This is a genomic window from Streptomyces paradoxus, from assembly GCF_014202475.1.
Classification (GTDB): Bacteria; Actinomycetota; Actinomycetes; order Streptomycetales; family Streptomycetaceae; genus Streptomyces; species Streptomyces paradoxus.
In genome coordinates, this window is sequence record NZ_JACHGV010000015.1 from 1 (window position 1) to 115,343 (window position 115,343).

At 69.2% G+C, this 115,343-nt stretch carries 110 protein-coding genes and 4 pseudogenes (1 of these 114 running past the window's edge); 56 read left to right on the top strand and 58 right to left on the bottom strand.

Features of this window, described 5'->3' with window-relative positions; genetic code table 11:
• Positions 1-131: 131 nt before the first annotated feature.
• Positions 132-1,307: a UDP-N-acetylglucosamine--N-acetylmuramyl-(pentapeptide) pyrophosphoryl-undecaprenol N-acetylglucosamine transferase gene (locus tag HNR57_RS34020; RefSeq protein ID WP_184566339.1), complete on the top strand. Its 1,176-nt coding sequence runs from the start codon at positions 132-134 to the stop codon at positions 1,305-1,307.
• Positions 1,308-1,320: 13 nt separating this feature from the next.
• Here the strand turns inward: HNR57_RS34020 and HNR57_RS34025 are convergent, their stop codons facing one another.
• Genes HNR57_RS34025 through rfbB form a run of 3 tightly spaced genes read right to left on the bottom strand, consistent with a single transcriptional unit; the run spans position 1,321 to position 4,758 of the window.
• Entirely contained in the window at positions 1,321-2,457 is a 1,137-nt protein-coding gene (locus HNR57_RS34025) for a DegT/DnrJ/EryC1/StrS family aminotransferase (RefSeq protein WP_184566341.1), read from the bottom strand.
• Between the two features lie 32 nt (positions 2,458-2,489).
• Complete coding sequence (locus tag HNR57_RS34030) at positions 2,490-3,746, bottom strand: ATP-grasp domain-containing protein (RefSeq protein WP_246555209.1); 1,257 nt, start codon at positions 3,744-3,746, stop codon at positions 2,490-2,492.
• Complete coding sequence (gene rfbB, locus HNR57_RS34035) at positions 3,736-4,758, bottom strand: dTDP-glucose 4,6-dehydratase (protein ID WP_184566343.1); 1,023 nt, start codon at positions 4,756-4,758, stop codon at positions 3,736-3,738. The genes HNR57_RS34030 and rfbB overlap by 11 nt, the downstream gene beginning before the upstream one ends.
• 187 nt (positions 4,759-4,945) lie before the next feature.
• On the opposite strand from rfbB, the gene HNR57_RS34040 reads away from it, so the two are divergent.
• The 4 genes from HNR57_RS34040 (at position 4,946) to HNR57_RS34055 (ending at position 9,018) form a co-directional block, all read left to right on the top strand.
• Positions 4,946-6,271 carry a helix-turn-helix transcriptional regulator gene (locus HNR57_RS34040; RefSeq protein ID WP_184566345.1) on the top strand — a complete coding sequence of 442 codons (1,326 nt, stop codon included), beginning with the start codon at positions 4,946-4,948 and terminating at the stop codon, positions 6,269-6,271.
• Between the two features lie 902 nt (positions 6,272-7,173).
• On the top strand, positions 7,174-7,872 hold the full coding sequence (locus HNR57_RS34045) for a hypothetical protein (RefSeq protein WP_184566347.1): 699 nt from the start codon (positions 7,174-7,176) through the stop codon (positions 7,870-7,872).
• An 85-nt stretch (positions 7,873-7,957) separates the two neighbouring features.
• A complete protein-coding gene (locus HNR57_RS34050; RefSeq protein WP_184566349.1) occupies positions 7,958-8,275 on the top strand; it encodes an Imm51 family immunity protein in 318 nt (105 codons plus the stop codon).
• A 170-nt stretch (positions 8,276-8,445) separates the two neighbouring features.
• A complete protein-coding gene (locus tag HNR57_RS34055) occupies positions 8,446-9,018 on the top strand; it encodes a hypothetical protein (RefSeq protein ID WP_313675538.1) in 573 nt (190 codons plus the stop codon).
• A gap of 157 nt (positions 9,019-9,175) precedes the next feature.
• On the opposite strand, the gene HNR57_RS34060 is transcribed toward HNR57_RS34055, so the two are convergent.
• The 8 genes from HNR57_RS34060 to HNR57_RS34095 form a co-directional block, all read right to left on the bottom strand.
• Positions 9,176-9,706 carry an IS5 family transposase gene (locus tag HNR57_RS34060; RefSeq protein WP_184566353.1) on the bottom strand — a complete coding sequence of 177 codons (531 nt, stop codon included), beginning with the start codon at positions 9,704-9,706 and terminating at the stop codon, positions 9,176-9,178.
• A 474-nt stretch (positions 9,707-10,180) separates the two neighbouring features.
• Positions 10,181-10,801 carry a hypothetical protein gene (locus HNR57_RS34065; RefSeq protein ID WP_184566355.1) on the bottom strand — a complete coding sequence of 207 codons (621 nt, stop codon included), beginning with the start codon at positions 10,799-10,801 and terminating at the stop codon, positions 10,181-10,183.
• A 14-nt stretch (positions 10,802-10,815) separates the two neighbouring features.
• Positions 10,816-11,337, bottom strand: coding sequence for a hypothetical protein (locus HNR57_RS34070; RefSeq protein ID WP_246555210.1), 522 nt, complete (start codon positions 11,335-11,337; stop codon positions 10,816-10,818).
• Complete coding sequence (locus HNR57_RS34075) at positions 11,334-11,708, bottom strand: hypothetical protein (protein ID WP_184566357.1); 375 nt, start codon at positions 11,706-11,708, stop codon at positions 11,334-11,336. Before HNR57_RS34075 ends, HNR57_RS34070 begins: the two co-directional genes overlap by 4 nt.
• Entirely contained in the window at positions 11,705-12,715 is a 1,011-nt protein-coding gene (locus HNR57_RS34080) for a DUF8094 domain-containing protein (RefSeq protein ID WP_184566359.1), read from the bottom strand. Before HNR57_RS34080 ends, HNR57_RS34075 begins: the two co-directional genes overlap by 4 nt.
• 48 nt (positions 12,716-12,763) lie before the next feature.
• Positions 12,764-13,600, bottom strand: a complete 837-nt coding sequence (gene trpA / locus HNR57_RS34085; protein ID WP_313675541.1) for a tryptophan synthase subunit alpha — start codon at positions 13,598-13,600, stop codon at positions 12,764-12,766.
• Entirely contained in the window at positions 13,597-14,691 is a 1,095-nt protein-coding gene (locus tag HNR57_RS34090; protein WP_313675543.1) for a hypothetical protein, read from the bottom strand. The genes trpA and HNR57_RS34090 overlap by 4 nt, the downstream gene beginning before the upstream one ends.
• A 900-nt stretch (positions 14,692-15,591) precedes the next feature.
• On the bottom strand, positions 15,592-16,260 hold the full coding sequence (locus tag HNR57_RS34095; protein WP_184566363.1) for a hypothetical protein: 669 nt from the start codon (positions 16,258-16,260) through the stop codon (positions 15,592-15,594).
• 275 nt (positions 16,261-16,535) lie between these two features.
• On the opposite strand from HNR57_RS34095, the gene HNR57_RS34100 reads away from it, so the two are divergent.
• From HNR57_RS34100 to HNR57_RS34120, 5 genes are all read left to right on the top strand, one after another.
• Complete coding sequence (locus tag HNR57_RS34100) at positions 16,536-17,759, top strand: cytochrome P450 family protein (RefSeq protein WP_184566365.1); 1,224 nt, start codon at positions 16,536-16,538, stop codon at positions 17,757-17,759.
• Positions 17,759-19,015 carry a cytochrome P450 gene (locus tag HNR57_RS34105; protein WP_184566367.1) on the top strand — a complete coding sequence of 419 codons (1,257 nt, stop codon included), beginning with the start codon at positions 17,759-17,761 and terminating at the stop codon, positions 19,013-19,015. Before HNR57_RS34100 ends, HNR57_RS34105 begins: the two co-directional genes overlap by 1 nt.
• A gap of 156 nt (positions 19,016-19,171) precedes the next feature.
• Complete coding sequence (locus HNR57_RS34110) at positions 19,172-19,852, top strand: hypothetical protein (RefSeq protein ID WP_184566369.1); 681 nt, start codon at positions 19,172-19,174, stop codon at positions 19,850-19,852.
• Positions 19,853-19,855: 3 nt separating this feature from the next.
• Positions 19,856-21,166: a hypothetical protein gene (locus HNR57_RS34115; RefSeq protein ID WP_184566371.1), complete on the top strand. Its 1,311-nt coding sequence runs from the start codon at positions 19,856-19,858 to the stop codon at positions 21,164-21,166.
• Positions 21,163-21,576, top strand: coding sequence for a hypothetical protein (locus HNR57_RS34120; RefSeq protein ID WP_184566372.1), 414 nt, complete (start codon positions 21,163-21,165; stop codon positions 21,574-21,576). Before HNR57_RS34115 ends, HNR57_RS34120 begins: the two co-directional genes overlap by 4 nt.
• A 50-nt stretch (positions 21,577-21,626) precedes the next feature.
• Here the strand turns inward: HNR57_RS34120 and HNR57_RS34125 are convergent, their stop codons facing one another.
• The 4 genes and pseudogenes from HNR57_RS34125 to HNR57_RS34145 form a co-directional block, all read right to left on the bottom strand.
• A complete protein-coding gene (locus HNR57_RS34125; protein WP_184566374.1) occupies positions 21,627-22,658 on the bottom strand; it encodes a 7-epi-alpha-eudesmol synthase in 1,032 nt (343 codons plus the stop codon).
• 335 nt (positions 22,659-22,993) lie between these two features.
• Positions 22,994-23,140: pseudogene (locus HNR57_RS39940) on the bottom strand (hypothetical protein); the annotation flags it as partial.
• A gap of 127 nt (positions 23,141-23,267) precedes the next feature.
• Positions 23,268-24,263: a hypothetical protein gene (locus HNR57_RS39945; protein ID WP_246555211.1), complete on the bottom strand. Its 996-nt coding sequence runs from the start codon at positions 24,261-24,263 to the stop codon at positions 23,268-23,270.
• 168 nt (positions 24,264-24,431) lie between these two features.
• The gene (locus tag HNR57_RS34145) at positions 24,432-24,848 is read right to left on the bottom strand and encodes a DUF4259 domain-containing protein (protein ID WP_184566376.1); all 417 of its coding nucleotides are present in this window, start codon (positions 24,846-24,848) and stop codon (positions 24,432-24,434) included.
• Between the two features lie 125 nt (positions 24,849-24,973).
• Between HNR57_RS34145 and HNR57_RS40985 the strand changes: the two genes are divergently transcribed.
• From HNR57_RS40985 to HNR57_RS39955, 5 genes are all read left to right on the top strand, one after another.
• Positions 24,974-25,354, top strand: a complete 381-nt coding sequence (locus tag HNR57_RS40985) for a hypothetical protein (protein WP_221343380.1) — start codon at positions 24,974-24,976, stop codon at positions 25,352-25,354.
• 455 nt (positions 25,355-25,809) lie between these two features.
• Positions 25,810-27,276: a pre-toxin TG domain-containing protein gene (locus tag HNR57_RS39235; protein ID WP_221343381.1), complete on the top strand. Its 1,467-nt coding sequence runs from the start codon at positions 25,810-25,812 to the stop codon at positions 27,274-27,276.
• A 15-nt stretch (positions 27,277-27,291) separates the two neighbouring features.
• Positions 27,292-27,624: a barstar family protein gene (locus tag HNR57_RS34160; protein ID WP_221343382.1), complete on the top strand. Its 333-nt coding sequence runs from the start codon at positions 27,292-27,294 to the stop codon at positions 27,622-27,624.
• A gap of 356 nt (positions 27,625-27,980) precedes the next feature.
• Positions 27,981-28,715, top strand: a complete 735-nt coding sequence (locus HNR57_RS34165) for an IS5 family transposase (protein ID WP_246555213.1) — start codon at positions 27,981-27,983, stop codon at positions 28,713-28,715.
• A 1-nt stretch (position 28,716) separates the two neighbouring features.
• Positions 28,717-28,902 carry a transposase gene (locus tag HNR57_RS39955; RefSeq protein ID WP_246555214.1) on the top strand — a complete coding sequence of 62 codons (186 nt, stop codon included), beginning with the start codon at positions 28,717-28,719 and terminating at the stop codon, positions 28,900-28,902.
• Here HNR57_RS39955 and HNR57_RS34170 read toward each other — a convergent pair.
• The 3 genes and pseudogenes from HNR57_RS34170 to HNR57_RS34180 form a co-directional block, all read right to left on the bottom strand.
• Positions 28,859-29,394 (bottom strand): annotated as a pseudogene (locus HNR57_RS34170) (hypothetical protein). The gene HNR57_RS39955 and the pseudogene HNR57_RS34170 sit on opposite strands and share 44 nt — an antisense overlap.
• A gap of 343 nt (positions 29,395-29,737) precedes the next feature.
• Positions 29,738-30,598: a thermonuclease family protein gene (locus tag HNR57_RS34175; RefSeq protein ID WP_184566380.1), complete on the bottom strand. Its 861-nt coding sequence runs from the start codon at positions 30,596-30,598 to the stop codon at positions 29,738-29,740.
• Between the two features lie 140 nt (positions 30,599-30,738).
• Positions 30,739-31,026, bottom strand: a complete 288-nt coding sequence (locus tag HNR57_RS34180; RefSeq protein ID WP_184566382.1) for a hypothetical protein — start codon at positions 31,024-31,026, stop codon at positions 30,739-30,741.
• A gap of 463 nt (positions 31,027-31,489) precedes the next feature.
• On the opposite strand from HNR57_RS34180, the gene HNR57_RS34185 reads away from it, so the two are divergent.
• Positions 31,490-34,753: an NB-ARC domain-containing protein gene (locus HNR57_RS34185; protein WP_184566384.1), complete on the top strand. Its 3,264-nt coding sequence runs from the start codon at positions 31,490-31,492 to the stop codon at positions 34,751-34,753.
• 241 nt (positions 34,754-34,994) lie between these two features.
• On the opposite strand, the gene HNR57_RS34190 is transcribed toward HNR57_RS34185, so the two are convergent.
• The 4 genes from HNR57_RS34190 to HNR57_RS34205 form a co-directional block, all read right to left on the bottom strand.
• Positions 34,995-36,434 (bottom strand): cytochrome P450, encoded by a 1,440-nt coding sequence (locus HNR57_RS34190; RefSeq protein ID WP_184566392.1) that lies wholly within the window; start codon positions 36,432-36,434, stop codon positions 34,995-34,997.
• Positions 36,435-37,112: 678 nt separating this feature from the next.
• The gene (locus tag HNR57_RS34195) at positions 37,113-37,343 is read right to left on the bottom strand and encodes a bacteriocin immunity protein (protein ID WP_184566394.1); all 231 of its coding nucleotides are present in this window, start codon (positions 37,341-37,343) and stop codon (positions 37,113-37,115) included.
• A gap of 391 nt (positions 37,344-37,734) precedes the next feature.
• Positions 37,735-38,190, bottom strand: a complete 456-nt coding sequence (locus HNR57_RS34200) for a hypothetical protein (RefSeq protein WP_184566396.1) — start codon at positions 38,188-38,190, stop codon at positions 37,735-37,737.
• Positions 38,191-38,273: 83 nt separating this feature from the next.
• Complete coding sequence (locus HNR57_RS34205) at positions 38,274-39,398, bottom strand: NucA/NucB deoxyribonuclease domain-containing protein (RefSeq protein ID WP_184566398.1); 1,125 nt, start codon at positions 39,396-39,398, stop codon at positions 38,274-38,276.
• A gap of 295 nt (positions 39,399-39,693) precedes the next feature.
• Here HNR57_RS34205 and HNR57_RS34210 point away from each other — a divergent pair, with 295 nt between their 5' ends.
• The gene (locus HNR57_RS34210) at positions 39,694-40,092 is read left to right on the top strand and encodes a DUF6336 family protein (protein WP_184566400.1); all 399 of its coding nucleotides are present in this window, start codon (positions 39,694-39,696) and stop codon (positions 40,090-40,092) included.
• A gap of 324 nt (positions 40,093-40,416) precedes the next feature.
• Here the strand turns inward: HNR57_RS34210 and HNR57_RS40695 are convergent, their stop codons facing one another.
• The 10 genes from HNR57_RS40695 to HNR57_RS34260 all read right to left on the bottom strand — a co-directional run bounded on the left by HNR57_RS40695 (position 40,417) and on the right by HNR57_RS34260 (position 51,439).
• Positions 40,417-42,342, bottom strand: coding sequence for a tetratricopeptide repeat protein (locus HNR57_RS40695; RefSeq protein ID WP_313675554.1), 1,926 nt, complete (start codon positions 42,340-42,342; stop codon positions 40,417-40,419).
• 164 nt (positions 42,343-42,506) lie between these two features.
• Positions 42,507-42,983, bottom strand: coding sequence for a hypothetical protein (locus HNR57_RS34220; RefSeq protein ID WP_184566402.1), 477 nt, complete (start codon positions 42,981-42,983; stop codon positions 42,507-42,509).
• A 420-nt stretch (positions 42,984-43,403) separates the two neighbouring features.
• The gene (locus tag HNR57_RS34225; RefSeq protein WP_376772322.1) at positions 43,404-43,676 is read right to left on the bottom strand and encodes a transposase; all 273 of its coding nucleotides are present in this window, start codon (positions 43,674-43,676) and stop codon (positions 43,404-43,406) included.
• A gap of 129 nt (positions 43,677-43,805) precedes the next feature.
• On the bottom strand, positions 43,806-44,486 hold the full coding sequence (locus HNR57_RS34230; protein WP_184566404.1) for a nucleotidyl transferase AbiEii/AbiGii toxin family protein: 681 nt from the start codon (positions 44,484-44,486) through the stop codon (positions 43,806-43,808).
• Positions 44,483-44,824: a hypothetical protein gene (locus tag HNR57_RS34235; RefSeq protein ID WP_313675557.1), complete on the bottom strand. Its 342-nt coding sequence runs from the start codon at positions 44,822-44,824 to the stop codon at positions 44,483-44,485. Before HNR57_RS34235 ends, HNR57_RS34230 begins: the two co-directional genes overlap by 4 nt.
• Positions 44,825-45,058: 234 nt before the next feature.
• Positions 45,059-45,448: a hypothetical protein gene (locus tag HNR57_RS34240; protein WP_184566406.1), complete on the bottom strand. Its 390-nt coding sequence runs from the start codon at positions 45,446-45,448 to the stop codon at positions 45,059-45,061.
• A gap of 116 nt (positions 45,449-45,564) precedes the next feature.
• Positions 45,565-46,470 (bottom strand): hypothetical protein, encoded by a 906-nt coding sequence (locus tag HNR57_RS34245; protein WP_246555221.1) that lies wholly within the window; start codon positions 46,468-46,470, stop codon positions 45,565-45,567.
• A gap of 126 nt (positions 46,471-46,596) precedes the next feature.
• The gene (locus tag HNR57_RS34250; protein ID WP_184566408.1) at positions 46,597-49,023 is read right to left on the bottom strand and encodes a hypothetical protein; all 2,427 of its coding nucleotides are present in this window, start codon (positions 49,021-49,023) and stop codon (positions 46,597-46,599) included.
• A gap of 854 nt (positions 49,024-49,877) precedes the next feature.
• Positions 49,878-51,140 (bottom strand): helix-turn-helix domain-containing protein, encoded by a 1,263-nt coding sequence (locus HNR57_RS34255; protein ID WP_184566410.1) that lies wholly within the window; start codon positions 51,138-51,140, stop codon positions 49,878-49,880.
• On the bottom strand, positions 51,137-51,439 hold the full coding sequence (locus HNR57_RS34260; protein ID WP_376772323.1) for a putative quinol monooxygenase: 303 nt from the start codon (positions 51,437-51,439) through the stop codon (positions 51,137-51,139). Before HNR57_RS34260 ends, HNR57_RS34255 begins: the two co-directional genes overlap by 4 nt.
• 411 nt (positions 51,440-51,850) lie before the next feature.
• On the opposite strand from HNR57_RS34260, the gene HNR57_RS34265 reads away from it, so the two are divergent.
• The 12 genes from HNR57_RS34265 (at position 51,851) to HNR57_RS34320 (ending at position 63,311) form a co-directional block, all read left to right on the top strand.
• Positions 51,851-52,660, top strand: coding sequence for a hypothetical protein (locus tag HNR57_RS34265; RefSeq protein WP_184566413.1), 810 nt, complete (start codon positions 51,851-51,853; stop codon positions 52,658-52,660).
• Between the two features lie 381 nt (positions 52,661-53,041).
• A complete protein-coding gene (locus HNR57_RS34270) occupies positions 53,042-53,560 on the top strand; it encodes an ATP-binding protein (protein WP_184566416.1) in 519 nt (172 codons plus the stop codon).
• A gap of 172 nt (positions 53,561-53,732) precedes the next feature.
• Positions 53,733-54,044, top strand: coding sequence for a WhiB family transcriptional regulator (locus HNR57_RS34275; protein WP_184566418.1), 312 nt, complete (start codon positions 53,733-53,735; stop codon positions 54,042-54,044).
• 192 nt (positions 54,045-54,236) lie between these two features.
• Positions 54,237-54,428 (top strand): DUF5999 family protein, encoded by a 192-nt coding sequence (locus tag HNR57_RS34280; protein WP_281403937.1) that lies wholly within the window; start codon positions 54,237-54,239, stop codon positions 54,426-54,428.
• Positions 54,429-54,529: 101 nt separating this feature from the next.
• On the top strand, positions 54,530-54,955 hold the full coding sequence (locus HNR57_RS34285; RefSeq protein ID WP_184566422.1) for a hypothetical protein: 426 nt from the start codon (positions 54,530-54,532) through the stop codon (positions 54,953-54,955).
• A 59-nt stretch (positions 54,956-55,014) separates the two neighbouring features.
• The gene (locus tag HNR57_RS34290) at positions 55,015-57,207 is read left to right on the top strand and encodes a dermokine domain-containing protein (RefSeq protein WP_184566424.1); all 2,193 of its coding nucleotides are present in this window, start codon (positions 55,015-55,017) and stop codon (positions 57,205-57,207) included.
• A 115-nt stretch (positions 57,208-57,322) separates the two neighbouring features.
• Positions 57,323-57,793 carry a hypothetical protein gene (locus HNR57_RS34295; RefSeq protein ID WP_184566425.1) on the top strand — a complete coding sequence of 157 codons (471 nt, stop codon included), beginning with the start codon at positions 57,323-57,325 and terminating at the stop codon, positions 57,791-57,793.
• A complete protein-coding gene (locus HNR57_RS34300; protein WP_184566427.1) occupies positions 57,790-58,098 on the top strand; it encodes a hypothetical protein in 309 nt (102 codons plus the stop codon). Before HNR57_RS34295 ends, HNR57_RS34300 begins: the two co-directional genes overlap by 4 nt.
• Before the next feature lie 550 nt (positions 58,099-58,648).
• The gene (locus HNR57_RS34305; RefSeq protein ID WP_184566609.1) at positions 58,649-60,400 is read left to right on the top strand and encodes an ATP/GTP-binding protein; all 1,752 of its coding nucleotides are present in this window, start codon (positions 58,649-58,651) and stop codon (positions 60,398-60,400) included.
• 20 nt (positions 60,401-60,420) lie between these two features.
• Positions 60,421-60,840: a conjugal transfer protein TraB gene (locus tag HNR57_RS34310; RefSeq protein WP_184566429.1), complete on the top strand. Its 420-nt coding sequence runs from the start codon at positions 60,421-60,423 to the stop codon at positions 60,838-60,840.
• Between the two features lie 77 nt (positions 60,841-60,917).
• On the top strand, positions 60,918-63,041 hold the full coding sequence (locus HNR57_RS34315) for a chromosome segregation protein ParM (RefSeq protein ID WP_184566431.1): 2,124 nt from the start codon (positions 60,918-60,920) through the stop codon (positions 63,039-63,041).
• A gap of 81 nt (positions 63,042-63,122) precedes the next feature.
• Positions 63,123-63,311, top strand: a complete 189-nt coding sequence (locus HNR57_RS34320; RefSeq protein WP_184566433.1) for a hypothetical protein — start codon at positions 63,123-63,125, stop codon at positions 63,309-63,311.
• On the opposite strand, the gene HNR57_RS34325 is transcribed toward HNR57_RS34320, so the two are convergent.
• The gene (locus HNR57_RS34325; RefSeq protein ID WP_167459353.1) at positions 63,312-63,473 is read right to left on the bottom strand and encodes a hypothetical protein; all 162 of its coding nucleotides are present in this window, start codon (positions 63,471-63,473) and stop codon (positions 63,312-63,314) included.
• Between the two features lie 223 nt (positions 63,474-63,696).
• Here HNR57_RS34325 and HNR57_RS34330 point away from each other — a divergent pair, with 223 nt between their 5' ends.
• The 4 genes from HNR57_RS34330 (at position 63,697) to HNR57_RS39965 (ending at position 65,986) form a co-directional block, all read left to right on the top strand.
• Positions 63,697-64,191, top strand: a complete 495-nt coding sequence (locus HNR57_RS34330) for a hypothetical protein (RefSeq protein ID WP_184566435.1) — start codon at positions 63,697-63,699, stop codon at positions 64,189-64,191.
• 60 nt (positions 64,192-64,251) lie between these two features.
• On the top strand, positions 64,252-65,040 hold the full coding sequence (locus HNR57_RS34335; protein WP_184566437.1) for a hypothetical protein: 789 nt from the start codon (positions 64,252-64,254) through the stop codon (positions 65,038-65,040).
• 252 nt (positions 65,041-65,292) lie between these two features.
• Entirely contained in the window at positions 65,293-65,841 is a 549-nt protein-coding gene (locus HNR57_RS40430) for an RRQRL motif-containing zinc-binding protein (RefSeq protein WP_281403934.1), read from the top strand.
• The gene (locus tag HNR57_RS39965; RefSeq protein WP_246555225.1) at positions 65,798-65,986 is read left to right on the top strand and encodes a hypothetical protein; all 189 of its coding nucleotides are present in this window, start codon (positions 65,798-65,800) and stop codon (positions 65,984-65,986) included. The genes HNR57_RS40430 and HNR57_RS39965 overlap by 44 nt, the downstream gene beginning before the upstream one ends.
• Before the next feature lie 7 nt (positions 65,987-65,993).
• Here HNR57_RS39965 and HNR57_RS34345 read toward each other — a convergent pair whose 3' ends face one another.
• Positions 65,994-67,079 carry a protein kinase family protein gene (locus HNR57_RS34345; RefSeq protein ID WP_246555227.1) on the bottom strand — a complete coding sequence of 362 codons (1,086 nt, stop codon included), beginning with the start codon at positions 67,077-67,079 and terminating at the stop codon, positions 65,994-65,996.
• A 453-nt stretch (positions 67,080-67,532) separates the two neighbouring features.
• Here HNR57_RS34345 and HNR57_RS34350 point away from each other — a divergent pair, with 453 nt between their 5' ends.
• The 18 genes and pseudogenes from HNR57_RS34350 to HNR57_RS40990 all read left to right on the top strand — a co-directional run.
• The gene (locus HNR57_RS34350; RefSeq protein WP_184566439.1) at positions 67,533-68,045 is read left to right on the top strand and encodes a hypothetical protein; all 513 of its coding nucleotides are present in this window, start codon (positions 67,533-67,535) and stop codon (positions 68,043-68,045) included.
• Entirely contained in the window at positions 68,042-68,392 is a 351-nt protein-coding gene (locus HNR57_RS34355; protein WP_184566441.1) for a hypothetical protein, read from the top strand. Before HNR57_RS34350 ends, HNR57_RS34355 begins: the two co-directional genes overlap by 4 nt.
• On the top strand, positions 68,389-69,336 hold the full coding sequence (locus HNR57_RS34360) for an ATP-binding protein (RefSeq protein ID WP_184566443.1): 948 nt from the start codon (positions 68,389-68,391) through the stop codon (positions 69,334-69,336). The genes HNR57_RS34355 and HNR57_RS34360 overlap by 4 nt, the downstream gene beginning before the upstream one ends.
• 310 nt (positions 69,337-69,646) lie before the next feature.
• Entirely contained in the window at positions 69,647-69,949 is a 303-nt protein-coding gene (locus HNR57_RS34365; RefSeq protein WP_184566445.1) for a hypothetical protein, read from the top strand.
• Between the two features lie 90 nt (positions 69,950-70,039).
• A complete protein-coding gene (locus HNR57_RS34370; RefSeq protein ID WP_184566447.1) occupies positions 70,040-70,717 on the top strand; it encodes a GGDEF domain-containing protein in 678 nt (225 codons plus the stop codon).
• On the top strand, positions 70,714-71,157 hold the full coding sequence (locus HNR57_RS34375; RefSeq protein WP_184566450.1) for an ASCH domain-containing protein: 444 nt from the start codon (positions 70,714-70,716) through the stop codon (positions 71,155-71,157). Before HNR57_RS34370 ends, HNR57_RS34375 begins: the two co-directional genes overlap by 4 nt.
• A complete protein-coding gene (locus HNR57_RS34380) occupies positions 71,154-71,444 on the top strand; it encodes a hypothetical protein (protein WP_184566451.1) in 291 nt (96 codons plus the stop codon). Before HNR57_RS34375 ends, HNR57_RS34380 begins: the two co-directional genes overlap by 4 nt.
• A gap of 21 nt (positions 71,445-71,465) precedes the next feature.
• Positions 71,466-71,639, top strand: coding sequence for a hypothetical protein (locus HNR57_RS34385; RefSeq protein WP_184566453.1), 174 nt, complete (start codon positions 71,466-71,468; stop codon positions 71,637-71,639).
• A 12-nt stretch (positions 71,640-71,651) separates the two neighbouring features.
• Entirely contained in the window at positions 71,652-72,518 is an 867-nt protein-coding gene (locus HNR57_RS34390) for an Lsr2 family DNA-binding protein (protein ID WP_184566461.1), read from the top strand.
• On the top strand, positions 72,518-72,988 hold the full coding sequence (locus tag HNR57_RS34395) for a hypothetical protein (protein ID WP_184566463.1): 471 nt from the start codon (positions 72,518-72,520) through the stop codon (positions 72,986-72,988). Before HNR57_RS34390 ends, HNR57_RS34395 begins: the two co-directional genes overlap by 1 nt.
• Positions 72,988-73,170 (top strand): DUF8839 family protein, encoded by a 183-nt coding sequence (locus tag HNR57_RS34400; RefSeq protein ID WP_184566465.1) that lies wholly within the window; start codon positions 72,988-72,990, stop codon positions 73,168-73,170. Before HNR57_RS34395 ends, HNR57_RS34400 begins: the two co-directional genes overlap by 1 nt.
• A 78-nt stretch (positions 73,171-73,248) precedes the next feature.
• Complete coding sequence (locus HNR57_RS34405; protein ID WP_184566467.1) at positions 73,249-73,488, top strand: hypothetical protein; 240 nt, start codon at positions 73,249-73,251, stop codon at positions 73,486-73,488.
• 94 nt (positions 73,489-73,582) lie between these two features.
• Complete coding sequence (locus HNR57_RS34410) at positions 73,583-73,981, top strand: hypothetical protein (RefSeq protein ID WP_184566469.1); 399 nt, start codon at positions 73,583-73,585, stop codon at positions 73,979-73,981.
• Complete coding sequence (locus HNR57_RS34415) at positions 73,978-74,298, top strand: hypothetical protein (protein ID WP_184566471.1); 321 nt, start codon at positions 73,978-73,980, stop codon at positions 74,296-74,298. The genes HNR57_RS34410 and HNR57_RS34415 overlap by 4 nt, the downstream gene beginning before the upstream one ends.
• 276 nt (positions 74,299-74,574) lie before the next feature.
• Positions 74,575-74,925, top strand: a complete 351-nt coding sequence (locus HNR57_RS34420) for a hypothetical protein (RefSeq protein ID WP_184566473.1) — start codon at positions 74,575-74,577, stop codon at positions 74,923-74,925.
• Between the two features lie 571 nt (positions 74,926-75,496).
• Positions 75,497-76,852 carry a ParB/RepB/Spo0J family partition protein gene (locus HNR57_RS34425; RefSeq protein WP_184566474.1) on the top strand — a complete coding sequence of 452 codons (1,356 nt, stop codon included), beginning with the start codon at positions 75,497-75,499 and terminating at the stop codon, positions 76,850-76,852.
• Positions 76,853-76,947: 95 nt separating this feature from the next.
• Positions 76,948-77,853, top strand: a complete 906-nt coding sequence (locus HNR57_RS34430) for a ParA family protein (RefSeq protein WP_184566477.1) — start codon at positions 76,948-76,950, stop codon at positions 77,851-77,853.
• Between the two features lie 261 nt (positions 77,854-78,114).
• Positions 78,115-79,005: pseudogene (locus HNR57_RS40990) on the top strand (DUF2637 domain-containing protein); the annotation flags it as partial.
• A 1,315-nt stretch (positions 79,006-80,320) separates the two neighbouring features.
• Here the strand turns inward: HNR57_RS40990 and HNR57_RS34440 are convergent.
• Entirely contained in the window at positions 80,321-80,518 is a 198-nt protein-coding gene (locus HNR57_RS34440; RefSeq protein ID WP_184566479.1) for a hypothetical protein, read from the bottom strand.
• 304 nt (positions 80,519-80,822) lie between these two features.
• Between HNR57_RS34440 and HNR57_RS40435 the strand changes: the two genes are divergently transcribed.
• Together HNR57_RS40435 and HNR57_RS34450 are read left to right on the top strand one after the other, a co-directional pair.
• Positions 80,823-83,534, top strand: a complete 2,712-nt coding sequence (locus HNR57_RS40435) for an SEL1-like repeat protein (protein WP_221343385.1) — start codon at positions 80,823-80,825, stop codon at positions 83,532-83,534.
• A gap of 525 nt (positions 83,535-84,059) precedes the next feature.
• Positions 84,060-84,299: a hypothetical protein gene (locus tag HNR57_RS34450; RefSeq protein WP_184566483.1), complete on the top strand. Its 240-nt coding sequence runs from the start codon at positions 84,060-84,062 to the stop codon at positions 84,297-84,299.
• Between the two features lie 28 nt (positions 84,300-84,327).
• Here HNR57_RS34450 and HNR57_RS34455 read toward each other — a convergent pair whose 3' ends face one another.
• From HNR57_RS34455 to HNR57_RS34525, 15 genes are all read right to left on the bottom strand, one after another.
• Positions 84,328-87,780: an AfsR/SARP family transcriptional regulator gene (locus HNR57_RS34455; protein WP_184566485.1), complete on the bottom strand. Its 3,453-nt coding sequence runs from the start codon at positions 87,778-87,780 to the stop codon at positions 84,328-84,330.
• Between the two features lie 8 nt (positions 87,781-87,788).
• Positions 87,789-88,241, bottom strand: a complete 453-nt coding sequence (locus HNR57_RS34460) for a pilus assembly protein TadG-related protein (protein WP_184566487.1) — start codon at positions 88,239-88,241, stop codon at positions 87,789-87,791.
• On the bottom strand, positions 88,241-88,693 hold the full coding sequence (locus HNR57_RS34465; protein ID WP_184566489.1) for a TadE/TadG family type IV pilus assembly protein: 453 nt from the start codon (positions 88,691-88,693) through the stop codon (positions 88,241-88,243). The genes HNR57_RS34460 and HNR57_RS34465 overlap by 1 nt, the downstream gene beginning before the upstream one ends.
• A gap of 5 nt (positions 88,694-88,698) precedes the next feature.
• Positions 88,699-89,124, bottom strand: coding sequence for a TadE/TadG family type IV pilus assembly protein (locus HNR57_RS34470; protein ID WP_184566491.1), 426 nt, complete (start codon positions 89,122-89,124; stop codon positions 88,699-88,701).
• Complete coding sequence (locus tag HNR57_RS34475) at positions 89,124-89,339, bottom strand: hypothetical protein (protein ID WP_184566493.1); 216 nt, start codon at positions 89,337-89,339, stop codon at positions 89,124-89,126. The genes HNR57_RS34470 and HNR57_RS34475 overlap by 1 nt, the downstream gene beginning before the upstream one ends.
• 43 nt (positions 89,340-89,382) lie before the next feature.
• Positions 89,383-90,267: a type II secretion system F family protein gene (locus HNR57_RS34480; protein WP_184566495.1), complete on the bottom strand. Its 885-nt coding sequence runs from the start codon at positions 90,265-90,267 to the stop codon at positions 89,383-89,385.
• Positions 90,264-91,217: a type II secretion system F family protein gene (locus HNR57_RS34485; RefSeq protein ID WP_184566497.1), complete on the bottom strand. Its 954-nt coding sequence runs from the start codon at positions 91,215-91,217 to the stop codon at positions 90,264-90,266. Before HNR57_RS34485 ends, HNR57_RS34480 begins: the two co-directional genes overlap by 4 nt.
• Complete coding sequence (locus HNR57_RS34490; protein ID WP_184566612.1) at positions 91,214-92,716, bottom strand: TadA family conjugal transfer-associated ATPase; 1,503 nt, start codon at positions 92,714-92,716, stop codon at positions 91,214-91,216. The genes HNR57_RS34485 and HNR57_RS34490 overlap by 4 nt, the downstream gene beginning before the upstream one ends.
• Positions 92,706-93,530: a CpaE/TadZ family protein gene (locus HNR57_RS34495; RefSeq protein WP_184566498.1), complete on the bottom strand. Its 825-nt coding sequence runs from the start codon at positions 93,528-93,530 to the stop codon at positions 92,706-92,708. The genes HNR57_RS34490 and HNR57_RS34495 overlap by 11 nt, the downstream gene beginning before the upstream one ends.
• Positions 93,530-94,243, bottom strand: a complete 714-nt coding sequence (locus HNR57_RS34500) for an SAF domain-containing protein (protein WP_246555256.1) — start codon at positions 94,241-94,243, stop codon at positions 93,530-93,532. Before HNR57_RS34500 ends, HNR57_RS34495 begins: the two co-directional genes overlap by 1 nt.
• A 19-nt stretch (positions 94,244-94,262) precedes the next feature.
• Entirely contained in the window at positions 94,263-95,144 is an 882-nt protein-coding gene (locus HNR57_RS34505) for an ATP/GTP-binding protein (protein ID WP_184566499.1), read from the bottom strand.
• Positions 95,138-95,692 (bottom strand): hypothetical protein, encoded by a 555-nt coding sequence (locus tag HNR57_RS34510; RefSeq protein ID WP_246555231.1) that lies wholly within the window; start codon positions 95,690-95,692, stop codon positions 95,138-95,140. The genes HNR57_RS34505 and HNR57_RS34510 overlap by 7 nt, the downstream gene beginning before the upstream one ends.
• A 325-nt stretch (positions 95,693-96,017) precedes the next feature.
• Positions 96,018-96,359: an OmpA family protein gene (locus tag HNR57_RS40995; protein WP_376772324.1), complete on the bottom strand. Its 342-nt coding sequence runs from the start codon at positions 96,357-96,359 to the stop codon at positions 96,018-96,020.
• Between the two features lie 265 nt (positions 96,360-96,624).
• The gene (locus HNR57_RS34520; protein WP_184566500.1) at positions 96,625-97,200 is read right to left on the bottom strand and encodes a hypothetical protein; all 576 of its coding nucleotides are present in this window, start codon (positions 97,198-97,200) and stop codon (positions 96,625-96,627) included.
• Positions 97,201-97,999: 799 nt separating this feature from the next.
• Positions 98,000-100,630: an ATP/GTP-binding protein gene (locus HNR57_RS34525; protein ID WP_184566620.1), complete on the bottom strand. Its 2,631-nt coding sequence runs from the start codon at positions 100,628-100,630 to the stop codon at positions 98,000-98,002.
• 95 nt (positions 100,631-100,725) lie between these two features.
• Here HNR57_RS34525 and HNR57_RS34530 point away from each other — a divergent pair, with 95 nt between their 5' ends.
• Positions 100,726-101,004, top strand: a complete 279-nt coding sequence (locus HNR57_RS34530) for a hypothetical protein (RefSeq protein WP_184566501.1) — start codon at positions 100,726-100,728, stop codon at positions 101,002-101,004.
• Positions 101,005-101,217: 213 nt separating this feature from the next.
• Here HNR57_RS34530 and HNR57_RS34535 read toward each other — a convergent pair whose 3' ends face one another.
• The 8 genes and pseudogenes from HNR57_RS34535 to HNR57_RS34570 all read right to left on the bottom strand — a co-directional run bounded on the left by HNR57_RS34535 (position 101,218) and on the right by HNR57_RS34570 (position 112,723).
• A complete protein-coding gene (locus HNR57_RS34535; protein ID WP_313675587.1) occupies positions 101,218-102,285 on the bottom strand; it encodes a C40 family peptidase in 1,068 nt (355 codons plus the stop codon).
• Between the two features lie 83 nt (positions 102,286-102,368).
• Positions 102,369-105,182, bottom strand: coding sequence for a hypothetical protein (locus tag HNR57_RS34540; RefSeq protein ID WP_184566502.1), 2,814 nt, complete (start codon positions 105,180-105,182; stop codon positions 102,369-102,371).
• A complete protein-coding gene (locus HNR57_RS34545; protein WP_184566503.1) occupies positions 105,183-105,566 on the bottom strand; it encodes a hypothetical protein in 384 nt (127 codons plus the stop codon).
• Positions 105,563-108,241 (bottom strand): ATP-binding protein, encoded by a 2,679-nt coding sequence (locus HNR57_RS34550; RefSeq protein WP_184566504.1) that lies wholly within the window; start codon positions 108,239-108,241, stop codon positions 105,563-105,565. Before HNR57_RS34550 ends, HNR57_RS34545 begins: the two co-directional genes overlap by 4 nt.
• Entirely contained in the window at positions 108,238-108,774 is a 537-nt protein-coding gene (locus HNR57_RS34555) for a hypothetical protein (protein WP_184566624.1), read from the bottom strand. The genes HNR57_RS34550 and HNR57_RS34555 overlap by 4 nt, the downstream gene beginning before the upstream one ends.
• 29 nt (positions 108,775-108,803) lie before the next feature.
• Positions 108,804-109,136 (bottom strand): hypothetical protein, encoded by a 333-nt coding sequence (locus HNR57_RS34560; protein WP_184566505.1) that lies wholly within the window; start codon positions 109,134-109,136, stop codon positions 108,804-108,806.
• Positions 109,133-110,065, bottom strand: coding sequence for a conjugal transfer protein (locus tag HNR57_RS34565; protein ID WP_184566506.1), 933 nt, complete (start codon positions 110,063-110,065; stop codon positions 109,133-109,135). The genes HNR57_RS34560 and HNR57_RS34565 overlap by 4 nt, the downstream gene beginning before the upstream one ends.
• A gap of 1,011 nt (positions 110,066-111,076) precedes the next feature.
• A pseudogene (locus HNR57_RS34570) lies at positions 111,077-112,723 on the bottom strand (IS1182 family transposase).
• Positions 112,724-113,232: 509 nt separating this feature from the next.
• On the opposite strand from HNR57_RS34570, the gene HNR57_RS34575 reads away from it, so the two are divergent.
• Both HNR57_RS34575 and HNR57_RS39980 read left to right on the top strand, forming a co-directional pair.
• Positions 113,233-114,672: a hypothetical protein gene (locus HNR57_RS34575; RefSeq protein WP_246555234.1), complete on the top strand. Its 1,440-nt coding sequence runs from the start codon at positions 113,233-113,235 to the stop codon at positions 114,670-114,672.
• A gap of 155 nt (positions 114,673-114,827) precedes the next feature.
• On the top strand, positions 114,828-115,343 hold the 5' portion of the coding sequence (locus tag HNR57_RS39980; RefSeq protein WP_313675591.1) for a hypothetical protein. 789 nt of this gene lie beyond the right edge of the window; the window shows 516 of its 1,305 coding nt (coding positions 1-516); it begins with the start codon at positions 114,828-114,830; the stop codon falls past the right edge of the window.

Below are 115,343 nucleotides of genomic sequence, written 5' to 3' on the forward strand. Positions count from 1 at the left end.
TCCTCGACGCCGTCGCCCCGAACATCGACCTGTAGGGAAACCTCAACCCCGAGTTCGAAGGTGGACCGAGTCATCGGTTGCCCGGTCCGGAGGCCGGAGAAGAGCCAGCGGGGCCCAGTAGGCTGCGCCGGGTGAAGAGTGAACCCTGTCGCGTCAACAGTTTCCGCCTCATCGTCACAGGAGGAGGCACCGGGGGCCACACTTACCCGGCGCTCACTGCGATCCGCACGCTGCAGAATCGCCTGGCGGCCGAGGGGAAGGCCCTGGAAGTGCTGTGGATCGGCACTGCCGATGGCCTGGAGGCGCGTGTCGCGCCCGCCGAAGGGATCGCGTTCGCCACCGTGGCCACGGGGAAGATCCGCCGCTCAAGCAACCCCCTCATGATGATGTCGGCGGCGAACATGCGGGACATGGCGCGGGTGCCGCTCGGCGTGGCCCAGGCAAGGAAGCTGGTCGCGGACTTCCGGCCGGACGTGGTACTCGCCACCGGCGGCTACGTCGCCGTCCCCGCGGGGCTGGCCGCGCGAATGTGCCGGCGTCCGCTGGTGCTGCACGAGCAGACGGTGCGCCTGGGTCTGGCCAACCGGAAGCTGGCCGGTTCGGCGACGCGGATTGCCGTGTCCTCCGAGTCGACGTTGCCCCTTCTGCCAGAGGCAGTACGGGGCGCTGCGGTCGTCACCGGCAACCCGATCCGGCCGGAGGTGCTGGCCGGACACCCGGACAAGGCGGTGGACGCCCTGGGCCTGCACCGCTTCGACCGGCGGCTGCCGACCGTGTACGTCACCGGCGGCGCGCAGGGCTCCCAACAGATCAACGGCGTCGTGCGGGACGCTCTGCCCTGGCTGCTGGAACGGGCGAACCTGATCCACCAGTGCGGCCCGGACAACGTCGAGGAGTTGCGCCAGTACGCGGCAACCCTGCCGGCCCCGCTGGCTGGCCGGTACTACCTGGCTGGGTTCGTCGGCCCGGAGCTGCCCGACGTCCTCGCGCTCGCGGACGTCGTGGTGTCGAGGAGTGGGGCCGGGACCCTGGCCGAGCTCACCGCGCTCGGCAAGCCGGCCGTGTTCATCCCGCTGGCCTCCTCGGCGGGGAACGAGCAGGCGCACAACGCCCGCCACCTGGAGGAGGCCGGGGCCGCCGTCGCCCTGCTGGGTGACGTCACCGCCGACCGGCTCAAGGAGGCGGTCGGCCCGCTGCTCACCGACCCCGCGCGGCGGGTGTCGATGGCGGAGCGAGCCCGGGCACACGGAAGGCCGGATGCGGCGGACAGGCTCGTGGACGTGATCCTGTCTGCCGCATCCGGCTGACTGACGCGGGGAGTTACGGCAGTCGCTGGCCGATGTGCAGGGCCGTGCCGAGAGCGGAGGCCACGTGCTCGATGTCCGTCTCGGTGAGGTGCTGGTGGAAGGGCAGGCTCAGGATTTCCACCCCGGCCTGCTCGGTGGCCGGCAGCGTGCGACGCCAGGCGGCAAAGGCGGGCTGGAGGTGGTTGGGCGGGTAGTGGACGCCCACACCGATGCCCCGGGCGCGCAGCTCGGCGAACACCTGGTCCCGGTGTGGCAGGCGGACTTGGCACAGGTGCGGCACCGTGTGGTCGACGTCGACGTCGACGAGCGTCACGCCGTCGAGCGGGGCGAGGGCCTCGCGGTAGGTGCGCCACAGGCTGCGGCGGGTGTCCTCTGTGGTGGCGAAGCGGTCGAGCTGGGCTAGGCCGATGGCCGCGTTGATACCCGAGAGCTGGTAGCGCAGGCCGAAGGAGTCCACGCGGTAGGTGGTGGTGTTCGCGCGCTCGCTCTGGGACTGGGCGACGCCCAGGAGCCGGAGCCGCCGGATCGTGTCGGCTTCCGCAGGTGTGCGGGGGATGACCATGCCGCCCTGGCCGCAGGTGAGGTTCTTGATCGGACCGAACGAGAAGCAGGTCAGGGCCCCGGTCGCGCCCACGCGCCGTGCGCCGTTGCGGGAGCCGAAAGCGTGCGCGGCGTCCTCGATGACGACGACTCCCCGCTCGTCCAGCTCCCCCTGGACGGGGGTGAGGTCGACTGCCCGGCCCCCGAACAGGACCGGAACGACGGCGGCGGTGGTGTCACTGACCGCCTCCATGACGAGCCGGTCGTTGACGCACATCGTGGCGGGGTCGATGTCGACGAAGCGCACGGTGGCGCCGACGGCCAGGATCGCCTGGACGGTCGCGCAGAACGTCATGGACGGCACGATCACCTCGTTGCCGGGGCCGACGCCGGCGGCGAGCAGGGCGGCGTGGAGGGCCGCGGTACCGGAGGCGACGGCCACGGCGTCGGGAACGCCGAGGAAGTCGGCGATGCGGTGCTCGAACTCCTCAGTGACACTGCTGTGTCCGTACTGCCCGGCCTCCAGCACCCGGGCCACTGCCGCGGCCTCCTGCCCGTACAGGTACGGACTGGCGTTGCGCCGGGCATCCGGCTTCGGCGGGTTGGTCACGACTCCCCCCTTCGTTGCGGACCTGGGCGCGATCACTTCGCCCCCTTGATCGGCCGGACGATCGGCCGAATCAGCGCGCTGGCTTTCTCCAGAGATGCGGACGCGTCCTCGGCCGACGAGCCAGCGGCGACGAGAAGGCCGATCTTGTGGGCGGACTGGCTGTGCGGCCGTACGGAGTCGCCCGGCTTGGCCTGAAGGTCGAGATCGGTGATCCCGGGAACGGCACGGGCCTCGGCGACACCCTCCCACCTGACCAGCTCACCATCCACATTGAGTGGTGAGCTGATCACCTCCACTGCTGCATGCGCGGTGCGCGTCGGCTTCAGGTGGACATCGAACGGCTCGCCGAGCGCAAGCGAGATGAGCGCACGCACGTTGTCCACGCCGTAGGCGGCGGCAATCAGTTTCGTGATGCCGTCGCCTCCGACACGCGGGTTGGCCTCGATGACGCGTTCTCGGCCGTCTGTGCCGAGGATGACGTCGAAGTCTGCTGGACCATCGGTGACGCCGAGCGCCAGACACAGGCGTTCGGCGGTTGCCTCCAGCCGGTCGCGCACCGCCAAGGGCAACTGCGCCGGAGAGCGCAGCCGTTTGATCGCAAAACTCGTGGCGGAGAACTCCACGTCGTGGATACAGGTGAGCTTCGATCGGCCCCCCTGCATGAAGATGTCGATGACCAGTGGACGACCCTGGCAGAACTCCTCAGCGATCACAGCCTGAGAGGCGGAGAAGCTGTGGGCGTGGGCAACAGCGGCGGACAGGTCATCAGGCCGGGTGACGCGGACGACGCCCTTGCTGCCCGAACCGTCCACAGGCTTGACCGCGAGCGGGAAGCGCAGCTCCGCCGCCGCCTTCGCGACGATCTCGTCCGGGTTGTCCGACGCGACCCACCCGTATCCGGCGACGCCGCAGGACGCGGCGATCTCATGGAAGGCGGCCTTGTCACCAGCCGCGAGTGCGCTCTTGGGGTACACGTAAGGGAAGCCGTATCGACGGCCCAGGGTGTGCCAACTGGACAGTGCGGCGTCGCTCGCGCCGCATACGATCCCGGCGGGGCGTGTGTCACCAAGCGCGCTGGCGATGGCGTCGGCGTCCCGGGTGGAGACCTTCAGGGCCGCGTCGGCGAGCCGAAACGCGGGAGCATCCGGCCGCATGTCCACCCCGATGGTCGGAATTCCGCGACGCTGTGCCTCCCGGTAGAGCGGGATCTGTTCCTCTGACGCGCCAAGTACGACCAGCGCCTTCTGTGGCCATTCGATGCGGCACGGGGGCATCTGGTCAGTGGGCATGGGCTCCCTCCTTGGCGGGTGTGAGGGCGACCGTGGTGTGGGCCGCGTGAGGGTTACGCATCAGCGGCGCCCAACGGTCGGGGTTGCGCCGGTACCAGTCGACGGTCTCGGCGAGACCTTCCTCGAAGTCGCGCACCGGCCGGTAGCCGAGGTCGGCGAGCTTGTCCCAGGTCATGGAGTAGCGGACGTCATTCGAGCGCCGGTCGGGCACGTAGACGACCGAGTCCCAGTCGGCGCCACACAGGCGCAGGAGGTGGCCGGTCAGCTCCTTGCTCGTGAAGTCGGTGCCGCCGCCGATGTTGTAGACCTCGCCCGGCGTGCCGCCGCGCAGGACAAGCTCGACGCCGGCGCAGTTGTCCTCGACGTGCAGCCAGTTCCGTACGTGCTGGCCCCGGTCGTGGAGGGTGACCTGCTGGCCTCGCAGGAGCCGGGTCGCGAACAGGGGGATGATCTTCTCGGGGTGCTGGTAGGGGCCGTAGTTGTTCGAGCTGCGCGTCACGCACACCGGGACGCCGTAGGTGTGGTGGTAGCTCAGCGCGACCAGGTCGCTGGCCGCCTTCGACGCGGCGTACGGGACCGTCGGGCGCAGCGGGTCTGCCTCGGTGGCGGAGCCCTGCGGCAGTGGCCCGTAGACCTCGTCCGTCGAGACGTGCACGAACTTGTCGATGCCGTGCCGCATCGCCGCATCTGCGAGGGTCTGAGTGCCGAGCAGGTTCGTCAACAGGAAGGGGCCGGCGTCGTCGAACGAACGGTCGACGTGGGACTCGGCGGCGAAGTGAACGATCGCCGTGTGCTGGCGTACGAGAGTGTCGACCAGGTCGGCGTCGAGGATGTTGCCGTGGACGAACGTCAGCTTGGGGCTGAGGAACGCTTCGCCGAGGTTCTCGATGTGCCCCGCGTACGTGAGGGCGTCGAGAACCGTCACATGGCCAATGTCGTCGGCCCGCAGCATGCGCTTGACGAAGTGCGAGCCGATGAACCCGGCCCCACCCGTGACAAGCAGTTTGTCCATCGAAGCCTCCGGAGAGTGTGCGTCGCTTTGTGTGCGGGAGGTGCCCGGATGTGCGTCGAACGCTTCCGGGGATGAACGAGTACAGCCCAACTGCCTTTCGCCGAACAGGCGTTGGGTGTTGTCCCGGGGTTGTCCCGGGCGTCCACTCGCTACCCTCGGGGTAGCTGTCGATGATGGGGTTGATTCCGTGGACGAACCGATCCGGCATCCCCTCGCGTACGCGCGCTTCCTACGCGGCTGGTCTCAAAGCGATCTGGTGGCCCGGATGCACAGGGCCGCGCGGATACGCCCGGAGGGACTGCGGTGCGGCGCGGACAAGGCCGCCGTCAGCCGGTGGGAGCACGGCCGGAAGAAACCCGATGCCGATTCGCAGCTCCTCATCGCTGACGCGTTCGACGTGCCGGTCTCCGACCTTGAGCGCTATCCGTGGCCTCACTGGTTACCCGGCCGCGAGGAGCCGGTGCCACTCGGGCCGGCGTACACCGTCCACGCCCTTCGAGATGCACAGAGAGCTGTGATGGACCGCGAACGCCGAACTTTCCTGACCTACAGTGCGCTCGCTCTGGCGGGGCTCGCCTCGCAGTGGGCCGAGCTGCAACCCGACCGCCTCACAGCTGCCGCCGACGGCACTCACGTTGACGAGGAGCTGATGTGCTGGCTCGAGGAGACCGGCACGAAGCTGTCGGCACTGCCGACGGAGAAACGCCAGTACATGATCAAGATGGCCCAGGCGCACCTGGACACGGTCACGGACCTGTTGGAAGGCGGCCGTTTCAGCGAACCAACGGGGCACCGTCTGCATCTGCTGGCATCGTCACTGGCGAGCACCTGCGGCTGGTACCGGTTCGACCAGGGCCAGCACTACGCGGCCGGGAAGCTGTGGAACGCGGCGCTGTCCAATGCGCACACCGCCCGGGACCGGGATCAAGGCGCGGGGGTCCTGTCGGACTTCGCGTACCAGGCGATCTGGCTTGGGAAGCCGGAGTCGGCCGTCGAGCCGCTGAGCCAGGCCCTCATCCACACCCGGCACCCCACGGCGCGGTCCGCGCTCCATCTGCGCCGGGCCCGCGCACACGCAGCGATGGGAAACGCCGGCGCATGCCACCAGGACCTGAGCGCGGCCGAGGCGGCGCTGCTGACGGATACCCCAGACCCGGCACCGTCCTGGTGCCGGTGGATGAGCACCGCAGATCTGGCCGTGGACTCCGGTCAGTGCATGCTCGATCTCGGCCGGACGCAAGAGGCACGGGCTCGGATCGAAGAGGGGCTGTCGCTGCTCCCGCGCTCGCGGGACAAGACACGGGGAGTGTTCCGCACGTACGAGGCACGGTCCCTGCTTCAGGCCCGGGAGGTCGAACAGGCCCTCGTGGTCTCCAACGAATCGCTGGACGTGGCACAACGGATCGGTGCTGACCGATGCGTGAAGCTGGTGCTGGACCTGGGACCGGCGTTCCGGCCGTACAAGACGGTCGACGGGGTGCCGGAGTTCCTGGAACGTCTGCGGTCCTGCTGAGCGTCGTCTCACCCGTCCGCCACTGTTCCGTTAGTCGATCGGTGCTGGTGGCGCCGTGAACGCGGTCTGTCGTGGAGTGGGGTTGGGATCTTTAGGCTCTGCTCATGTCGAAGCAGAAGCGGGGCAGGAAGCACCGAACGCCACAGAAGCGGGTCCCCAGCCGTTCTCCGTTACCGCGTCCCCGTGCGGCGGTTCCGGTGTTGCCGGGTGGCCTGTTGCCGCTGCGGGGAGCCTGGACCATACGGCGCGGATGCTGGAGCACGCGAAGCCGGACCAGTTGGTGGAACTGGTGCTGCCGTACCTGTGGGTGGCCCTCGTGGACGGCGTGTCCCGGCGAACGTGTGCGAGGACGCGTGCCTGACGCTCCGGAACGCCTACGGCCAACTGGGGGTGCAGGCTGAACTGCTGCCGGTTGACCTGGCGGTTCACCACAAGGACGGAGGCGGCACCCTCTACGGCTCACTTACACCGAGTTGGACGGGCGCCTCGTGGAACGGGCAGTGCGTGCTGGTGCTGCCGGCTCACGCGATCCATGTACAGCGCTGCCCCCGCAACCGTGGTCTCGGCGGACGGGATCGGCCCCAGTCTTGGAGTTTGCAAGGATGAGCCTGGAACGATCAGCCCCGTGTATTCATGATGAGGGATCCCAGTCGTGGCCAGGAAGAAGAACAGACGCCCCGCGGACGAGTACCAGCTGCCGCCGCACATTGATCGGGCCCGCCGGGCCCGCCTAGGGTATGTCGTTTGGATCAGGTCGCAGGACAGCGACGCGTTGCTCGGCCCTCGCGTCTGCGGCGTCATCCAAACGACAGGCCCTGGCGTCTCTTTCGGATCTTGTCGAGCCCCTGCGGTACCTGGCGAGATTCGGATCTGGCGGCCCGGATCTGATCTATGTTGACAACATGACAAGGAGTCACCTTCCCCTCGTTGCAACGATTCTGGCTTGCCTCACGCTATCCGCTTGCTCCGCAGACGAGACGCCGCCGCCCCCCGCTGGGGCGCCGCCAGCGAGCGGAACCGGCAAAGCAAGGCCGTCCAAGGACAACACCGACCTGCCGCTGACCAAGCAGCTCAGCCGGGGGGAACTCACACAGGCGATTCCCGACGCTGAGGACCTGGTCCCCGGCTACCTTCCCGGCAGTCTGCACAAGCGCATGCCGGGCGAGCCCGACGACTGTGCTCCGCTGGACACCCCAGCGCCGGCCGGTTGGCAGCGAGCGGGTAGCGGCGACTACGACTATCAGGGATCGACCGTCTCACGAGGCATTGATCTAGACGTCTGCCAGTTCGACAATGTCGCGCACGCGAAGGCGGCGTACGACCAGTGGCCGGACACGGATGAAACGGCCCCCCTCGAGACCGGTCGAGTCGGAGAGGAGTCGGTCTTCCTCGCGCACAGTGGATCGAGTGGCACGGTCTACGGCTACAGCAGGTCCGGCACCGTCATCGCCCGAGTCACAGTGGAGGACGCGGGCGCGGATCCCACAGACGCCCATGACGTGCTGGCCGCCACTATCAAACGACTCCAGCAGGTCCAGGCAGGCCAGCGGGCCACGGCGACGGCGCCCGAGATCGCTGCAATGGCACAGACCCAGCGCTAGTGCTGTGACCGCATAGGTTCACCGGGTTCGAGAGTTGTGAGGGACCGGACGAACGGTTCGGGTGCTGGGGTGAGACGATCGCGCCGTGACCATCCACCTCCATGACTTCGATGGCGAGCACTCGCTGACGTTGGATGCCGGCGGCCTGGCCGCCGATGCCGCAGTAGTTGCCGCCGGGCACGAGCCGAACGGGTACTTCTGGGAGGGGCTCGTGCGGTTTGCCTGGCCGGATATTGCCGAGCAGGTCGATTTCGACAGCGAGGCTGGCATGTTCTGCGCGATCGGCAGTTCGAGCGACCTCGCGCGACTCAAGATGGCCGTCGAATCCGTCATCACGAGCCCCGAGGCGGTCCGCGACATCATTGCCCGTGCGGAGGCTTCGGGCTTCGAGTTCGACGATTAATGCGGTGACTTCGCCGGGTTGAGCGGGGTTCAGGCCGTCTCACCCGTCCGCCACTGTTCCGTTAGGACTTGTCCGGGCGATCTTGGCCATAGGCTGAGTGCGGCAGGATCAAGCCAAACAGGTCGTTGGGCAGGGGGGACGGGTTGGGCCGGCAGGAGAGGTACCGCAAGGTGATCAGACCGCTGCTGCGAGCCGGGCTCGAGGTGATACCCGACGCTGTCCCGGGCTCGGCGATACCGCATGTCCTGGGGTACGAACGAGAGCGGGTTTTCGGGTTCTGCCTGGTCGAGTACGACGATCCGCAATTCGTGGAGCGGCTCAACAAGGCCTGGTACGACCTCGCCACGTCATCCGGCCTGATCGACGAGAATCGCGAGTTCCTCCTCATGTTGCCCAGGGGAACCTGGACTGCCGCGGAAGACCGCCAGCGGCGCACGATGCACGTCTGGCACCGGGTCCGCCTGCTGGAACGGTGGGACGTCATGGGGGCCGGCGCGGCGTCGTTCCTCGGCATCCGTGCTGGCCACCCCGGCTTCGCCATGCTGGCCCTGGACAACAGCGTCTGGCTCCTGGCCGACACGTACGAAACGGGTGCGGCCGTGTACGCGGTGCGCGATCCCGCCGGCTCTCCAGGGGTCCTGCGCGAGTTGAAGTGGCAGTTGGAGTGGCTCGCCAGGAAGGACGAAGACCGGGAGTTCCGACGTGACGTCAGCGTTTGGCTTGAGAGCAGGCAACAGCGCTAGACGACAGATGCAGACATGGTTGGGCAAAGAGGTCAACAGTTGCGGGCCGAGTGAGCTCGGGGCAACCGACGCCGAGGTCTTGGACAGGAGCGAACGCCCAGCGCCGTGTGGGCGACAGAGGCAGGCCGAGAGCGGTCTCGACCTGCGCCCCGGATCATCAGGTCCGAAGCCAGATGACCACGGCTGCCGCTGTCACGATGCCAAGGAAGACGTAGCCGCGCTTGTCGTAGCGAGTAGCTATCGCTCGGGACTGCTTCAAGCGGTTGATAGCCCGTTCGACGGTGTTGCGCTTCTTGTACCGCTCCTCGTCGAAGCCAGGTGGCCGTCCGCCGCGTGAACCCTTGCACTGGCGGGCGGCCTGGCTGTCGGTCTTCTCCGGGATGGTGTGCCGGATACCGCGGCGCCGCAGGTACTCGCGGCAGGGACCGTTGCTGTAGGCCTTGTCCGCGGCGAGACTGTCCGGCTTCTTGCGGGGTCTGCCCGTCCCGAGCCGGGGAACGCGAATTTTCTCCAGCACCGGCTTGAACTGGGTGCACTCCGCCCGCTGGCCTGGTGTGACCACCAGGGACAGCGGACGGCAGCGGCCATCCGCACTCAGGTGGAGCTTGGTCGTGAACCCGCCGCGCGAACGGCCCAGGCCCTCACCTCCAGCACCACCTCCGCCAGGCGGGAAACGAGACTCTGCCACGGCGTCTCGCGTCCTGCCTCGCGACGTTGAATCTCAAGGTCAGCGGCTGATGGCCTCTGCGGACAAGTCACGCATCTCCTGCAACACGTCGTACAACCGCTGGGCGGGTGTGCTGTAAGGGACGCAGAGGTGCTCACGGGCGCCGTCGAGCCGGCTGGCCAGCTTCGGGCCGCGACGAAGGCGATCGGGATGCCGCTCGCCGGGTCTGGGTAGTCGCAGGGCGTCCAGCCGGTTCAGTCTCCGTCACCCGACCGAGAACGGGCCCCGGTCATCCCGGGCCCGTTCTCGTTGTTCGGTTCAGGGCTGGGTTGGCCTTCCCTGGCGGAGGCCAACCCAGCAGGGCTGCTGACCTGAGGAGATCCTGCTGCCCCCTGCCATGGCCGCCTGTTACACAGGCGGCGATCACAGGTAACGCAGGACACGCAGGCGGTCCGGGAAGATCAGGCGGGCCCCCCGGCCCACGCAGTGCACCCCCTACGCGGTCTTGTTAGGGAAAGCCCAGATGTACGGCTCGCCGTCGACCTCGTCCTCGGTCCAGTGGACCTCGATGTTCTTGGCGTTCGCCGGCACCACGTACGTCTCGCAGAAGGTGTGGGCCTCGCCTTCCCGCCAGTTGTCGACGTCGTAGGGGTCCTCGCAGCCAGGGGCGTCCTCGGTGGCGCCGATGAGGACGCTGCCGCGCTGTCCGTCGGCGAAGACCGTGGCGGCGTCGTGCACGTCGGAGCCGTCGGTCAGGGCCGGGCCGCCCTTGTGCGTGTACGTCACCCGGGCAGTGGCGAGCACCATGCCCTTGGCCTTGGACGGCTCCGAGATGGCCTTGGCGGCCTCCGCTTCGGTGGTGACGTCGACCTTCACGGGAAGGATCTCGTAGGTGACCGTCCCGGGATCTTCGGCGACCTTGCCCATGGCGGGCTCGTCAAGTTCCATGTCGCCGCCGGACGCCGGGGAGGGCGGCGGGGTGTCCCGCACCTTCTCGCCGGCAGGGGCGGTGCTCTTCGCGTCCGCAGTGTCGTCTCCGCCACCGCAGGCGGTGAGCGCCAGGGCCAGGGCGGCCACGGCCGCGGCGAGCGCGGGGCGGGTCTTGTGGGTGCGCATGGTGGTGCTGCCTTTCAGCGGGTCAGGAGGGTGGTGATGAGCCCGGTGGCCCAGGAGAGGGGGATGAGTGCGACGTACGCCAGCGGGCGCTCCAGGACGGGCCGACCGAGGTCGACCTGCGAGCGGTCCGGGGCTGGGGCCGCTACCGGGAGCTGACGCAGGCGGAGGTAGGCGCCCAGGTTCGTCAGGAGGGTGAAGGGCACGCCGATGATGAGGCTCCCCACGCCCCACCAGCCCTGCCAGAGGGTGCTGGTGGTCATCTTGCGGATGAGTGCGATGCCGCAGGTGGCGCACAACCAGGTGGAGATGGTCTCCCACTGCATCCAGATGACCAGGCCCCGGTGGGCCCGGATGTCGACGTGGGCGGCGGGGAGTCCCCCGCAGAATCGGCAGGCATCACGTGGTGGCGGGGGCATGGGCCCGAGCGAGTGCCACTGCGGGCGCTCCTGCCGGGCCGGGTCCAGGTGCCACGCCGGCGGCTCGTACTCCGCGCGAAACTGTGAACCCGGGGGCGTGTGGCCGTCCGGTGTCGTCATGAGACCGCCTTCGGTCGGGCGCCCGGTGGGAGGGCCAGCGGTTCGAATGCCTCGTCCCATCCCGGCGTGCCTCGCCACGCCGGCTCGGCCAGGGAGCGCAGGGCCCAGCCCAGGGTGCTGATCCGCGCAGCGAACTCCTCGACGTCGGCAGCCCTGGCGAGTGTTCGGTTCCCCTCCCACTCGCTGAGGATCCGCTCGATCCCGGCGGCCAGCTGCCGCTCCTCGCGGCAGCCGGTGGCGTCGATGTAGGTCAGTCGCCGACGGAGGAACTCGGCGAACGCTGCATCGCGAGCCTGCTCCCACGTGTCGTCAGGAGACTGGTGCGGCCACCGGGGTTCAGCGGTGGCGGGGCGGGGGTTGCTGGCGCTCACTTGGACCCCGTCACGCGGTATTCGAGCGTGGTCACCTTGGCCTTCGCCTGCGGCTGCAGCTCGGCCAGGCCCTGGCCCTGATACTCATTGATGATCGCGATCCGCGGGGTCGGGTTGTACACCCGCGCATTCGGCCCTGGCGTGATCTTGGAGTTGTACAAGTAGGCCGGTTTAAGGACCTGCGCCTCGGTGTGCGCAGTGGGGAAGACGGCGAGGGCTCCGCCGTTGGCGAGCCTGAGCGCATATACCGCGGGGTGGGCGGGGTCCTCCACGTCGTACTTGGTGGTCGACCAGCGGCCGCTCTCGCCGGAGTTGCGCTCGGTGAAAACCTTCGTCGATTCGCGAGTGTCTTCAGTGGGCGTGAAGACGCGCTTGGCCTCCTTGCCGCCGGTCTCGAAGAAGTCCTCGTATCGCTCACCGATCTCATCGGGGGCGAGCGTGCCGACCTTCCTGGACGGGTCGACCGGGGCGGCGAAGCCGTGCTTGTCGACGGCTATCTTCGGCTTGGCATCGAGGGCGACGGCGGCCGTCATCTTGTAGCGCCCGCCCACCTTGTCGAAAATCAGTAGCCCGCCGGGGTCCTTCGGGTCCTTGACCGAGCGGGCCGTGACGGCGAACCAGCTCACACCGCTGCTGGCGGCTGGGATCCAGAACTGGCGGGCGCGGTAGTGGAACGGGGTGCTGTAGGTCTTCTGCCGCTTCTTCGTCCAGGTCGGCCAGTGCTTGTAGTCGGCCTTGGACTGCTCGTGGACCTGACCGGCCTCCACCGTGCCCAGCAGCTTGGCGTCGCGGGTGGCGTTGGCCTTGTTGTTGGCCTTCTCGTAGGCGTCGACAACGGAGGACGCCGTCCTCTGGTCCACGATGCCCTTGGGAGCGGGGCTCGCCTTCGGGGAAGCGGAGCCACCGTCGGCTTCACTGCCGGAGCTGCCGCATGCGGTGAGGCTGATCGCCGTGGTCACTCCGATGGCCAGCACGGTCAGTCGGCGTAGGCGCGCAGGTCGATTCATGTGGGGGGGCTCCTCCTGGAACGGTGATGGTGTGGGGGCGTAGGTTGGTCAGCGCGCGGAGCTCGATGCCCGGCGCACCCCGTCAGCGAAGGTCTTGGCGGCTTGAGCGGCAGCCAGGTCTGGGGCGTTGCTCCAGGTCCTCATGCGGCGGATCACGGCTGAGCCGACCATCACGGCGTCCGCGTACGTGGACGCCCGGGCGGCCTGCTCGGGGGTGCTGATGCCGATACCGACCGCCACGGGCAGGCCGGTCGCATAGCGGAGGCGTCGCACCTGGCGCGGCAGGTACGGGCTGAGCGGCCGTTGAGCGCCGGTGCGGCCGGGGGTCGCGGGGGCGTAGACCATGCCGCTCGATGCGGACCCGATCTCGGCCAGGCGTGCGTTGGATGCGTGGGCCGGCACCAGGGGGATCGTGTGCAGGCCCGCTTCACGGGCCGCCCAGTGCCACGTGGCGGCCTCGCGCTCGGGGAGGTCGGGGATCAGAACACCCGCGCCGCCGGCCACGGCCAGCCGCTCCGCGAACAACTCGGGGCCGAAACGCGCGATCGGGGCCCAGTACGACATCACGACCAGGGCTGTCGTGGTCGCAGCAGTGAGCTCCGTGGCCGCCGTGAAGAGGTCGATCATCTCGAAGCCGCTGTCCAGCGCCTGGGCGCATGCCTGCCGGATCACCGGACCGTCCATGTGTGGGTCGCTGTGCGGCAGGCCGAGCTCCAGGACGTCGGCGTGCTTGGCCATCAGGTGCAGGGCGTCCAGGCTGGCGGTACGGGAGGGGTAGCCGACGGGCAGGTACAGACCGAGCGCGGCGCGCTGCTCGCTGCGGCTGGTAGCGAGGGCGTAATCGAGGCGGGCGGCGGACCAGGACGGGCGCATGGACGTGATCACGTGGGCCTCTCGAAGGGTCGGGGGGCGGAGTCGGCGGCCGCGAGGTAGAGGCAGTTGCGCTCAAGAGCCCGGATGATGCGGTAGTCGCCCTCGATCGCATGCGGCTCGCTGCTGCTGAGCACGATTTCCGTGCCGGTCGGTGGGGTGGCCGGGGTCTTCGAGCGGAGGTCCTCGCTGACGGCCGCCACGGTGGGCAGTCTGCGCAGGATGCGGGCGGTCCACGGGTCGATGTGGCCGCTATGGCCGGGGTGCAGGTGGACCCGGACGACTCTGTTGCCGGTCGGGGCGGGGATGAGTTGCGCAGGAGCGGGCGGGATCACCGAATCCAGGGCGTCGACAAGCCGGTCGTGGCCGGTGGCCTCTCGCAGTGCCTTGTCCGCCACTGAGGTCGCAGGAACGGCCAGGGCGGACAGGAGTACCGGCCCGCGCTCGTCGGCGTAGGCGATGCGGCTGGTCACCGGCCCGCACACCACTCCCAGCGCATCGAGCGCCCGGAGTACGTACATGTGCAGCGCCCTGGTGAGAAGGTGGTGACGGTTCATCAAGTCGGTGCGGGCCAGGCGGCCGCCGGAGGTGCGTGTCTCCGCCCAGACGTCGGTGACGACGTGATCGCTCTGCCCGTCGACCAGGCGGGACACGCTGTGGACCACGTAGCGGCGGCCGGGCAGGTGCTCGGTCAGGACCAGATGCGTGTCACCGGCGTGACGTGCTGCTTCCCTGCGCATAGCAGGCCAGGCGGCGCTGATCTGCAGACCTCGTTCGCACACCACCGGCTCGACCGGTACTCCGGCTGCGGCCGGTGCCAGCACGTATGCGGGCAGAGCACGGCGTTCGGCCCACGTCAGGGCTTCGGTCAGGCTCGCGGTCCGCACGCTGCGCAGGGCGGGCACACCGGCCTGCACCAGGGCGGCGGCCTGCGCACCGCGGTCATGACGCAGCAGTGAGGTCTCCGGGTCGGCACCGGCCAGCTGGAGCTCCGCGGCGATCCGTTCGGCCAGGGCGATACCCGCCACGCTGCCGGCGACCACCGCGGACACTCCGAGGGCCCGCAGAAGCCTCACCGTCCGGTACATGGAGCTGCGGTGCTCCACACGGTGGGCATAGGGACCGAGCGTCGGCCCCCAGAACGCTGGCGGCCGTAGACGGGGGGCCAGATCGACGGCGACGGGCCGCCATCCCTGCCGGACGATGGCCCCCGCGTAGCGACAGCGATCATCTGGCGCAACCACCGCCACCGTACCGGCGGCAGCAGCGGGCAGAGCTCGGGCCTCAAGCGCCGCTGAGGGGATGGCCATGGAACAGGGCTCCAGTTACGGAAGGAGTCACGGGCAGCCGGACTCTCTGAGGGAATGGGAGCGGCACCCCGCGGGGCCGAGGAGCGCGAGCGTCGAGGAAACGCGCGGGAGCCTTGGCAGAAACTCACCTCGGTCGCATACGGCGGGACGGGCCGTGGCAGCGACTCGTCCGCAGTCGTGCCCGGCCGGGGACCACACATGACGGCCGGGAGCGGGAGCCCCCTCGCGAGGCGCTGAGGGGCACGGGCTAACCGCAGCTACTGGAACAGGCGCGGTGGGCGTCCCAGCGGATGGGGTCAGCTGTGGATGGGTCCGGTTGTGGGACGGGGCGCATTGAAGGCGCTCCACGTCCTGGCGTTGTTGCGTGGGGTGCGCAGCGCGGTGTGGGTGAGCACGCGTCAACTCCTGTATCGCACAGGGGCGCTCGGGCTACGGCGGAACCGCTCGCCGCATCCGAGGGGGATCGCCGAAGCGGCATATAGGCCGTACCCTGGTGCTCAGCGTGTTGCACCACGCTGGTGAGCACCCCAGGGCTATTTGTGGTCTCTGATGGTGATCTTGTGAGAACGGGCCGTCCCCACCTGGGGGCGGCCCGTTTGCGTGGGCGTCCGCCGGCGAGGTGACCACTCGTGATCCTGGTTCAACACCCTGCACCCTGTCAACATTTGGAGACGACAGGCTCGGTCGTGAGCCCTTCTACTCTCCAGCCAGATCGTCCGGAGACGCTCCGGCGCGGCGGTTCTGGATGCGCTGACGAGCCTTCACCGCATCCATGATGGACACCAGCTCCTCCAGGCTGGGTGGCTGGCCTCCGGTCTGACGCAGAGCCATCTGCTTGCCTCCGAACTCGGCGATCTCTTCGCGCAGCACGCTCGCCCACAGGCCGTCCTTGATCTTCTCCAGCCGGTCAGCCAGGGCGGGCCCTTCCGGCTGGGACAAGAAGCCGTGAGGCACCTGGTAGCGCGCTTCCAGAGGGCTGCTGTAGTCGACCCGTGCACTGCGCGTGCCCTTGGCGAGGCGCGATACAAGCGCGTGCGACAACCCGACTTCGTCACCGATCACACGGAGAGCCTCACCGTGCTCTGAGGAGGGGTCGGCCCGTTTCCGCAGGAAGCTGAGGCGCTGGCCTACCAGCTTCCGGTAGAAGGCTTCTCGCTCATCCTTGCTTCCGGTCGGCGGCTGCTCCGGTTCGGCGCCTTCGAGTAGCTGGCGCACCCGCTCCGGGGCAAGGCCTGTGTCCACGGAGAGTTCCTCGACGTCGAGAACCTCGGTTCCGCTGTATCCGAGGCGAAAGGCCGCCTGGTCAATGGCGGCTACGAGCGCAGCGATCTTGGCCGCGTTCACCTCGTGAGGGACATAGGGCACGGAAGCTCTCCATGGGGCCAAGGGGCGGTTACGTCCCGCAGGGTAGCCCGGCCCGGTCACCCCTGCCAGGCGTGTAACCGTTTGTTGACAGCTGTACGGCCTGTGCTTCAGGATCACGACGACCCAGGCCAGGCCCTGTGCTGGCTCCCCTTGGTCCGTTCTGCCCGGCGACTCGGAAAGCCGATGCGATGACATCCCACCCCCTTCAGCCCTCTTCCAGCGGCCTCCCGTTAGAGCCCGCGGGCTGCCCAGTCCCCCACGGCGCCGCCGTACCCTTGTCCAGCGTCCAGATGGTCGAGGACCCGGTCGACTTCTACGACCGGCTACGTGAGCACGGCCCTGTCGTGCGCGTGCACCTCGACGGGGATGTGCCCGCGTACCTGGTGACCGGTTACACGGAGGTCAACCAGGTCTTGAAGGACGGACTGCGGTTCACGCGGGATCTCGGGCAGTGGAGCATCACCCCGGCCGAGCTGCCGCCGGGATGGCCGCTGCGACCCCACACCGTGCGACGGCAGAACATGCTCCATGCCGTGGGTGAGGAGCATGTGCGGCTGCGCGCAGCCTTCAGGCACAGCCTGGGCAAGATCGGGCGGGGGCACCTGAGCGTCATCGTCCGTACGGCGGCTGATCAGCTTATCGACGCCTTCGTCGACGACGGGCACACCGACCTGGTGAGCCGGTACGCCCTCCCTCTTCCCGTGGCTGCCCTCGGCAGAATGTTCGGATTCCCGCCGGAGGAGGCCACCCGGTTCCAGCGGCTGATCCCGGCCCTGCTGGGCGGCGGCGAGGACGCCCTCGACGCCAACACGGAGCTGACCGAGATCATCGCCACTCACGTGTCCCGTCGCCATGCGGATCCGCGGGAGGACGTCACCACCGGTCTCGTGGAGGCAGGCCTCTCCGCTGACGAGATCGAACAGACCCTCTGGCTGTCGATCAACGCCAGTGTCGGGGCGACCACGGCCTGGACAGCCAACACGCTCCTGCTCCTCGCCCGCCTCGAAGAGACCAGAGGCGATCTGCGCGGCTGGCTGCGGGACATACCCGGTGTCATGGCCGAGGTCTTGTGGGACCACGCCCCGGTGCAGCAGCCGATCGGACGCATCGCCACCGCCGACGTGGTCCTCAACGACACCTCGACCCTCATCCCTCGTGGGTCTCTCGTGGTGCCCTCCCTGGCCGGGGCCAACCTCGACCCCTCGTTCGACGAGATGCGCAAGGCCTCCGCCTACGAGGACAACGCCAGTCACGTCGCCTTCGGTAACGGGGCGCACGAATGCCCGGCTCCGGACGAGGCCCGGGTGATTGTGCAGGGCGGGGTCGAACGCCTGTGGACCCGGCTGCCGGACATCTATTTGACCCAGCCTGCCCAGGCCGTGGAGTGGGGCGACTCGATCCTCACCCGCATGCCGAAGCACCTCTCGGCCTCGTGGGACCCCGCCCAAGCCCGTCACCGAGGCGAAACGCTCGCTCATACCCCGACAGGAGACCGCTGATGGAACTCGCCACCTGCCCTGAGGACCAGCTCTTCCGCCTCGACCCGCGCGCCCTCGACGTCAACGGCGAGGGCGTCCGGCTGCGCGAGGCGGGCCGACTCGTTCCAGCAGTCCTCGACGGCGGCATTCGCGTCTGGGCCACAGGCCACCTTCCCGTCGCCGCCGCGATTCTGGGCGGCCGCCAGTTCCGCAAGCATCCGCAACACTGGGCCGATCTGCAGGCCGGCCGGATCACCGACGCTCCGGGTGTCCTCGAATTCGCCCTGATGCCTGGCATGTTGAACGAGGACGGCGCTCGCCATCGCGAACTTCGGGGCCTGGTCAGCAAGGCCTTCACCCTCCGCCGCGTCGAGAGCCTGCGCCCCCGGATCGACACGATCGTGGGAGAACTGATCGCCGAGCTCGCTCAGACGGACCCGCAGGAGTTCGTCGATCTGCGACGGCACTTCGCTTTCCCGCTGCCCATGCGTATCATCTGCGAGCTGTTCGGCCTGGACTACAGCGCCAGTGACGACCTCGCTCGGCACTATAAGGCCATCCACGACGGCCGCAGCGGCAAGGCCGACATCGACGCCGGCCGGGCTGGCGTCGTACGGATCATCACCGGACTGATCGCCGAGAGGCGGCGGCAGCCGGGTGACGACCTGACCTCCGCCCTGATCGCAGCCACCGACGGCGAGGGCGCCGTCCTCGACGACGAACTGCTGCTGCTCACGCTGATGATGTTCCTGTTCGCCGGGCACGAGACGACCCAGAGCCTCCTTGTGAACGCGTTGAAGGCTCTCGTGGACCACCCCGAGCAACTGGAGCTCGTCCGTAGCGGGGCGGTTTCCATCGACAGCGTGGTGGAGGAGACCCTTCGGTGGGCGTCGCCCATCAACACGCTCCTGTTCCGCTATGCCGCCGAGGACGTGGTGGTGGGAGGGGTACCCGTAAAGAAGGGCGACGCGATCGCCCTCTGTATCGCCGCGAGCGGCCGTGACGACGAGGCCTTTGGGCCGACAGCCGATCAGTTCGACGCGGCCCGCCAGACCCTGGTCCAACACGTGGCCTTCGGACACGGGGCCCACTACTGCATCGGCGCTCCCCTGGCCCGCCTCATGGCCCGCACCGCGCTGGCCGCCTTCACGGAGACCTTCGACTTCGACCAGACCGGCGCCCCCGCCGCCGAACCGGTCAGCACCTACGCCTCCAACAGTCTCAACCTGCTGGCAGGGCGGCTCCGCCTGCGTCATCCCGTATCCACCGCCGCCTAAAGCGAGTTGGGGTACGGTGTTCACCAGCGCCGCCGTACCCCCAACGGCCTTCCGTTTCCCGATCTGCTAAACAGACCAGCCCGGCTGTTATTCTGCGCTCCGTACGCCACAAGGCACAGCCTGTAAACAACGCGGATTCGGGGAGTGAGACGGTCGATGCACCACGCCGACCAGGTGCCGATACCGGCCTCGTCACGCCAGAAGTTCCTCGGTCGCTGCGCTGGAGCCCCTTCCCGCATCCTTGCCTCCTGGCAGGAACACCGCACCTGGTCTCGCGAGCGGCGCTCCGCGGTTCGGACGTTCTACAAGGACCTCGACCTATGGGCGGGAGCGCCCCTGGTCGGGAAAGACCCGCGGACTGGACGCCCTGGTGTACTGGAGTCCGTCGCCCAACTGCGCGGCGGCCGCCCCATTGAGACCATCACGCTCGACTCGTTGCCGCTGCATGTGAGCGGAGCGGTGGTGATCGGCGAGGACCAGGACACGATCGCAGTCAGCGGTCTCGTCAGCAGGCGCCACCGCGCACACGTCATCCTGCATGAGCTGCGCCACCTCCTGGTCGACGACGGCCCGACCGACGGCCCGGGCATGGCCGTCCATGCGCACTTCGACGGCGTGACGATCCAAAGCCTCGAAGAGCAGATGCAGGCTCTCCCCGCCCGCATCCGCGAAGAGCTGCTCACTCGGCCGGTGCGGCTGCGCGCAGGCTACCCGGACGACGAGGAGCTCACCTGTGAGGTCTTCGCCAGGGTCGTTCTGCCGCTGCTCGACCTGGACCCCGCCGGCCAGAGCGCAGGTCCACTCGCTGCCGCATTCAGTAACCGCCGCTCCATCTGACTGATGACAGCGGTTCTCACGGTGCTCAACCTCCTCAGCGCCGCCGCGTGCCTGGGGACAGGCACGGTCAAGGCATTGGCCCTGCGCCATCAGCGTGACTGGACGCTCGGCCTGACCGCCTCGATGGTGACCTGCGGCGGAACGATCTATCTGATCGCTACCCCCGCCGTGTACCAAATCACCGGATCGCTGCTCGGCTCGCCCAACATCGGCGGCCTGATCATCCCTGCCCTCACCCTGGTGTGCATGGGGCACGCCCATGCCCTCAGCCAGCTGTGGCAGCCGGACCGCCGAGAACCGGCCGCCCTGCGCCGAACCGCGACACGGTGGGTGCCGCTGTATGCGGGCGCCATCATCGCTATGTCGGTGCTGTACGCCCTTGCCGATCTCGGTCCGGCGGCGCCCTTGCGGTTCGCCTCCGTCTACGCCCATGCGCCCGAGGTACGCGCTCTTCACGTCATCTACTGGATTGCCCTGCTTGCCACGATCGCGGTCATCGTGCGCGAGTTCCTCACCCTTTCGCTCCCCGGCCGCCCTGACCTGAGGGCCAACTTGCGCAAGGTGATCGGCTGGTTCGCCTTGGCGCTCGTCGCCGACGTGTTGCACGTCGCCTTGGCCGCAGTCGCCTTGTTCGGATCCATCACCGGCCCTCACCGCCTTGAGGGACTGGAACAAATCGCATGGCTGGGCCCCACTGCTGGCTGCGTGTGCGCCAACATCGCCCTCGCCTCCCTCGTTCTGCGCTCCCGCCAGGCTGAGCGCCGGGACCTGCGTACGCTGAAGGCCCTGCACGATCTTGTGGTGCGGCCTGGCGCCGACCATGATCCCTCCGGCCCGAAGGTCGTCCTTGAACCGAGGTGGTCGTGGTGGCCCGGATTCGACACAGGCGCGGACCTCAACTCCTTGATGGCGGAGATCCATGACGGGGCCGGTCGGCTCAGCCCGTGGTGGCACAGATTGCCGTCGATGGCCGTGCAGAAGCTGGCCGCAGAGACGGCCCCAGCGCATGACATCGCGGAGACCTCCACACCGGTGAGTGGCGGGCAGCTCAGCGAGGGCAGCAGCACTCTGGGCACTAGTTGGGACCTGCCCGCGGCTCAGGCTGCCGCGGTCCTGCTCTTCGCAGCCCAAGCACGTGCCGACTCCGCACCGCCCCTGCCGGCCGCACTTCGCCTCCCCCGGCTGCCGGGCAGCGACGTTCCCGAGAGCGCCGACCGCCAGCATCTCGTCAGCGTTGCCAAGCACCTGAATGTCCCGGTCGTGCTCGAAGCGGTGGACCTCGCCCGAGCATCGCACGACGCCGCTACCGCGTGACTCGACGAAAGGCCAACTACATGCCGCTGAGCGTTCCGCTGGGGCCCCCCGATTCGAACCGCTTCACCGTCCACGTAGAGCGCATCCGCTGGGACGTAGCTGAACTGGCCCAGCACGGTTCCGGTTCCCGCGAGGCGCTGACGGCGGCTGCTCGCGAGAGCCTGCGGTCGGCTTTCGACTGCTTCGCCGCCACCCTGCTCGAAGCAGACACCTTCGTCATCGAGCAGGATGACGGAGGTGCTGAGGCAACAGCGCGCGTGCTGTGCGACTCGGACGCCTGCGCTGCCGCGGCCGAGCCATACGAGGTCAACTCGGATGGGGAAGTCGAAGCCGCCCGAAAGTGGCCCTTTGCGAGCCTGGTCTACCAGCAGACTGCGCTCAAGCTACTCCGAGACGAACCGCGGCCGTAGCCGTCCCCGACACAGCCCGGCCGGAGGTCCGGCCGGGCACCACCGCCGCGTCATACGGTGAGCAGGTCGTCCACCGAACCCCGCCCGGCCAGCTCGGCCGTGGCCACCGCGCCCTCCTTGGCCGCCGCGTAGCGGCCGGTCGTCAGTGCCCACTCGTAGTTGCCGTTAATCCAGTGCTGGATGGCCTCCACCCCCATCTGGACCCGGTCCCGCTCCGCCTCGTCGAGCCGCAGCTCGTCGCACATCCGAGGGATACGCTCTTGGAGTTCGAGGTACTCGTCGAGGCACGCGATCGTCATCCGGTACGCCTCGTCGGTGGCCTGCTGCCACGTGCAGCCGCGCTCCCGGCGCAGCACGGCGATCAGGTTGTGCCCGTCGCCACGGCGCTTCTCCCGCTCGAAGGAGTGGATGTCGTTCATGAACCCGATGGTGTCCGCGGCCAGATCGCGCATCCGCTCCATCACCGGGTGCGCCATCGCCTGGGCGGGCACCTCGAAACCGCGGCTGCGCTCACCTGCGTCGATGCTGTGGTGGATGCCCACTGTCCGGCGCCGGAACGCCGCGTACTCGTCGAGGCCCAGGGTCCCCTCCAAGCCCCGGGCGGCCAGGTCGACCTCCTCGCAGTGCGCCACCAGGAAGCGCCCCCACGAGGCGGCGAACCGGGTCTGCCATGTCAGAGACATGCCATGCGAAAGGTGGCTCCACACCTCCGCCCAGGCGAGGGTGATCGGACAGGCCACGCGAGGCGGGCTGCCGGCCGGGCGCAGGGGCGTGACGATCAGCTCCCGGGCGACCTCCGCTATGCGGTCGGCACGGTCGGGCCTGGTGGCGTCGAACTGGTCGTCGAAGAGGAACGCCAGGGAGAACCAGTTCATCAGGACGACCATGTCGTCCGCCGAGGCGTGCGGATAGGTGCGGGCGGCGGCCTGGGGCAGATCCCAGGACTTGTACTCCTCGAAACCCTCCCGGCTGCAGACCAGCCGCATCTCCCACACCCAGCGCAGATGACGGGCCCGGGCGTATTCCAGATGCTCGCTGACCGGAGTGTCGAAGGGCAGGTCGAACCGGACGTCCTGAGGCATGTGCTTCCTTTCGGGAGACGGACCGCAGAGCCCCCCGGCCCCTGCGAGCGGACGGTGCTGAGACCGGCCGCACACTCGAACTCTGCTTCGCAGTCCGAACGTTGAACCGAGAAGCGGTACGAGGCTGCCCACGGCGCGAATGAGCCATTCCGTGACACTGCCGTGATCTCGGTTACTGCGGAGAGCTCGTGGGTTGCGTATAGTCCCTCGCCCCTCACCCGGTACCGGCCAGTCAGGCCTCCACCCACCACGCAGTGGGCACCTGTGCTGGCAGCCTGTGTACGACCGTGTGCTCGTTTCTTGGTGCGGCTTGCGAATGGCCCGCCCGGGCCGCGCAGCTCACGCATGTACGGGTCGAGATGGTCGCGGTGCCAGATGCTGGGCCCGGTGTACCCGCAGCTGGCCGGGTCCGTGCACCCCTGCCAGGCCGGCCACAGCGCGGTGTAGCCGGACGACCGCGAAGGAGTGCTCGACCCACAGATGGCACCAGCGGGCGTCCGCGCTCGGCTCCGTCAGGTACCCAGGGACGAGCACTCCTTCGACCCATCATCGAGACCGGCACCGACTCCTACCGAAGCGCCCGCCAAAGCCGGCTGACCGCTGCATGGTTCAGCTTGATGGTGCTCCACCCCAATGATCGTCGAGCACTGTATCGGGGATGTTCGCCGTGAGCATTTCGTCGATGCAATTGCGCAGCCCGACGCCGGTGGGGTCGATCCAGGTGAGCCATGGCACCGGCTGGAGCAGGTCGTCGTATTGACGGGTGCCGGGGTCGGTGAGGAGGGCGCGGAGCTCGTCGGGGGCGGGGTCGGTGACCAGGCACAGCCAGGCCAGGCCAGCGCCGATGCGGACCTCGGGTGGTCGTCCGGGATCCGACCACAGGCCCCGGGCCCACTTGGGAGCGTATTCATCCTGGTGTTCGCGGGCGAGTTGGGCGATCGCCAGGATCAAGCTCACCCGGACCACCGCATCGTCTTCCTCCGCCAGCCTGGACTGCAGAGCAGAGGAGACGTGTGAAAGCTCGCCGGTCGCCGCCGCCAGAACGTAGGCGGTCACGGAGCGGACCTCGGGGCCGGGGTCGGAGAGAAGCGGGAGCAGAAGGTGCAAGTCGTCCGTGACGGCCTGACGGGCGGCCTGGATCGTCCAGTCCACCGGGCACATCGTGCTGCCCTCGATCATCAACGGCTCCTCGGCGACCTGGAGCAGGCCTTCCCGCGATCCGTCTCCCATGTGCTGACACCGGCCGATCTCGGCGGCCAGGCGAAGGGTTTGGGCACGGAGTTGGGGGCGCGCGGTCGCCGCGATCCGGAGCAGGAACGGAACCGCCAGTGCTCCCACCGCGATCGTGCCGCCCTGGTGGTGAAGACTCGTCCAGAGCTGCCACAAGGCCTCGTCGGCAGCTTCGGCGTCCCCGGACGCGAGCGTGGCGAGCAGGCCGGGGATCTCCGCGCCCGGGCCGTAGAAGTGCCGGAACCGCTGCCAGGGGACCTCGTCGTACCTGAACCCGTCCTTGACCTCCCGCGGGATCGCGCTGACGGCCGCCCGCACGTCGCAGTCCGTGCCGACCCACCGTTCCGGCCAGTCGTCCCAACGGTCGTCGCCCATGGCGCGGCCTTCCAGTCCATCGACAGCATCCGAACGCCGGGAGTCTAACGACCGGTGATCAAGAGACGGACCGCTTCTGCCGCACTCCGGTGGCATCCCACCACGGCGACGTCATTTCTCGTGAGCATCTGCAGCACTCAAGATCGCCATCTGGTGAAGCGGTCACGATTAGTGATCAGTGGGTGTTTCGAGTGCTTGGAGGATCTGTCGTACTTCCTGGCGCCACTGGTCAGCGTCGGCGCTGTCCACCCAGCCGGTTGCCATTTCTGATCCGTCTTGGAGAACCCGGTCCAGTGCGAGTCTCGCCGACACGCGAAGGGAGGCTGGCAGTTCGGGCAGCGGTTCCCTGGGGCCGTCGTCCGGGTCAATCACGATGGGACTGTCCGGGAGGGTGCTCGCGAGGAGAGCGCCAGCGGCAACAGCTTCGGCGCCGTCTCCGCCATCGACGCGTTCTCCCGAGTCGGTGACTCGCTGGAATGCCAGCCCCAGCACGTCAATGACCTGCTGGTGGGTGAGTCCCTCAAGTTCATCGACGAAGTCTGCGGCGAGGTCGCTGTCGAACGGGCCGGTTCCCCACGTTCCCATGCATGGCTCCTGATACGGCTGTCTCGGACGAAGGCATGGTTCCAGGAGCCACTGACATCGGTCACGGGGCGAGGAGGACCCGCTTGCGGAGCAGTGCGAAGCCAGCGCGACCGAACATCTGGCGCTTGAGCATCTTGATCCTGTTGACGTGTCCTTCGACGACGCCGGAGTTCCAGGGCAGGGTCAGGCCGTTGATGACGGCGTCGCGGTCGCGGTCGATGCCGGCCGCGAGAGTGTGGAGGCTGGAGGTCGTCCTGGCGGACGGCGTCGAGCCACTGCGGAAGTCGTTCCCCCTGCCGCTCGGTGAGCATCTGGGCGAAGGACCGGACGTGACCGGTCAGGGCATCGAGCTCAGGGCAGTTGGCCAGGACGGCCTTGAGCCGGAGCTGTTCGATCTCGGTCAGCGTCTCGGGTCGGCTGAGGATCCATCTCGTCACCACGCGGGGTGCCAGCGGCTGCGCGGTAACCGGCCGTGGCAAGGCGCCTTTCTCGCAGGTAGGCGCTGACCCGCTGCAGCGGTACGTATCCCACCGCGATCAGGAAGGAAGGTCCCTCCTGATACGGCCCGCGAAGCCAGTCCCCTGGCGGAGGTCACCCGGGGTGCGGCGTGCGACCGCAACGGAGAGCTGGTGTTGTGAACGACGGCCCGCTCGAGGTCGCGATGGACGAGCTTCACGACCAGGCCTCGGTCGGCGAAACGCCTTAGAAGCTGTTGTCGTTCCGATCTTGAGGGGTGCGCGTCGAACGGGAGTCCTGGCCCTCGACGCCACTTCAGCGGCCGGGCCTTTGTTGCACGGTCTCGACGCCGAGGGCCCCATTGGCCGAGAACCTCGCTACTCTCTAGTAACATAAGCCTGCACATTTTTCGCCAAACGGCGTCTCCGGCCTGCCTCCCACTCCCTGACCAGGGGTGACCTCCTTACGGGGGTGCGAGCGCAGTCCTGATGACGCGGGGGAACAATTGAGACAGAACAAGCCGGTATCCCGGATCGTCACTGCCGTCCTGGCGCTGGTCCTGGCCTTGACCGGAACCATCGCCGCCGCGCCCGCACAACCGGCCGCCGCCGCATCGAGCCCGCTCGCCTCCTGCAAGAACCTGACCCCTCTGAAGAAGATCGGCTGTGTCAGGGACGCCCTGAAGAAGACCGCCGACGCGTCGGTGCAGGAATGCCTGGACAAACCGCTGACCGAGCGCCCGGCCTGCCTTGAGGACCTGGTCCATCAGATAGCCGAACGCGGTGTCACCTGGTTCCTCGTGCTGCACCTCATCCATGAGGCCCGCGACGGACAGCTCGATGCCCAGTACGCCTACGACGCCACGGTCAAGGCGTACGCGGCGCTGGATGACCCGTCACTGCTGTTGACGGACGAGGCGCTTCGTACGAAGTTCCTCCAGTCCGCCGCGAAGGCGGAGAAGAAGGGCAGGGCCGCCGCCGAATTCGGCCGTGAGGCGGTGAAGGTCGCCAAGTCGACCGCCAAGCTGCTCAGGGACACGATGTACCTGATCAAGGAGTTGGAGGTCGGCAAGACCTACAAGGACATCATGGGCGCCCTGGACACCATGAACGCTGGCATGGCGCAGATGAACTCCGGGCTCGACCAGATGAACGAGGGTGTGGCGGAGGTCAACGCCGGACTCAAGCAGGCGAACGCTGGCATCGACCGCGCCAACCGTGGCATGGCCCAGATGAACAAGGGGATCAGCGAGGCGAACAAGGCCCTGGCCGAGACCAACAAGGCCGTCAAGAACATGGCCAAGGGCTTCGAGCAGCTGAACCACATCACCCCCGGCCGGATCGACTTCGACTTCTCCAACCTGGACACCCTCTTCGGCAGCAAGAAGTCCTTCGCCCAGGACGCGGCCCAGCAGCGCAAGCTGTCCCTGCTGCTCGACCTCACCCCGGGTATCGGCGACGTCAAGGGCATCTGGCAGGCGATCACCGGTACGGACTCCGCCACCGGTGAACCTCTGTCCGGCCTGGACCGCGCCGTGGGGGCGGTCGTCATTCTGCGCACGATGAAGGCCGGGTACAAGGGCGCCGACAGCCTGTACAACGGCTCCCGGCTCACTGCCGTACTGAGCACCACGGAGAAGGCCAACCCGCTCATCGACAGCCTGCGCAAGACCGGCAAGCTCCCTTCGAACTACGTGACGAAGAGCCAGGCCGCCCAGAAGGGCTGGGAACCGGGCAAGGCTCTCGGCAACCACGTGCCGGGCGGCCAGATCGGCGGCGACATCTTCCGCGACCCCGCCTCCATCGGCCTGCCTACCAAGTCGGGACGTGTGTGGTACGAGGCCGATGTCGGCCTGACGAATACTATGAAGCGCTCCAAGCAGCCGGGCACGCGGCTGCTCTACTCCGATGACGGCCTGCTGTACGTGACCACCGACCATTACAAGACCGTCGATTTCGTCGGCACCTACTGAAAGATCCTGGCCGTGATGGCGGACGAGACAGACGGAACAAACGAAGCGGAACCCACGGTCCCCGACTCACTGGTCATCGACCTGACCGAGGTACGGGACGCCGAGGGCCTCCAACAACTCCTTCAGCGGGAGCTGAAGTTCCCCGACTTCTACGGCCGGAACTGGAACGCTTTCTGGGACGCGGTCACCGGCCTCGTCGACCTGCCGTACGAACTGACCTTCACTGGGTGGGCCGCCTTCTCAGCGTCGCTCCCGGCAGAGGCCGGGAAACTGCGTGAACTCCTCGACGACTACCTCAGCGAATACGGCCAGTACCTCGCTGTCCCGCGCCGCATCCGCTACCAGTAGTGCCGACTCATCGCTCCGCGGTGGGTGCTGGACCCTCAGGCCCGAACCCACTGCGGGGCTCACGCGGCGGAAGTGACATCACCGTCATCGGCGGCCCTGCAGACGCCGGTCCTGCGCTCCAGACGGTGCGCCCGGCGCCGATGCGTCGAGGAAGAGGTCGGTGAGCGCCCAGACGCAGGAGTCCAGCAGGTCCGGGGACTTCTCCTCGGCCTCTGAGAAGCTGTTGTCGTTCCGATCTTGAGGGGTGTGCGTCGAACGGGAGTCTCGATGGGGTGATCGCAGCCGGCCGCGGGCATGAGAACAGGGCCTCTTGGTAGCTCGGGGTTGCGAAGCCAACCGAGATCCGGGAGACCCTGTTGCCGCAGTTGTACGTGCTCGCGCCGGTGGAGTTCAACTCGGCTGCACCGACGTGTGATTGTGTCGCTCACGGGTTCGGGAACGCGGCCGATCATCCGGAACGTGTTCGGCGGTATCCCTCGGATATGACGGACGCGGAGTGGGCCGTGGCCCGGCCGCTGCTGCCGGTGCCAGGCTGGCTGCGTGGCCGGGGCGGTCGGCCCGAGGCGTACTGTCTCCGGGCAATTCTTGATGCGGTCCGGTATCTCGTGGAGAACGGGATCAAGTGGCGGGCGATGCCCGCCGACTTCCCGCCGTGGGACCGGGTCTACGCCTATTTCCGCCGCTGGCGTGATCATGGTCTGGTCAGGGAGTTCCACGACCGGCTGCGCGGACAGGTCCGCGAGAAGCTGGGCCGGGATGCGGAGCCGACGGCCGCGGTGATCGACTCGCAGTCGGTCAAGGCGGATGCCGTCGTCAGATCGGACAGCCGTGGCTTCGACGGCGGCAAGCTGATCAACGGGCGGAAACGGCACGTCGTGGTCGACACGCTCGGCCTGCTGCTGGGCGTGATGGTCACCGCCGCGGACGCCGGCGACCGCACCGCCGCCCACGTGCTGCTGGGGCAGGTCGCCGACGTGCACCACCGGCTGGAGCTGGTCTGGGCCGACGGCGGCTGGCTACACCGGCAGCCTCGTCGAGCACTGCCTGGCCGCGTTCGCCCTGGTCCTGGCGATCGACAAGCGAAGCGATGACATGCGCGGCTTTGTGGTGCTGCCCAAGCGGTGGATCGTCGAGCGCCTCTTCGCCCACCTGATGCGAAGCCGCCGCCTGGTCCGCGACTTCGAGCGCTGCACCACCAGCGCCGAGGCGATGATCTACTGGTCGATGACCGGGCTCATGACCCGCCGCCTGGCCCGGCCACACGGCGGGCGAGCATGAACCGGCCCGGCACCGGCTCGGCCAGCCAACCCCGCGCGACCAGGCGTTCCGCCTTCGACCGCAGTGCCTCCACCCGGGCTGGCACCACGTCCATGCCGAACGCGGAGGCCATCTCCTGGCAATTCAGCGGCCCTTGGCCGAACCGCTCCCGGTCCGCGAGGGCCTTGAGGATGCGCTGGTAGTCGACCGCAAGCACCGACCAGGCAAGCCCCTGGCGCCACACCGGCACCTGCGTCTTCGGCTTCGCCGCATCGCGGGCCGCCGGTGACGCGTCTGCATTCTGCGGATCAGCGGCGCCTCGGCCCCGGCGGCGTTGCCGCCGTCCGGAGCCAGCACCGTATCGACGCGCCTGCGGGCGATCACCCACTCCTGCCACTCCTGCTCGGCCGTGACCAGCTCGGCCTGGACTCGGTCGGCCTCCTCCCGCAGTTCGTCCACGCGCCGACGAGCAGCAAGCTCATGCTGTTCCAGCAGTCCAACGACCGACGGCATCCGCGACCTCCCAGCGAGCGGCGACACGACAGGCCACAGCTCCCACGGAATCACCGAACCTACGCCTGACCAGCTAAAACGCCGCCTTCAGGTTCGGAACGACAATAGCTTCTTAGGCGTGCCAGCTCCCGCGTAGGCGTCGGTTGTCGTTCACGTCTCGGCGCGGAAGGCATCGGCCATGACGTGGTCCCTGCCTGAGCCGATGCTCGCCGCTCCCGTGGCCAATAGCTGTGCTGTCACATGAGGTTGGTGCCGCCTCAGCCGCGGGCAGCATCAGGTCGGCCACCGCCAACGGCGCCCCGGCACAGTGCAACAGGGAAGATGCGTTTCCGGCAATCTCGGCTCAGGGGAGATGCAGGTCCTCGCGGGCCTGTTCCAGGTCACTTTCCCAGATCCACAGTCGTTGGGCGGGCGGCACGTCGTGGTAGCCGTACAGGCCCACCACGGTCGGCGTCGGCGTGCGCAGATCCACGCACACACGCTGGTAGGCGTCCTCGATCGCCTTGGCGGGATCCTGCAGGTCAAGAGTGCCGAGTTTGATGCAGGCCCGGTACTCATAGCCGAGCAGCAAATCGCGGCCGAACTCCCTCCAGGCGCCACGCTGTTCCTGCCAGGCATCCTCGGCCTCGGTCACCAGCAGGTTCAGATCGTCGCGGCCCGGAATGGACGGGTAGATGACGAATGTGGCTGCCCAGCCCTGGGCCACCATGTCGACGTTGAAGGTGCGCCGGTCGGGATCGTCGCGCGGCGGCAGCGGGTCGGACGGCGTACCGGCGAACCACGGGGCGGTGTAGGCCAGCAGCCGGCCGTTTTTCTCCACCAGCTCGCCAGTGGCGATCGCGGCCATCTTGCGCTGCGAGCCGTTCGGCCGCATCAGCCGCTTTGTCACCATGGCGCTGTGCTCTTCGGCGGCGCGCTTGCCGGCCTCCAGGTGCCGCTCAGCGGCATCCGGCGTAAGGCGCTCGATGAGGTAGCCGCGCAGATCGTCCGGCAGCGCGTCGTAGGTGCCGTCCAGCAGGCGGGCTTTGGTCCGCTCGAGCGTGGCTTGCGCGGTGGTCGCGCTGCCCCCGTACTTGCTTTCCGGGGTATCGATGGACACCATCCGAACGGACATCTCGATCTTCGGGGTGTCACCGTCGGTCACGCCGAGAAAGCGGTAGTCCTGTGCCGGACGGCTGGGACCGACAAACCCGAGATCCACCATCACTGCTCCCCGACGTCGAAGGCGAACGCCTGCACCACCACCATCGCAGCAGACCAGGTTCGCGTCTCCGCTGACACGCCGATCCGCTTCGGGGCAAGCGACGCCCGCCCGCGCGGCACCAACCTCCTGATAGACCGCACCTAGCGGGGCTTGATGCCCCACGCCTGGAGGCTCGCGGCGTGACCCCTATCCACGCGATCCGCCAAGTCGGATGCGTCCTCAGGCGTCAGCTTGAGTTGGACGGTCCCCCCGCGCTCCTCCTGCAGGAGAGGCTCGAACGGCTCTGCTGTGCACAGGTACTCCACAGCTCTCCGCGATGCAGGGGAGAGCGAGAGCACCACGCGGCCGTTCGACGTCGTGGTCTCGTGGTCCACCATCGCTCGCTTGAGGCTCCCGGCGAGTCGCTCGGCGGCAGATATGACGATCATGGCGGGAGCCTAGCCGTCCTCATCCTGCTCTGGGACTTGAAACCTCCGCCAACTCGGGGTGACGGAAGGAACCGTGTCATGAGCCGCACACGAGCACCGTTCCGGGTGGGAGACGGTTTGCCGTGCCGTACTCGGAGCGGAAGCGAGTTCGCGGTGCAGCGCACGATCAGGCGCTGGTTCGGTTGAAGTGGTGGCCGAGCAAGGGGCGTTGGGGGAATGATGCGCATTCATGCAGATGCGGGGGCGTTGGGGGGCCGGGGCCGGGATTGCGCTGTGTGTGGCGGCCGGGGTCTGGCTGGTGGTTACGGCGGTGCGGGACGGTTGGGGCAGCGCTGACCCGGTGGCGAGTGTCCTGGGAGGGTTGGCCGGGCTGACTGCTCTGGCTGTCACGTTGCGGGCGCTGCCCGCTGCCCCTGCGGGGGCTGTCCGCCGGCCGCCTCCGCCTCCCGTGCCGGAGTGGTGGGTGGACCGGGACGAGGCTGGCGCCGTGGTCGCGGCCGTGCTGCGTGATACCCGTCGGTGGCGGGCCGGGGGTCCGGTCGCGATCACGGCGGGGCTGCACGGGGCCGGGGGCTTCGGCAAGACCACACTGGCAAGATACGTCGCCGCGCAGCGCTCGGTGCAGCGGCGTTTCCCCGGCGGCGTTCACCTGATCACCATCGGGCGGGATGTCCGCGGCCGGGCCGCCATCGCGGCCAAGGTCACCGAGGAGACGCGTCGGATCACCGGCGACACCACCGAGACCGGTTCCGATCCCGAGCACGCCGGAGCGCACCTCGGTAGCCTCCTCGCCGCACGGCCGCGCACCCTTCTGGTCATCGACGATGTGTGGGAGAAGGAGCAGCTCGACCCGTTCCTGCGTGGCGCCGAGCGCACCTGCGTTCGGCTGTTCACCACCCGCAACCGGGACGTGCTGCCGTCCGCGGCCACCCGCATCGAGGTCGACCGGATGACCGAGCAGCAGGCCCGGCTGCTTCTCACCCACCGGCTGCCTGCCGTGCCGCAGCCGCAGGTGGTGGAGTCGCTGGTGAAGGCGACGGGCCGGTGGGCGCTGCTGCTGGGCCTCGCGAACCGGTTCATCGCCGAGCAGGCGGCCACCGGCGCCGACCCCACAGCCGCGGCACTCGCTCTGCTGCGACGGCTGCGCGAGCACGGACCCACCGCCCAGGACCCGCACGGCATCGCCCAGGACCCGCACGACACTCTGGACTTGGACCAGCAGGAGCGCCGCAACACCGCGGTACGCGCCAGCGTCCGGGCCGCCGTCACCCTGCTGCAGCCCGCGCACGCCGAGCAGCGGTTCGCCGAGCTCGGCATCTTCGCCGAGGACGAGGCCGTGCCCATCGCCCTGGTCGCGGCCCTGTGGCAGGCCACCGGCGGCCTCGACGGGACGGCCACCCGCTCGCTGTGCAAACAAATGGCCGACCTCTCCCTCCTCGGCCTCGACCGCACCGTTCCCGGCGGGACGGTCACCCTGCATGACGTGGTCCGCGACTACCTGCGCGCCGAACTTGGCGAAACCGGGCTACGGGCCGCGAACGCCGCCCTGCTCGATGCCGTCGCCGCCACCCTGCCCCGCACCGAAACCGAAGCCACCGCCTGGTGGCACACCCCGTACGGCTACTTGCTGGACCACCTCATCGAGCACCTCCTACACGCCGGTCGCGATGCCCAAGCCAGCATGGTGGCGCAGGACTTCTTCTGGGTGCGAACCCGGCTGCACCAGCGGGGCCCCACAGCTGCCTGGCGAGACCTCGACCGCATCGGCCCCCCTGCCCACACCCTCGCCCGGCAACTAGCCCAGGCCGCGCATTTGCTGACCCCCACCACCCCCGCCCACGCCCTCGACACCATCCTGCGCAGCCGCATCACCAACGCACCCCACTGGCCCGCACACGGCCACCCGTCGAGCACGCCCCGCCTCATCAACCGCTGGCCGCCACCCGACCTCCCCGACCCCGCACTGCTGCGCACCCTGACCGGCCACATCGGCGGGGTGTACGCGGTGGCGTTCAGCCCGGACGGCACCCGCCTCGCCACCGTCGGCGACAACGGCACGGTGCAGATCTGGGACACCGCCACCGGGGCCACCCAGCGCACCCTGACCGGCCACACGGGCGGGGTGAGGGTGGTGGCGTTCAGCCCGGACGGCACCCGCCTCGCCACCGTCGGCGACAACGGCACGGTGCAGATCTGGGACCCCACCACCGGGGCCACCCAGCACACCCTGACCGGCCACACGGGCGGGGTGAGGGTGGTGGCGTTCAGCCCGGACGGCACCCGCCTCGCCACCGTCGGCGACGACGGCACGGTGCGGATCTGGGACACCGCCACCGGGGCCACCCTGCACACCCTGACCGGCCACATGCGCTGGGTGATGGCGCTGGCGTTCAGCCCGGACGGCACCCGCCTCGCCACCGCTGACATCCTCGGCACGGTGCGAATCTGGGACCCCACCACCGGGGCCACCCAGCACACCCTGCCCGGCCACATCGGCCAGTTGAGGGCGGTGGCGTTCTCCCCAGATGGCACCCGCCTCGCCACCGCTGACATCCTCGGAACGGTGCGAATCTGGGACCCCACCACCGGGGCCACCCAGCACACCCTGCCCGGCCACTCGGACACGGTGGGCGCGGTGCACGCGGTGGCGTTCAGCCCGGACGGCACCCGCCTCACCACCGCTGACATCCTCGGCACGGTGCGAATCTGGGACCCCACCACCGGGGCCACCCAGCACACCCTGCCCGGCTACAGGGATGAGGTGAGGGTGGTGGCATTCAACGCGGACGGCACCCGCCTCGCCACCGCTGACATCCTCGGCACGGTGCGAATCTGGGACACCGCCACCGCAGCAAATCCTCGTACCCTGACCGGCCACATGGGCGAGGTGAGGGCGGTGGCGTTCAGCCCGGACGGCACCCGCCTGGCCACCGGCGACGCCAACGCCAGGGTTCGGTTCTCGGATCCCGCCACCGGGGCCACCCTGCACACCCTGACCGGCCACATGCGCTGGGTGATGGCGGTGGCGTTCAGCCCGGACGGCACCCGCCTGGCCACCGCCGACAACGGCGGCACGGTGCGGTTCTGGGATCCCACCACCGGGGCCACCCTGCACACCCTGACCATCAACATCGGCCGGTTGAGGGCGGTGGCGTTCAGCCCGGACGGCACCCGCCTGGCCACCGCCGACAACGGCGGCACGGTGCAAATCTGGGATCCCGCCACCGGGGCCACCCTGCACACCCTGACCGGCAACATAACCGAGGTGTACAGGGTGGCGTTCAGCCCGGACGGCACCCGCCTGGCCACCGTCGGCGACGGCGGCACGGTGCAGATCTGGGATCCCGCCACCGGGGTCACCCTGCACACCCTGACCGGCCACACGGGCGAGGTGTACGCGGTGGCGTTCAGCCCGGACGGCACCCGCCTCGCCACCGCTGACATCCTCGGCACGGTGCGGTTCTGGGACCCCACCACCGGGGCCACCCTGCACACCCTGCCCGGCTACAGGGATGAGGTGAGGGTGGTGGCGTTCAGCCCGGACGGCACTCGCCTCGCCACCGTCGGCGACGACGGCACGGTGCGGATCTGGGACACCGCCACCGGCGAGTCGCTGACCATGATGCGGGTCGAGATCGACCTGTTCTCCTGTGCTTGGACTCCCGACGGGCACGCTCTGTTTGCAGGCGGGTCGCGTGGACTGTTTGCATACGACCTGCATGAGTGACAGGAACCCCACCTGGGGACACGGAAAGCATCGCGCCCCACAGGCACAGGGCTGCGATGGAAGTCCTGAGCAACCGACGCTCATTTGCGGCTCATGACACAGTTCTTACCAACGCCCCAACTCCGAGTGTGAGCTTGGAGATCGAGCCAGCGTTCACGCTCAGGTGGGCTTCTCACGCGCTGGCCAGGGCGCTGATCAGCTTGCGAGCTGCTGCTCGCGACGATCCTGAGGCAGCTGCAGTTCACCCCGGCCTCCCGCCAGACGGTCCACGGTTCGCGGCCGGTTCCCGGTGGAATTCCATGGTCATGTGGTCCGGTTTGACCGTGACCACGGCCTGTGGGCGTGGCGCCGGGGAGGTGAGCCGGAAGGACGGCCAGGTGCGCAGGACGGTCGCCAGAATGATCTGGAGTTCGGCCCAGGCGAAGTTCTCGCCGATGCACTTGCGGCGGCCGTCACCGAAGGCGAGGAACGAGCCGCGGGTGGCCGCGGCGTTCTCGGCTGTCCAGCGGTCCGGGTCGAAGGCGTCGGGGTCGCTGAACACGTCGGGGTCGTGCTGGTGCAGATAGGGGCTCCACACCACGTCGGCGCCCTCGGGAACGAGATGCCCGCCGAGGTCGAGGTCGCGGGTGGCGGTTCGGGTCACCAGCCAGGCGGGGCCGTACTTGCGGATTGCCTCCTGCAACACCCGGCGGGCGTACGGGAGATGTTCGAGGTCGCCGTAGGTCAGGGGATGGTCCGCGCACACCGTGGCGAGTTCCTCGCGCAGCTGCTGTTCGACGTGCGGGTGACGGGTGATCTCGCAGAGGGTCCAGGCCAGGGTAGTGCCGGTGGTTTCGATCGCTCCGGTCAGCAGGGTGATGGCCTCGTCCTGGAGCTGCTGGCGGGTCAGCGGGTGCTCGGCGGTCAGCAGGGTGTCGAAGAGGCCGGTCCGCTGCTCCCGGGCGGCCGCCGCGTGGGGGCATCCCGCGTCGGACGCGGCGGTGGCCCCGGCGGGGGAGGAAGGGTCGTCTGCGCGGCCGGCTCGGTGGTCGATGGCCTGGTCGATGAGGGAGCGCAGGCGGGCGACGCGCTGCGCGTGCGCCCGGTTGGCGGGGAGCGGCAGTCGGGTCGCCCAGGGCGGGAGGATGGTCTGCCGAATCGTTCCTTTCATGATGTCCGGCATCAGCGTGGTGAACTCGCCCGCCAGGTGCTCGGGCAGGTCTGCTCCGAACAGGGCGACGAGGAAGGCCGCGAGCGTGACCTCGTTCATGTCCTCGTACACCTCGCGCGGCTGCCCCTCGGGCCATGCGCTGACCGTCGCGGTGACCTGCTCGATCATGGCGTCTCCGCGGTCGGCGATGTGCGCCTTGTTGAACATGGGCTGCATCAGCCGCCGGTTGCGCAGGTGGGCGTCGCCGTCCGCGATGGTGGCGAGGCCGTCGCCGAAGAACACGCGCAGGGCATCGATGATCTTGCCGCCCTTGGCGTAGTGCGCGGCGTCGGTCACCAGGACCTTGCGGGTCAGGGCGGGGTCGGTGACGACGTAGGCGGGCGTGGGGCCGATGCGTATGCGCACGACAGGGCCGTGCCCGCGCAGGGAGCTGATGAAGGGCAGGGGGTTGCGGGCGAGTTGGAGACCGTGGCCGATCAGGGGGAGCCCTCCGGGGGCGGTGGGGGTGGGGGACGTCGCGGGAGCGCTCATGGCCGGTTTCACTCCTTGTGGGGGCGGCGACAAACGATCGATGCATGCCCAAGCCCTCCCCGCGGGATTCCGATCGCCCGTGCTCTCTGCGTCACACCAGCTCGGCGCCGGCCCGGCGGCGAGTGACCGGTCGGCCCGTCCCGGAACGCCCCGGAGCCGGGTCCTCCACCACGGCATGGTGGAAGACCCGGCTCCCGGGGCGGCGGTGGATCAGGAGGACTGGGCGCTCTGGTTGCGGTTCTGCGCGTCCGTGTCGAAGTACGGGCCGTACATGGCGTTCGGAAGGAAGTTACCCGAAGCTGTGTAACCGAGGACTGCAGGCCGGTCCCGGTGGCCTCTTTGAACTGGGTGAACGGGAGGCGTGAGGGTGGGGTGTGTGACGGTTCGCGGCCGACCCGACCTGCGACGGTTACTGCGCAGGAGAGCTACACGCATGCTTTTCGGTGCCGTTCTCTGATCCCGTTGAGCAGTTCGGGACGGGGACCAGCAAGGTGAGCGGGTGCCAGGTGAGAATCCAGCCGGCGGTAAGCGCCGCCGCGCCGCCTGCCAGGGCGATTGCACCGCCTCTGCAAGCAGTCCCGGTTCGTGGCCACGTGCAATGACAAGCGCGGCTACGTCATCCTCGGCACCGCAACCACCGCAGCTCTGCTCATCTGGCTTTTGAGTTGAGCCCCGACCTCACAAAGCGATGGGCCGATACGCCAGGGCCTGATCGACTACCTCATCAGCCGAAAGCTCCCGCGCCGGCGGCCAGAAGATCAAGTCGCTCACATGACCGGCCGGGCATGCTAGGGCTCTGCCGAGCCTGTCCAGCCAGCCGTCCAGCTCGTCGTCCGAGCCGTAGTCCGCCTGCATGATCCACTTCACGAGCGCGATGGCTTCCGCGCGACTCATTTCCACAGTACTCATCCCGTCCCTTCGCCGAGTCGTCCTAATGGGACGCGTGATGGCCCGGACCGCTCCTAGTGGACGCCCAGCACTGTCGTTCGTGATCGGCTATGTGGGCGTCGGTACAGCGATCACGGCTAGATCGGGAGAAAAGGGGCCCGGCCAAGCTATGATCGCGCCGCACAGCGGCATCCCCCAGCGCGATGATCACGGCGCCGGTGCCGGAGGCGAGGATCTTGAGCTTGCGGCTGATCTCCATGAGCCGGCGACGGTAGTGGTCACCGATGAAATGCGGATCGAATGCCGACCGAGACGGCCCCCACTTCGGCGAGGGCCGTTCTGCGATTCAGAGGCCGGACGGCACGGGGCCGTCCGGCCTGCTTCGAGCGCACGGCGGAGCGCGCCGAAGCCACTACAGATTACCCGGCCAGAACTGGAGGACATGCTCCTCTGTCGCGCGCGCTGCGATGAGTAGGCGTCCTGTCCAGTGGTAGGGCGGTTCGATGCCTGGCCTGTGGAACAGCCCCTCTGGCGGTGGGTCCTGGAACATGTCGTCTGGGTCTGTTCCTGTCGTGAAACTGGCCGGGGTGTCGGTCCCGGTGCAGGTAAAAGTTTCGGTGTGCCTCCACTCGCCGGCCGGCGGTTCGGGCTCCTGGTCGTAGACAAGGAAGCTGATCTTGACCGGCTCCCACTCGCTTGATCCTGCGGTGATCGTGAGGCAGCTGTTGCTTTCGGTGGCGGTGATGCGGATGTCGGAAGTCATGGAGGGCAGTGCGATGCCCTCGGGTTCTCCCATGTCCACGACGTAGAAGGCGTGGCTCAGTGTGGCCATCCCGGTGTATTCGCGCACCGGCCGGGTCTCTGCCATCGGCGTTGCTTTCCTCTGTCACGGGGGGCAGGCCCCTCGCGCCGCAGGGCGTGAGGGGCCTGCCAGTGCTGGGTTGTGCCGTGCTATTGGCCGGCCTGCACGTAGAACTTGTCTCCGGGCAGGAGGTGGTAACGGCCAAAGAAGGTTCGCAGTATGCCGCCCTGCTGACGGTTCTCCTTCAGCGGCACCCACTTGATGGATCGGTTGGGCGGGTTGTAAGTGTTGCCGCCCTGCGTGGTCTCTGCAAACGGGTACTCGTCGCAGGAGGGCTTGGTGCCGTCGTCGTTGGGGTCGACGGTCCACCAGATGTCGCCCGGCTTGGGCCTGACGCTGGGACCGCAGACTTCCTTGCGGTTCTCGTCGGCTTTGGCCTTGGTGGCCCGGGTGAGCGGAACGGTGGAGCCGGGGCGACCAATGTGGAGTCCGGCGCGCTGAACCTTTCGGATGTTGTCACCGATCCCAGGCATGTTCGCCATGTCGGACAGCTTGGTCCAGTCCTTCTCCACCGAGATGCGGGTGGGGTAGACGCAGCCGGCGCCGTACTGGCGGTCCTCGTCGTCGCAGCGGTAGGTGGAGCCGAGGTAGGCGACTTCACCGCTGGTGTAGCCGGGCTTCTTGAAGTCGAACTCGTAGCGGGTGTGGCTGGAACGTGGGTGGCCCCTGCTGACGGTGAAGGTGTGGTCGGCCGATCCGGTGTGGGCGGAGCCGTTCAGAGTGAACGGAGAGGCCAGACCGCCACCGGCGCGGACCTGGCAGCCGGAGCCGCAGGACGGGTGGAAGGTGGCGATGATGCCCTTGGCGTTCCCGGTGATGGTGGCCTTGCTGACGGTGATCTTCTCGGACCACTTGACCTTCTTGAGGTTCAGATGAATCTCGTGCCACACAGTGAACTTGGCGGTTCCGACCTTGCGGCCGTTCTTCTTCACGTCGACCTGGACGGGCGCGTGGTAGCAGTCCATGGTGCGGTTGACCGCAGTGGTCATGGGGTTGGGCTGCTTGCAGTACCCGGCCGGCTCGCCTGCACGCGGCGTGACCGCCTGGGCCTTGAAGTTGTTGGCCGTGAAGTCGGACGTCGTCCGGCTCGCAGTGACGGTGATCTCGTCGTTGCCGCTGGCCCCGCTCGAGGGAGCGGAAGCTGCGATGGTGCCGGCGGCAGCGATGGTCAGGGTCGCTGCCGTGGCGATCAGCTTGCTGCTGGTCGATCTCAAGTTGTACCCCCGGTGTTGGTCGTCAGCGGCAGGGGTAGCACGCTCAACTCACGTTTATCCGCGCCGCGTTGACCTCATGCAAACACAGGAAGCGCATACATAGCATCCTAATTTGATCTTTTTTGACCATGAGTGAACGGTGCTCGCGTGGCAGGCCGCTATCCGACCCACAGGCGGCGCGCCGCCCTGGTTGACCAGCCCGGTGCCGCGGCTCCCCGTCGGCCGCCAGATCACGGCGGCCCGAGCGTGCAAGTACGGATAGATCACCTCGCCGTTTTAAGGTGCCGTCATGAGGGTGGACGACGACCGCGTCATAACTCCCCGGCTGCGACTTAACGGCGTTGTATGGCGAGGGGCTCTCTTCGGCCTGCTGGGCACGGTTCCGCTCGCGGTGACGGCCTTGTGCATCGCCGACCACCACAACCGACAAGAGTTCCTCTGCATCGTCAGCGGCCTCGGCCTCTTCGGCGCATGCTCGTTCGTGGTCGGTGCTCGATTCTGGTGGGCCAGCGGGGGCGACATTCGGCGCTGGCGGGACTGGCGCACCATCAACGGACAGACCGCCGCGGTGACCGTCGTAGGCCCCCTCGCTAAACGTCTGGGGATGCTCCTGATCGTTCTTGGAGTTGCCGCACTTGGCCTGTACCACCTCGTGCACGCAGCGCCCTACGGCAGCTGGCTGCACAGCCACTAGCCGAGAAGGCGGCCGACTTCAGAGACCGAATAGAGATGACGGGCCGCCAGCTTGTCCTCCTGCCCGACGCCGGGTTCCAGCGCGACGACCGCGACGAGTCCCGGCACGTAATGCGAGAGGCGCCGAGGCCCGCTCGCCCTGGAGTCCGCCGGGCACACGATGCTCACCGAGCGGGAGGTACGCACCGCCGAGGCGACCGAGCTGGCGGCGGAGTTCCTGACGGACCGCCGGCGCGGGTGCCCAGCTACGAATCCACGAGGTACGCCTTCTCACCCGTCATCAGCGGTGCGTCAGCGGGCCCTTTGATGTACGGGCCTCGCCAGATCACCCGGTGTTCCTGGCGGCTGGGATACCACTGCGCAGACCGTAGCTTGCTGATCTTTTGCAGGAATCGTTCGATTCATCAACAACCGCATCCCCCGCCTCCCCTCGCCAGAAAGCGAGCTCGTGCCGGGTGGTGAGGGTGTCGGGGTGGTCCTCGCCCAGCACCCGCACCCGGTCGTCCAGCAGCTCGGTCAGAGCGGCCGCGGCACCGGCCACATCCCCCGCCTCCCCCCGGCAGAAGGCGAGACTGTGCCGGGTGGCGAGGGTGTCGGGGTGGTCCTCGCCCAGCACCCGCACCCGGTCGTCCAGCAGCTCGGTCAGAGCGGCCGCGGCACCAGCCACATCCCCCGCCCGCCCCCGCCAGAAAGCGAGACTGTGCCGGGTGGCAAGGGCGTCGGGGTGGTCCTCGCCCAGCACCCGCACCCGGTCGTCCAACAGCTCGGCGAAAGCGATCGCGGCACCAGCCACATCCCCCGCCTCCCCCCGCCAGAAAGCGAGATTGTGCCGGGTGGTGAGGGTGCTGGGGTGGTCAGGGCCGAGTCGGTGGCAGGTGCTGGTAGCGAGGTGCTGGAAGTAGTTGAGGGCGGCGGTGACCTGGCCGCTGTCGCCAAGGCTGTTGCCGGCGTGCTGCAGCACCGCATGCACATCCGGCCGGTACAGGGCGTCTTCGACGTGAGCCCTCAGAGCGTCGGTGTTGGCGCGCAGAGCCTGGGCGAGGGCGGTGTCGCGCTCGACCTCGGGCCAGGCACTGACGAGGGCGTCGGCAGCGGTGCGGGCGAGCTGGTCGAGTTCGGCGGGGGTGAGGGCGTCGCAGGTGGTGCGCTGGATGAGCTGGTGGATACGGACTGCTTGGTGTGCGGTGGCGGGGGTGTGGTCGATGAGGCTGAGACGGCGCAGGGCCCGCAGTGCTCCGAGCGCGTCCTCGGCCGTCGGCGTTGCACTCTGCGGCGCCGGGCCCACGGCCGCGCGACCGGCATCTGCCGGGTTTGCCGGCCGGGTGGCCCGCTCGGCGAGGTATGTGAGGGTGGGGACGCTTGTGAGTACGGAGGCGGGGATGCCGTTGGGGTTGAGTATCGAGGTGAGCTGGAGCATGGGGCGGGCCAGGCCCACCGGGGGCAGTTGGTCGGCCCGGTCGACGGACAGGGACCAGGCGGCGGCCGCGGTGGTGGCCTGGTCGTCGGGCAGCCCCGAACCGTCTGGCAGTACGTCGGCGAGGGTGCGGGCGCGGTCGGTGAGAAGCCGGCGGTAGGTGGCGCAGTTCAGGTCGACGTCGATGAGGTAGGCCGCGGCCTGAGAGAGGGCGAGCGGCAAGTGGCCAAGGTCGGCGGCAAGGCCGGTGAGCTGGTCGGCGGGTTCGTGGCGGTCGTGGGCGGCGAGTGTGGCGGTCAGGTAGGCGGCAGCCTCCTGCTCGGTGAACAGGCCGACCCGCACCAGGCGGCGCCCGTCGCCCTGGAGGATCCTGTCGCGGCGGCGGGTGGTGATCAGGGTGCGGCCGTGTGGGCTGGTGGGGGGCCACAGACCGCGCAGGTCGGCCGGGTCGGCGAGGTCGTCCAGGACCACCATCCACCGCAGCCCGGTGGCGGGGCCAGGCTCCAGCCAGGCCAGGAACGCCCGGGCGGCCCTGTCGGGGTCGGCGGGGTCGGCGTCGAGAATTGCTGCCGCGGCCTCGGCGTAGCCGGACACGACCGCGGGGCGGGTGGAGGCGGTGATCCACATCAGCAGGTCCAGCTGCCCGGCCTGCCAGAGGGTGCGTGCGTGGTGGGCGGCGAGCTGCGTCTTGCCGACTCCTCCCATGCCGGCCAGCACCTGGCCCAGCACCGCCGTGCCCCCCTCGATCGTCGCCTGCTCCAACTGGGCTGCGGCACCGCGATCTTGGAAATGGTTGGCCTGCCGGGGCAGCACGCCGACTAGGTGTGGCCAGGTCACGGGGCGCCGTGGTGCGGCGTGGAAGGAGGCGGAGACCCGGGCACCAGGCTCTACCCTGCCGATGGCCATGCTGCCGTGGGAGGCGTGGGCGGTCACACCACCCGGTTCGGCACGGCCCGATGCGGGCGCCGCCGCGGCCAGTGGGCTGGGGGTAGCCGGTCCGTTCAGCCCTGGGACGGATCCGGCTTGGTAGGGGTGCCGATGCTCGCGTCCCCGTTAAGTACCCCAGTGGCGATCGAGCCTTGCTCTGCCTTGATGTTCACATCGCGGCCCGCGGCGATTCCGCCCTGCCCGGCAGAGACGCCGCCCTGCGGGGCGTGCTGCGCGAGCAAGGCGCGCAGCTCGGCGGCGGCCCGCTCCTGCTGCTCGTCATTCAGGCTTTCCAGCAGCGCGATGAACCAGGCTTCCCAGGACGCTTCCTGGCGGAGCTGTACCCGCTCCGTCTGCTCTGCCTCTGCGGCTTCCAGCGCGGCCGCGGTCTGGTCGAGGCGTTCCAGCTCGGCGCTCTCACGCTGCGCGTTCCCTCGGCCGAACCAGCTTGCCACCTGCTGCCGGAAACCCGTCCACGCGTCCGTGCCCGCAGCCTGCACCACCGCTGTACCGCCCGCCGCGGCCAACGCAGTCATTGCCTCCGCCAGCATCCCAGCCACCTTCCCCCAAGAGACCAGCTTCGGCCGACGCCCTTGCGCAACGTATTCCATCAGATACAACCAGCAACCGCTGCCGGTTCCGTGAAGACGTCGCCCTCGGCTGGAATGGGATCCCACCGACCAGCCTCTGCCTGTGATTCGAGCACGGTTGCTGCGCCCAGTTTCAGGCGACCCCGATGTCGAGATTCACATCGCCGTCGAGGCGCATGTGGGACCAGGCAGCGAGGTAAGGCCGTTCCGGTCGGCCGGGGTGAGGAGGTCGGCCACTCGGGCTCGCATCGGCGCCGGTGCCAATCGTTCCCGCCGGGCGCCACCCGCCGCAGCAGTAAGGCTCTCCACCCCCGGACGGGGTGCAGGATGTTCACGAGGAACGCCGTTTGCGGCTGGTGACGATATTGCCGGCTTGTTTGGTCACGCGGCGAGGGAGAGGTCGAGGCGGGCAAGGTGGCTGACGCGGGTGCGGTCGAGCGGGTGGCCGTTCCACCAGGCATCAAGGCGGATGAGGTTGAGTGCAACGGCGGAGAAGACGTGCTGCAGGTGGGTCTTTTGGAGACCGAGGTAGCGGGCCCGTCTTATCCCGGTGACCGCGACGGCCTGGTGGATGGTTCCCTCGATGCCCGCGCGGGTTCCGTACTTGGCTCGCCACTGCTCGTCGCCCTGCTGGAGGCGGGCATGGTCCGCCATGGGCGACCTGCCCCAACCCGCCGGGCCCGCCATACGCTGGCTCGACGATGAACCCACCGTCCGGACCCGCTGGCGCACCCTCGTCACCGCACGCCAGCACCGCCTGCACGACACTCAGTAACGGCCGGGTCAGTCGCCGTCCTGGTCCTCGTCCTCGGCGTACGGCTCGGCAAGACGCAGCCCGAGGTCGTCGAGCCAGTGCCGGACCCAGGCGCGCAGTTCAACGATATGGACGGGGCTCATGTCATACGCGGCGTACTCACGGTCGGAGGTGAAGTCGACCGCTTCGAGCCGGCCGTGCAGTTCCTCCAGGTCGAACTCCTCGTCGTGCTGCGCACCCAGGCGCTCGAGTTCCCCGATGGTGTAAAGCTCGCGGGCGCTGAAGACGTCGATGACGTCGCGGGGGAAGCCGCGGTCGTGCAGGGCACGGACCTTCAATCCCACGGCGTCGTCCTGGGACAGCGTGGGCCCGGCATCCGTCTGCGTGGGAGGCCTGTGGAAGATCTCTTTGAGGATGTCCAGCTCGCAGGACGCGCCGGTTGTCGCGTCGGTGGCGAGCAGACGGGCCATGCGCGGGGCGACCTCGACGATGCGGATCACCCAGCCCTTGTCCTCAAGGCCGGCAGCAACGGCGCTGGTGATCTCGTTCATGCCCGCCGGTGCGTCGGTGGCCAGGTCCAGGTCCTGGCTGGTGCGGCTGACCAGTTCGTGAGCCTGGATGGCATAGCCGCCGGCCAGCACCAGCCGGTAGGCATGACCGCTGTCCAGGGCGTCACTGAGCAGGCGCCGGTGCAGGTCTGGAAGTCTCATGCCGCAGCGGCGGCCGCCACCAGCTCGGGAAACCGCTGCTCCCAGCACGTGCGCACCGGCTTGCCCAAGGCGATCCGCAGCCGCGGCCAGTGCCTCACGAGCAGTTCGGCGTTGAGGTAGCTGGTGAGGTCCTCGCGCAGGCCGTTCGTGAGCACGATGCGGTACAGGCCCAGCAGCAGCTTCTCGTCGCTCACCTCGAAGCTCCTCAGCCCCGACCACGCCAGATGCAACGGCAGCTCGACCGTCCCGGTCGCGGGTCCGGACAGTTCGTCGAGGCGTGCGGGCAGACGCTCGGCCACATGAGCCCAGCGGGAAGCGGCGGCAGGGTGCACGGTCACGGCTTCAGTATGACCCCTCCTGACAGGTCCCATCGCCGATCAGGGGGAACCGATCGCGTGCCAGCGAGTCCGGCCCGAACCTGCCGCCACCCGGCAGTCCTCAGGGTTCCGGCCGTCCAGCTGCTCACGCGCTGTCCAAGGGGATCAACCGTTCGGGGCTGGCGAGGCTCATGGAACGGGCTCGCGTCCGCGAATCGCGGACGCGAGCCCAAGGACGTCTCTGAGGCGACCGGTCTACCCGGCGCTGTAGGCAGCCTGCAGCCGGGCGAACAGGTCACGCGTGTCCTTCGCAGAGAACGCGGTCACGTCGTCCTTGTCCGCGCCTTCGACGGCGATGTTCCACTCACCGTCGCCTACTGCCGCCACGTGGATCGGCGGCTGGGCCATCCACATGACGTCGATGCCGCGCCGGACCACCACGGCGATGAGGCTGGGCAGCAGCACCGCGCCGCCTGCGCCGCCTGGCCCCATGAGCAGGTCGGCGAGGGCCTCGGTGGCGTTGTCACCACGGACGCTTTCCGTGGTGAGGGCGACTTGCTCACCACCGGCGCTGGTGAGCATGACGGCCATGTGTGTACAGTCCTCGTTCCGCTGCCACGGGGGAATCTTCCAGTCGAAGGTCATGCGCTCATCTTGCCCACGCAGTACGCCAGTTGATGCCCGTCGTGGGTCCCACGTCGTGGATTCGATTACTCGAGGACGGCCGAGGCAGGCGGAGCGGGCGTTTGAGGAGAGCTGGCTCATCGGCCTCTGTAGACGTCTTCGTCGACCGGCGGTTCGTCCCCGACGTAGTCGTAGGGGTCGTCGTCCAAGAGAACGTCCTCGTCCAGGTCGCCCAGGTGAAAGAGAAGTTTGCTGCTCACTTCGAGGTCGCATGCCGCGCAGTGGAATCCGTAAGGAACGAGGTAGACCCCTTCCTGGCCGGCGACGCCCGGGACGTTCACTAGACCAGCCACCCACCCCTGAGAACCGCAGGCCGGGCACTGTTTCGGCGCTTCCCGGCTCATGGTGATCATCGGCTGGCTGGTGATCGCGGCCAAAACCACATCACGCTCTTTGCGGGACATATGCCCGAAGCGCTGCTCGAACAGTGAGCGTGCCTTGACCAGCAGAGCTTCCGCCGCGACGCGCTCTTGTCGCACCTGCTCATCGACCAGCTTGTCGTGCAGCACGCGGTAAGGGCCCCAGTAGCCGTTCGGATCGACTTTCAGTTCTCCGAGAACCGGGTCTACGAGGCGCAAGCAAACCGTGAATACCGCTTCAGCCTGTGCCGAGTCGTGTATCGCGCTGTGGGCAACCCCATTGCGGGCGTCCGCCAGGGGCTCGAGGGCCTTCTTGTCGATCGGGTTCTTCCTGGGAAGCAGCCTCAGAACCCGCTCATGGGCTTCAGCGAGGCCGATGGTCTTGACCTTGGTCAGAGGAGCTGCGTGGGAGCCCAGGCCTGTGGCATGGAGCAACGAGTCGAAGTGCCGGCCGTCGACGATCAGAGCCGGGTGGATTCCAGCGAGGTAGGCCTTGAGCAGGTGCTCTGTCGCGACGCCGGCGTGGTGAACGGCGAAGTCGTAGCTCTCAGGACCCTCGACAAAGGCCGCCAGCGCCGCATTCATCCATCTTTGAGATGAACTTCTCAACTGCTCTGAATCCATGGCTGAGACGATAGGGCCGCAGGACCGTCAAGCGCTCCGGGATTTGCCGGTAGCGACGCGACAGCGACCGCGCCACCGTGCTGTGGACCGACATCACCGTCGCAGGTCTCCCAAGAGCCACCACGGTTAGGCCGCATCCACCGACACCCTGTCCGCGGGGGAAGGTGCCGCAGTCGCGCGCTGGCGGGCAGCGTGCAGTTCGCCCAGGCGCTGGCGCAGGAGGAATTCGGCGGTACGGCGGCCCGCCGCGTCCGCGGCCTCGTCTGCAGCAGCCTCGGCGCCACGGCCTCGGCCCCGGCGCCGAAGGCACGCCTCGTACGCCGCGTCGGCCTCCGCCACCGCCTCCGGCGACCCGAGCAGCCGACGCAGCGCGGCCGCGCGCCGCTCGTCCCGGATCTGCTGCGCCACCTGCGGCGCAGTGAACGCTGCCCAAGCCGGATCGGCGTCCGGACCGCAGGCTCGCTCGCACGCCACGGCCAGGAGGGTACGGGTGTCCGCCTCGCACTGCTGGGTGAGCTCGTCGACCGCGGCCGCGTCCAGGAGGTCAGCCCGCACGGCGACCGCCAGGTCGACCGCCTCCCGCACGAGCTCCTCAGTGCGCCGCCGGTAGGAGCACACCGGGCACAGGCCAGCGGATCCGGGCAGCCCGCAGTCCGCACACGGAGCTTGCCTCCGGGCCAGCTCCGCATCTTCCTCGAGGGCACGGCGCCGCGCGATCGCCTGCTGACGTTGCTCAACCTCACGCTCGGCCCGGGCACGGCGGACCTGCGCCCGCTGCTCCTCGAGGGCGGTTTCCTCGCGCAGACGCCGCTCGGCCTCGGTACGGCGCGCGGCCGGATCGCTGTACTGCATTTCGGCCTCGACCCCGGCCGCAACCCGGGCCCGCAGCGCGCGCCGCGTGTGGACGATGTTTCCGCAGGTCGGGCAGTCGGTGCCGGTGTCCAGGCGGATGCCGTCGTCGCACCTCAGGTCTGGGCAGGCAGGGCGCTGGACCAGGCCCCGACCGAGCAGCCAGCCCATCGGATCGCGTACCAGGGCCTCGCCCCCGACTTCCTTCAGCCGGTCGGTGAGCCGGGCCGCGAGCACGCACGGTGCTGCCTTCGGCTCCACGATCCCGGACAGGGCCCCAAGGGCTTGCTCAGCAGCGCGAACGGCGACGGCCTGCTGGCCGCGACGGAGCTGCCTCCACAGGTAAGCCACCGGAGCCAAAGCGACCTGCAAACGAAGATCGCCAAGGTCGGCAACCCGCTGCTGTTGTTGCTGCTGTCCATGAGCACGACCCACGACTGTCAGCCGCGAACGGCTCCCCGAACCCTCCGTCGGCAATCCCCCACCTGGGCACTCTCCCTGGTTTTCCCCGCGCAGCGGGCCATCGCCACCGATCGCCCGCTGGGACGAGGCATCTGCAGCGTCCGCAGCCTGGCCCTCGTGCGCGTACGCGTTCTCCGGCCGACCACAGGACCCCGGATCGGCATAGCCGGAAAACCCAAGACCATCAGCAACTTCAGTAGACACACCAGCCACAGAAGAGTGATCAGCGTGAAGGGATGCCGTAGTCGCGAGGTCTCCCTCGTCAGTCCCGTAGGCCTCACAGGCCTCGCTGACCTGCGGTTTCGTCGATGCCAGGGAGTCCTCACTAGGCCATGCCGTACCTGCGAGGTCTCCAACGAGGCCACCAGCAGCATCCGCGCTTCCCTGGCGGCCGCCGTGCGCTGCCGCAACCGCCGGCACTACCAGCCGCGCCGCCTGCCGCAGGCCGGACACGGTCTGCCGCCGCGGGCGCTCCACCAGCCCTGCGCCCTCCAGCCTCTCCAACACCCGCTCTGCCTGCGACAGCGAGCGCCCCAGCAGCCGGGCCAAAGTCGCTACCGGTCGGCCGTAACGCTTGTCGACCCTGCCACCGCACAGCCGCACCCGCCCCGTCTCCCCCGCCTCCAGCACCAGCAGCAGCAAAGCGAGCCGGTCCGTCGCAGCACCATGCCCCGTACGGGCACCCAGCAGCCCGGCTGGCGTCACCCGCCCGTCCCGGTGTGCCCAGCCCGGCGCCATCAGGGCCTCCATCAGCCGCAGCAGGGTGGCGAGCTCCGGCTTCGTCAACCGCAACGGATGCCCGACCTTGTTCTGGGCCTCCCACATCGGAAGCACCCGGCAAGTCAGACCCCAGTCCTCGCCGAACTCCCCCGTCAGCGTGTCGACATCCACCACACCGGAACGACGCAGGCCCGGCACGACCGCATGCCGAACCCTGGACACCGACAGCCCCAGCCACCGGCCCAGCTCACGAGCGCGGATCTCCACCACACCGGTCTCGGACGGCGTACGGGAAGCCAGCACAACGACTGCCAGCCGCACCGGGTCCGACGCCTCCGCAAGGCCCGGACTGTCCAGCAGCGTCCGTACGGCGGTCGCCGAGCGGGAACGAGCATCCTGGCCGAGCGCCAGGGAATGCCCCGCACCGCGCTTCGCAGCCGGCCCCGCCATCTCCGGCACCGAGTGCAGCCAGCGGCGTCGCGACGACCGTCGGCGGGCGGCGGGCATCGCCACGGCGCTCACTTGGACACCCCGGCGAACCGCGCACGGGCGGCGGCACCGGTCCGCTGGCACGGCAAAGTGGCCAACCGAAGCGGCAACTGTGACCGGATAGACGGCGCAAAATGCGCCAACCGGGCATGGATGGGCTGACAAAGGGCAGCGTGATGCTGCAACATAGTCGTGCCTCTCTTCTTCAGGGAGGAGGGCATGAAAAAAGCGCCTTTGGCGCTGGTTCGTCTGGAACCAAGATCGAACTGTTCGACCGGCTGCTAACCGGAAGGACAGGTCCTTCGGGAGGGCCCGCTAAGCCCACCCGGTGGCAGATGGGACGCCGTAGCCGAGGTGACCGCTAATCACCTGGGTGGCCGGGCGTCCCGGCGGCTCGAAGACCCGTTCAACGGGCGCCGCCGCAAACGACTACGACATCTCGCCCCCTTCCGGGGCAGAGGTGCACCCGCAGCCGGATCGGCGCAGGAAGACAAAGAAGGCACCCAGCCGGAGCGACGTACGAGCCATCGCTGCCACGGCGGGTGCCTTGGTGTGTGCCTGTCGGAGGGTACGGGTACCCTGCATCTCGTCGAGACCTTCCCTGGATAGGTCTGCGGCGCGGGATCCGGAGCGCCAACTCCTGAGGTCCCACAGGGTCCGCGAGCTGTCACTCGCGGACCCTTGCCTTTTCCATATGTTTGATGTCCGGGGCATACGCTACCCCTCCGGTATCAAGTGGCGACACCCTGGTACCACTCGTGTCGTCAGTGCTGAAACGGCGCTTGACGGTCCGCCAGTACGGAGCGTGCTCCGATCCCTCGCGCTTGAGGCGACATGCAGCGTCTCAAGCGCGAGAGCTGATGAGAGTCCAGGCGCACAGTGCATCGTCACTCAAGGGCATCTGCCCTTTCCGCCAAGGCCATCAGCTCAGGTAGTGCGCCGGCCCCTTCGATGAGGACCAGTTCACGAATCGCCTTGCGAGCCGCGACGTGCGTGCGGATGGTTTCCGGTACGAGCTCTTCAGCACGCAGCAAGCAGTTCAGGGCTTCTCCGGTGTGTCGCCGCTGCGCGTGGGCTCGCCCCAGGTCCATGAGCAGCCTTCCCTGGCGCTCGGGAGACAAGGAGGATGCGTCGATCTCACTGCCAAGATCAAGAGCTTCACCCGCGTCGCCGAGGTCCACCGCGGTGGACACTGCCTGGATGGCGACATTCGTGCGGCCGAACTCGAGATCGAAATCGTTTCGGTCGCCGCCGAGCCGGTCCGCCAAGGAGCGGGCTTTGTCGATCTGAGCTCGTGCCTCGGCGCGTTGCTGCCCCCGTGCGTAAGTCAACGCGAGTGCGAGGTGCAGGGAGCCGAGTACCGACATGCCCTCCACCGACAGTTCCTCATTCCGATCGAGGGTGGTGAGTGCGTCGATCGAAGTCTGAGCTGCATGTTCTGCTTGTCCCAGTCGCTTCAAGCGAACGAAAGCCTGAACCATCCGGAAGACGCCAGCGCATACGTGTAGCGGGTCGTTGGACTTCTCGGCAGCCCAGATGGCTCGGTCCGCGGCCACCCATGCAGCGTCGGCCTCATCCTGCCGTACGAAGGCCGCTGCAAGAGCCTGGTACGTGCGCGCCAGTAGAAGGTGGGCCGTATCGCGCTCACCCGCCTCAGCGAGCCGTACGGTCTGCTCCAAGTCAGGCAACAGATCGGTTAGTTTGGCGCTGACCTCGGCGAAGCGACCGTCATGCGTCAGCGTCCACACGTCATCCACTTCGCGGACGAGCTCCGTCAATGACCTTGTAGGCCTTGATCTCATCGCGCCGAGGAGAGTACCCACCGCAGGATGGCCAGAGATGAGCCGACGCGCTTCGTCAAGGTCGTTTGCCTTCTCGAAAGGGGGTGTCTTCGGCTGAGAGTCGCTCGGCAGAGGAGCCCCTGGTCGAAGCTGCTGCACGGACACGCCCAGTGCATCGGCAAGCTCTTGGAGCACATCGAATCGCTCGACGGGTTGCACTCCCCGTTCGACCTGAGACATCCAGCTGGCTGTCCTCTGCACGAGGACGGCCAGCTGCTGCTGGGTCAGGCCGCGCTGCTTGCGGAGCCGCTGAACATGTTGACCGAAGGCTCGGTCTTCAGGGGCTACCTCCTTCCCCGTGGGCTTCATGGAGCCTCCAGTGGGGCCGGACGCTTCCCCGCCTGCTCACTCAGGAACGTCACCTCAGTGGAGCTGAGGTACTGCTCGCGCTCGCGCAGCATCGCGCGTGTGTGGGACTGATCCTCGTGCGCCTGGAAGGCCGCCTCATCGGCGTAGAGCTCGTAGAACACACGCACCAGAGGTTCACCCTCAGGAATGTGACTCACGTACACGAGGGTGCCCGGCTCCTTGCGGATGCCTTCAAGCGTGCGAGCCACAAGGGCGTCGAAAGCCTGAGCGGCACCGGCGTCACGGGTGGTGAAGCGCACGACGAGTGCGTATCCGCTTGTCACTGCTCCTCCTGAAGAGTCGTCATGGGGCACATTCTCACACGAACAGTGTTCGTGCTAGATAGCAGGAAAACTTTCGTTTGCCGTTGACTCGCACTCAAAGTGCGAGTTAGCTTTCAGGGGTGCCATCGCGTTCCGCTTGCGGATCACATGGCTGCACGACCGTTAGGACGACAACCGAACAACGCAGCCTGCTCACCGTCGCTTACACGCGGCGCCGGGGTGACCGACCCTCAGGGTCGACACGATGTCCCCCGACGGGTTTGAGCAGGGCAGCCCAGACAGCAGTTGCGCTGCCTGTCCGCCACGATCCGACCAGCGGGCTTCCGCGGTACGGCTCCTGGTTGGCAGGGAACGCAGCCCAGTCACTCCCCCACCAAGGAGCCCGTCTTGCGCGTCAGCAAGCTGCCCCCGTACCGGCTCACCGACATCAAGCCGCAGCACGTCAACCTCCGCAAAGGCGAGGTTCCGACGCTCCGTTGCCCGGAGTGCCAGGCCTGGCACTCGATCCAGCGCAGTCTCCTGACTCCGCACTACCCGGAGCCCGGGAAGCGGTGCTCGGGAAGCGCGCGGCGCATCGTCTTCGACATGACCGTCGAGGAGTGGGGTGCCGCCCTCGTCGAGGGCGACCTTGAAGCCGGGGCGCGGCGGAGTAAGCAGCAGTTCAGCAAGCCGGTCCCGCCAGCGGGGCAGCCGGTCCACCGCATGTTTCGCACCGTCCAGTCGTCGCCGCTTGAGCGTGCGCGGCAGGCGATCGCCCGTCACCAGGTCGACTGCAAGGTCTGCTCTGGTGGCAAGAAGTGCCGGATGCCCGTGGTTCTGGCTCAACGGGAGGCGGGCCGGGCGGGGTTGGCGGCGTTAGAGCGTGCTCTGCGCGCGGTCGCCCGTCACCGTGTCGTTTGCGACGACTGCCGGCGGGGCCAGTTCTGCCCGCTGGGCTACGAGTTGGCCGAGCGGAAGGCGTGGACGGAACAAACCCGCGAGGACATGACCCGGAAGCAGATCCGCGAACAGCGGGAAGAGCAGACCTGGGAGCGCGGCCGCGAGCGTCGCCACGCCCGCAGGCGGGCGTCGGACTGGCGTCGTGTGGGGCCCGCCGTCCGACGTACTGACCGTGAGCGTGCGCAGCGCCCCGTGGGCACCGACTCTCCGAACAACCACACCAGCGTCCCGCTGGAACCGGTCCACGTCTCGCTCTGACCTGGAGCTCCGTGGGCGCCGCGAGAGCCTCCTCGTCTGGCCCCCGCGCAAGGTGCGACCTGCGTTACCTGTGATCGCCGCCCGCACGACGAGCGGCGATGGCAGGGGGCAGCAGGATCTCTTCAGGTCAGCAGCCCTGCTGGGGTGGCCTCCGCCAGGGAAGGCCACCCCAGCTCGAGAAAACCGAAAGCGAGAACGGCCCCGGGATGCACCCCGGGGCCGTTGTCGGTCGCTTGTCGTTCATCGCGAGAGGAACACGACCTTGTTGGAGAACATGATGACATCCCGCGGGCCGATCAGTGCCCAGGGGGACGGGAACCCGAGCCAGGAGGACGAGGCGCTGCGCCGCGCCAGGGAGAACGACCAGCGGGGTGGGAGGCGGTGACTGCCACCGTCTACGGCACCGGCACCCTGCACGCCGTGGCCGTGGACGAAAGGCCGTCTCTTCCCGATCCGGTGCCGGACCTGGTGGTGCACGAGTACGAGCGTGGCTTCCGCGCTGACCTGACGGCGTCCCGCGAGGCCGTCAGCGGTGTCCGCGCGCTGACCCGCTCGGTGCCTGCGACGTATGGCACCGACCAGGGCCTTGCCGAGTCCGCCGAGCTGGTGGTGTCCGAGCTGATGGGCAACGCGGTTCGGGCGAGCGACTCGGGCAAGGCGGTTCCGCTGGTCGTCGAGGTGCACGCCGCGCCGGTCGGCTCGCCGGGTATCGAGGTGATCGTCCACGACACCGTCCCTGGGCAGCCGAACCGCGGTGATGCCGCGCTGGACAGTGCCGAGGCGGAGTCGGGCCGGGGCCTGGGCATCCTCGACGCGCTCACCGACCGCTGGTCCGTCGAGCCGTCGACGGAGCCGTCCTTCACCAAGATGATCAGGTGCCTCGTCAGCCGCGCTGAGTAGCACCGCTGCCGTACGGGTGGGCAGGCACGAGGAAGGTCAGCTCCTTCGGGCGCAGCCCCTCGCATCCGGCGGCGCCGGAGATCACCGCCCGCCCGCTCCCCATCCCCCTAAGAGCCCCAGGGACTCCCCGTTCCTGGGGCTGCCCGAGTATGCGAATTCAACGGAGGGCTCCATGAAGAACGTCCAGAACATCGTCGGTCTGTCCGCTGCCCACAAGCCCGCCTCCGAGGCCGGCGTCGACTGGCGGCATAACGCGGTGTGCCGTGAGGAGGACCCCGAGCTCTTCTTCCCGATCGGCAACACCGGGCCTGCCCTGCTGCAGATCGAGGAGGCCAAGGCCGTCTGCCGCCGCTGCCCGGTCATGGAGCGCTGCCTGCACTGGGCCATGGAGAGCGGCCAGGAGCAGGGCGTGTGGGGCGGCACCGACGAGGACGAGCGGCGCCGGATGAGGCGCCGCGCCGCCCGCAAGCGCGCCAACACCTGACCGCTGGACGGGACCGGCGGCCAACTCCTGGCCCGCCCCGCTGCACTGCCATCGACCGGCCGCCCACACGACGGGCGGCCGGCCTTTCACACGTCCCCAGCCCGGGAAAGCCTCGGGCTCCCTTCCTCCCCGGGAGAGCTCATGGACCGCACCACCCCGACCGTCACCGGCACCACTCGGCTGCCGGACTCGCTGTGCACCCACACGCCGAAGTGCCCGTCCGCCGACAGCCCGGACCGGGAGGCCGCGCACGTCGTGGCCAGCCACCCGGAGCAGGGCTGGAGCCTGCTGTGCAACGGCGTCCTGCTCTTTGAGGACACCGGCGAGCTGCTCCCCGATGGCGGGGTCGTCGCCCCGCACCGCCCCGTCGCGGCTGTGGCCTGACGGCTGCCTGAACCGCCCGCGCCGACCGCCGACACCCTGGCGGCCGGCTCGGGCGGTGACTGGGAGCCGGACAGTCCGGACCACTGACGGAGAGGAACCCCATGACCCCGTCGATCACCGCCTCCGCCGCGCTGGAGGCGCAGAACGAGGCCTTGCTGACCCGGGCCACGGAGCTGGAAGCGCTCTGGTACACGGGCCCGCGGATGTGGCATGGCCCCAGCGGTGAGCCCATCACCGGCACGCAGGCCGCCATGCACCTGGAAGCCGCCCTGGGACTGCTGGACCGGGAGGGCTGGGAGCCGGGTGCGTTCGGCCTGTGGGAGGTGCTGGCCGGCCCTGTCGACCTGAACGGCGTGGTCATCAAGGTGCTGGAGCTGGTCATCTGCGCCCACACCGGTGCCAGCGCGGCTGAGCCGCGGCTGTGGGACAAGGTGCCGGGCCGAACCGTCGACCAGGTCCGCGCCCTGCTGCTGACCGGCGCCGCCTACGCCCGCCGCTACGGCCCTGCGGACGCCGCGCACCACTGACACCCGACACACCTGACCGCCGCCCCTGACGGGCGGCACCCGATCCGAAAGGAGGCGGCGTGGCCGCCAAAGGAACCCGGAAGAGGCCCACCGCCCGCAAGAAGTCGGCACCCCGCCCGGCTCCGCAGCCCACCGCCTCCACCACTCCCGCCGCCGACCCGGCCCCGGCCGGGGAGACGGACCTGAACCTGGAGACGCTGGCGCTGGTCGCGGACGCCCGGGACCGGGCCGCCGACATCATCGACACCGCGCGCGAGCAGGCCGCCGCCCTCCAGGCGGAAGCCGAGGGCCAGGCGGCCCGCACCGTCGCCGACACCCACGAGCAGGTCACCGCGCTGCTGACCGAGGCGCAGACCCGCGCCGCGGGCATCACCGCCGACGCCGACCAGGAGGCCACCGCCCAGCGCAAGGCGGCGCAGGACGACCTGGAGGCGGCGCGCGGTGAGGCCGACCGGCTCCTGGGGGAGGCCCGCGACCGTGCCGAGGCCCTGGTGGCGGAGGCCCGCGCTCAGGTCACCGACCTGACCGAGCTGGCGGCGACCGACCGCGCGGCCACGGCCACGGCGGTTGCCGAGCTGCGGCGCCTGGCCGAAGCCGACCTCACCGAGATCGCGGCGCTGGTCGACCAGCGCCGCATCGAGGCCGGCCAGATCCTCACCCGCGCCCAGGAGCAGGCCGACGAACTGGTGGCCTCGGCGCAGCGAGAGGTCGACCAGGCCCGCGAGCGGTTCGCCCAGCTCGCGGCGACGGCGGCCGAACGGTACGACGGCCGCCGGGCGGAGGCGGAGGCGCTGTACGCGGACGCGGTCAAGGCCGCCGACGACCGGCGCCGCGAGGCCGACAGCCATGTCGCCGCCGCGCACACCGAGGCGGAGCAGGCCCGCACCGAGCTGCGCGAGAAGCTGCGCGAGCTCACCGACCAGTTCGACACGGAGGCCGCGACCAAGCGCAAGGCCCTCGCCGACGAACTCGCCGGGCTCAAGGCGGCGTGCGACAAGCAGCGCGAGCGGCTGCGGGAGGAAGCCAAGACCGTCGCGGTGCAGCTGCGGGAGGCCGCCCAGAAGGAAGCGAGCCGCATCACCACGGAGGCGCAGCGCAGGGCCAAGGGCATCACCGACCGAGCACAGGCCGATGAGGCCCGCGCCCGCCGGCTGCTCGAGGAGGCCCGCGAGGCGAAGCGGGCCAACTCCCGCTTCCGCGGCTGGCAGCAGAACCTCAGCCGCAAGGCGTGGAAGACCGCACCGTGGATCGCGCTCGCCGCCGGCGTAGGGCTCGCCGCCTCCGGCGAGTACGAGCTGGCCCGCATGGTCGGCATCAACCAGTACGTCGCCCCGCTGCTGCCGGTCAGCATCGACGTCTACTGCGTCACCGCCTTCCGCGCCAAGAAAGACATCCCTTACGCGCTGCTGCTGATGGCGTCGGCGAACGTGACGTACCACCTGTCCGAGCAGGCCCACATCGTCAAGGAAGGCCAGTCGGCACCGTGGCAGCTGACCACGTTCGTCGTGCTGATCTTCGTGGCCGTGATCTGGCGGGTCCACACGCTCATGCACGACGACGGTACGAACGGGCACGGCAGTACGGCCGCTACGGGCGGCCGTACCGGTACGGACAGCGGAAACGGAACGCCCGCCCGTACAGGTACGCACCGGCGTGCAGACGGAACGGACGGCATGCCGTCCAGCCGTACAGGGGCCGTCAGCCCCGACCTGCACACCGCTCGTAGCGCGGTCCAACCGGAGGAAATGGGCGTCGGACGGGACGGTACGGACCCTGTACGCCCCGCCTCGCACCCGCCGCACGATGACGGGTCCGAAGCTGCGGTGACCAGGCCGTACAGCGACCGTACAGACGGCGTACACACCGCTCCCGACGAGGCGCGGCGTACAGGTACAGCGGCTGCGGGACGTACCGGTACGGCCAGCGCGGCCGTACAGGCGCGCACCGGCACGGTCAGCGTCCGTACACAGTCCAGCGGTAACGGTGTTCCGGAGGCCCGTACAGGTACGGCCGCTGTGTCCTCTCCTGCAACCGGAACCAGCGGTACGACGGGTGCGGACCGTCCCGGTACGCCTGTACGGACGGACGCTGAACTCCTGCCGCTCGTACACAACCTGCCGCGAGACGAGGACGGCTTCGTCACCATCTACCAGGCCCGCACCAAACTCAGCGTCAACCAGTCCCGCGCAGTCCGGCTGCTGAAGGAGGCCGGCCTGCTGCGTCCCGAGGACGCGGACAAGCACCTGCGCTGATCCACCGTCCGGCACACACCAGTGAGGGCCAGCCCATCGGAAGTGGGCTGGCCCTCGCTGCGACTGCCGGAAGCAGTCGACAGCCCCACCAGTACACCAGGAGGGAATCCCCGCCGTGAACAGCAACAACGACCCGAATTACGCACCTCTGCGCGACATCGCGCAGAGCCCGGAGGCAACCGCCCGGTACCTGGCCGACGTTCAGCGGGTCCTGCTGGACATCGGCAAGAACCTGGAGATCCTCGCGATCGAGACCCGCGTTCACCTGCGCAAGACGCACGTGGAGGGCGACCGCTGGTACCACGCCAGGCTGCGCGCGATGCCCGTCGAGAAGGCCCTCGGGAACGTGCTCAAGAACCTGAACAACCTCACCGAGGGCCTGGAAAAGAGCGCCTATAAGCGCCGCACCCACGACGAGGCCGTTGTGAATACGGCCAGGGGCAGGAAGGAAAAGGAGCTGGAAAAGCAGCGGAAGAAGAACCCACCGACCCTCCAGACGGCACCCAGCCAGCAGGGCACGCAGATCCAGAATTCCGGGTACAGTGGTCCCACGTCGATTTACGACCTCGGTCGGGAGTCGGCGTGAACCGCCCCCTCAGCAGCGCCGAACGCTCCGCCCAGCGACGCCAGAATTGGCTGAAGGAAGAGGCGAAGAAAGCCCGTGAATCTCGCGGCGAGGCAGGGCTGATGGAATTCTGGCTCCGCCTGGCACGATCTCGAATGGCCAAAGACGTCAAAGCCGGTCGCGGCGACGTCTACTCCGGATTCGCGTTGATCTGCCGCCTGTTCATCACGGCGCTGGACCAGCGGGTGGAGGGCAACGGACGGATCTGGAACGACCTGCTGCAGTACGCGGAGCAGGTCGTGGCGAAGCACCCCCCGCGTAACTGAACGTCACCAGCGAAGGCCCCGCCGGGCTCCGGCAGGGCCTCGCGCGCGTAAAGCGTGCACACGTGCACGTGCACACGCGTGCACACAAGACCTCACGCTCTGTCAAGTCCCAGGAGGGAGGCGCACTGTGTCCGATGAGGACGGCACAGGGACCCTGGTCCAGGGCCCCTGGAGCGGTGATTCCACGTACGTGCCACCACCGATCCCGGATTACGGCGACACCATTCCGCCACCGGAAGACATTCCCCCAGCGCCGCCGGAGTCGCCGGAAGAAACGACGATGGAACTGCCGAGCATTCCGGCATCCCCGGACCCGTCAGCGGCCCTGCGCTCTGAAGGAATTACGGCACCGGAAATCAGCGAAGATGACGGCGAATACGAGGAAGGAGAATACGAGCAGCCTCGTTCTCTCGCTGACCGTCTCGGTGACTGGCTGGAATTTCGCCTGGAAATGGCGCGGGCCAACCATGAAAGCGAAGCGCCTTTCCGTGAGGCTGAAATAGCACGGAAGGCCGCGCTGCTGGAGGGTCGCACCGCGCAAGAAGTCGCGATGATGGAGCAGAACGGAAAGCTCCACGCCGCGATGATGAAAGCGAAGGGCGACAAAGCGGCGGCACGCACGAAAGCGTCCGGCTCCGGCCTGGGCTCGGACAAGGGCCGCTCGAAGGCCGGCGGCGGGGGCGGGTCCTCGCGAGGCGGAGGCGGCAGCGGCGGCGGACCGTCCCGCAACAACTCGGGTCCCGGCTCCAAAGGGCCCGGGTCACGTGGCTCCAACACCGGCGCCCCCGGCGGGCGTTCGGGGTCGGGGTCGGCAGGGGGCAGCGGAGGCGGCAAGGGCGGCACGAAGGGCTCCCAGACGGGCTCTGGCGGCCGTGCATCCGGTCCTGGGCGCAGCGGTTCGTCCGGGGGGTCGAAGGGCTCTCAGACGGGCTCTGGCAGCTCCGGCCGGGGCGGCCACTCGAAGGGCGACAGCAGCGGCCCGGCGTCCAGCGCTCGTGCCGAGCGGGCCCGCGGCCGCCAGGAGCGCGCCGGGGCCCGGCAGGCCGGACGACAGGAGAGGCGCAGCGCCGGGCACGCCGCCGGCGTTGCGGACCGAACCAAGGACCGCGACCAGGCCCGCGCCAACCGGCAGAAGGAATGGGAGGACCGCCGGGCCAAGAAGGCGGAGCGGACGAAGGCACGGAAGGCGAAGCAGGAAGCCGCGGCGTCGGCCGACTCGGGCCGCACCACGCTGGGTCAGGCCGTCGGTGAGGAAGCCCAGCGCCGCTTCGACAAGCGCCGCGCCGACGCGAAGGCCGCGAAGGCCGGCACCGAGAAGGTGAGTCTGGCCAAGGACAAGGACTCCAAGGGCAAGGGCACCGACGACGGCAAGAGCACCGACGGCAAGGACGGGAAGTCCGCCAAGGACGGCCCTGACGGGGCCTCCAGCGCCGCGAAGGACGGCAAGGCAGGTGATGCACCGGGCACCGACTCCACGGCCGGTGACGGAGCCTCTGACGGCGCGAAGAAGCGGCGCCGGTTCCGGCGTCGGCGCACCGGCGGCACGGGCCGGGCCGGACGGCGTGGACGTACTCGCCGCACTGGCCGGACCGGGCGCGCAGAGCGTGGTCGTACGGGGCGTGCCGGTCGGCGTGGCCGTCCGGCGGACAGCCCGTTCGGGGAGGAGGACTCCACGCCGACGGTTGAGTGGCCCGGCCGGCCGGCTCGCTCGCCGCGCACTGACAGCAAGGGCGAGGACGACATCGTCGACGCGGACATCGTCCCTGACGGGCCCGCGGCCATGACGACCGGCGTGCGGGGCCTGCCGCCCGCGCCGGAGCGGCACACCGCACGGCCCGGCACCAGTCAGCCGACCAGCATGGAAGGGAGCAGCGTGAGCAGTTCGAAGGTCAGCAGGACGTCCGGCGCGGGCGGCCTCGGAGCCCAGCACCGTACGGACATCACGTTCGGCGAGTACCTGGTGGAGATGGCGAACATCGCCATTCAGGCCGCGTCCGACCAGGAGCGGGCCGAAGCCCTCGGGGAGGCTCTCGACGAGGTTGCTGACGCCCTGCGGGACATGGCCGCCGACCTGATCGGCGACCACAACGTCAGCACCGAGGTCACTGAGCTGATCTCGGACCTGGCCGACGCTGCGGCCCGCATGAAACTGCAGGCGGAGCGATGTGCCTCCGAGTGCGGTCTGGCGCTGGAGGCGGCCAAGCTCGCGGCCGCGATGGTCGCCCGCATCTACGGCGAGGACATGGCCGCGAAGGAAGACGCAGGCCTGAAGTACACCTCGGCCGCCGCCCACCACGACTAAGACGAGGGAGGAAACCGCTGATGAGCAGTGATCTCGCACCCCGCCCCAATGGCGCAGTGCTCGCGCCGGCCGACGGCGACAACCGCTACAAGGCCGTCCAGGCCAAGCTCGACACCCTCCACCGCGCACTTGACGACGCCGGGCTCGGCCTGGAGGAACTCGTGCGCAACGTCGCGAAGAACCGCAAGCGTGCCGAGGACGCGGCCCGCGATGTCGCCAACGCCGAACTCGACCCGAAGTTCGTGGAGCTGACCAGCAACGTAGGCGTCGCCCTCGCCGGCGCCGGTAAACAGGTCAAGAAGCTGCACGACACCGCGCAGGAGACCGCCGACCTCACCTACGAGACCAAGCGCACCCACTCCAAGCTCTATGGCGCGCTGGACGACATCCGCTCCAACCGGCGCGAGAGGACGCCCAAGCCGGGCTTCTTCAACGACTGACCCCCACTCCCCCAGCCACGGGCGGCCCCGCGACAACTCGCGGGGCCGCCCGTCCCGTTGTCCCGAAGGAGAAGCCGGTGACCACGCCGCGCAGTGTCGCGCTCGAACGCCTCGCTTACACCCTCGCCGCGCCCGTGCTGGCCGTGGCCCCGAACCTCTACCCCGACAGCCCCGTCAACCAGGTCGTGCAACTGGCCGGCGCCGCCGGGATCGGCGGCTGGTTCCTCGCCGCCAAGAGCGATGAGCCCGGCGCCGGACGCAAGATCCTGCGCTGGTCCCCGCTGGTCCTGGCCGCCGCCGTCGACGTCGCCGCCGGGCACACCACCGGCTGGGGTCCGTACGGGATGGACGGGCTGCTCGCCGCCGGATGGGCGGCGGCCGGCTACCTGGTGATGCCGTTCTCCCGCCACACCCGCCGCCGACACCGCCCCGCCCTCGCCGCCCCGGCCCCGCAGCCGGCGCCCGCCGAAGTCCTCGAGGAGCCGGTGGCACAGCCGGACGACGGCGCCGACCTGCTCACCCGCGACGCCAGGGTGCTGTGGGAGCAGGCCGGGATGCCCGGCCGCACGCACATCGTCAAGGCCACCCGGCACGCCGGTCAGCGGCACGACATGACGATCCTGCTGCGCGCCTCGGAGACCGGGCGGCCGATCACCGGTCTCACGGAGGCCGCGGTTGCCGCGCCGTTCGGCGTGCACTCCAGCGACGTCGTCCTAGCCGAGGTCGCCATCCAGCCCGGCCGCCAGGGCGGGCCCGGCTGGATGGAGGCCCGCATCACCCCGGATGCCAACCAGCGGCGCCGCACCAAGCCGACCGCTCAGGAGCGCTGGACGGACCGGGTCGGCGGGCCCAAGGGCGGAGCCCCCGGATCTGAGCTGGTCCACAAGACCCGCGACGACGAACGCGGGGTGACGTTCTACCGGGCGAAGATGGCCGACTCCACCGAGACCCCGCGCATCGACCTGGCCAAGGTCTGCCGCGCGCTGAACCTGCCCGAGGACGACTCCTGCGTGTTCGTCCTCATCGACGGAGCTGAGTTCCTGATCAGCGCGTTCGACACCCCGCCGCTCAGCGCGATCTTCCCCGCCACCCGTGAGCTGCTCACCCCGGACACCAAGGGCATGTATGTGTGCGGGTTCACCATCACCGGCCAGCCGGTGAAGACGATGGTGTACCAGCACGACAAGAACGCAGCCGCGCACGGTCTGATCCTCGGGGTGTCCCGCTCCGGGAAAACACAGTTCTTCGCGATCAACATGGCCGCCCAGTCCCTGGACGGCCAGGTGGTGTGGCTGTCCACCGTCCGCAAGGACGAGAAGACCACCGTCCTCGGCCGGTACATCGACAGGCAGGGCTCGAACGCGCTGTGGATGGCGCGGCAGCTGCGCGCGGCGAAGGCGCTGTGTGAGATCAGGGCAGAGATGCCCTGGCCGCACGACGGCCAGCCGCACGACTACAAGCCCGGCGATACGCGCTGCCCCTACCGGCAGCTGAACGTGTACGCGGATGAGTTCATGACCGCGGCGCAGGACGGGGACTTCGGCGAGTTCATCCAGAAGGACGGCGACGACCTCACGGTCACCGGGCTGAAGTACGGCATCGGCTTCAACCCCGCCGGCCAGTCGCCGTTCGCACACAACGGGTTCTCCACGGAGATGAAGGACAACCTGCGGCAGAACTCAAGGCCGATCATCTTCAACATGGGCTCGCCCGGCGCCACCCGCAAGGCGGCGGAGGGCACCATGGAGAACGCCTACGACGTGCCCACCATCCCGGCCCGCTACTCCCGCCAGGAGGGCTCCGCGATCGAGCGGGCCATGAAGGGCGAGGCTGACCCGGAGAACGGCGTCTCCACGGGCGGCGTCGCGGTCATCGTCCTCGACAACGGCCGCGCCGTGCTCATGCGGTCGCTGTACGCGGACTTCGACACCGACCTGTCCAACCTGTTCCCCGACGAGGTCAACCGGCTCACCGCCTACGAGATCGCGGAGTTGGAGAAGCGCGGCCTGTGGTTCGACTGGAACGAGCCCGTACGGCCCGGCGAGTTCTGGCCCGAGCCCGACGAGGACGACGAGGGCGAGGGCCACTCCAGCCGGCGCGGCGGCGGAGGCGGGCGCGGCTCCAAGGGCGGCGGCCGCTCCGAGCAGGTCGCCTCGCCCCGCCAGGCGTTGGAAGCCATCAAGAACCTCACCGACGCCTGATCACACCCCATCCATCCCCGGGGCCGGCCCTCCCGAGCGCGGCCGGCCCCACCCGATCCCTCGTGAAGGAGCACCACCGCCGTGGCTCTCTCCATTTCGGCCGCCGTGCTGCTGGGCATCATCGTCGTCGTCCTGGTCAAGGGCGGATACGTCCGCGTCGGCTCGGCACTGGCCTGCACGCTGTTCGGCTTTACCCTCGCTGCTACCGGCTTGTCCCCGGCCATCAACAGCGGCCTCGCCTCGCTTTCCGGACTGATCTCCAGCTTCTAACTACGCCTCGGTCCACGGCGGGTCGGGGGTGTAGTTGAGCCCGTCGCAGAAGCGGCAGTCCCACTCCGAGGGCACCTCCCACTTGTCGACCCAGAAGCCGACCTGCTTGCCCACGAAGAAGTTGTCCCCGCCGCACCACCCGCACTCGAAGACGAACTCCACCAGATCCCCTCCCCCGCGCCTGTTGGATCGAGGATGCCCCCGGCGCAGGTGCGGTGACTACCCACCCGCCAGCCCCAACTCACCTGCTGCGCAACGGCGCAGCGCGCCGCCGGACACGACTCCGGCGACGCCCTTCGCCGTTGCGCCCGGCCCCTCCCCCACGCGCCCTCCCGGTCACCACGGCCATGAGGGCGCTCCCCTTCCCGCGTGATCGGAGGACCCCATGGACCCCCTGCACAACACTCAGTCCGGCATGCCCGCATCCGAGGCCGCGGCCGAAGCCCGCCGCCTGATTGACGACTGGGCGAGCAAGCCCGTACGCCACCACCCCACCTCGTTCCGCGATCACACCGAGCCGCCCGTCTACGGCGATGCCCCGCCCGTGCCGCAGCCCGACCACCGGATCGTCCCTGCCTGGGCGGCCGGTATCGCCGTTGCCTCCATCGGCGTGGGCGCCGGAGTCACCGGCATCGGCTGCGGCGCCTGGCTCGTGCTCCAGGGCCTGGCCTCCGTCACGTTGAACAGCGTCCTGATGGTCACCCTGCCGTTCGCTGGCCTGGCCATGGCCGCCACCGCCATCGGCGGCGCGATCAGCAAGGCCCGCGCGCCCGTCACCAAGACGGTCTACGAGGGTCCGGTCACCCACCACACCGAGATCCACAACAACAGCACCACCCGCGGGGCGTTCTTCGCCCGCACCCGCAACGAGATCCGCTGATCGGCTCCGGCCAGCCCACCACCGCTCACCAACCACCTCCGCCGAAGGAGCAGCTACGCCATGCCCAGCAACGACAAGCCGGTCAACGGCCTGGAGAACCCGTTCATCTTCGACCTGCTCAACCAGACGCCCCCGCCGCCGGTCCTCGAGCTGGCGGGCAAGCACAGCACCAGGCGACTCGCTCAACTGCGCGCACGGAAGGAGTCCTGGCAGGAGGGTGGCTTCCTCTACCAGCGGTGGGAAGAGGTCTCCCAGGCCCGGCACGCCAGCTGGCACGAGGTCGCCAACTGGATCAAGGCGGCCGCACTGTTCGGCGGACTCAGCCTCATCATCATGATGCTGGACGCCGCCGGCGGCATCGCCTCCGCCGCGCTCAAGGGCCTGTCCGACGTCCCGGCCACCAGTGCCGCCGGTGACGGCAGCGGACTGTGGGGAACGGTCGACCAGCCCGTCCGGCTCTTCCTCGCCAACCAGGCCGCGCACCTGGCCGTCGCCCCGGCCGCCCTGTACGCGTTCTGGCAGCTAACCGGGCTGCTCGGTCTGGTCGGCGGGTTCTTCGGCAACGCCGGCGCCCGCATCGCCTGGCTGCTGTTCGGCATCGGAAGCCTCGCCGTGATCTGGTCCGCCGCCCCGGCCGGAGGCCGCGCCGCCGCCACCGGGCTCGCCGCCCTCATGTGGGCACTGGCCAGCATCTTCGCCCTGCGCGGCCTGACGCTCCGGCCCGTCGTGCACAACCACCCGCCGCAGTACCAGTTCAACCCCGCGCTCCACCTCCACGCCAGCATCCCCGCCCCCAGCCCAGCGGGCGACGACCTCGGTCCCGACAACATCCACCCGCTCCAGCGCTGACCTGACGCTCTGCCTGGCCCTCGCCCACCCCGCTCCGGGATCGGCGAGGACCGGACAGGCCGCCCGGCCGCACGTGGCGCCCCGCCGACACCAGCACGACGTCGGCGGGGCGCAGCGCTGTCCACAGACCACTGGAGGAACGCTCGTGCCCGTGCCCCGCCTGCGCCGCCGGATCGGCCGGCCCCGCCCGCAGCGTCCCGGCCCCTGCTACCCGCACCGCCCCGACCGGCTGCCCGGCGCCTGGAGCAGGTGATGACGCGCCCCCGGAAGAGGCGCCGCCGCGAGGTGAAGCGGGTGCCGCGCAGCGCCGGGACCTTGCCGGAGTACGACCGCAACGCCGCTCCCGAGGGCCTGGTCACGCGCAGGCAGTTAAGGGCGCTGAACCTCAGCCCTGGCGGGCACGGGCCAGTGGCGGTGCTGCGCTGCACGGCGTGTTCGTACCGGCCCGACCAGGCGTGCATCCATCCCACCCGGGCCTGGCTCTACAGCGTGGAACTCGCCCGGCCGAAGCGGACACCGACGCTCGCGCAGGAAGAGGCGCTGGACCGGGCGATGGCCGCGAGGTCCACGTGCCCCCAGTGCCGCCGGAGGTACTACTCCTGCCTCCAGGCTGCTGCCGCCCGAAGTCGCTCAGCTGGTCCGCGCACTGCGCGACCAGCGCCAGAAACGCTGGCAGCTCGACCAGACGGCCAGCACAACACCATGGCTGTTCCCCGGGCAGGAGCCCGCCCGCGCTCTCGGAGCCACCTACCTCTACTTGAAGCTCCGTCGACACGGCATCGCACCCCTCGCCAGCCGTAACAGTGCTCGTCTCGCGCTTGCCACCGATCTACCAGCATCTGTCCTCGCCGACTTCACCGGCACCAGCATCAGCAACTCCACCCGCTGGACCGGATACGCCAAGCGGGACTGGCTCGACTACATCGCCAGCCGCGTAGACCCCTGAAGCCTGCTCAGCTGGGACCTGACCTGTCCGCTTCGAGGACCCGGTGAAGCGTCTTCAAGGGGTACGGGCTCTCCCTGCTCTCCTCCTGGATCTTGAGGTAGAAGTCCGTCAGCACTGCGGCGAGCGGGGCATGACGGGAGAGGATCGCCCTGGCCTTCGGTGATCCGCCCGGTGGTTCCTTCCCACCGGCACATGCGTGAATGAGTGCCACGCGTTCGTTCCGCTCGTATCCGTAGAGAGCAGTGATCAACCAGTTCACCAGCCAGCTGACCGTGTAGCAGCGATCGTAGGTCCGGTGCAGTTCGTAGAACCGTGTCTCGGACGGTGTCAGATCGAATCGGGAGGAGAGGGCGAGGCCGTAGTCCGTGAAGTAGAGGCGTCGGCCGTCGGTCAGGATGTTCTGAAAATGGGCGTCGAAGTGCAGCAGTCCGCGAGCGTTCATGAAGGACGTGCCAGCTTCCAGTGAGCGCTCCACCAGGGAGAGAGCCCGGTCGGCAGATTCTTCACCCGCCTGCACCTGCTCGGTGAGCCAATCGTGGAGCGTCTGAGGGATGTACTCCAAAAACAGCACGAGGCTCGCAGAGGACTGCTGAAGGGCCTCGATACGACGGCGTACCTCGGGTCGACCTCCCCAATAGGCCACAGCCCGCTCCACGTCCGCGAGTTCTTCAGGAAGAGCGGTCGTGTCCGGCAGCACGCGCCAGTGGTACATCACCGGGAACCCCTGGTACTGCCCTCCGAGCACCCAGTTCGTCGTCATGGTGTGAACCGCGAGCTCCCGCCACGCACCGAAACTAGGCCCACCGACACCGTATTGGCAGTACGTAGGCAGCCCGAACAGGTTGGCTGTGGACCGTACGTGCTCCGGCAACCGCTCCATGTCCGTGAGCGGCACCCGTTTCACGAAGACCGGCTTTCCGTCGATCTCCATCAGCGCGGACTTGCCGCCGATACCGGAGCCGAGCGGCACGGCGGCGTCCACAAGCTCGGCCAGCCGGTAATCACTTCGCAGGGCGAGTGAGGTGGAAACAGTGCTGTAGGCAGCCAAGCGTGCCTCTTCCGACATATCGGGATGCTCGACTGCTACCTGCATCGAAACGCCGACCTCGTTTCCACCATGTCCGCGAGTGTTTCACCAACTGCTGTCTCTGCACTGTAGGTGCAGGTCGATATGGAGATCAGCGGAATCGGCGGACGGCGCCAGCTGCCACGGTTCAGCGCCCGCACTCGCGTGCCGCCCCCTAGTAGGCACAGCCTCGAACTCGCCAGCAAGGCGGTCGCTAGGAATACGGCAGCTGCAAAACAAGTGCTCTGCGCCAGTACCGCTGCGCACCCAGGGCGTCTGCGACCCCTGCGACAAGGGCTACGAACCCAGCCCCGACACCTACATGGCGTCCACGGCCCGGTCGTCCACCGGCTGGCCGCATAGCGCGGGCCCCCGTCCCAGCCACACAGGCCGGGACGGGGCCGCACCCGGGCGGCCGCAGCACCGGCAAGAGGCCGGCCGCCCGCTCCCTCACCCCTTCGAGATCAGGAGGCCTCCAGCATGCATGCTCACCGTCCCGCCGTCTTCGCCGCCCTGCTCGGACTGACCCGCGCCGCCAGCGCCGTCGGAGATTTTTGGGTCCAGTCGGATTTCTGTGCTCGCGTGAAGGGCGCCTCCGACGACCACCCGGTCACGTACCAGGACCCGGTCACCGAGGAGAAGACGACCCACGGCACGGCCGACGGCCGCAAGGCGTGCCTTCAGCACTGCCTGTCCTACACGGCCACGCAGGCGATCGTCGCCGGGGCCGGCGCCCGCGCGCTCGGCATCCGGGTCCACCCGGCCGCCGCCGCGGCCGCGCTCGCCATCTCCTGCGGCACCCACTACGCCGCGGACCGACGCGTCCCGGGCAAAGGCCTGCTGGAGAAGATCGCCACCAAGACCGGCAAGGGCAACTTCTACAGGCTCGCCGACTTCGGCATGAACGGCGCCTTCCACCTCGACTCCGCCTGGCATCACGGCTGGGAAACGGTCGCGGCCGTGGTCGCCACCACCAAGGCGACCACCCGGTGACCGGCCGCACCCGTACCCGCCTGAACCGGGTGCGCGCCTCGGTCGGCATCGCCCAGCTCGCCCTCCAGCAGATCGAGGACGACCTGAACGCCGACGACGTCGACGCCGGGGAACTCGCCGCGATCCTGCGCGAGCTCCAGGAGGACATCGACGTCCCCGGCGGCCTCTTCCCGATGCTCGCGCAGCTGGTCACCGCCGCCGCCCGCCGGGCGGAACAGATCGAGCCCGACCGCGACGGCGACGCCTCCTGCCCCCTGCACGAGGCCGCCGCCCTGCTCACCGACAACGCCGGGCAGCGCCTGAACTGGGCTGCCCGCTCCCTTCACCCACAAGGAGACGACGTATGACCTCGGTGCTGTACCCGGACCTGCCCGAGAACGGGCTGATCGTGCTGATCGGAGCCTCCGGAGCGGGCAAGTCCACGCTCGCCCGCACCTGGCCGGCCTCCCAGGTCCTCTCGCTCGATGCTCTGCGCGGCGTCGTCGGTGACGACCCGGGCCGGCAGGACGCGACCGACGACGCCGCCGACGTCCTCAAGCTGATCCTGGAGCGCCGGATGGCCAGGAAGCTCAACACGGTGATCGACGCGACCAATTGCGAGCAGCACATCAGGGTGGAGCTGGTGATGGCCGCCAAGCGGCACGGCATGCCGACAGTCGCGGTCGTCGTCGCCACGCCGCTGTCGGTGTGTCTGGAGCGGCAGGGCCCGCGCCCGGACAACCGGCGCGTGCCCGAGGACGTCGTCCGTGCCCAGCACCAGGCTATGACGTACTCGCACCAGCGGCTGGCCGCCGAAGGGTTCAACACCATCGTCTTCGCCGATAACCTCCACCGGCTGGAGCCGTTCCTGAAGCGGCTCTCGCAGGCCAGGGAGGCCGACCTCGGGCGCGACGGCAGCGAGGGCTTGGGCGACCTGCTCCTGGTCCGCCGCTTCTTCGGCCCGAAGACCCTGCCGCTGTGGCAGTGGCGGCCGGACTCGGACCTGGTCACCGGCCGGGACCGCATTGCGGAGATCCACCTCGGGGAGCAGCACCTCACTCTGGCGTTCCGCGACGACGTCGACGGCGAGGGCGACTTCGGCTTCGACGTCCTGCTGCCCTGCCCCTTCGACCCGGAGTGCGCCGGCCAGGCGTGGGCGCCGGTCTACTCGGTTACCGACCTGCACAAGGCGCTGACCGGCGCCATGGACAACGACCCGGACATCATCTGCACCGCCCACGGTGACGGCGTCGACGACGACCCCGCGGGCCGCGCGGACCTGGAAGCGCAGTACGCCAACGCGGTCGCATAAGCCGCGCGGCCGAACGGGCCCGCACCCGCACCCGCTCACCCCGGCCGACCTCCCGGCCGGGGATGAGTGGTGGCGCGGTTGTCCGCAGTGTCACCTCCCGATCCAAGGCGGGGGCGCCGGCCTCGCCGCGCACCGCCGCACCGCCCACACCAGCGCCGGTGACCCCCGGCGCCCGATCACGATCCACCTGGAGTTCTGACCCACCCTCACCGGCGTGACGGACGCTCCGTGCCGCCCCGACCCCGTTCGACGGAGGCCGGGGCGGTCGCGGTGGTCCCTCAACACCGAGCACAGAGAGGAGCTGGACGTCATGCACCTGCGTATCTACGAGGTTGACGTCCCGATACACGACACCACCAACCCCGACCGGCACGGCGTGCACGTCTTCACCGGCGTCGCCGACTCCCCGGCCGCAGCCCTGCGCCGCGCGCACGAGGTGTACGACGCCGCGCTCGCCGCGCACACGGCCGGACACGAGATCCCCGGCAAGCAGCCGGACAGCTGGGGAGCGCGCGGGCTTCGGCTCGGCTGGCAGATGGAATGGCCCGCCGCGAGGTCCGGCCCTTGGCACAACCCCGTCAGCTGGACCACCCGCAGCGACTTCGCGCTGTAGCTCCGCCCCGGGACAGCCGCACTTGCTTGGCGGCTAGACGACTGTCCCGGGCCCATCCATCCCGCACGAAACGAGACGGAGAACCCAAGTATGTCGCCCCTCCTGCGCGTTCACGGCCGGATCGGCCAGCGCACCCTCTTACTGACGACCGCCGCCGTACCGTTGACCGGCTGGGTGGTCCACGCCGTCGCGCTGCACAAGCAGCTCGCCGCCACCCGCCGCGACCCGCTGACCGGCCTCCTGCGCCGCGACGCCTACACCGCCCGCGCCCGACGGCTCCTGGCCCGCCACGGGGACGACACGGCCCTGGTCATGGTCGACGCCGACCACTTCAAGGCCGTGAACGACACGATGGGCCACCCGGCAGGCGACGCCGTCCTCACGACCTTCGGCGCCCGGCTCACCGCGTGGGCAGGCCCGCACGCGTCCGTGGGCAGGCTCGGAGGCGATGGGTTCGCAGTCGTCCTGGAGCTGCCCGCCACCCGCCGCGAACACCGCCTGGCGCAGCTGGTCCAGATGCTGCACGCGCCGGTCGTCCTGGACGACGGCCGCACCGTCGACGCCGCCGCCTCGATCGGCGCCGCGACGCCGGACGCGATCGGCACCCGCGACCTGACGGCGTTGCAGAGGGCGGCCGATGCCGCTCTGTACGACGGCAAGCACTCCGGCCGCGCGGTCCTCGCGACGGGGCAGCACGCCACCGCGCCGTCCATCAACGGTCGCCGGGCCGGACGGCCGGGCACCGGTTTGTGGGGGCGTGCCGCATGAGCATCGCCACCCTGCCCGAGGGCGACTGGATCCGCGGCATCACGATCCGCCAGCCCTGGGCGACCTGCATCCTCCCCGGGAAGAGCCCGGAAAACAGGCCACGGCACTGGTCGTGGCAGGGCTGGGTCATGATCCACGCCGGAAAGAGGAAGCCGGAGCCCGCCGTGCTGCGCGACCCGCTGGTCGCCACCGCGATCCGCGGCCGCGAACTGCACCTGGGCGCGGTCATCGGCGTCGCCCGCCTCATCGACTGCCACCTGGACCTGGGGCCCGCGCGGTGCACAAGCCCGTGGGCGGAGCGCGGCGCGCACCACCTGGTCCTAGCCGACGTCCAGGAGCTCGCCCTGCCCGTGACTGCCACGGGCGCACTTCCGGCCTGGAAGCCAACGCCGGACCTGGTGGCGCAGGTGTTCCAGCAGTTGCCCGGCTTCAGGCCATGAAGGGACGTCCCAGCAAGAAGGAGTCGCCGTTCGAGCCGGGCCTGATCCCGGCTCCCAGCGGCCTCCTGGAATGGCGCGACGCTCGGCACTTCGACCGCTGGAAGGACCTGCCCTGCGTGTTGTGCGGGAGGCCCACACCGATGCGCTCGCACTCCGAAGAGCCCGTGCACAAGGCGTGCGCCGAGAGCTGGATAGCCGCCAACCCCGTTGAGGCCCGCCTTGGGCGGTTCGCCTCCGACGTCAAGCCGAAGCCCAAGTCCGAGGGCCAAGGCGACGACCACGCCTGACTCCTCCGCCTGGAGGCTCCCATGAGTAACACCCAACGCGACGTCGACCACGCCCTCGCCTACCCGGAACCGCCCGCGTCCCCGCTCTGGCACCGGCACGGCGCGAAGGCCCGGCCCCTCACCGACGCCCAGCGCAAGCGCAACCGCGAGCTGCTGGACATCGCCCAGCGCAAGCCCCGCACCGCCGCCGCGTAGGAGGGCCAGTCGATGTTCACCGACATGAAAGAGGCCCTCGAAGCCGAGGCCCTCGAACTCACCCCGCTCGGCAGCGACCAGTCGACCGCCGCCTCCCTGGTGGTCGCCCGGAACGCCCGCGACAAGGACGACCTGGCCGACCTGCTGGGCGCCCTCGGACTGCCCTGCGCCGAAGACGACCTCGTGCGGCTGCTTCCGCACCTGGCCAACCCTGACACCTGCACCGGAGATTCCATGACCGTCAACGCCTTCACTGCCACCGCCGCTTCCATGCTCAAGAACGGTGACAGCCCCGAGCACGTCCGCAGCACGCTCGGACTGTCGGAAAGCGAGCTCGCCGACGCCGTGAAGCACGCCGACCTGCCCACCCCCACCACCGTCCCGACCCCGGACACGGACGACAGCACCAGCAGCCCGGAGGTGGCTGCCCAGGCGCCTGACGGCATGGCGGGCACCGACGGGATCGAGGCCCTGCTCTCCTGGGCGGAGAACCACCCCGCCGCCAGCATCCGCAACCGGGCCGCCCGCGCCCGCAGCGACCTCACCGAGCTGACGGAACGCCGCGCCGCCGACGCTGCGCAACGGGAGGCAGAAGAGCGTGTCGCCAAGGCCGCGGCCGAACTGGAAGCCGCGCGGGCGCAGCTGCGCGCGATGAAGGCCGGCGGCCGCGCCGCCACGGCGGTACAGGACGCCACGCCCCTGACCCCCGCCACGGCCCCGGCCGCGACCCGCAAGCGCAGCAAGGAAGAGCTGGCCGCGATCCGGACGTGGGCGCGCGCCAACGGTTACCAGGTCGCCGACAAGGGCAACCCGGCCAAGGCCGTCCTGGACGCCTACGACGCAGCCCACCGCACCACCGCCCGGGCGGAGGCGATCTGATGGACACCAAGAACCTCACCGTCGACGGCTTCCTCGACACCGTCCCCACACCCGGCGCCGCGCCGTACACCGCCCAGTTCCAGCTGATCGTCTCCCCCACCGACGACGCCGTGGACGACGTGATCTGGTCCTGCACCACCACCAAACCCGGGATCGTGCACGCGCTGCTCACCGAGATCCAGCCCGGCGACCTGCTGCACGTCTCCGGTGTCCTCACCCAGCCCGACAAGCCGACGGAGCCCGCCCGGCTCACCGTCGACGCCCTGGAGGTCCTGGCCACCGCACCGGCCCGCCCACTCCAGGAGATGGTTCTCGACAGGTACGGCGACTACGTCGTGGTGTTCGACGCCGACACCGACGCCGTGCCCGTGTTCACCGCCCTCGGGCAGTGGGTCGGCGAGGCGGAGAGCCCCGACACCATCGGCACGCTGATCGAGATCCACGAGCGCGTGAACGGCGGTGATGGGTGATGACCACGACCACCGCGCAGTCCCGCACGGTCCTGGAGCGATTCCCCGCCGGAGGCCCCCGCGGCTCCTGGCCCGCCGACGAATACGCCGCCGCCAAGCGCGCTCAGGGCACGAACGCCTGGGTCGTGATGGACCTGGCCACCGATCAGTTCCTCGTAGTCACCGACGCCACCCCTCAGTAGCACCACCCCGGAGCGCCGCGCCCAACCTTCCCGTCCGGGCGCGGCGCTCGCTCGTCTCCGACAAGGAGGACCCCCTTCATGGCCCGCATCACCGTCCGCGTGGACCCCAGGCACGCCGACAACAGCCCCTGCGACCACGTGGTGAAGCCCTCCGGCCAGCCCCGCGATCCCGGTTCCGGCTGCCCCGGCCGGACACAGTTCGCCGTCGTCTGCTCCGAGCACGGCGACGTCGGCGAACCGCAGCACGTCAAGGTCCTTGCCGAGCCCGCGGCCGTCGAGCACCGCCAGGAGCACCGCGCCGCCCTCGCCGCCCGCTGACCACCGGAACCCCTCCACACAGACCTGCGGGGCGGCCATCGACACCGGCTCCGGCCGCCCCGCAGCACCAGCCCATCACCCGACGGAGCCCCCTATGACGGACACCACCACCAACCTCACGCGCCTGCGCGCTCGGATGCTGGCCACCGCGTTCAGCAACGCCGACATCTGGACCCGCAGCAGCGCCTTCCTCACCGACCAGGCCGTGGCCGCGCTCGCCCGCTGCGACCGCGCCGCAGCCGAAGCCCTCGCTGCGTCGCTGCTGGCCCCGGAGTTCCTCCACGACACCCAGGTCCTGGGCGCGGCCGTGGAAGCCGGAATCGACACCAGCACCTGGGAGGAACGCCGCGAGAACATCCGGGCCTACGCCCGCGAGGCCTACGAGCTGCCTGCAAGTCCGACCCGGCAACCGAGGCCAGGCGGATCTGGGCGTCGCTCTACGAGCACCACCCGCAGATCGCGGCGGCCCTGGCCGACTTCCTCCGCGCGATGACCGACACCTGGCGCGAGGACCTGTTCACCATCAGCCCCCACTCCCCCGCCGCCATCCCGCCGACGAGGAAACTCCCCGCGCCGGAGACCGCGCCGTACGACCCGCTGGACTGGGAAGACTGCCCGGCCTGCACCGAAGCGCAGGACCAGTGCCGCTATCACGCCGGCTTCTACGCCGGCATGGAGTACCAGCGCGCCCTGATCACTACGGCGCTGACCGACCACACGGCCATCGACCAGCTCCAACAGCGCCACCACGAAATCGAGGTCAGCACCGCCCGGACGGCATCCGCCGACACGAACACCGCCACCCCGTGACGCCCGGGGCGGCCGTCGACCTCCGAGCCCGGCCGCCCCGGTGCCCAAACCAGTCTCACCGAAGGCCCGCTGACGGTCGGCGGCTTCCTCGCCCTGCCCGACACCCACACCACCGACCTACGCCTGGTCGTCCTCACCGTCGACGCCGAGCGCCTAGAACCGCGGCCCCCAGTCACCACACGGCCGGCCCTGCGTCTCCTACGCACCGACGCCTGTACGACTCAGCCCGCCGCATCGTCCGACTGACAGCCTGCGAGCCCGAAGGAATTTCTCACGATGGCGACCTCCGTCATACCCAGCCAGCAAACGGCACTGACTGCCAGCCAGGCCGTCGCCCTGTCCCTGCTCCGCGACAGCTACCGGCAGCGAACCATCACCGCTCGTACCGGCAGTGATCCCGACGACCTGTACCGCCTCGCCATGCTGCACGACGTCACCGCTCCGCACGGCACGGTGGAAGGCCACGAATGCCACGAGGCCCGCAGGGAAGAACCCTGCATCGCCTGCACGCACGCCTACGGGCGAGCACTGGCCCGCCAGCAAGCACAACGCCGCAGGACGGTCAGCGCACTCCCCCGCGCGCTCCGCCCTGTCCACAGCCTGCAGGGAAGGAGGGTCGTCAGGTGACCGTGCCTCTGCCCGCCCTGCCGCCCGGGCGACCCCAGCGGCCCGATCGTTCACGCCGGACCTGACCGAGCACTGAAGGCCACGCGCACACCAGCCCCCAGAACGGCCCGGGCGGCCGTCGCCCCCTCAGCCCGGCCACCCGGGTGCCACATCTCATCCCAAGAGGCAGGAGAGAAACGGCCAGCGGTCGTTCCCTCGACACGCTCTGACCACGAGGCCCCGCGTTCCGGACGACACGTTCCGGGGCGCGGGGCCTTTCGTTTTTCACGACCGAGTCCCCCCTTCGAGCCGCAGCCGCAGCATGGGGCGACCTGGCCCTCAGCGACGTGCGCAGCACCGGGAGGGGACCACTCGATCGAGTATTCCGACGGAATATCAGACGCCCAGACATACGCCCTGCTGGCTACTGGGCACGGGGACACAACTGCGCGACAGCTAACAAATACGGGCATAGGGATGAGAGTGGAGCCTCGGATATTCCGACGGAATACCGCCCCGTTGCCTAGGGGCGAGCCGCTGGCCCGCTAGGGTCACCTCCAGTCAGCACCCATTCGTCTCAGGAGCACCCCACATGGCCGCTGGAGCCTCCGGGCCCACGATGACCTTCGGCAGGAAGAAGAAGACCCGAAGCATCTGGGACGACCCAGATGCCGTAGAGGTCGTCGAAATCCCCCTCAAGCAACTCCACCCCAACCCCTTCAACCCCCGCCTCGTCTACCGGGACGAGGACATCGACGAGCTCGCCGAGTCGATCAAGGCAGAAGGCGGAGTTCTCCAGGACCTGTCGGTAGCTGAAGTAGAGGGCTTCCTCGAGTACTGGCGTCCCCGCCTCGCTGAGACGCAGCCAGAGAAGCTTGAGGAGCTGGAGGACAAGCTGGGATCGGTCCCGGCCGGCGACTACGTCACCCTCATCGGACACAACAGGAAGCTCGCCCTGGCCCGGGCCGGCAAGGACTCTGCGCCCTGCAAGGTCACCAACTCGAAAATCCCCCGGGCACGGCTTCTCGGACTGCCGGAGAACATGCGGCGGATCCCGCTGAACCCGATCGAAGAGGCACTGGGCTTCCAAGGGGCGCTCGACGACGGAATGCTGCAAGCGGAGGTCGCCGCGCAGACTGGATGCAGGCAACCTCACATCTCGCGCCGAATCAAGCTGCTCAAGCTCCCCACCGAAGTCCAACAGGCTGTCATGGACGGACTCGCTGTCAGCGAGGCAGAGACCCTGCTCGACAGGCTCACCACTCCAGAGCAGCACCTGCAGGCCTGGCGGGTCATGAAGGAGGAAGGCATCAAGGCCGCCTTTGCCGCCGCGAGGGTCCTGGCACCCGCGACCCCAACAACTCCCAAGGCCAAGCCCGCGCCCAAGGCGAAGCAGACTCCTGCCGTCCCGCCTCAGCAGACGAATTCCCCGGACCAGCAAGCATCAGAAGAGACCAAGCCAACCGGCTCTGATCACGATGCCTCCAATCAGCAGACTGAGCAGATCAACCCGGAGACCCGAAACGAGGCGGAACCCGACCACAGCGCCGAAGCGGCGCAACTGCGCGTGCAGGCATGCCGCACCGTCCTGGAGCTGGGAGTCCCCTCGAACCCCCGAGAAACTCTGCGCCTCCTGGCCCCTGCCCTCCTCGCGGCCCCGAGCAAGTCCGCTCGCCAGATGGCTCACGAGTGGCTGCGGTCAACCGCCAAGCCCATCGGGCCCGATGTAGCGGGGGTGGACAAGTACTTCGCCGAGGTGTCCGCATCCGGCGACGCAAAGAAGACCGCTCACGTCGCCCTGGCCGTCGCCCTGGCCGTCGCCGAGCAGCGTGCCTCCGACGCCAGCCGCCTCTGGGACGCCCAGGACCGTGACTACATCGCCCATCTGAAGTCCGCCGTCAACTATCAGCCCACCGACTGGGAGCTGGACCGCCTCGGCGGCAAGTGAGGCAGGCCCGTATTCCGTCGGAATGCTGCTGACCTAGCGATCGCAGTATTCCGACGGAATACGAGGGCGCCCCAGCACGACCCTCAGGAGAACCCTTGCCAACCTCCAAGACCGCGAACGCGCCCGAAGCGCCGCGCATCTTCGCCTGCTCCGTCATCGCCGGTGGCGCCGGGAAGACCCAAGACGTCATCAACCTCGCCGTCGAAGCAGCCGGACGAGGGCACTCAGTAGCCGTCGCAGACTTCGACCCTCAGCGCACTGCTTCCCACATCCTCGGTTACCAGGACCCCCCCGAGGGCCAGCCGACCATCTTCGATGTTCTGCAGGGAAAGCACAGTCTTGAGGAAGCAGTCGTCCCGGCTCGCTACCGCATCGGTGAAGGTGAAGACGACAGTGCGTTCCGCCTTATCCCCAACCTTGACCTCATCCTTGGGACACCAGAGATGGCGGATGCGGAAGTCAACCTCGGTCTCGACCCGGCCGGTGTGCTGTGGCTGCAGAACGTTCTGGACGAGCAACTGCCCGAAGGACGCTGGAGCATCATGTTCTTCGACTGCGGCCCGACCCTCGGAATCCTTCTGCTGTCGATCGCCATGGTCGGCCCAGAGGTCATCGGATGCGTCGCCGATGAGTTCAAGTACATCATCGGCCTGCAAGACCTCGAAGACACCCTGGACAAGGGAGCTCGCAAGTTCCGCCGCTTCGGATTCAGAACCGAGGTGCAGCACATCCTTGCCACCAACATCCCCCTGGACGCCCAGGGCAACATCCGGCGCAGCGGCGGAGCGGTCGCAGATGACGCGATCAAAGCCATCCGCGGCAACCCGGACTGGCACCCCAAGCTGCTGCCCATCATCCGACGCAAGCAGCGTTTCAAGGACACCATCGTCACCCAGCGCCCGCTGCGATTCCTCGATCCCCGCAACGAGGCACTCCAAGACATCGCTGCTGTCGCGGACGCCCTTGGCATCCCGCGGCTCAACTCGACTCGGAAGCGGTGAAGAGTATTCCGACGGAATACTCCTCACATGCGGCGTCTGGCTCCACCTGGGCCAGGCGCCGCTCCGCTGTCCACGTGCAAGACGGCACGACCCGGGACCGCTGCACACCGCCGCAGAGGCTTTCAATGATCACTATTCGCAGACGATCCGTCCCAAGCCGATCCTGATGGACCTCATGTGCCGCACATCATGGGAGTGTGAGACCAGCTCAGTTGTGAGGTTTGGATAGGGGAGTGGGACGTGGCTGCGGGGAAGGGCGAGATACCCCAGCTGACCCGAGCGCATCGGGTCCTCATCGCCGTCGTCGTGTGCGGCGCCGTCGTCATCGCCGGCATCGGCTTCGCGGGCTCGTACGCGGCCGTCCGTGAGCTGGCCCTCCAGAAAGGCTTCGGGAACTTCTCCTACGTCTTCCCGATCGGCATCGACGCAGGGATCTGTGTCCTGCTGGCCCTGGATCTCCTACTGACCTGGATCCGCATCCCCTTTCCCCTCCTTCGCCAGACAGCGTGGCTGCTGACGGCAGCGACCATCGCCTTCAACGGCGCGGCGGCCTGGCCGGATCCGCTGGGCGTGGGAATGCATGCCGTAATTCCGGTCCTGTTCGTGGTCGCCGTCGAGGCCGCCCGGCACGCGATCGGCCGCATCGCGGACATCACCGCCGACAAACACATGGAGGGTGTGCGTCTCACCCGCTGGCTCCTCTCGCCTGTGCCAACGTTCCTGCTGTGGCGACGCATGAAGCTTTGGGAGCTGCGCTCCTACGACCAGGTCATCAAGCTGGAGCAGGAGCGCCTCGTCTACCAGGCAGCCCTTCGCTCCCGCTTCGGCCGCGGCTGGCGACGCAAGGCCCCCATCGAGGCACTGATGCCGCTACGACTGGCCCGTTACGGCGTCCCACTCGCCGAGACCGCACCTGCCGGTCTTGCCGCAGCCGGTATCGAGGAGCCGCCGATCCAGTTCACCGTCGAGCGAGTCCCCGCCCCCACAGATCCGGAAGCCCCCGTACTCGACGCCGCGGCGGAGCACGAACAACCGGCGGCCGAGCTGGCGAGCGCGGAGGCGGAACCGGTCCAGTCTCCAGTCTCAACTCCGGCCCATGAGCTGCCGGAGGATCTGCAGGAATCGACCGCGGAATCCGCTGAGCGGTTTGCCGAGGCATACCAGGCGTTCCTCACCCAGTTCCAAGCTGAGCCGACCCCGACGCAGTGGGCCTACTGGCTCCGCGACACCTATGGCATCTCTACGGGATCCGGTGCCCCGCTCGCCGAGGACCAAGTGCATCCGCTGCTCCAGGTCCTCCAGGCGCGCTACGCGCTCGATACCCAAATGACCGCCGCCACCAGTGAAGCCGAGCCAGTCGACCAGTGGTACGACTACTTCCACAGCGCCTGGCGTACCTACGCGCAGGAGCACGGCGCGTATCCGGACCCGGCCGCCCTGGCCGCGTACGTGTACGAGCGGGACTCCATCACCGGAGACGGTGGCCGTCCCATCACGGGCGACGACTTGGCGGCCTTCGTCACAAGCTTCCTGGAGCACGAACTCGGCATCAGTGAGCCGCCCTCAGCCGAGACTGCCACGAATCCCAGTGAGCATGTCGCTGAAGAGGTTCTGTCGGATGGGGAGCGCGAGACGGCACCCGCTGGCGCGGGCGCCCAGGCCGCAAGGGAGCAACGCACCCCCCGCGTGAACGCCGCCATCGATGACGAGCTACCGGAAGAGGGCGACACGTCCGACGGGCCGGCCGGCTTGACCACCGTCGACCGCTACTACCTGGCGTGGATGGAGTACCAGAGCCAGAACGGAGGCGAACCGCAGTCCTCAACGCGGGAGGCCGAGGAACTGTCCGCCTACTTGGCCAGCAAGGGAATGCGCGGCCGTGGTGACAAGCCGGTCAGCCCGGCCACCTTGCGCCGCTACCTGCTGCCGTTTCGCGTGTACAACATCTGGTCCGAGCAGCGAGTGCGCAGCGAGGTGCCGTCGCTCGACACCGTTGCGCAGGAGTGCGCAGCCCAAGGGATCACCGGGCAGTACAACAGGCCCCTCCGGGTCGACTACCTCGCCGAGCAGGCCGTCGATTTCGAGCGGCGCTGGCAGGCCCTCGTCCGCCATCACGCCGACGCGCAGCAGTAGCTCCGCCACCGCGCATCGGTTGCACATCCGGTCTCAGGCGACTCCCCGCCAGGCTGCGCAATGAGATGAAACCCCTGATCAGAGGCACATTGCGCAGGCATTGTGATCATTGCGCAGCCTGGCGCATCGCGTCTTTGCGTATTGCGCAGGCCCGCCCCTGAACCGAGGAGGAGAACTAGATGCACGCTCTGCGTATCGACCCGGACGCCACGCCGGTTATCTAGTGCTCCTGGGTCCCCAGCGCACGTCAGCGTAGGTCTGCGGCTTTCAGGCATGTGCGGCAAGTAATTGAGCACGGTCGGGTGGTGGAGTAGGTGCCGGGCCATCGCGGGGGTCAGGTGAGGAGGGCCGCGAAGGTGCTGGCCACGGTGGTGGCGAGGGTGATGACCGCGGCGAAGGTGACGGCGGCGCGGGTGAGAGCGGCGGGGTAGGTGGCGCCGTCCATGAGGGCGAGCTTGCCCGCACCGAAGGCGGCCAACAGCGCGACGACGAACACGAGTGCGGCAGTGAGGAGGACGACGGCAACGTTCACGACAGACTCCCTTCAAGGGGTGGGTGTTGACGTGGACGAAGGTCTCGGAATAGGTGTGCGCCATGGTGCGCCGGGACGAAGATGAACACCGGCGAACACCACACCACCCAGGGGCGAGCACGTGCGCGACGAACGGACCGGTCACACTCCGGAATCGGCTCTGACAGAACTGCGCAAGAGGCTGGAGGGCGGGCTGGCCCGGGCCAGGCTAACGAAAAAAGACCTCGTCGCTCGGACAGGGCTGAGCCGTACGACCGTGCAGCTGGCGTTCCAGACCAACGGGCCGGTGCCGTCGCTACAGACGGTGACGGCGCTGGCTGGCGCGCTGAGACTGCCGGCGGGGGACCGGCAAGAGCTGGAGAAAATGCAGCGGGTCGCGGCCGGTGGCGGGGACGCTGAACGCCCGGGGCCCGGCCGGCCGATCGGGCAGTGTGATCCGCACGCGCTGGAGGTCCATCCGGTCGGTACCGTCCGGGACGGGTCGGGCCTGCCGGGGCAGCGGTTACTGCCTGGCTATGTGTTCCGGGAGCACGACCGGATCCTGACGGAGGCGGCGCGGGAGGCTCGAGAGGGTTACAGCCGGATGGTGGTCCTGGTGGGTGAGTCCTCGACGGGGAAGACGCGGGCGTGCTGGGAGGCTGTGCAGCCGTTGGCAGAGCAGGGGTGGCGGCTGTGGCATCCCTTCGATCCCACCCGGGCGGAGGCCGCGGTGGAGGATCTGGACCTGGTCGGCCCGCGCACGGTGGTATGGCTGAACGAGGCCCAGCACTACCTAGGGGACCGGGCCGGTGAGCGGATCGCTGCGGCCGTGCACCATCTGCTGACCAGCCCGCAGCGCGGGCCGGTCCTCGTGCTGGGCACGCTTTGGCCTGACTACTTCAGGCAGTACACGGCCCTGCCCGCTCCGGGTGGGCCGGATCCGCACAGCCGCGTGAGGGAACTGCTCGCCGGATGCACCGTAAGCGTCCCCGACTCCTTCGACAGCCGCGCCCTGGCCGCGGCGACTGCGTTGGCCGAGGGCGGGGACCGGCTGCTGGCCGACTCCCTCACCCGCGCCCGCGCCGACGGACGCCTCACCCAGGACCTCGCCGGAGGCCCCGCGCTCCTGAAGCGCTACCACGCCGGCAGCCCAGCCGCCAAAGCGCTCCTGGAAGTGGCTATGGACGCCCGCCGCCTCGGCGTCGGCCTGCACCTGCCGCAGGCCTTCCTCACCGACGCCGCCCCCGACTATCTCCACGACACCGACTGGATGCAGCTCACCGACGACTGGGCAGAGAAGGCATACGCCGAACTAGCCGAGCAGGTGCACGGCAATCAGGCCCCCCTGAGCCGGGTCACCCCCCGACCGCAGCGGCGCCCACCCGGCCCCTCCACGCCTGCCGACGCTCCCTCACCGCAGCCCTCGGGGCCGGTGTTCCGCCTCGCCGACTACCTCGAACAATACGGCCGCACCACCCGCCGCCACCTGTGCCCGCCCGCCTCCTTCTGGCACGCCGCCCACACCCACCTCGCCCACCCCGACGACCTGTACAACCTCACCAGCGAAGCCCTAGACCGGCACCGCCTGCAATGGGCCCACCACCTCCAACTCCGCGCCGCCCACTGCGGCAACACCGACGCCCTGTGCGCCCTGGCCCGGATGCGGGAGAAGGCCGGAGACCGAGAGGGCGCCGAAACCCTCTACCGGCAGGCCGCCGACCGCGGCAACGCCGACGCCCTGTACGCCCTGGCCCAGATGCGGGAGAAGGCCGGGGACCGGGAGGGCGCCGAAACCCTGGCCCGACAGGCCGACGACCACGGCTTCCCCAGCGCCATGTCCCGCCTAGTGGGGATGCAGGAGAACGCCATGTCCCACCTGGTCGGGATGCGGGAGAAGGCCGGGGACCGAGTGGGCGCCGAAACCCTGGCCCGGCAGGCCGCCGACCGCGGCAACACCGACGCCCTGTACGCCCTGGCCCAGATGCGGGAGAACGCCGGAGACCGAGAGGGCGCCGAAACCCTATACCGGCAGGCCGCCGACCAGGGCAACACCAGCGCCGTGTGCCGCCTGGTCGAGATGCGGGAGGAGGCCGGGGACCGGGAGGATGCTGAAACCCTGGCCCGGCAGGCCGCCGACCACGGCAACACCAATGCCCTGCTCCGCCTGGCCCGGACGCGGGAGTGGGCCGGGGACCGGGAAGGTGCCGAAACCCTGGCCCGGCAGGCCGCCAACCACGGCAACACCAACGCGCTATACGCCCTGGCTTTCATGCGGGAGTGGGCCGGGGACCGGGAGGGCGCCGAAACCCTCTTCCGACAGGCCGCCGACCACGGCAACACCGATGCGCTGTACGGCCTGGCCCGAATGCGGGAGTGGGCCGGGGATCGGGAAGATGCCGAAGCTCTCTTCCGGCAGGCCGCCGACCACGGCAACTTCAACGCCCTGGTCCGCCTGGCCCGGATACGAGTGAGCCCGGGGACCCGGGAGGACGGCGACGAAACGCTGGCCCAGCATGCCGCCGACCACGGCAATACCGACGCCCCTGCTCGCCTGACCTGGATGCACGAGTGGGCCTTGACCGAAGCCTTGCTCCAGCGGAAGGTCAGGGACGGAGAGGGCGACGTAGCCCTGGCCCGGCGGGCCGCCGAGGGCGACACCAGCGCCCTGGTGCGCCTGGCCCAGATACGGGAGAGGGCCGGGGACCGGGAAGATGCCGGGGCCCTCTACCGGCAGGCCGCCGACCACGGCCACACCGATGCGCTGTACCGCCTGGCCCAGATACGGGAGAGGGCCGGGGACTGGGAAGGTGCCGAGGCCCTCTACCGGCAGGCCGCCGACCACGGCCACACCGATGCGCTGTACGACCTGGCCCAGATACGGGAGAGGGTGGGGGACTGGGAAGGTGCCGAGGCCCTCTACCGGCAGGCCGCCGACCACGGGGACGCCCAGGCCCTCCTTGGCATGGCAATGGCGCTCAAACGCCTGTGGCCGTACGGCTTGGACCCGGACGGTACGCCGACGCCCGAATGGCAATAATCCAGGCGCTACCGGCCCCGTGCTCAGGCAGCTGATACCGGGGAAAGCAAGTAAAGAATGTCGTGTTGTCATGACCGAGGAAGATGTTTCGACCGAAACACTTCCGATCGTCAACGAAGCCCGCATGTCGCGTACGTCGTACTCACGGTGACCCAAGCTCGGTTCCACCGGACCGCGGAGGTCCCCGACGAGGGGCCACGATCGATGTGCGACCTCGATAAGGCAAAGCGAGGTTGGGAGTTCGGACGTCACGTATGCCCAACGTGCCTGAAGAACCAGCAGATACCCGTGAGGCACGTACATCGCACGAGCAGGATCCTCACATGCCTGACGCCTCCCAGAAACCCTAGATCACTGTCACGGACCTCAACTTGCCCGCAACCGATGCGCAGTCCGCTATCCAGGAGCACATCGGATCCGACGCCGTCGACCAAGGGGGCTACCACCGGAGGGCAGTAGTGCACAATCACGGCAACAGCCAGATTCTTGGTCTTCCCCAGAACCTGGCTGCATGGGCTCTGGCGAGTGCGTGGCGCGGGCGACCCCTCCTACACGCCGGTCGGCCCTATCGTCGTCACGGGCCGCACCACGAGCGGCGACGTGACGGCATTCGAGGACGATCTGGTGCAGCAGGCGAAGTCCGTTGCGCAGACCGTCCGCGACACTCTGTCCGCGTGGCATGCCCGCCCTCCAGCCTCCAACGAGGCCGCCGTCAACGAACTGCTCGCGTATGCCTCGCGCGATGTAGCCTCTCGCGAGCAGTGACGTGCTGTGGCCTCTGACCACTCACCGACTAGAGGACTTTGCGCATCGACGTACCCGGGCCGTTGAGGAGTTCGTGAATGAGGGCTTCGGTCTCTGTCTCCAAAGAACAGTCCAAGGACCGGTTGACCTGCTGCACTCGTGTGATGGCGGTATGCAGTCCCTGCCGATTCCCGGCTGCATGCTCGATCCGCAGCCAGTCCCGATACAGCAGCTCTGCTGTGTGGTCGACGTCGAGACCGGTCGCGACGGCCTGACGAGCCGCGCTGAGGTCGTGATGTGGACCTGTGGGTGTGCGGTAGGTGGCTACGGTGTGCGCGACGTCGATGATGCGCGTGATCATCTCCTGCTGGTACGGCTCGGCCCAGGGCAGGGGCTTGCCGCCGAACGGCCGACCCCGCACCAGAGTGAGCGCCCTCTCCAGGTCGGTCAATCCAGCCGGGCCCAGCGGTAGGGCACGCTCGACGAGCTCGAGGAAGCGGGTCCAGTCGCAGCGCACGCCGGGGGAGAGCCGGTAGGGGCTTTCGCCGGTCTTGCGGCGCGGCACGTAGGGGTCGCCGGCCGGGTCGTTCCCCATAGAGCGACGCAGGCCTTGCATCCGAGCGTTGAGGGTGTTGATCGACCAAGGACTGACGGGATCCATGTCCGAACACAGGGCGTCGGCGCTCCGCCCGGGCCGGAAAAACAGCAAAGCGGCGAGTTGCGCCATCCGGGGGCCGTGGCCGGTGCTGTCCACACCAGTCACCTCGATCGGGCCCAGGATCCGGATCTCCGGCGCGTGCAGGTCGTGCGCCCCGCACTCCTCCGTCTCCGGCTTGCGCTCCTCAGCGGAGTCCTCGTGGGCTTCAGTCTTCCCGGCCTTTTCCATGGCGGTGTCCGCAGCCGTCTGCGACACGGGGGCCGGGGGCGCTGGCTCGGTGTCCGGGCCAGGCTCAGCGTCCGCCTGAGCCGTCTGCGGCGTGGGCAGGAGACGAAGTGCAGAGGGACCGGTGGTGGCGGCGAGCAGAGCCGGGAACACCTCGCCGCCCGCGTCCGCTTCCGACGAAAGACTCGTGACAGCGGGCGTAGGCGCGGTGGGTTCCTCCGAGACCGAAGAATCCGGCTGCTGCACCATGTCAGGTTCACTCGGGACGTCCTGCCAAAGCCCCTCGGCCGGGTGGGACGGTTGCCCGGACACCTTCAGCGCCGTGGTGATCTGCACGTAGGCGGCGTGATCGAGGCGCTGCACCGTGATTTCGACGCTGGCGTACTCGACGTCCTGCGGATCGTTGAGTGAGGAATTGAGGATCTCCGCCTCAGGGAAGTGCGCGGCCGCTGAACTCGCCGGGGCGACCAGGGTGACAGGGACCGTGCCGGACTTGTCGATGACATCGGCGAACTCCCAGGCCGTGTCCGGGTCCAGGGACGACGCGCACAGCAGCAGATACGGCTGATGCTGGGTCTCGGGCATCTGGTGCGCTTCCAGCAGCCGCTCAGACAGATCGCGCAGCGCGTGCGTGGCCTCCCGCATGTAGGCGATGCGCGTGGTGGGGAGCAGTTGCGGCAGGTCCTCGCCGAACCCGATGGTCACGACCTCGACTTCACTCGCCCACGGGCTCATCCCGAGCTCCAGCGCGAGCGAGGTGCACACCTCGGAGATGTGGACCGGGTTGCCGTCCAACAACAACGCAGGCAATTGCGCGAGGTTGAGCAGCACAAGGTCGCCGCCTTCCATGCTGCCGGTGGTGACCAGGGCCGGATACGGCGCAGGCACCTCGTGGGCGTCCTGCTCGCCGAGCAGGTTCGCGTCGACGGGTAGGGCCCACCAGCCGCCCTCCCCCTTCACGAAGGGTGCCTGTGCGTCCTGGGTGAGGTCCTCGGGCAGGACATGCAGCGTGCGGGTGCCGATCCGCGCGGCGCGCAGCCCAGGCATCACCACCTTGTCCTCGCGCTGGGCCACCTGGTGGGCCAGCGTGCGCAGCGCCAGGTCCAGGCGGGCCGCGCCGTCCGGTTCGGCGGCGGCCGCCAGTTTGGCCTCTGCGGTGGATGTCTCTGGGGCGATGGCGATCTTCTCGCCGGGCTTGCGTCGGCGGCGCTGCAGCGTGCGGCGCAAGGCCAGCGCACCGGTGATGGAGGCGGCCAGGAGCGCACCGGCACCCAACGCCGTGCGCAAGCTCAGGATGTTGCCGGCCGGGGTCGGAGTGGAGGGTTCGGAAGCCGACAGGGTGGGGGAGGAGTGGGCAGAGCTCTGCGGCTCAGTCGGCGCCGACGGGGTTGCCGAAGGCGGGGAGGCGCTGGAATTCCGCTCAGGCGTCCCCCCCGGAGCCCTCCCGTCACGGCTGGGCTGCTGGGTGGGACCGGCAGCGGACGCCTCCGGTCCGGGCACGTCGCTCTGCTTCGGCGCGGGCGGCTTCCCTGCGCCTTCCGGACCGTCGGAGTCAGGCTCCTGCTCGTCAGCCGGCGTCGAGGGAGCAGCAGGCGCGGAGGGCTCAGCGTCTGCTGCATCTGGGGAGCTGTCATTGATGTTCGGTGGCGGGCCGTGCCGGTCCTCGTCTGGATCGGGTGTCCGGGCCTCTGGCACGGTGATCTGCTGCCCGGCGTAGATCACGTCCGGGTTGGTGATGGCGGGCAGGCCGTCCGGTTGCGGCTTGCCCTGGGTGGCGTCGAACAGCTCCTTCCACTGGCCGGCGTCGCCGAGTTCCTCCTCGGCGATCTTCGACAGATAGTCGCCCTCGTGCACCTTCACGACGCGATCGCTCTTGCCGGGGGCTGCGGATGCGTGGCCCGCGAGCTGCAGGTGAAGCCCATCGGCCGCGGCCTGGGCCTCGGGCATAACCAGCTGCCAGCCCGGCTGCAGAAAGCTGTTGGACTTGAACGTCTGACCGCCGGGCATGACGCGGCCTTCGTTCAGGGCGGCGATCTCCCGCCACCGCTCGCCGTCGCCCAGTTCCTGCTCGGCGATACTCCACAGGCTCTCGGCCGGTCGCACATCCTGCACGGTGTACGTGCGGGGGGCCGACGTGTTCGAGGCAGCAGGCTGTTCAGCTTCCGCAGGCATGAGGGCCGGTGCCTGCCCGGGCACGTGGGCGGTGACAGACGGCACGGCCTGCGCCTCGGAGGCCAAGGCGGAGCTGGTGGGCAGCAGCACCAGAATGCTGCCGATCAGCGCGGCCGCCGCACGCTGTGAGGCACCCAGCCCACGCGGTGCGCGCCAGGTGCGGCCCCACACCTGAGCGATCAGCTCGCGCACAGCGCAGAAGGAGAACTGGGCCCATCCGATCCAGCCGACGGCGACCAGCAGCACCAGGAAAGCTGAACCGGTGTCCTGCCGGTCCAGAAGGTGCGTCAGGTCGTCATGGCTGGCGGCCCAGATCACCGGGGTCGCCCAGGTAAGCAGCAGCGGCAGTCCGGCAACCGCACCGGCCAGGACGAGCAGACTCAGCACAGCCTTGAGCACCCGGGCCAGGGTGCGGCCTGCCGTGGTGGAGGCTTGCGTGGTGCGCATCAGGTCCCTTACTCGGGGGTGGTGACGCCGTACAGCAGCGTCGCTTTGCCGTGGCCGGTCACCGGCATGGAGCCGATCCCGACCACCGGCAGGAACTTCGTGTCGTAGTTGTCGGAGACGTAGACGGTGAGCGTCTTGCCGTCGCCGGAGACGCTGACCGTTCCGGTGGCGCCGACGGATCGTAGGTAGGCCTGGGCCGCGGCGACGGCATTCTGCGGCGCTACGATGACGGCCTCGCCGCTGATGGCCTTGGCTGGGTCGATGGCCTGGCCGCCGGCCCGGGCCGCTTCCCCGGCGATGTGGTCGGCGCGCTCTACGGCGCGCATCTTGCCGCCTCCGTCGACGGCTACGCCGATGATGCCGATCAGCGCCACCACGCACACCGCGACGAAGACGGTGACGCCGCCACGGTCGTTGAAGGCAGACCGGGCCGAGTGAAGGCGCCGGCGCGGGATGCTCATCACGCTCCCCGCTGCCGGTACTGGTCCACGACCGAGGTCGCGGTCGACGTCAGGGTGCGTGCTCCGGGGACGCCGGGCAGCAGCAGATCCGCCAGGTTGACCGTGCACGACATGGTCACTGTGACGGTGCCGACCTGTCCGACCGGCACGCTGAGACCACCGGTGTCGATGCTGACGCTGCTGGAGGCACAGGCGATGCCCTGATCGTTCAGGGAATCGGCGGCCGCGGCCTGTGCAGCGGCCTGGGCGGAGGCCGCGGTGCGGTGGATGGAAGCCTCCCTTGCGGCGTCTTCCGCCGCGGCGTCGATCTTCGCGCCGGAGGTGACGATGCGGCCGCCGGCGAGCGCCAGGCACACGAACATGATCAGTGACGGGACGATGATGGCAGCCTCGATGGCGACGCTGCCCTCGTCGCGTCTGAGCCTGCCGAAGCAACGAGTCTTCCATGTCACGGCTTTCACTCTCCTGGGACTGTCCAGCGCTCGACCGGCCCGGACGCCGATTGCGTGATGGTCAAGCCGTCAATGCCGGGGATCATCGACTGCGCGGTGCCGGACACCTGGACGCGCACTCGTTCCCCGGTGCTGCCGGCCGTGACACTGGCCGAGCGCAGGCTGTCCCCGGCCGTGCGGCCCAGGACCTCGTGGGCCCGGGCCGCACCATCGGCCGGGGAAGCCTGATAGGCACGGGCTGCGGTGACTCCCTCACGGGCAGCGGTCAGTGCAATCTGACGCGCGTAATACCACATGGACGCCTGGATGACGGCGATCGCGGCGAGCAGGACAACCGGGTAGACGATCGCCATCTGGATCGCGGCGTCCCCGCGGTCGTCGCCCCATCTCCCCCCGCACCACCAGGCCCTAATGCGAGCGCGGTGACGCATCAGATCCCGTTCAGGCTCTCGTTGTACTTGGCGACCACCACAGCGATGGTCCCGGCGATCAGCAGGGCACCGGTGACGGCCGCGACCCAGATGATGACGGTGGTGATGGAGATGTCACCCCGGTCTGGACGCTTCTGCAGCTCGGCCAAGCCTTCCTCCACCCGCACGGCCAGCTGACGCACTCCGCGGTGGAAACGGATAGCGGTGTACTTCATGACGATCTCCTCTGCACACAATGTCGGTAGCGGGGGTTCAGGGTCAGACAGTGAGCATGCGGATCACCGCGGGGAAGGCCATCAGCAGCATGACCAGCACCGCGAGCAGCGCTCCGGGAGCGGTCATCTTCTCGCTGGCGGCGTTGGCTTCACCGGCCTGAACGGCCAGCAGTTCGGCGTTCAGTGCGGCGGTGCGAGCACGGAGTGCCTTGTACACGGCGGCACCGTCGGTCGCGGAGCCGCGCATGATGTCGGCGACGTCGTCCAGCGCGGGCAGGTCGTACTCCTCGGCGAGCTCCGTCAGCGCCTGGTAGGGCGGGATCTTCTCCAATCGGGCCCGGCGCAGCGCGCCCTGCAGATACAAAAACGGCCAGCCCTGTCCGACAGCGGCCGCCTTCTCCAGCGCCTCGGTGGGGCCGGCGTCCGCGGCCCGCTTGAGCGCCACCAGCTCCAAGTAGGCGACCAAGGCGTGGGCGAACTCCTCCCGCGCCCGCTTGGCCTGGTCGCGAACCGCCAGGTCGGGAGTGATGAACAGCAAGGCGGCGATGGCGAGTCCGACCACGGCGGGGACGTAGAAGGGCAGGGCGATACCCGCGACGATCCAGGGGATGGTCACCAACACGGGACACAGCAGGCCGAGTGCGGCGAGTGCGACCTTCTTCAGCATGAACTGGCCCGGGCCCTGGCCCAGCAGCGCCAAATTCTTGGCCGGCACCCGCACACCGGGCAGACGCTCCAGACGGGCCAGCAGCCACCGGCCCCAAACCTCGTCCCGGTCAAGGTCCGGCTCGGGCATGCTCAACGCGCTGGTTGAGGTGCGCGCCAGAGCTGGGGCCAGAGCCGGCTGCGGCTGCAGCATCTCCCGTACCAGCAGCGCGAGTCCGGCGCCGACCGTGCCGCCCGTGAGGACGACGGGAAGCAAGTTCACAAGCTGACTCCTTCCGGCTCACGCTCGACCGCCACCTCAAGGGGAGCGGCCGTGGTGGGGGCGGGCAGGCGGACGCTGCTGCGGGCGTCGGCGATCAGGAAGCGCGGGATGCGGCGGAACGCGCCCAGCTGCCGCATCAGAGCAAGCGTGGCGATGAACCCTGCCGTCAGGAACGCGAGCACGAGCTGGCCGAGCAGGGTGGAGTAGGGGGCCGTGTAGGACGGGACGAAGAACCCGGCGACCACGACACCCACGGTGATGAAGGTCATCCACCGCACCGTGGTGCGCGGCTTGGCCCGGTCCGCTTCGATGCCGCGCTTCTTGGCTACCTCTTCGCGCACCGTGCCCGCCAGATCCTCCAGCGCCTGGGCCAGGCCGGGGCCGCGGTCATTGACGGACAGGATCAGGGCGGCGGTCACCTTGTCGGCGGTGACGTCGTCGAGTTCGCCGGCGAAGGCGCGCAGCGCTTCCTCCGGCCGCCACCCCAGACGCAACCGGTCCGACAGGCCGGTGATCTGCTCGACGAGCGCGTCCGGCGCACCCTTCCGGCTGCTGATCATCGCCTGTTCCAGACCCATGCCCAGGCGCAGCAGACCGGCCAGCCGCTGGGTCCACTCGCTCAAGGCCTCCAGCTGCCCAATGCGGGCTGCCGCGCTCTGTGCCGGGGTGATCAGCCAGGGCACCCCGATGACGGCCGCTCCCAGCAGGGCGCCGCCCACGAAGTTCCCCGAGGCCAGCCACACCCCTGCGAAGACGACCACAGCGGCCGCCGTAAGCGTCCGGCGCCGCATGCGCGCATCCGCGGTCAGCTCCGGTCCGCCGCCAATGGCCCGCCACCGCTGCCACAGGGAGGCCCTGCGCGGCGCGGTCGTCCCCACAATGCCGACGATGACACCGATCAGGCCCCCCATTACGGCCATGCCGCTCAGCAAAGCCAGCACGAGAGTCATCGGTTCACCTCCACCAGCAGCGGCAAGGGCTCCTTCCACAGCCCCTGGCGGTGCTGCAGCAGCGTGGAGTCGAAGCCGACGCGGCGTAGGTCGTCGATACAGCCGGGGTCCATCTGCGGCACCGCCCGCACCTCCCCGAACTCCGCACCGGGGGCGAAGACTTCGTTCGTGGCCGGCCGGCCGTTCTCACCGATCCCCGTGACCTCCAGGACGCGGGAGACATAGCGGTGCCGGCGGCCGCCGATCTGAGTCTCATCCGTCATGGAGACGTAGACGATGAAGTCCAGGCCGTTGGCAATCTGCCGGTAGGCGAGCTGCTCGGACAGGTTCTCCTGCGCCAGCGCATACAGCTCGGCGATCCGGTCGAAGACGATGTCGGGGCGGCGGGCGTGGATCGTGCACAGGTTGCCGCCGGCCCCGTTGGTCAGCGCTTGCATCATCGCCACGACCTCGGGTCCGCGGACCTCGCCGACGACGATCCGCTCCAGCGACATGCGCAGCGCCGGATGCATCAGGTCCAGCAGGCTCACCTCGCCGGCGCCGCGGCCGGTGGCGTCCTTCTCTCCGTTGGACTCCCGCGCCACCAGCGAGACGACCTGGCGGTGGTAGCCGCCTGCGTGGGCGAACAGCTCGTCCTCGGTCTGGATGGTGGCGAACCGGCACTCCGGGTCGAACTCGCGCAGCATCGCCCGCAGCAGCGTGGTCTTGCCGGCCTTCTGCTTGCCCGCGATCATCACGTTCTTCTCGGCGCGTACGCACGCGCCCAGGAACTCGCGCAGGACCGGGTCGATGGTGCCCAGCTGCACCAGGTCGTCCAGACCGGCGTGGGAGACGCGGTGGCGGCGGATGACCGCATACGTCTTCGGCCCCAGCCCGGTGATGGCCTGCAGACGGGAGCCGTCCTGCAACGACAGAGCAAGGGTGGGATTGGCCGTGGAGATCGTGCGCTCGGCCAGCCCGGAGTCGCGGGCCAGCTCGCGCAGCAACTCCAACAGCTCCTCCTCGGAGTCGGCGATCGGGCCGACCATCTTGCGCTCACCGTCGCCGTAGTCGAGCCACACCTCGTCCGGGCCCTGGATGAAGATGTCCTCGACCCGCTCATCGTCCAGATACGGCTGCAACCGGCCCGCCCGGTACAGCTGGTCATACACCGCTCGGCGCAGCGCGTCCTCTTCCTGCGCCGTGGTGCTCACACCACGCCCCACGCCCTGGGCGTGCGCCCACAGCGCCACGGCCTCATTGATCCAGTTCAGGCAGTGCTGCTCCTCCCCGGCCCGGTCCACCGAGGGGTCCTTCTTCAGCAGCTCCTCGCGCTGCCGGGCCACCTGGGTGGCGATGTGCCGGGCCACCCGGTAGTCCACGGTCACCTGCGGCACCGCTTGACCGAGCGGCTGCGCGCTGGAGGCAGCCCCCGCAGGAGCGCCGGCGCCCTGACCAGGCCGGGGCGGCCCGGGCAGCGGCGCCACCGTGGGATCAGCGTGCAACGGCCTACCGCGCAACACGGGTTATCTCCCCTCCGGCCGGCGATCGCGGCGCCAATCGCGAGCGACGCACGGCCACCCGCTGCACGAGCAGAGAACTGGCCGTGCGGGCTGCTTTCATCAGCGCCGACTTGGTGAAATGCCGAGGCTGCTCGGCACCGTCCGACAGCACCAACGCGTCTTTGGGCGCGTATGGCAGCGTCGCCACCACCGGAACCTGCAGCACCCGCTGCACCTCACCAGCCGCATACGGACCTTCGTCGATCATCAGCAGCCCCACGTCGCCGACCCGTTCCTGCAATGCACGCACCCGAGCTTGGGCGGCCTGCAGGCAGCGCAACGTATTGCGAACCACCACCACGACCGCGTCAGCCTGCTCAGCCAACATCGCAGAGGGCCCAACGGCGCCGCTGCGCCCCAAGTCGATCAGGACGTCGTGGTCGTAGTCGGCGCCGATGCCGCGGAACGTCACCGCCAGCGCCTTCCACACCGGCGCCAGGCCCGCAGCCTCCGCCTGATCGGTGATCCCCGGCAGCAGCAGCCGATCACGCGGTGAGTCCTTCTTGCCGTCTTCGCTGCTCAAGTCGATCAGCTGACGCCAAAACGCGTCCCCGAACTCGTTCTTGCGGGCCGCGATGGACAGGTTGCGCAGCCCGTACCGGTCGCCGAGCGAGCCCTGCAGCAGCCCGTGCAGTACGGCACCACCGTCCGGGTCGCACTCGGCCAGGATCATCTTGCGGCCCGGCTCCAGAGGCCAGGACAGCAGCAGAGCCAGGGCTGTCGTGGTTACTCCGGGCGCACCGCGGCAACCGGCCAGCGCGATCACACTCATCAGCGGCCGTCCGGCGCATCGAGAACCAGGCGCAGCGCGCCGGCGGACACCCACGCGGCCGCCTTCGGGCCGTCGGTGGCGGCGGTGGCTACGTCAACGACCACGATGCCAGTACCCGGGGCCGCCTCGGACGCCTTCACCACACGACCCGCGATGGTCTCCTGAGCACTGTCCGACTTCTCGGCATCGCTTTCGACACTCGCGGCTCCCTGTGCGGGAACGCGCACCAGTTGAACCTTCTGCCCCGGCACCAGAGCGGTCGCCGGTACCTGATCGGGCTTCAACCCGATCGGCACCAGCTGCTCACCTGGCTTGACCAGCGAATCCTTCGTTACCTGCGACGGGGACAGCAGCGAGCCCGGCCTCAGCTCCACCGCTGCTCGCTTCCCCAGGACCGACTTCAGATCATCGGCGCGCACGGCCTTGACCGCAGGATCCAGGGCGACGGCAGCCTTGCCCAGGTCCTGCTCGGTGAGGACCTGACCGACCTGAACATCGCGCACCACAGTCACCACCGGCGTGCGGTCTCCGACCTGCAGGAGCAGCACAGCGACACCAGCGCCACCAGCCGCGATCAACGCCAGCGACAGAGCGATCACGCCAGGCCTGCGCCGACGGGCGGAGATCCGAGGCGGCGCCACCGGGCCCATCGGGTGCTGTGGAGGCACCTGGTTCGTGGCGGGCGTGCTGGTACGTTCTTTGGCCTTGCTCAACGTCATGTCCTTTCGGCGGCTACCTGACGACCTGTACTTCGCCGATGGCCACTTGCACGTCCGATTGCCGGGTCTCCGTCAACTGGCCCGAGGCTCCGCCGCCCTGCCAGTCGATCGTCCATGTCGAGGCTGCGGTGACCGCGTACTTTCCGCCCGCTGCACTGGCTGATGTCTTGGAGTAGACGTGGCCGCAGGTCGGCGACTCGGCCATGCCCGCCGAGCCGCTATAGGGGGTGCCAGGGCCGTTGCACGTCACGCTGGTGCCGTCGCCCATCTTCCAAACGATCTTCGACACCTTCGCGGTGGCGGTGACGGTGATCCCGCCTGCCGACGCCGAAGCGGTGTTGGGCCCGTAGGTAGTGGCGTTCTGGTTGACCCACATCCACATCGGAACGCCGACCGTGTACTTCCCGGTCGCGCGCGGGCTGGCGATGTCCGGGCCAAGCAGAGTCATCGAGTCGACAGCCCGCTGCGCCAAGACTGCCGGGTCGACAGCCTCTTCCGCGGGAGGGTCGGCCAGCCACACCATTTGAACGATGTTGAGGTTCCCTCCATCTCGCGTGCAGCTCTGTTCGTAGACGGCGCCGTCGCCCGGTTCGTGGCCTTCCCAGTCCACGCTGCCGGCGGGCGGCTGCGGGTCGGCCAGCTTGTAGGTGCAGACGTTCGCGAACTCGCCCTCGTCACCACCTTCAGACGAACCGCTTCCACCTGTTCCGCCCGTGCTGTTGCTGCCGCCTGCTTGGCCGCCGGTCTGACCGGGGACGTTTACCTCGACCTCGCAGTCGTACAGGCCGCACTCGATACCGCCGCCTGTGGGGTCATCCTCCGCGTAGCTGGTGACAGGGACGGAGAGCGTGGCCAGGACGGTTACCGCAGTGATGGCAATGCGGCGCGTCAGCATGATTTCCCCTGGGGATCATCGCGGGTGACGCGCCACCCTTCCGGGTACTTCTCGACGGTGCTGAGAATCCGGTACTTCGTCAGCCGGTTTTTCGGGAGAGACACCGGCTTCTTGGTTTTGGCATCGACCTTCCGCCACTTGGAGATGTCCAGGCAGCTGGAGACGGTTGCGTTCGGGATCTTGCCCGAGACGTTTACTTTGGTGACTGTCTGGTCGGTGAGGGCGACGCCACCGGTGTAGATGCGGCCGCGGTCGTGAGCGCGCTTGGCGTCTGCTTCGGCGTTCTTCAGCGCCGCGGATGCGGCGTACTGATCAAGGTGCGCGGCCTTGCCGGTAGGGTCGGCGTAGAGCTTCTCCATCTGCTGCCAGTAGGCCCCGTATGCAGTGACCGCTTCCTTTTTCGCGGTCTCCTTCGGGTCAGCGGGGGCGGACGACGTCGGAGACTGCGCGATGCTCGGGGACACATCTGCGGCCTCATCCTTCCCGTCGGATGAGCTGCACGCGGACTGGGCGAGTATGGCGCTCAGTGTCACGGCTACTGCGGCCATCTCCCGCCAGCGAACGGTGCAGGGCTGCGACCGGGGGCGTGGTTGGGTGCGTGTCACGTTCTCTCCCCGTGTGGCGCGGTGTGACGGTCGCCAGCAAGCGGCCATCAAACTCCGTGGCGTGGTCCAGCTGCGGTGATCCGTTTGCGTGATCGCAAGATTGCGCATATGCCAGTCAACTTCCCAGTTCGATTTATGGGTTCACTCGTGCATCTCACGACGGATCCGGTCACCCCTGTAACCAGATGCCGATTCGTGCGTGTAGTCGCTGGTTTGTGACGGCGGATAAGCAGGGCTGCAGTCGTTACGGAGCAACGTGGCCGCCCGGTTAGGTGAAAGAGATTTCCACGCGCCGGTTCTTCATCCGGCCGGCCTCAGTCGCGTTGGACGCGACCGGATGCCGCTCACCGAAGCCGCGACTCTCGACGGTGATCGCTGTGGGGCGCAGCTCGCTGGCAAGGACGTCCCGCACAGCGTCTGCCCGCTGCTTCGAGAGAACGTCGCCGTGCGTGGAAGAACCGAGGTCGTCCGTGAAGCCGGCGACACGGACCCGCGTCGCGGCCCGCTGCTCGATCTCGCGGGCGATCGAGGCGATGCGAGACCGCGCCGAGCCGCCCAGCCGCGCGCTGTCCCTGGAGAACAGCACTTCAGCCTGCAACTCGTGCGTCACTTCCGTGTCCGTCGCCCTGCGGCGTTCAGCGCCATCACTGCTACCGACCATCCGGCTGATGCCGACAGGATCCGAGCCGAGATCCAGGATCTTAGGAGGGGCGAGCCTCGCACCGCTCCGCAGCGCGAGGCCGGAACCCTCCCCGTAAGGGCTGGCCGCCGTCCTGTGCGCTCCTGCGCCTGTGTGCAACGCGGTCGTCAGAGCCACCAGGGCGAGGAGCTGAACTGCGAGGCGAAACCGGCACGGACGCATCGTGGTAGTCACCTCAACCGGAGATCTTGATGTTGGCAGTGTCGAACAGCGGCAGTTGGAGACCGACTGTCGTGGTGCTCGCAGGCGGTGCCGGGAACTGCATGAAGACGCGTACGCGTTCCCCTGCCTTCAGCGTGGAGAGGCCTGTCGTCGTGAGGGGCCGTCCTTCCGTGTCGCGGAGCACGTAGTAGCGCTTGCTCTGCTTGAAGTCGACGACGGTGGCTCCGGCCAGCGACTGGCCGGTCCGCAGGACCTCCAGCTCGTTGCCGCGCAGCTCCGCTGGAACAACGGTCACACCGGCCTGCTTGTTCGTCAGATTGCCTCGAACAGTGAGGTAATTCGCGGGCTCTCGCACGGCTGAGGTGACGGTGAGGGTGAGACCGTCGGGCCCTTGGAGTTCGGCCAGAGGTCCCCGCGTCTGGGTCTGCGTACGCAGTGCGGAGCCGCTGCCGGCTTCTGATGCGGCAGCTGACGGGGGCCCCTGCTCCTGGCTGCCGTCCGAGCACGCGGTCACGCCCAGGGCCAGGCTCAGTACCGCCGCCAGTCCGCCAAGGCGCGTGCCGAGCCTCATCGTGCACCAACCAGTCATGGCACTGCTTCCTTTCGGTGATGAGGACACAAGGGGGTGGGTGAGGCGCGGGGCTTAGTCGTTCTGTCGGGGTGACGGCCACACCGTGATTACGTCGCCGTCGAGGGTGACGCGCCGCTCCGGGGAGTGGCTGCGGCCCCCTGTTCAGGTCGGTCAAGTCGAAGCCGACGGTCTGCTGGACCCGCGCAGGCGTCCCCGACGTGGGAGACGGTCTGTGCTCGGTCTGGCCAGCTGAAATCAGAGAGTGTTGGCGGGACCGTGGTCGTCCAGGTCTTCCGAGACGGCAGCCTTCGGGTGGCGTAGTGCTAGTTTCACGCGGTCTCCCCGTGCAACGCGATGCGGCAGACCGTTGCCCCAGATCCCGCGTGCGGCAGTCCACAGTCGAGCGGGCCAGCAGGCGAGTGGGCGCCTCTGTACGGCCTCGGATGACTTCAGATCTTGGTGCAGCGAGGATCCCCGTGTCAACATTTGTAGACGGTAGTTGCGGCTGGCCTGGCGTCAACGCTGCCCATCCCATCAGCGATGCCAGGTCCGCGCCCGGCGTCGATCCTCCGGGTTGCGGACCTCGACGCGACGGACCCGGCCGACCGAGAGCTGCAGGAGGGGGTGCGGCTCGCTTCCGGGGCCCCGCTGCACCAGTAGGCCTGCCTAGGATCCCCTGTTCGGCGCAGCCCTCGACCGACCTTGACCGCCGGACCATCCGGGACAGGCCTGGTGTCGAGTGAGACAGCGGTTCCCTCTTCGACAGGCCTCGAGAGAACGGAGAAGTTGTAGGACGTGTGTTTCGCGATGGCGGGGGTCACTGGTATCCCTCCGCGTGCTTCTTCAGGCGTACGTCCGCGGTCGCGGCGGGTGCGCGCTGGGCAAGGAAGTCGGTGACACGGCCCTGCTGGGTGGCAGCGGTGGCGGTGAGCTCGTCGAGCGGCGCCGCCCCGGCTGTAACCCTTGCGGCGCGCTCCAGAGCGGCGACGTTGCGGGGTCGCGCGTAGTCGGCGAACACCTCGTCAAGGTGCGGGCCGGTGATCCGGACCGGTCCGACGCGGCGGCCGCCGATGGTGAACGACGCGTAGTGCTCGAAGCGGTCGAGTACGGCCACCTCGTCCGGGGTCGGCTTGTCCCCCCACTCCGCGGTGATCGGGGTGATCGCGGTCTTGGATCCCGCCGTGGACGCCAGTGTGGAGGCGTTCTGTGTCAACGACATTCGCACCGGGGCCGGAAGGCGGCCCAGCAACTGGGTCATTCCGTGCACCGTGACTCTGAACTTACGGAAGTCCTCGAACATCGATGCGATGGTCTCCGGTGCTGCACCGGTCAGGGTGATCAACTCGTCGAAGTACAGCCGGAACGGACGCCGTTGCTCCTCTGGTGTGTCTCGGCGTGAGCGCACCGCCCGCAACAGGTCCCGTGCGATGAGCGCGGTCAGCAGCCGGTCGGTGGGCCCGTTCCCGGCCGGGCACACCCACACGATCAGCCCGTTGTCCATGGCGGCCCGGCTGTTGTAGACGCCGACCGGCTGACCGAGAAAGGCACGGGTGACCGGGTTCGCGGCCAGCCGGGCGAGCGGGTTGAGGACCACGCCGAACGCGTCCGGGGGGAAGGTCGGAAACACCGTCCGCCACCACGCCCGCGTCTCCTCGTCCAGCAGGTCCGACACGGCGGCCAGCGCCGCCCCCCGAAAGCCCGGGTCGGAGATCAGAGACCGTACGTGGAAGATCGTGGCCTGGTGATCGCGGCGCCCGGCCTGGCAGGCGGCCCGATTGACGGCGACGAGCACCGCCAGGCACGACGTGAGGATGGTCAGCGCCCGGGGAGCGGCGGCATCGTCCCAGCCGAGGATGGACGCGAAGGCGTCGGTGACCGCCTCGACGACGTCGTGCGGCTCCTGTCCGGGGTGCATGGCGATCGGATTCCACGAGCTCAACATCGGCGAGGGCCCTGCCGCGTTGAGGTCGATCAACGCGATCCTCTGCATCAGGTGATCGTGGGCGAGGAACGTCGCGGCACGGGGCCAGGAGTCGCGGTGCGGGTCGACGAACATCAACCCGCCGCCGGCGTGCGCCACCCCGATCGCCTGCGCCAGAGCACGTTCCGTTTTCCCGCCACCGGCCTTGCCCACCCCGCACTCGAACAGCGTCTCGGCCGTGTAGGTGGCGACCAGACGCTTCCGCCCGTCGGGCCCCCGGTAGATGCCCTGCAGCAGCAGCTCAGGGTTCGCGAACTCGAAGGACGGCAAGTCACCAGCGAGCAGCGGAAGCCGGCAGTGAACAGTCGGCGGCTTGAGCAGCCCCGTCAGTTCCTCCAGACGTACCCAGTTCGCCCGGGGCGGCTGGCACTGCCCCAACCGCCAGCGGCGTTCCCACCTGCGCCGGGTAGGCCAGTGATCGGCGCCGAACCGCCACGGTCCCAGCCGCCAGCCGCGCATGGCCCACCGCGACCGGCCGCCGAAAACATCAAACGCGGCCTGGAGTTGCGCGAGGCGGGCCTCGGCGCGGCCTTCGATGTTGGACGCGCACATCACGAGCAACTGCACTCGCACGAGGTGATCGTCGTCGGCGAGCTTGCCCAGCGCCTCGGACGGATCCACCCGGCGCGGCACCGGGGGCATCACCAGCCGCCGCCCGGCTGCTCGGTCCTTGCCGGTGACCAGTGCCTGCAGATTCCAGACGAGCGAGTCTTCCATTCCGGTGGCGTCCTGGCGCACCCAGCGTGCCGCGCGCTGGGTCTCCCGGCGCTCCTGGCGGCGTGCAGCACTCAAGATCTGCAGACGTCGAGCTCGCAGTGCCCACTTGGGGGCGCGCTGGATATCGAGGCGGACCTCGGCGAGGTCGCCCAGTTCGGCACGCAAGTCGGACACGGCATCGACAAGAGGCTGCAGCGGGTCGGGCTCCAAAGGAACCTCCCGCAACGGGGCGGTGAGCTTGCCGCGCAGGATGAACTCCGCCCGAACTACATGGTCGCGCGGTTTGTCCCTAATCGGGCGGGACCGGTCGACGGTGACGTTCGGCCCGAACGGGGTGATGGCCAACAGCCGTTCACCGCCCGCTGGGCCTTCGATGCGATAGCGCAGGGGGGCGGAGCCGTCGGCGCGCAATCGAATCTGCACCGTTTTCGACCGGCGGGGCGCCCACCACGGCATGCTCGTCGATGCCCTCGACAGCTGCACTCCCCGGCGGAAGATCTCCTCCAGGCCCGGGTCGAAGTGCCGGTTCGGAGTGAGTTCCAGGGCCATTCGCTGGGCGTAGGCCCGCTGCGCAAGGTGGCGCACCATTACCTCTCCCACGCCCCAGGAAACGGAGATGGCGAGGGCGAGCAGGTACCAGTGGTCGAAGAGCCAGTCGACGGCGTTGACGAGTCCGTTGATCAGATCGAGCACCTCCCCGGAGGTGCTCGCAGAGGCCTGGCCCGTCAGGTTCGACGCTGCGGAATCCATGTCGACTCTCCTCTCTTGATAGTGCGGGTGAAGGACAGGTTGGTGATACGGCCGTCGGTGTAGGTGCCGCCGCGGTCGGTGCCTGCCCACACCAGGTGCACCACAGCCCGGTCCGCGGCACCGTCGCGGCGGGCGACGACGGCCTGGATGCGGAAGCGGGCAGTGGCGAACGCCGGCGCGATGGCTTGATCCGGGCGGCCGAAGAATGCGGGCCACCTGGCGCGGCCGAAACCGGTGGCATCAGCGCGCAGCAGGTCACGGCCGGCCGCCCGGAGTTGCCGCTCGTCTTCAACGGCCAGGTCCGCAGGCCATGCCGCCTCCAGTGCTTGCTGGATGGCCTGATCACCGGACGCTCCTTCACCATGCGGTGGTAGCACCGACTCGGAGGGCGTAGCGGGGGTCGTTTTCGACGGGCGGGGGCTTCGAACCGCTGTCTCCTGGCTGGTGGATGAAGGCCGGACGGCCGTCGGTGGCGGAGTCGCAGGCGCTGCCGGCCCTGGGCGGCTGCGCCTGCAGGACAACACCGGCCACCGCCAGGGCCAAGGTCGTGACTAGCAGCAGCAACGGCGAGCGCGATGCGCGTGTCGTCATAGCAGCCTGGCTCCTCCGGCGAAGCCCGACATCGCGCTGACCGCGTCCGGCCGTACGACCGTGCCCGGGCGGGGAGCGTTGATCATTTGACCGTTTCCGACGTAGATGCCGACGTGATAGATCGTTGAGTCGTGCCCCGGGGCGTAGGCGTAGAACACCAGATCACCGGGCTTGAGAGCGCTGGTTCCGAGGCTGGCGGGGATCCGCTGTCCCACACCGGCCTGGGCTGCCGCAGTGCGCGGCAGGCGGATGCCGGCCTTGGCGTAGGCGTACGTGGTCAGGCCCGAGCAGTCGAAGCCCTTGATGTTCGTTCCGGACTTCCCGCTGGGGGAGCAGCAGATCCCGTACGACGTGCCGCTCGCGTTGCCGCCGCCCCAGGAGTACGGGACACCGCGCTGGGCCAGCGCCGCATTGATGACGGTGCGGACCTTCCCTGAGACGTTCTTCAGGTCCGGGTCCTTGGCGGCCGCCGTGTACTGGTCGATCCAGCCCAGCACGTTCGCGACGTACTCGCCTGAGTGGTTGTACTGGAAGATCGCAGACCTCAGCTGTGCCCGCTTGGTCAGATCGCGGCCGTCCCCGCATAGGTAGATCGCGGCACCGAGGGCGGCATCGTCGGCGTTGTGCGGGTCGGCAACCTTGTCGCCGCCAGCGTCCTTGCCGACGCTGCTCCAGGTGGCGGGCAGGAACTGGAAGGGGCCGACGGCGCGCTCTCCTTGAGCGGTGCCGTCCCACTTTCCGCCGTCGGTGTCCGGGAAGACCGTGGTGTTTCCACCTGCGCCGGAACCGTTGAGGAGCACCCCGTAGATCTTCGGCCGGATGTCTCCGCTGGCGGCGATGTTGCGGCCCGCAGCGTGGTTGGACTCGACCTTGGCGATACCGGCGAGGATCGGCCAGCGCATGCCCTGGCACTTCGGAACATGCTTGCTGACGTGCTGGGCGGCCTTCTTGTACGCGGTCAGCATCCGCGGCGGGATGTCCGCGGCGCTGCCCCCCTCGGCGATTCCACCGTTGTCCTGGGCCGCAGTCTTCAGCGCGACGTATGCGCTGATCGCGTTGCCCACTGGGGCCGCGCAGCACACGGCAGCGAACAGGAGTAGCACCCCTACACATCCCCACCGCCCCATGCGACGGCGCCGTACCTCTGTCATTCGTCCTCACCGGACCTGTCGTCGCGCTGCCATTGCTCGCGCATCTCTCGGATCGCTGTGGCCTGCCGCATCAGCTCGTTCATGCGGGCCCGCCCCACGTTGCGGCCGCCGCTCCCCGTGTCGGCGCCCGCGGAGGGAGCCGACTGGTCTCCCGCACCTTGCGCGGGGGGAGAGGCTGCGCCTCCGGAGAGCCGCCGACGCGGTGCCGGGCTCAGCCGGGCTGGCGCGGTGGTCCCGGCCCTGGGTGCCGGTGCACTGGACCGCGGCGAGGACGGAGTCATGCGGGCTGTCGCGCCGCCGGAGGTCGTGGTCGGACGCGGGGCAGCAGCCGGGCGGGCGGCGGCGGATGGTGCAACGGCCGGCAGGCGGCGGCCGCCGCCGGTCGGGCCATGCCCGCCGCCGTCTCCGGGGTTCTCCCGCAGGACACGCGAAACATGACGTCCTGTGTCGGCCCAGGCGCGGCCGTCCTCACGCCATGTATTGCCCCACACCCTCACCTGCTGCCGGGCGTCCTGGGCGTAGCGCGATCCGCCGCCCCGTGCTCGGCGCACGCTGGCGGGAAGCCCGTATGTCGCCCCGTAAGCGACTCGACCGCCGCGGTGGAGGATGCGGTACCCGCGGAATCGCGCCAGCCGGTTATGGGCCCGGGTCGCGAGCAGAGTGCGGTCGGTGTTCTGGTCGTGCAGCACCTGACCTGAGTTGGGGTCAACGATCTGCCCCTCCTCGTTGCGGTACCGGTCGGGCGGCCCAGCGGGGCGCTGCGGGCCGGGGCTGCCCGACCCGCCTTCTCCTGCGCCCGACGGGCCGCCCGGGCCCTCCTCGCCCTCACCGGTGGGCTTGAGCCACTTGGCCAGTTGCTCGTGACCTGGTCGACGGCCGATCAGAAGCCAGTGCCCGCTCTTTGCACCGATCCGTGCTCCCAGCCCGCCCACGGCTGCCGCCGCGGAAAGCGGGGCGAGACCACGCCCGGCCTCGGCGGTGGCGTCGGCGAGCATGCGGCCGGTGTCAACTGGCATGCCCGCGCCGTCGACCAGGGAAGTCAGGGCGTTCATCAGCCGTTGGCGGGTGCCGAGCAACCCGAACCGGCCGCCTCCACCACCGGTGAAGGAGCGCAGCCCGCCGCCGTAGCCGCCCATCGCGGCAGGGGAGTTCATAGCGAGTGCGGCGCCGAGCTCGGAGGTATCACCGGGCAGGTGGGTGCCGCCTACCTTGGCGTAACGCATCCGCATGGCCATGCGACGGCCGAAGGAGGCGATACCGGTCAGCAGCCTGCGGTGCCCGGCAGCGCCGGCGATGGCCAGCACGTCGATCAGCAGGATCCGCTCCACCATCAGGTCGGGCCCGTCGGTGACGACCGCGTCGACGGCGATACCGAAAAACGGCACGAACGCGCAGATCCCCACCACGGCGAGAACCGCAATGCCCCACAGTGACAGCCACTTCCACACCGACTGGCGCGCCGGGCCGGGCAGCATGCCTGCGACGAATGTGACGCCTCCGGCGGCCGCCGCTGCAGCGCAGACGCCTTGAGTGCCGAGCAGGACGATCGCGCTGCTCAGCAGCATGCCGCAGATGAACAGGGCGGCGATCAGCAGCAGCACGGCTCCGCCGACCCGCCACCAAGTGGGTTCCTCGGCGTAGGCGGCACACGCCTTGCCGACGTCGCCGGCCTTGCGCATGTCCTGCAGGAAGGCGTGGAACTCGCGATCCTCGTCCGTGACGATCGCGTTCGAGGCGTCCAGCAATTCGCCGCCTGGCGTCAGCTCCGGCAAGCTGTTGCCGGCGCGGCCGCCGCCGGTGTCCCGCTCGCAGGACTCCCTGGCCGGACCCCTGAGGAGGCGGCAGTTGTCCTCCTTTTCGTTCTGTTCTTCGCAGTGGGACCGGAGCGGTGGCGCGAGCTGGTCACACCCGTTGTCTTCACCGTCTGTGCCCTCGGAGGCCTTGTAGCCTCCGGTGATCCACTTGAGGTGGACGGCGTAGGCCTTGCGGTCGGAGTCCTTCGCCGGGTCTAGGATGCGCCCGTACTGGAGCAGCATGTACGGCTTGACGACGAGCGCATTGGTGACCGAGTCCTGGATCGGCCGGGCTACGTCCTCTGCGGAGACCGGACGCTCACCTTCCCGCTCCAGGCACTTGATCTCGGCGTTGCCGGCCAGGCCGTCGCATGTCTCCCGGCTGGCGATCTTGCCGCCCCAGTCGTAGGAGGCGACGCTCTGCTGGGCCACCTCGGCGGCCACCGCTTGCCCCTGCCCCAGCGGGCCGTCCTGGGCGAGCAGGTAGTCGGGACGGACGAACGTGGAAGCGGCGAACGCCGCGATCAGCAGAGTGAGGAACACTTCGCCCAGACCGCGTCCCATGCGACCGCGCACGATCATGAATCCGGCGAAAACAAACGCCCAGGCCAGCAGCAGACCTTTCAGCCCGAGCGAGTCGACGACCACGCTGTTGTAGGCGTCGGCCACCTCCTGCGCCGGGCGGGTGAGGATCTTCAGCAGCGGGAACCGGAAGGCCACCTCGATCGCCCATCCCGCCAGGCCGACCAGCAGTCGGATCAGGGTGAACAGGCCGCCCAGGGCGAAGGAGAGGGACTGCGTCTTGAAGCTGACGATGGACCCGCCCTCGGCGTTCAGCTCATATCCGTTGATCGCCACACCCTCGGAGGAGGCGATGTTCAACGGTGCGAGCAGGTCACCGGTCTCGCTGTTGCTGCCGGCGGCATACACCACCTGGCTGTTCACCAAGACGAATACACTGGTGAGCACCAGGACGAAGCCAGCCGATCGGAGCGTGCCGCGGTCTGGGCGCCACATTCAGCGCCGCCCGTGCCCGGCAGCGCCCCGGCGCGGCCACACGACGACGGCCGTCAGCACAGCGGCGGGCGGAACCAGCATCCATGCTGCCCTGGCGCCGTCCGGGTGGGCTTCGTCCGTGGAGGCCGTGAACGTGGGGGAGCGGTGGCCGCGTTCGCAGTGTTCCTTCGCCGGGCCCGAGTTCGACTCGCACGCGTCTTGGCGCGCGGAGCCGGAGGGGGATTCGACGGCGAAGGCCTCGCCGGTGTGTGGCCACCACGACTCCGGCACGCCGGCCCCAATGACCAGGGCGAGCAGGAGGGCCGGGAGGGCGATCACGGTCAGGGCGCTCGCCGCGGTGGCGATGCGCCGGGAGCGGGATGAGGAGAAAGACGACGTGCTCATGAGACGTGTTCCTTCGGTCGGGCCGTCTCGGTCTCACTGGAGGCCTGCGCGGTGCTCGCGCTCGTACGGCGGCCCGGTGTGGTGGCGATGGAGGTGGTGATCCGCTCGATGCGGGGGATGACGGCCTTGACCCGGCCCGTGTTCTGCCGCGGGCAGGCCAGCAGGAACTCCCCTTCGCGTCCGCGCTGCCCGACGGGGGACAGGCCAGTGGTCACCAGCCGCAGCAGCTCGCCGTCGTTCGGGTCGAGCCCGACGAACTCCAGGCCGCGCCGGGCGCGTCCACGGTCGGTCGTGCGGGCGAGCGCCCGATAGGCCATCAGCCCGCGGTCGGGGCCGAGTTCCTCGGCGTCGTGAGAGGCAGCGAGCAAGCCGGCGCCATGCTTGCGCCCGTCATGGAGGATCTCGTGCACCAGCGCGGTGCCCTCGGCCGACGAGGTGAGCCAGTACAGCTCGTCGGCGACGACCGCGGTGAACCGCTCGGGGTCCTCGAAAGCGGTCTGCCTGGCGAGCGCCGCGATCAGGTAGAGCACGGCGCGCCCGATCAGGGCCTCCAGCGGCTGCTGGTGCAGCACCTCCGGATTGTCGAACGCGGCCTTGGGCGGCAGCTTCAGACCAGCGGTCGTGATCACGATCATGTCGGAGGTACTGGAGGCGTCCAGCCGCACCGGGGGCAGGGTGGGGTCGAACACCATGCGGGCCAGTGAGTTGGTGGCCACCACGCGGACGAGGCCGGCGAGCGCGGACGCCGCGTCCTGCCGCTTGCCCACCTCGGTCGTGGCCATCTCCTCCAGGACCTCGAGCACGCGGCTCATGGAGGGGGCGTCGCTGGCGGCTGCCTTCTCGACGGCGTGGTGCAGGACCTCGCCGTTGGTGCTCATCGGGCCGATGCCGAGCTGCAGGGTCAGGTAGGACAGGGCGTAGTGGCGGCCTTCGGGTCCGTCGAACATGCGAAGCGGGTCGATGGACACCTCGGCCTGGGCGGCGTCGATGATCTGGACGCGGCCCTTGGCGGCGGTGCGGGCGAAGGTTGCCCACTCACGTACGGGGGTGCGGTCGATGCAGATCGCGCAGCCGCCGCGCGCCCACACCGCCTCCGCGATCAGCTTCTGCAGGACGCTCTTCCCGGCCCCCAGATCACCGACGATGCCCAGGGACGCGGACGCGTCGTGCTTCGGAGCGTCCGCGACGTTGATCATGACGGGGCGGGTCGTGCCGCTGTCCAGGTCGATGCCGAGGAACATGCCGTTGGGGTCACCGACCTCACCGATGGTGAAAGCGCCGCCCAACGCCCAGTCCTCGGAGACCTGGTGCTGCGTGAACTCGCGCACCACTCCAGGCCGTGCGGTGCCCGGCAGCCCGAGCAGGAACAGCGCCTCCTGCAGCCCGGCCGGGCGCACGGCTCGGTAGTCGGCGCCGCCGAGCAGCGAGGCCAGGGCCCGCGCGCGGGCGTCGCAGAGCGCGGCGGTCGGCCCCCACACGGTCAGCACGGTCACGGACTGCACCTCGACCTCGACCGAGGTGCGCGACAGACGGGCGTCGAGCTCGCCCAGGTCGCGGGCGGCGTCGGTGAGCGAGGCGGGCATGCCGGTCGGCCGGGCGTCGTACTGGTCGGCCTGGTCGACGAGTTCGTTGCGCTTGCGCCGCACCTGATCGCGGGCCTTCTCCGCAGGCACGAGCGTGAGGTCGACGGTGTAGTCGACGGGAAAATCGAGTGTCTCCAGCTGGGCGAACAGATCGGCGGCATCGGCGCTGACCGCGGGCGGGCACTCGGCGAGCGCCAGCTGCGCCTGGTAGCCGGTGCCGGCGTCGGATTCGATCTGCAGCCACCGCCTGCGCAGCGGGGAAGCCGTCTTGACCCGCCACCAGGCCTTGCGTCCGGACCGGGTGAGCTGGTCGGCGCTCTTGAGCTCGTCGACGTCGTCGAGGTCTGGGTCGATGCCGCCCTCCTGGAGGCGGGCCTGCCCGAGATCGGCGTAGCTGGGGGAGTGCAGCACTCCCTCGCGTACCTGCCCGCCGTACAGCTCGCTGCTTTCGGCTTCTGCCAGCAGCGGCTCGTCCAGTCCGCGGTGCAGAGCGTGCTGGACCATCCATACGACTTCCGCCGGACGGGCGGGGCGGAACGCGACGCCGCCGGCGAGCGCGGCCTCCACCCGCGAGGCCTGCTCCTGATACGCGGTCACTTCCCGCCGCGCTACCGGCGTCGGCCGTATGCCCAGCGTCGGGGCGATCTCCGCCCACATCGCTCCGAACTGAGCGGCCATCTGCAGGCCGGCGCCCTCGGTCTGGAGCGGGGCCGCCAGCCACAGGGTGCGGCGGTGCATCTCCTGCCCGTCCAGCAGATCCAGCGTGGCCTCGACGTTCTCCACCCACGGGTGCGTCTGGCCCGACGGAGTGTCGGAGGGTTCGATCCCCTCGATCATGCGCAGCGCAACTTCCCCCGGATCGACCCGGGCGCACAGACCGAACAGCCGCGGTGCCCCGGACAGCGACCGCACCAGATGAGTGATCTTGGCGAGCTGTTCTTCCCGTACGGCGGCCGGCACATAGGTGCCCTGCACGCTCTCCTCGTTGCGGCCGTGCTCGTCCGGCCCCGGGTGCAGCCGGTACACGGCCCACACACTGCCGTGCGTCGACCACACCAGATGCCCGGCGATATGACGGATCGGCACCCTCACCGCGCACCCCCCTGTTCGGCGCGCGCAAGCAACCGCTGCACACCCGACACCGGCCGAACCGGCTGAGCGCCGACTGCCGCCGGGCGACCGCCCGACCGCGACCGTGCCGCCTCCCGGTGCGCCGTACGCTCGGCGGCTCGCGGCCGCGGAGCCGCACTGATCGCCGGAGCCGGGGCATTGCCCTCGACGACGAAGCCACCGGTCAGGGTGCGGGCGGCGTGGTCGCGGGCTGCACGGCCGCCGATCCGGCCCCCGCGCGGCTGCCAGCACAGCAGCAGCCAGCCCAGGGCCGCCTGGAGCGGGGCACGTCCTTTGATCTTCGGACGGCGCACCGCCCATATGCCCAGCAGCCAGGCAGCGATGGGAACGGGCCCCATCCACGACCACCACGGAATCGTCTTGACCAGAAGGAAGCCCCCGGCGACGGCGAGGAGGATCTGCGCGGGCGTGAACGGGCCGAGAGGGATACGCCAGTCGGCGACCTTGCCCAGCACCCACGGGTGGCGGCGGGCCGAGGTGTAGAAGCGGCCCATTCGCACGGAGGCGGTCGCGGCGGCGGCACTCACAGCCAACCTCCGACGCCTGCGGAGTGATCACGGCCAGCCGGAGGATCGCCCTGCACGATGCCGGGAACGGCGGGCGCCGACTTCGACGGGTTCTTGACCTCGTCCTCGAACATGTCGGCCAGGTCGTTGCGCGAGTTGTACAGGCCGAGCGCGATCACCATCAGGAGCAGCGCGCCGATCCCGGCCTTCAGCGAGAACTTCTGGATCATGATCACGACGACCAGCACGAGCAGACCGGCCTGCAGGCCCTTGGTCGCCCAGTTCTCGAACATCGTGATCCACGAGTCGCCAAGGTCGTCGAGCTTCCCAGCGAGCAGCACACCGGTCATGACCGGGCACCCCCCGCCTGCGCGGCACCGGACTCCAGCCCGGCGACTTCCCAGCGGCCCGAGCGGGCCTTGAGCGTCAGCTCGTACGCCAGCGGCCACCGCCCCGCACTGTCGCGGGCCTCGACCTCGGCCATCACCCGCACCCGGGTCCCGTCCGCCGGGACGGACTCGGCTGCCGCCTCCTGATCGGCGGCAAGCAACTGCTGGACCTTGACCGTCTGGTACGGGGCGGGGGAGACGGGCGACACACTCACGCCGGGCGCGAGGTAACGGTCGACCTCACCGGCACCCGCCAGATACGCGGCGAGGAACTCCCCAGCCGCGGACGACACCTCGCTGTCCGTCGGGACAGTCACCGTGTACGGCGACCGAGCCCCCTCGGCGCGGGCCGGGCCGGCCACCACCCCGGGGGCCCCGGACACGGTGAACGAGGCGCCAACTGAGTCGGCGACGACCGGCACCGCGAAGTAGCGCACCGAGCCGTCGGCGTACTGCGCAGCCAGCGTCACCGACCACGCCTTGCCGGTCTGCTGCGCACTGCGCACCGCCACGACTGACTCCGGCTCGGGCTGCGCCTCCGAAGCCTCGGGAAGATCAACGTCCGGACCCATCGACTGCGCAAGCCGGGCCTGCGCAGTGCTCTCGGCGCCCGAGCGGCTGCGCAGCCACGCGTCGAGGAACACCGTGGCGTACCCGGCCGGGCTGGCCGGCACGGCCGTCTTCACTGTGGTCGGCTTCGTCGCGGGGGCAGCACGGACCACGGTCGCGGGGGTGGCCACGGTGACGGCCAGCGCGATGGGGCCCGCCGCCACCGCGGCCCACACACCCAGATGGCCCAGGCGGACCCGGCGCCGCATCTGCTGCAGCCGAGCCCCCGCAGCGGTCGGAGGAGCAGCGTGCTTCTCCGCTGCCTGCTTGGCAGGAGACATTCCAAACTCCCAGGTCATAGCGAGTTGTTGCTTCTGACCCGAGACAACCCGTCGACCCCGACCCGACCACCGACCACGAAGGCCCGACCACGATCACGAAGGGGACACAAGCCCGTGGTCGGGCCCATGGTCGCCCCGACCACAGACCCGACCACGACATTTCGCACCCCACGGAGCCCCGCTCCGACACGGCGGATCGCACGCCGATCGGGGCGGCCGGCGCCAAGTGCGCGCCGTATGAAGCCTGCGGGCGCGCAGCCCCCGGACTTCCGCACTGGGGGCTGCGCAGCGGCAGGCGGATGCGCAGCCGGACCCCGAGGAGCCCGGGCGGGGCTGCGCACTCACACGCGCAAGTCGATTGCGCACGATCCGCGACCCGGTGCGCAACGTGTGCGCAACGGCCCGCCCGCGACTGCGCAGGCGGCAGTGCGCACTGATTGCGCAGCCGGGATCGGACCGTCATTCAACGCGGGCCGCGGAGCACAGCGGGTAGCCAGACCGCTGAAGCGGGCGGCCTCATTCCGTCCCGGAGTCCCCAAGGAGGGCGTCGCGGATCGAGGAAGCCACAACACGGAACGTTCCGGAGAATGCTCCGCCGATCGCAGCCAGGCCAGCCTTCTTCGCGAAGTCCTTCCGCTCCGAGGCCTTGTCCCCGGCCTCCTGCGAGGGCTGTGCCGGACGCCCACTGACCGCTGCGCCGGACGGATCCGGCCTGGGGATGCCCTGCTTGTTACTCACTGCTCCTCCAAGAGCTGTATCGGAAAGGTGCGCCGTACCGGAACGGGACGGTGAAGAGGACGATGGAGAACCCAAGGGTTAGCCCCGCAACTCGACGTATCGAGGTGCACGTTCAGAGGAAGCACCGACCCCTTCGCGAGGCCCGCCCACGACCCACCACTCGTCCATGGCGGCTTCCGTCCGTTCCAGGGATCTCCCTCGGTGCCCCGACGGCCAGGCACGGAAAAGCCCCTGCCGATGTGGACGCTGTTGGTAAATCCGCCCCGCTGGATCTCATCCAGCGGGGCGGAATGCTGCGAAGGGGGAGACGCGGGTGCGGGCGAGTTGTCTGCCGGTGAGCCAGGCATCGATGCGGGCGAGGTTGATGGCGGCGCCGGTGAAGTGGTGCTGCAACCGGGTTTTGGTGAGGCCGCGGTAGCGGGATCTGCGCAGGCCGAACGCCTGGACGCCCTGTGAGATGGTGCCCTCGACGCCGGCGCGGTGTCCGTAGCGGCGGCGCCAACGGTCGGTGTCCTGCTCGATACGGGCCTGTTGAAGGATGTCGTGCTCGGCCTTCGGCCTCAGGGTCAGATTGCGACCGGTCCTGGAGCTGGTGCACGAGGTCCGCAGTTCGCAGGGGCCGCAGTGCCGGGCGGCGAACCGGACCCGGGTGACCGGGGTGCCCCGATGACTCTGGTCCTCCCGCCAGACGACGTTGGTCTGTCCGCCGGGGCAGACGGCCCGGCGCTGGTCCCAGTCGATGGTGAAACGGGTGTTGTCGAAGATGTCTCCGCTCGTCTGTCCCTTCACGGTGGTGGACTTGACCGGGCCGACCAGTTCAATGCCGTGATCGCGGCGGGCGTGGTGGATCTGTTCGGCGTCGACGTATCCAGCGTCCACAAGGTGCTCGTCCGGCAACAGGCCGCGTTCGGCCAGGGCGGCATGGATGTCCTCCAGGACGGCATCGTCGTTGACCGGTGCCGGGGTGGTGTGGATATGGGTGATCTGGTGTGGAGCGTCGGGCTCGCAGGTCTCACTGAGGTGAACCTTGTAGCCGGACCAGCCCAGATCCCGCTTCGCACCGGTCCGCGCCTCGGGCTCATGCGGGGTGCGTAAGCGGATCAGGCCGGGCGGGGTGTTCTTCGGCTCCCGCCAGCTCACGACGTCCTCGATGCGCTGGAACTGCTGCACCCATGTCCGGCGCAGGAACTCCACCGCGGGCAGGACCCGCAGGCCGGGCGGTGCCTCCTGCGACCAGACCTCTTCCAGCAGCACCATGCCATCGGCCCCGCACTGGTCGCCGTGCTCGACCCGGGCCGCCCACCGGGAGGGGAAACGACTGTCCTCCGGCCGGGCCGAGTGGCGGTCGAACCACTCCGGTGCCGCCAGTGTCGCAAGCTAGTCCCCGGCCGCCTCGGCAACCTCGTTCAGCGCGGCCCGCAAGGTCTCGACCACGAACTCCAGCCGGTTCAAGTCCCTGGTCGCGGCCAGCACATGCGTGGCGTCCGTGCGCTGCCGCTTGCCCGCCTTCACCAGCCCGGCCTCCCCGGCAGCGGTCACCACCGCGTCGAACAAAGCGCGATCCGCATCCGCCTCCACCAGCCGGGCCCGGAACTCGCTGAGTACGGAGAAGTCGAAGCCGGTATCGGTCAGCTCCAGCGACAGGGCGTACTTCCAGTCCAGACGCGAGCGGACCGCGTGCGCGGCCTGCCGGTCGGTCAGGCCCTCGGCGAACTGCAACACCGACACCAGCGCCAACCGGGCCGGCGAGATCACCGGCCGCCCCCGCGCCGGGAACAGCTCCTCAAAGTCGGCGTCGGCGAAGACCGGCCCGAGCACATCCCGAATCCGCATCGCCAGACAGCCCTTCGGGAACACTGCGCGAGCCACCCGCGCGGTCTCCTCCGGGATCTCCGCCAAATCCACCCCGCGCAACGACACGAACCCACCCCAGAAAACACGACGACGGCCTGCACAACCCCAACGGGGTCACACAGGCCGTCGTCACGCAGGCCCAGCACTTACCAACAGCGTCCGATGTGGCAGGGGCTCGCGTTGAGGCCAAGAGATCAGACCCGAGCCACCCATTCAATGGCGGGCGCGCAACACCTCGTGACATGAGATGCGGCATGCACCGCGTCGGCCCAGACACACCTGAGCTGAACAACCCAGCGTCCTGCGGCCCTGCGCGACTACGCCGCGCGTGTGGCGCCTGACCGACGGCTGGTCGGGCCCGACCACGGACCCGACCACGGCAGCCCAGCGCGCATGTTGCCGGATCGTGATGGATGGTCGGGGGTTGTGGCCGCCGCCCTGGTCGGCGTCGACGGGTGAGCTGCCTGTATGCATCTCACGCACGTCCCCTTGACCGCAGGCACCGGCCGTCTCGCCTCCGTGAGCGGTGTGGGATGCCCCGGCTGCCGCGCGCACAGCGCACTTGCGGACGCGCGATGAACGGAGCACGGATCCGTCGCGGCTCGATGGCCGGCGACCAGTTCACCCAGATCGCCAACGGCTTGTTCCGCGACAACCGCCTCAGCTACAAGGCGAAAGGAATCTTCGGGTACATCAGCACCCACCAGGACGGCTGGCAGGTGACCGTCGCCGGCCTCGTCCGCTCCGGACCCGACGGACGGGACGCGGTACGCACCGGACTGCAGGAACTGGAAACCCACGGCTACCTGGTCCGCGAACGCTTGCGCCGTACGAACGGCACCCTCGGCGAGATCGTCTACTCCATCACCGACCACCCCACCTTCGTCGATGCCCTCATGGCAGACGCCGCCACAGCACTCCACGCGCCGTCGGCACCCAAGGACGGCCGGGGCGACTACGGCAAGGGCATCCGCCGCGGCTCGATGGCCGGCGACCAGTTCACCCAGATCGCCAACGGCCTGTTCCGCGACAGCCGCATGTCCTTCAAGGCAAAGGGACTGTTCGGACTGATCAGCACCCACCGCGAGGGCTGGCACATGACGGTCGCGGACCTGGCCCGGCGCGGCCGCGAGGGCGTGGACGCAGTGACGACCGGCCTGGAGGAGCTTGCGCGCTACGGCTTCCTGCAGCGAGACCGCGACCGCAACCCCGACGGCACCCTCGGCTCGGCAATGTACGTCATAACCGATCTGCCCGCCCTGCAAAACGCCAGGTCACAACCAGAGTCGGGAAATCCAGGACTGGATAACCCTACGTTGGCTGACCGCCCCACAAAGAACACCATCAGTAAGAAGACCAACAAGCAGAAGACCAGTTCCGTCCCTCCGTGCGCCCGCGGTGAGCGCACGAGCGGCCGCCCGGCTGCGGCTGCGGCTGCGAAGGGGGCGGTTACGCCGGCGCCGCAGGATCTGGATCCGGGCACCCGGCTGCTGCTGTCGATCGGGTCGGCCCACCCTGAACTGCTGCTGCAGGAGAAGGCCTTGTACGACCAGGGCCGGGTCATGACCGCGATGCTGGACGCCGGCTGGAGCTCAGAGCAACTGCGCCACGTCATCACCAGTCGCCCACTGCCGAGCAGGATCCGCACGTCTGTCGATGCGATCGTCGCCGCCCGACTGCGCTCCGCTCAGCTCTACCCGCCTCCTGTTGCCTGCGTCGACGACGTCGACGAGGGCGAGGCCTCGTGGGCGGTACACCCCTCCACGACGTCCGCCGCCGCCCGCACGGTCGACCAGGCGATCACCTACCGGGCGCTCGTCGAATGCGCGGGCTGCGGCAGGCCCGGCACCGCCCCCGGTGAAGACCTCTGCCCGGCCTGCCTCGACTGGCCGCTGTGCCGCACCTGTCCCGGGCCGACTCCCCGCCGTGCTCACCCCGACGGCGACGGCCGCTGTGCCACCTGCACCTCCGCCCTGGCCGCAATGACCGACCTTCTGGAAGGGAGCACTTCATGACGGACACGCTCCACTCACCCCGGACGGCACCCCAGCAGCCTCTCCGTCCCTTCGCTCGCGAACCGCGACGTTGGGAGGAAGAACGATCCCGCGCGCTGCTGGCTGGCCACGTTTGCCACGACACCGCGAGCACTGGCACGTGTGAACCCGTGCTCGTGCACGAGCGCACAGGGTGGGGCTGGCTGACCTGGACCGTGCCCGGGGACGGCACGCTGCCCGCCCTCCCCCGACAGATCGGAGTGCTCACCCCAGGCGCGACGCTGACACAACGGCTGGCCCTGCGCTGGCTGACCAGGCGCCCCGCCCATCGCATCGCCCTCACCAGCACGAGCCCCGCCGCCATGCGGCTCTCCGCGGTCCTCGTGGGCGTCATCAGCCTCTTCGCCGCCCTGTCCGCCCTCAGCCGCGGCATCCCCACGGACGTCGTGCTCCCCGCGATGCTGCTCGCCCCGCTGCTTGCCGAGCACCTGCCCGACCGGCTTGACGGCCGGGCCCGCGAACACGTCCGCAGCGTCGAAGGAGACGCCGCCTGCCAGTACCTGCAGCGCCTCGCCGCCCTGCACACCTACATCGTCCAGGCTTCCGCTGACAGCGACCGCTACGAACTGCGCCGCTCGGCCGAGATCGGCCACAACCTGCTGTGGGACGCCGCCGACCTGCTCCAGAGCCAG

Coding starts and splice junctions, on each gene's coding strand:
- HNR57_RS34030 (WP_246555209.1), bottom strand. CDS start 3,746: ATGCCCACTGACCAGATGCCCCCGTGCCGCATCGAATGGCCACAGAAG.
- rfbB (WP_184566343.1), bottom strand. CDS start 4,758: ATGGACAAACTGCTTGTCACGGGTGGGGCCGGGTTCATCGGCTCGCAC.
- HNR57_RS34045 (WP_184566347.1), top strand. CDS start 7,174: ATGACAAGGAGTCACCTTCCCCTCGTTGCAACGATTCTGGCTTGCCTC.
- HNR57_RS34065 (WP_184566355.1), bottom strand. CDS start 10,801: ATGCGCACCCACAAGACCCGCCCCGCGCTCGCCGCGGCCGTGGCCGCC.
- HNR57_RS34070 (WP_246555210.1), bottom strand. CDS start 11,337: ATGACGACACCGGACGGCCACACGCCCCCGGGTTCACAGTTTCGCGCG.
- HNR57_RS34080 (WP_184566359.1), bottom strand. CDS start 12,715: ATGAATCGACCTGCGCGCCTACGCCGACTGACCGTGCTGGCCATCGGA.
- HNR57_RS34105 (WP_184566367.1), top strand. CDS start 17,759: ATGGAACTCGCCACCTGCCCTGAGGACCAGCTCTTCCGCCTCGACCCG.
- HNR57_RS34110 (WP_184566369.1), top strand. CDS start 19,172: ATGCACCACGCCGACCAGGTGCCGATACCGGCCTCGTCACGCCAGAAG.
- HNR57_RS34115 (WP_184566371.1), top strand. CDS start 19,856: ATGACAGCGGTTCTCACGGTGCTCAACCTCCTCAGCGCCGCCGCGTGC.
- HNR57_RS34125 (WP_184566374.1), bottom strand. CDS start 22,658: ATGCCTCAGGACGTCCGGTTCGACCTGCCCTTCGACACTCCGGTCAGC.
- HNR57_RS39945 (WP_246555211.1), bottom strand. CDS start 24,263: ATGGGCGACGACCGTTGGGACGACTGGCCGGAACGGTGGGTCGGCACG.
- HNR57_RS34145 (WP_184566376.1), bottom strand. CDS start 24,848: ATGGGAACGTGGGGAACCGGCCCGTTCGACAGCGACCTCGCCGCAGAC.
- HNR57_RS34160 (WP_221343382.1), top strand. CDS start 27,292: ATGGCGGACGAGACAGACGGAACAAACGAAGCGGAACCCACGGTCCCC.
- HNR57_RS39955 (WP_246555214.1), top strand. CDS start 28,717: ATGCGCGGCTTTGTGGTGCTGCCCAAGCGGTGGATCGTCGAGCGCCTC.
- HNR57_RS34175 (WP_184566380.1), bottom strand. CDS start 30,598: ATGGTGGATCTCGGGTTTGTCGGTCCCAGCCGTCCGGCACAGGACTAC.
- HNR57_RS34180 (WP_184566382.1), bottom strand. CDS start 31,026: ATGATCGTCATATCTGCCGCCGAGCGACTCGCCGGGAGCCTCAAGCGA.
- HNR57_RS34190 (WP_184566392.1), bottom strand. CDS start 36,434: ATGAGCGCTCCCGCGACGTCCCCCACCCCCACCGCCCCCGGAGGGCTC.
- HNR57_RS34195 (WP_184566394.1), bottom strand. CDS start 37,343: ATGAGTACTGTGGAAATGAGTCGCGCGGAAGCCATCGCGCTCGTGAAG.
- HNR57_RS34200 (WP_184566396.1), bottom strand. CDS start 38,190: ATGGCAGAGACCCGGCCGGTGCGCGAATACACCGGGATGGCCACACTG.
- HNR57_RS34220 (WP_184566402.1), bottom strand. CDS start 42,983: ATGCTGGCGGAGGCAATGACTGCGTTGGCCGCGGCGGGCGGTACAGCG.
- HNR57_RS34225 (WP_376772322.1), bottom strand. CDS start 43,676: ATGGCGGACCATGCCCGCCTCCAGCAGGGCGACGAGCAGTGGCGAGCC.
- HNR57_RS34230 (WP_184566404.1), bottom strand. CDS start 44,486: ATGAGACTTCCAGACCTGCACCGGCGCCTGCTCAGTGACGCCCTGGAC.
- HNR57_RS34240 (WP_184566406.1), bottom strand. CDS start 45,448: ATGACCTTCGACTGGAAGATTCCCCCGTGGCAGCGGAACGAGGACTGT.
- HNR57_RS34245 (WP_246555221.1), bottom strand. CDS start 46,470: ATGGATTCAGAGCAGTTGAGAAGTTCATCTCAAAGATGGATGAATGCG.
- HNR57_RS34255 (WP_184566410.1), bottom strand. CDS start 51,140: ATGAAGCCCACGGGGAAGGAGGTAGCCCCTGAAGACCGAGCCTTCGGT.
- HNR57_RS34275 (WP_184566418.1), top strand. CDS start 53,733: ATGAAGAACGTCCAGAACATCGTCGGTCTGTCCGCTGCCCACAAGCCC.
- HNR57_RS34285 (WP_184566422.1), top strand. CDS start 54,530: ATGACCCCGTCGATCACCGCCTCCGCCGCGCTGGAGGCGCAGAACGAG.
- HNR57_RS34305 (WP_184566609.1), top strand. CDS start 58,649: ATGATGGAGCAGAACGGAAAGCTCCACGCCGCGATGATGAAAGCGAAG.
- HNR57_RS34310 (WP_184566429.1), top strand. CDS start 60,421: ATGAGCAGTGATCTCGCACCCCGCCCCAATGGCGCAGTGCTCGCGCCG.
- HNR57_RS34330 (WP_184566435.1), top strand. CDS start 63,697: ATGGACCCCCTGCACAACACTCAGTCCGGCATGCCCGCATCCGAGGCC.
- HNR57_RS34335 (WP_184566437.1), top strand. CDS start 64,252: ATGCCCAGCAACGACAAGCCGGTCAACGGCCTGGAGAACCCGTTCATC.
- HNR57_RS40430 (WP_281403934.1), top strand. CDS start 65,293: ATGACGCGCCCCCGGAAGAGGCGCCGCCGCGAGGTGAAGCGGGTGCCG.
- HNR57_RS34345 (WP_246555227.1), bottom strand. CDS start 67,079: ATGCAGGTAGCAGTCGAGCATCCCGATATGTCGGAAGAGGCACGCTTG.
- HNR57_RS34350 (WP_184566439.1), top strand. CDS start 67,533: ATGCATGCTCACCGTCCCGCCGTCTTCGCCGCCCTGCTCGGACTGACC.
- HNR57_RS34360 (WP_184566443.1), top strand. CDS start 68,389: ATGACCTCGGTGCTGTACCCGGACCTGCCCGAGAACGGGCTGATCGTG.
- HNR57_RS34365 (WP_184566445.1), top strand. CDS start 69,647: ATGCACCTGCGTATCTACGAGGTTGACGTCCCGATACACGACACCACC.
- HNR57_RS34370 (WP_184566447.1), top strand. CDS start 70,040: ATGTCGCCCCTCCTGCGCGTTCACGGCCGGATCGGCCAGCGCACCCTC.
- HNR57_RS34375 (WP_184566450.1), top strand. CDS start 70,714: ATGAGCATCGCCACCCTGCCCGAGGGCGACTGGATCCGCGGCATCACG.
- HNR57_RS34380 (WP_184566451.1), top strand. CDS start 71,154: ATGAAGGGACGTCCCAGCAAGAAGGAGTCGCCGTTCGAGCCGGGCCTG.
- HNR57_RS34385 (WP_184566453.1), top strand. CDS start 71,466: ATGAGTAACACCCAACGCGACGTCGACCACGCCCTCGCCTACCCGGAA.
- HNR57_RS34390 (WP_184566461.1), top strand. CDS start 71,652: ATGTTCACCGACATGAAAGAGGCCCTCGAAGCCGAGGCCCTCGAACTC.
- HNR57_RS34395 (WP_184566463.1), top strand. CDS start 72,518: ATGGACACCAAGAACCTCACCGTCGACGGCTTCCTCGACACCGTCCCC.
- HNR57_RS34400 (WP_184566465.1), top strand. CDS start 72,988: ATGACCACGACCACCGCGCAGTCCCGCACGGTCCTGGAGCGATTCCCC.
- HNR57_RS34405 (WP_184566467.1), top strand. CDS start 73,249: ATGGCCCGCATCACCGTCCGCGTGGACCCCAGGCACGCCGACAACAGC.
- HNR57_RS34410 (WP_184566469.1), top strand. CDS start 73,583: ATGACGGACACCACCACCAACCTCACGCGCCTGCGCGCTCGGATGCTG.
- HNR57_RS34415 (WP_184566471.1), top strand. CDS start 73,978: ATGACCGACACCTGGCGCGAGGACCTGTTCACCATCAGCCCCCACTCC.
- HNR57_RS34420 (WP_184566473.1), top strand. CDS start 74,575: ATGGCGACCTCCGTCATACCCAGCCAGCAAACGGCACTGACTGCCAGC.
- HNR57_RS34425 (WP_184566474.1), top strand. CDS start 75,497: ATGGCCGCTGGAGCCTCCGGGCCCACGATGACCTTCGGCAGGAAGAAG.
- HNR57_RS34455 (WP_184566485.1), bottom strand. CDS start 87,780: ATGCGCACCACGCAAGCCTCCACCACGGCAGGCCGCACCCTGGCCCGG.
- HNR57_RS34460 (WP_184566487.1), bottom strand. CDS start 88,241: ATGAGCATCCCGCGCCGGCGCCTTCACTCGGCCCGGTCTGCCTTCAAC.
- HNR57_RS34470 (WP_184566491.1), bottom strand. CDS start 89,124: ATGCGTCACCGCGCTCGCATTAGGGCCTGGTGGTGCGGGGGGAGATGG.
- HNR57_RS34475 (WP_184566493.1), bottom strand. CDS start 89,339: ATGAAGTACACCGCTATCCGTTTCCACCGCGGAGTGCGTCAGCTGGCC.
- HNR57_RS34485 (WP_184566497.1), bottom strand. CDS start 91,217: ATGACTCTCGTGCTGGCTTTGCTGAGCGGCATGGCCGTAATGGGGGGC.
- HNR57_RS34495 (WP_184566498.1), bottom strand. CDS start 93,530: ATGAGTGTGATCGCGCTGGCCGGTTGCCGCGGTGCGCCCGGAGTAACC.
- HNR57_RS34505 (WP_184566499.1), bottom strand. CDS start 95,144: ATGCTGACGCGCCGCATTGCCATCACTGCGGTAACCGTCCTGGCCACG.
- HNR57_RS34510 (WP_246555231.1), bottom strand. CDS start 95,692: ATGGCCGCAGTAGCCGTGACACTGAGCGCCATACTCGCCCAGTCCGCG.
- HNR57_RS34520 (WP_184566500.1), bottom strand. CDS start 97,200: ATGACTGGTTGGTGCACGATGAGGCTCGGCACGCGCCTTGGCGGACTG.
- HNR57_RS34525 (WP_184566620.1), bottom strand. CDS start 100,630: ATGGATTCCGCAGCGTCGAACCTGACGGGCCAGGCCTCTGCGAGCACC.
- HNR57_RS34540 (WP_184566502.1), bottom strand. CDS start 105,182: ATGTGGCGCCCAGACCGCGGCACGCTCCGATCGGCTGGCTTCGTCCTG.
- HNR57_RS34545 (WP_184566503.1), bottom strand. CDS start 105,566: ATGAGCACGTCGTCTTTCTCCTCATCCCGCTCCCGGCGCATCGCCACC.
- HNR57_RS34555 (WP_184566624.1), bottom strand. CDS start 108,774: ATGGGCCGCTTCTACACCTCGGCCCGCCGCCACCCGTGGGTGCTGGGC.
- HNR57_RS34560 (WP_184566505.1), bottom strand. CDS start 109,136: ATGACCGGTGTGCTGCTCGCTGGGAAGCTCGACGACCTTGGCGACTCG.
- HNR57_RS34565 (WP_184566506.1), bottom strand. CDS start 110,065: ATGTCTCCTGCCAAGCAGGCAGCGGAGAAGCACGCTGCTCCTCCGACC.
- HNR57_RS34575 (WP_246555234.1), top strand. CDS start 113,233: ATGAACGGAGCACGGATCCGTCGCGGCTCGATGGCCGGCGACCAGTTC.